Raw genomic sequence first — 102,788 nt, forward strand, 5'->3', positions numbered from 1 at the left:
GCGCGTGCAGCCGCTCGGCGTCCGAATCGGGGTTCGACGTGTCGTTCATGCTCACCTCACCGGGCGCGGGCAGCCGTGGCGGCGCCGGCGCGCTAAATCTAACCGCGTTAGGAAAACGAGGTGGCGTGAATGTAGCGGTGCTCCCGACGGCTTGTGAAGCGTTCCCGGCGGGTAATCTGCAACCCGAGACGAGGGAGCCCCCGATGGCACGGCCGAGCCAGAACCTCCTCAGCCGTGCGCTCATCGCCCGCGCGGCTCTGGAACTGTTGGACGAACAGGGCGTCGAGGCCTTGAAGATGCGCACCATCGCCGAGCGGCTCGGAGTGCGCGGCGCGTCCCTGTACCACCACGTGGCGTCCAAGGAAGACCTGCTCGACGCCGTCGCGGAGCTGATCAACGACGAGATCGACCTAGGCCCGCTGACGGACCCGGGCGGTGTCGCGGGGATCGCCGAGTACGCCCACGGCTACCGGGGCGTCTACCTCCGCTACCCGCACATGATCCCGTTGGTCGCCCGCCGCCGGGTCGTCTCCGACAAGGCCCTGCGCGGCTACGACGCCCTGCTCGACGCCCTGACCCGCGCCGGGTGTTCACCGGCCGCCGCCGCCGAAGCCGCCGCCGCCATCGACAACCTCGTACTCGGCTCGGCGCTGGAGACCTTCACCGCCGGCTTCAACCTCGCCCCGGCGGACTACGCCCCCCGCTACCCTGCCCTGGCCGCCTCCCTTGGGGCCTCAGCCGCCCACCCCGACGGCCTCCCCGCCCTGGACACCCGCGGCTTCACCCTCGGCATCCACCTCATCCTCCGTGCGCTCACGACCCCCACGACTGCGTGACCCCCACGACCCCCTGACCCCACGACCCCCCTGGGCCCCGGCCGCGGCAGCCCGGAATGACGGGATCCCCGCCGGCCGTGGGCCGGTCCGAGGGGCGGGCCGGCCACACAAGGGCAGCGATATGCGCAGTGACCGCGGACGTCCTCGCGGTCAGCCGGCGAAGCCCGGGACCACCAGGCGGGACTCGTACGCGATCACCACCGCATGGGTCCGGTTCTGCGCGGCGAGCTTGGTCAGCACATTTCCGACGTGGGTCTTGACCGTCTCCAGGCTCACCGTGAGGGACTCGGCGATCTCCGGATTGGAGAGCCCGGTGGCCATCAGGCGCAGCACGTCCTCCTCCCGGCCGGTGAGGGCGGCCCGCGGCAGGGCCTTCGCGGAGCCCAGCGGGCGGGGGGCGACCATGCGGCCCAGTGCGGCCGGGAAGAGTACCGCTTCTCCCGCCGCCACGACCCGGACCGCCTCGGCGATCCGGCGGACCGGGAGGCGTTTGAGGACGAAGCCGCTGGCGCCCGCGCTGAGAGCGGCCGTGACGTAGTCGTCGTTCTCGAAGGTGGTGATCACCACGACCTTCGGTGCTCCTTCCCCTTCGGCGACGAGTCGGCGGGTGGCCTCGATCCCGTTGAGACGCGGCATGCGGACGTCCATGAGGACCACGTCCGGTCGCAGGGTCCGCGCCCGTTCGACCGCCTCGACGCCGTCTGCGGCCTCGCCGACCACCGTGAGCCCCGGCTGTGAGGAGAGCAGCATGCGCAGGCCGCTGCGGGTGACCTCGTCGTCGTCCACGATCAGGAGGGAGACACAGGGGCCGGTGACGGCAGGCGGGGCCGTGCACTCGCCTGCGTCGGACCCGCTCACGCCGACGCCCGTACCGGCAGCCGGCAGGACAGCCGCCAGTGCTGCGCGCCGTCCGGGCCGGCCTGGAAGTCACCGTGCAGCAGCCTGACGCGCTCGGCCAGTCCGGGCAGACCGTGGCCGGAGGTCGGGAAGGTACCCGGGCCCGGGCCCGTCCGTGCCCCGGTCCGGTTGACCACCGTGAGGTCCAGTCCCTCCGGCCCGGCCGCCACGCGGACCCCTATCGGCCCGTCCGCCCCGTGGCGCAGTGCGTTCGTCAGCCCCTCCTGGAGTATCCGGTACGCCGCCCGGGAGAGCGTCCCCTGCACCTGCGCCAGAGCGCCCGACAGCTCCGGCTCCACCACCGCCCCCGCGTGCCGCAGGCGGTCCAGCAGCTCGGGCAGGTCGGCCAGGGTCCGGGTCGGCGCCGTCCCCGACTGTTCCTCGCGCAGCACTCCGAGCACGTAGTCCAGGTCCTCCAGCGCGGCCCGCGTCGACTCCTCGATGCTGCGCATGGCGGCCCGCGCCGCCGCCGGGTCGGCGGAGAGCACCTCGCCGGCCACCGCTGCCTGGATGGTGGCCGCCGTCAGCGTGTGCCCGATCGAATCGTGCAACTCGTGGGCGATCCGGTTGCGTTCGGCCAGCAGCAGTTCCCGCTCGGCAGCCAGTGCGAGCCGCTCGGCCGCCGACGGCCCCAACAGCCGCGGCGCCAACCACCGCAGGGTCTTCGTCACCAGTACGCAGACGGCCGCCGCCAGCAGCAGGCACACGGCCGCCACCACCCAGCTGCTCCACCCGCCCGATACCCGGACCGACGTGCCGAACAGACTCGCCCGCGCCTCACCTCCGAGCCAGTTCCCCGGCAGGGTGAGGCCCATGACGAACAGCACCCCGCTCGCCACCGCCCCCGCCCACCCGACGGCCACGTGCAGCACCAGCCAGAGCGGGGTCCGCCAGCGGTCGAGGCCGGGGGAACCAGAAGTGCGGCGGCCGTCCACGGGAGTCGGCAGCGGCACGCGCAGCAGCCGGCGGGCGGACACGACCAGCGCGCGTCGGACGGGGCGCGCCAGTCCGACCACGCCGATCAGGACCGCCCATACGAGCAGGACCAGGACGAGCTGCACGCTTTGGGGAGCGGATCGCCACGACAGCGCCGGCACCAGGGCGAAAGGCAGTAGCGGAAGGCCGGCCAGCGCGCCGCAATAGGCGAACAGCACACCCGAATACGTGGAGCCGCGCAACAGCGGCCGAATTCCCCTGATCATGATCGCCAGTATCGTCGGGCAGCCCACCGGCGGCCTCCCCCGATCGGGGGAGCATTTTCTCCCGCCTTCCCGCGATGCGGTCGAAGGGCTCTGGAAACCAGGATCGTGCTCCACCGAACGATTCCTCAGGAGTTGACTCATGGGAGCTCGAACCTGGCAGGGCCCTTCTTCCTCGACCCGGCGGCGTCATGGCGGGGGGCGGCGACGGGCGGTGTCGGCCGCGGTCGTGGTGGCCGTCGGCGTCATGACCCTGGGCGCCCTGGCTCCGCCCTCCGTTTCCGCCGCCGCGAGTGCGGATGCCGTCCAGCGGTCCTTGAACGGGCTGGTGCGTGATGAGGGCGTGCCCGCCGCGCTGGCGAGCGTCCAGGGCCGTGACGGCCGTACCCGCACGTACACCGCGGGGGTCGGTGACCTGACCACCGGCTCGAAGGTGCCGAGGGACGGCCAGGTACGGATCGGGAGCAACACGAAGGCGTTCACCGCGGTGGTGGTCCTGCAGCTGGTCGGCGAGGGGAAGATCGGCCTCGACACCATGGTGGACACCTACCTGCCCGGCCTCGTCCGCGGAGACGGGATCGACGGAAACCACATCACGGTCCGCGAACTCCTCCAGCACACCAGCGGCCTCCCCGACTACACCAACTACCTCGGGGACGACGTGCGGTACTACGCCCCCCGCGAACTGCTCGACACGGCCCTGCGGCACCCGGCCGACTTCGCCCCCGGGAAGAGTTGGAAGTACAGCAACACCAACTACGTGCTCGCCGGCCTGATCGTCCAGAAGGTCACCGGCCGACCCCTGGCAGAGGAGATGGACCGGCGCATCATCAAGCGCATCGGCCTGCGCCACACCTACTTCCCCGCCCCCGGTGACGCGAACATCCGCGAGCCCCACCCCCACGGCTACCTCCGCGACGCGGCGGACGGACCGCTGCGCGACATCACAGAGATCGACCCCTCCTGGGGCTGGGCGGCGGGCCAGTTGATCTCCACCGACTCCGACCTCAACCGCTTCTTCACCGCACTCCTCGCCGGCCGCCTCCTCCCGGCTGCCCAACTCGCCCAGATGCGCACGACGGTCCCCGCCGAAGCGACCTTCGGCCCCGGCGCCCGCTACGGACTCGGACTCGTCAGCAGGCCCCTGCCGTGCGGCGGTCTCTCCTGGGGCCACGGCGGCAGCTTCCCGGGATACGAGACCCGCGGCGGCGCCACCGACGACGGCCGCGCCGCCCACATCGCGGTCAGCGCGCAGCTCACCGACGAGGCCCCCCGCAGAAACCTCGAACGCGCCGTGGACACCGCCTTGTGCCGCTGACCCCGCGAAACCCGGACGCAGTAGCAAGCGGGCGTCGCCCTCGGTGTGACCGTGCTGCGGCTGACCGTGGGCGACGGCGATCGCATCGGCGGTCAGCGAGCGACGTACATCACCCGGCGCGCTATACGGACTTCAAGGGACGCTCACAGCCAGTCGCGCTTCTTGAAGATGACGTACAGACTCACGCAGACCAGCGCCATCAGGAAGATGGCGAAGGGGTAGCCCGCGGTCCATTTGAGTTCGGGCATGGTTTCGAAGTTCATGCCGTAGATCGTGCCGACCAGGGTGGGGGCGAAGAGGATGGCGGCCCAGGAGGAGATCTTCTTGATCTCCTCGTTCTGTTCGAAGCCGGCTTCGGCCAGGGCGCGCATTTCCGCGTTCTGTTGTTGGGAGACCAGGGTGGCGTTGACCGTGAGGATTTCGGTCAGGGCCTGGCGGAAGCCGTCCACGCGTTCGCTGGTGTGGGTGACGTGGTCGGCGACGTCGCGGAGGTAACGCTGGAGTTCCTCGTCCGTGCCGTACTTGGCGAAGCCGGCCATCAGGCCGTGGAGCATGCCGACCAGGGGGCGGGTGGCGCGTTGGAACTCGACCATCTCGCGGGAGAGTTCGTAGATGCGGCGCGAGACCTCGGGGTCGCCGCGGAAGACCTCGGTCTCGATCTCGTCCATGTCGTTCTGGACGCCCTCGACGACCGGGGCGTAGCCGTCGACCACCGCGTCGAGGATGGCGTAGAGGGCGGCCTCCGGGCCCAGGGAGAGCAGTTCCGGGGCCGCCTCCATGCGGCGGCGGACCGCGGAGAGGTCGGGGGCCGCGCCGTGGCGGACCGTGATGAGGAAGTCCGGGCCGACGAAGACGTGGAGCTCGCCGAATTCCACCTCCTCCGGCGCGTCCAGGTAGCGGGCGGCGCGCAGGACGACGAAGAGCGTGTCGCCGTACCGTTCCAGCTTGGGGCGCTGATGGGCCTCCAAGGCGTCCTCGATGGACAGCGGATGGAGGTTGAACTCAGCTGCCAGGGAGTGGAGTTCGGCCTCGGTCGGGCGGTGCAGGCCGATCCAGGCCATGCCGTCGGGCTGTTCGCGCAGCTGCCGGAACGTGTCGGCGAGGGTGGCGGGGGAGGCCACGCGGCGGCCTTCGCGGTAGACCGCGGAGTCGACGACGCTGCGGTGGTCCGACGGAGTCGGCGCGGAGGGCCGCGGGCGGCCCGTGCGCGGCGGGGGGCGGCGGTCTGGGCGCTCCGGCATCGCAGTCAGCTCCCGGGATGAGCGAATTTTGTGGGCGAAGAGCAAGATATACGGGCAAAGGGGGGTAGTGGTCGTGGAAGTCGCGGACGGGGGGTGTCCGCGAGCCGCGTTAGCGTGCGGACATGGCCTCCTCGACCACCCACCCGGTCCTCGGCGCCCGTGCACTGAACCGTGCCACGCTCGCCCGCCAGGTGCTGCTGCACCGCACCCCGATGTCCGCGGCCGACGCCGTCACGCACCTCGTCGGGCTCCAGGCGCAGAACGTCCAGCCGCCCTACTTCCAGTTGCACGCCCGCCTCGCGGGCTTCCGCCCCGCGGAGCTCGCCGGGCTGATGGAGTCCCGGGCGGTGGTCCGCACGGTCACGATGCGCTCCACCCTCCACACCCACACCGCGCACGACGCCCTCACCCTCGGGTCGCTCGTCCAGGACGCCCGCGACCGGGAGCTCGCCACCTTCCGCGCCGGGCTCACCGGAGTCGACCTGGACCGGCTGGCACGGACCGCGCGGGCCTTCGTGGAAGCCGAGCCGCGCACCATGGGGGAGATCCGGGAGGAACTCCTCACCCACTGGCCGGACGCGGACGCGAAGGCCCTCGCCGTAGCCGCCCGCTGCCGGCTCCCGCTCGTACAGGTCACGCCCCGAGGGGTGTGGGGCCGCAGCGGCCAGGTCCGGCTCACCACCGCCGAGCACTGGCTCCGACGGCCTGCCGGGGAGCCACAGGGCCTAGACGACGTGGTGCTGCGCTACCTCGGCGCCTTCGGACCCGCCTCCGTGAAGGACATGCAGACCTGGGCGGGCCTGACCCGGCTCCGGGAGGTCTTCGAGCGGCTGCGGCCGCGCCTGGCCGTCTTCCAGGACGAGAACGGCGTCGAACTGTTCGACCTCCCCGATGCGCCCCGCCCCGATCCCGACACGCCGGCCCCGCCCCGCTTCCTCCCCGAGTTCGACAACCTCCTGCTCTCCCACGCCGACCGCAGCCGAGTCGTCCCCCCGCGGCTCAAGGGGCGCAGCTGGGCGGGCAACCAGGCCTACCGCACCCTCCTCCTCGACGGGTTCCTCGCCGGGCTCTGGAAAGCGGAGGCGGGGGTGCTCACCGTCGAGCTGTTCGAGGCGGTGTCGAAGGCGGCCGAGGAGGAGATCGCCGCCGAGGGGGAGCGGCTCCTCACGGAGATGGGAACGAGTCCGACGACGCACCAGATCCCCGCCGGACCCGGACCCGGACCCGGACCCGGACCCGGATCCGGATCCGGATCCGGATCCGGATCCGGATCCGCCCCCGGGCCCGGTCCCGGCCGCATCCGCTTCGGGTCGATTCGGGGCTGACGGTCCGGGGCTGATGCCGCGCTCCCGCCCCCCTGCCCGCCCATTGGCCGCCCATTGCCCGCCCCGTGCCCGCCCCGGTCCCCGCCCCGTGCCCGAGAAGAACGCCCGGACAGGACCTAGTGATCCACAGCGCCACGCGGCACGATTCCTCACATGACGGAGAACAGCGCCACCGCACAGTTCCTGGCCGCCCGCGACTTCCTGCTCGAACGCCGCGGGGACTACGAAGCCGCCCGGGCCGGCTTCACCTGGCCCCGCCCCGAGCGCTTCAACTGGGCCCTGGACTGGTTCGATCACATCGCCACCGGGAACGGCGCCGACGCCCTGCGCCTCGTCGAGGAGGACGGCACGAGCCGGGGGGTGTCCTTCGGGGAGCTCGCCGTGCGCTCGGACTCGGCCGCGAACTGGCTGCGCGACCAGGGCGTCGGCGCCGGCGACCGGATCCTGCTGATGCTCGGCAACCAGCGCGAGCTGTGGGAGGTGATGCTCGCCGCGATGAAACTGCGCGCGGTCGTCATCCCCGCCACCCCGCTGCTCGGCGCGGCCGACCTGCGCGACCGCGTCGAGCGCGGGCAGGTGCGCCACGTCATCGTGCGCGCCGAGGACACCGGAAAGTTCGACGAGGTGCCCGGCACCTACACCCGCATCGCCGCCGGAGCCGAGGTGCCCGCCGGGTGGCGCCGCCTGGAGGACATGTACCGGGCGGAGAGCCGATTCACGCCCGACGGCGAGACCCTGGCCGACGACCCCCTGATGCTCTACTTCACCTCCGGCACCACCGCCCGCCCCAAGCTGGTGGAGCACACGCACGCGTCGTACCCGATCGGGCACCTGTCCACCATGTACTGGGTCGGGCTGCGCCCCGGCGACGTCCACCTCAACATCGCCTCGCCCGGCTGGGCCAAGCACGCCTGGTCCAACCTCTTCACGCCCTGGAACGCGGGCGCGACCGTGTTCGTGTACAACTACACCCGCTTCGACGCCGAGCGGCTGATGGCCGAGATGGACCGGGGCGGCGTCACCACCTTCTGTGCCCCGCCGACCGTCTGGCGGATGCTGATCCAGTCCGACCTCCGCCTGCTCCGCAACCCGCCGCGCGAGGCCGTCGCCGCGGGTGAGCCGCTCAACCCGGAGGTCATCGAGCAGGTCCGCGAGGCCTGGGGCGTGACCGTCCGCGACGGCTTCGGCCAGACCGAGACCACCCTGCAGATCGGCAACTTCCCGGGCGCCCCGGTCAAGCCCGGCTCGATGGGGCGCCCGGCGCCCGGCTACGAGATCGTGCTCCTGGACCCCGTCACCGGCAAGGAGTCCCCCGACGAGGGCGAGGTCTGCGTGGACCTGCGCACCCGGCCCGCCGGGGTGATGACGGGCTACCGCGACGACCCCGAGCGGACGGCCGAGGCGATGGCGGGCGGCCTCTACCGCACCGGCGACATCGCCTCGCGGGACGCCGGCGGCCACCTCACCTACGTGGGCCGGTCCGACGACGTCTTCAAGGCCTCCGACTACAAGATCAGCCCGTTCGAGCTGGAGAGCGCCCTGCTGGAGCACGAGGCCGTCGCCGAGGCGGCCGTCGTCCCGGCCCCGGACGCGCTGCGGCTCGCCGTCCCCAAGGCGTACGTCACCCTCGCCGCCGGCTGGGAGCCCGGGGAGGAGACCGCCCGGTTGTTGTTCGAGCACTCCCGGGCGGTGCTGTCCCCGTACAAGCGGATCCGTCGCATCGAGTTCGGACCGCTCCCGAAGACCGTGTCCGGCAAAATCCGCCGGGTGGAGCTGCGGGAGCTCACCGAGGCCGGCTCGACGGCGGAGTACGACGAGGCCGACCTCCGCTGAGGCCGCCCCCGCCCCGCCCCGCCTGCCCCCCCGCCCCAGGCCCGGCCCAGGTCCGGCCCGGGCCGAGGCGGAGACCGACGCCGGGGCCGCCGAGGTGATCAGGCCGGCAGCTGCGCCTCGATCGCCGCGATCACCTCGGGGGCCTCGGGCTCGGTGCGCGGGCGGAAGCGCGCCACGACCTCACCGGCGGGGGAGATCAGGAACTTCTCGAAGTTCCACTGGATGTCCCCCGCCTCCCCGTCCGCGTCCGGGGTCTTCACCAGCTCCTGGTACAGCGGGTGCCGGTTCTCGCCGTTGACCTCGGACTTCTCCAGCATCGGGAAGGTCACGCCGAAGCCCGCCGCGCAGAACGTCTGGATGTCGTCGGCCGAGCCCGGCTCCTGGCCGCCGAACTGGTTGCACGGCACGCCGATGACCGTGAAGCCCTTCTCCTCGTACGCGAACTGCAGCCGGGCCAGCCCCGAGTACTGCGGGGTGAGGCCGCACTGCGAGGCGGTGTTCACCAGCAGGATCGCCTTGCCCTTGTACGCGGCCAGGCTGGTGGGCTCGTCGGACAGGGTGGTCAGCGGGATGTCGTACAGGCTCATCGGGCTCGTTCTCCTCAGCGGACGCGACTACGCAATGCCCCCGAGCCTATGGCCCCGTACCGACGAGTGCGTCCGCCGGGTCGTTGACGGGCTGCGGCATGCCCGTGAGGTCCATGACGAACAGCGGTATCCCCAGGTAGTCGGCGCGCGCCCGGGCGTCCGAGGTGTACCCGGCGAGGGAGAAGTAGACGCTGGTCGCCGAGGCGGTCAGCCCGTTCAGCCATACGCACTCCACCGCCCGCAGCCCGGCCGGCGCCGTGCTCGGGTCCACCTGGGCGACCACCCCGGGGGCCCGCAGGTCCACCGCCGCCGACGGTATCGGCGGCCCGTCGGGCTGCCGTACGTCCTGGAAGCCGAGCCAGCGCAGGTACAGCGCGGCCGTCGCCACCGCGTCGCGGGCCGTACGGATGGTCACGGGCCGGAAGGGCGGACGCGACACCGGGGTCCCGGGCCCAGGCCCCGGCCCGTGCCCTGGACCCGCCGGCTCCGGCCCGTGCCCCAGACCCCCTTGCCCCGGCCCGTGCCCCAGACCCGGCTGCCCCGGCGCCGCCGGGCCGGGGCCCGGTCCGCGGGTCCCGCCACCGCCCGGCCGTACGTCCTCACCCGCGCCGGCGGCGCCCCGCGGACCGGCGGCCCCCCGGGGCGGCTCCGGCGCGTGCACGGGGATCAGGACCACCGTCCCGCACGAGGCGCACCCCACCTCCGGGTGCGGCCACTCGCTCTCCCGCCCGCAGGCCGTGCACCGCACGGTCACCCAGCTGTCCGTCCACGTGCGGTGCGTCAGCGGCATCGGTGGCGCCGCGAGGTCCAGCGGCGGGGTGATCGGGCTCCCGCAGGCGCACGGGTAGACCGGCGCCGCGTAGCCGTTCTCGCGCTGGCACGCCGGACACCGCACCGGTACCGCTTCCGCCATGGGACACGTACCCCCTCCGTCGCTGTGCGTACGTCCATGGTCCACGACGGGCGACGGCCCCGGGCGCCGTCGCCCCGATTTCCCGCCACGGGTGGGGGTTTTTGTGTGACCGACCGACCGAGAAGCGGCATTTGGTGGTTTCCGGGGTGCTGAACCGCCTTGACGTGCGCAGAACTCGCCGCTTAGCTTGTTCCGTATAGCAGAACAAAACTTCCGTATGACGGAAATTGCCTGACCGCCACACCGCAGGAGACCTCGATGCCTCGTATGACAGCCGCCGCCGCTGCAGTGGAGATCCTCAAGCGCGAGGGTGTCGCGCACGCGTTCGGCGTCCCCGGCGCTGCGATCAACCCGTTCTACCGGGAGCTCAAGAACGTCGGTGGCATCAAGCACACCCTCGCCCGACACGTCGAGGGCGCCTCGCACATGGCGGAGGGCTACACCCGCACCGCGCCCGGCAACATCGGCGTGTGCATCGGCACCTCCGGACCGGCCGGCACCGACATGATCACCGGCCTGTACTCGGCGATCGCGGACTCGATCCCGATCCTGTGCATCACCGGCCAGGCCCCGGTCTCCAAGCTCCACAAGGAAGACTTCCAGGCCGTCGACATCGCCTCGATCGCCAAGCCGGTCACCAAGAAGGCCACGACCGTCCTGGAGGCCGCACAGGTCCCGGGCGTGTTCCAGGAGGCCTTCCACCTGATGCGCTCCGGCCGTCCCGGCCCGGTCCTGATCGACCTGCCGATCGACGTCCAGCTGACCGAGATCGAGTTCGACCCCGAGACGTACGAGCCGCTGCCGGTCTACAAGCCGCGCGCCACCCGTGCCCAGGCGGAGAAGGCCGTCCGCTTCCTGCTGGAGTCCGAGCGCCCGCTGATCGTCGCCGGTGGCGGCATCATCAACGCCGACGCCGCCGACCTGCTGGTCGAGTTCGCCGAGCTGACCAACGTCCCGGTCATCTCCACCCTGATGGGCTGGGGCGTCATCCCCGACGACCACGAGCTGAGCGCCGGCATGGTCGGTGTCCAGACCTCGCACCGCTACGGCAACGCGACGTTCCTGGAGTCGGACTTCGTCCTCGGCATCGGCAACCGCTGGGCCAACCGTCACACCGGTTACAACCTGGACGCCTACCTCGGTGACCGCAAGTTCGTCCACGTCGACATCGAGCCCACCCAGATCGGCAAGATCTTCGCCCCGGACTTCGGCATCGCCTCCGACGCCAAGGCCGCGCTGGAGCTCTTCATCGAGGTCGCCAAGGAGCTCAAGGCCGAGGGCAAGCTGCCCGACTACAGCGCCTGGGTCGCCTCCCACCTGGAGCGTAAGGGCACCCTCCAGCGCCGCACGCACTTCGACGACATCCCGATGAAGCCGCAGCGCGTCTACGAGGAGATGAACAAGGCGTTCGGCCCGGAGACCCGCTACGTCACCACCATCGGTCTGTCCCAGATCGCCGGTGCGCAGATGCTGCACGTCTTCAAGCCGCGCCACTGGATCAACTGCGGCCAGGCCGGCCCCCTCGGCTGGACCATCCCGGCCGCGCTGGGCGTCGCCTCCGCCGACCCGGAGAACCCGGTCGTCGCGCTCTCCGGCGACTACGACTTCCAGTTCATGCTGGAGGAGCTGGCCGTCGGTGCGCAGCACAAGATCCCGTACGTCCACGTCCTGGTGAACAACGCCTACCTCGGCCTGATCCGCCAGGCGCAGGGCGGCCTCGGCATCAACTTCGAGGTCAACCTGGAGTTCGAGAACATCAACGCGCCCGAGCTGGGTGTCTACGGCGTCGACCACGTCAAGGTCGTCGAGGGCCTCGGCTGCAAGGCGATCCGCGTCACCGACCCGAACGAGCTGGGCGCCGCCTTCGAGGAGGCCAAGAAGCTGGCCGCCGAGTACAGCGTCCCGGTCGTCGTCGAGGCGATCCTGGAGCGCGTCACCAACATCTCGATGAGCAAGACGGTCGACATGAGCGACGTCACCGAGTTCGAGGAACTGGCGACCGAGCCGGGTCACGCCCCGACGGCGATCCGCCCGATCACGGTCTGATCCCGCGGCGCCTGGCGCTGGCACGCACGGACGAACGGCCCCTGGAAACCACCGGTTTCCGGGGGCCGTTCGCGTTCCCGGCCCGGCTCACGTTCGCAGCCCCCCAGCGCTCCCGGTTCAGTCCGCCGTCCCGCCTCGGCCGGGTGCGAGGCCTCCGATCAGCACCTCCACGCCGAGGGCGAGCCGCGCCGCGGCCGGACCAGCGGCCAACTCGGCCGCCCTCAAAGCGAGATGCGGGTAGCGGGCCGGGTCGAGACCGGCAGCCGCTCCTCGATGGAGACGCGGGCGTGCCGGTGTTCCATCGCCTCCTGCAAGGCGTCTGGGCCGCCGCCCGCCGGGGAGCGGCGACGGAGACCTCGTAGGTGACCGCGCCGATGTTCAGGGCGATCAGGTCGCAGCCCCAGGCGGCCCGTGCACCACGTCGGTCGCGAGGGTGGTCGGCCGGGCACGCCAGTCCCCGGGGGGCCCCGGGGAGCCCGGGCAGCGGCACGGTCGCGATCACCGCGTCGTGCATGAGCCGCAGCAGTTCCTCGCGCCGGGAGACGTGCACGTATAAGGACGCGGGACCGGTGCCGAGTTCGGCCGCCACCTTGCGCACGGTCACCGCGTCCAGGCCTTCGCGACGCAGCGCGCCCAGGCGTGGCGCCGGCTTGCAGCCACTGGGTCACGGCCCCGCCGCCGAGATCGGAGACGATGGCAGGGGCGGCGACGCCGGTGACGGTGGCGTCGAGGAGGTCCATCACCTCCGCGAAGACGATGACGCAGAGGACCGCCCAGCGGCGCGGATGCGGAAACGGCGCCGCCGGATCACAGCGGCCTCAGCCTGTGCGCCTCGCACCCGACCCCGGCACGCTGGTCACCGCCCAGGCCCTCCAGGGCGCCTTCGGGGCCCTGCTGCTGCCGCAGGGCTTCGGCATCATCAGGGAAACCTTCCCCGAGGCGGAACTGCCCGAGGCCTTCGGTCTCTTCGGGCCGGTCATGGGGCTGTGCGCGGTCGCCGGACCCGTGGTGGGCGGGTTGCTCGCCGGAGCGGACCTGTTCGGGTCGGGCTGGCGCCTGGTGTTCCTGGTCAACCTGCCGCTCGGCCTCCTCGCGTCGGCCGGTGCCGTGCGCCGGGTCCCGCGTGGCAAGTCCGACGCCGGGCTGCGGCTCGACGTCCCGAGCATGCTGCCGGCCGGCGCCGCCTCCGCTGCCGTGGTGTTCCCGCTCGTCCAGGGGCCCGATTTGGGCCGGCCGCTGTGGTCCCTCCTCCTGCCGGCCGCGGGACCCCTCGGGTTCCTGGTCTTCGCACGGATACAGCGGCGGCGCCCCTCGCCGCTCATGGCGCCCGGCCTGCTGGCCAACCGGGGCTACACCTGCGGGATCGTGGTCGCCCTCGTCTTCTTCGCCTCGTTCACCGGCCTCATGCTGGTGCTCTCCCTGTTCCTCCAGGGCCCGCTCGGCCTCTCGCCGCAGGGGCGGGGTACGCCATCGCCCCCATGGCCCTCGGGATCACCGTGACCGCCCTCGGGCTCCTGGTGCTCGCCGCCTGCGCCGACGGCGCGGTGGATGGCCGGAGGCTGTTGCCCGGCACGCTGGTCACCCGCCTCGGCATGGGACGGGTGGTCCCGCCGCTGTTCGACATCACCCTGGCCGGGGTGTCCGAACCCGAGGTGGGCCCGGCCTCCGGGGTCCTGGGCGCGGTGCAGCAGCCGGCCGGCGGGGGTGGGGGTGGCGCTGCTGGTCACCGTGTGGACGGCCTTCACCAACCACGGCGGCTCCTCGTCCACCGCCCTGTCCGCCACGGCGCTCGTGACCCTGACCCTCCTCCTGGCCGCCCTGGCCGCCCTGGCCGCCTCCGTCCGTCTTCCCCGCTACGCCCGCGCGTGAGCGGTACGCCCGTGCAGGGGCAAGTCACCCGCGCATGACAAAGCGCCGAGTCACGGGACCGTCCGTGACTCGGCGCTTTGGGTGTGACCGCCCGACGGTGCGAGGCTGGCGCGACAGGACGTTCGCGCCGCCGGGCGGGGTCGGGGCTCGTGTACGGGGGGCTCTGTGCGCAGCCCCCGTACACGAGTTGCCGGGACCGTGGCGGGCGGGCGACGAGAACTCCGGCATCGTCTCCCTCAGGTCAAGAGACGGGCCTCGGAACCCATTACCACCGCACTGGCTCGCACGCTCGCCACGGTCCTCACGCGGCGCCGGCCACAGGGGCCGGCGCTGTCCGCCCTCACCGCGCACCACCCCTCATCCGGGTACGCGGTTCGGGCTCAGCACCCGGGGCCTGACCTCCCGTCAGGCCCCCGGTACAGTTGGGGGCTCAGGCGTCGCGCAGGGCGCGGACGGCCTCCTCGACGCGGCGGCCGTAGTCGGCGTCCGCGGCGTGGAAGTGAGCCAGGTTCTTCTCGATGACGTCTTCGAGGGTGACCTGCGACAGGCCGCCGGCGATGTTCGCCACCAGACGCTGCTTCTCGGCCTCCGACATCAGCCGGTAGAGCTCGCCGGCCTGGAAGAAGTTGTCGTCCTTCGTGTGGGCCGGGGCCTCGTGGGTGCCCGTGTAGCCGGAGACGGCCTTCGGGGCGCCGAGCGCGAGACCGGTCTCGGCCGGACCCTGGTACGAGTTGGGCTCGTAGTTCTTGTCGTGGCGCGAGCCGTTGCGCAGCGCCATGACGCCGTCGCGGCCGTAGTTGTCGGCCTTCGTCGCCTTCGGGGCGTTGACCGGCAGCACGGTGTGGTTCACGCCGAGGCGGTAGCGCTGGGCGTCGGCGTACGCGAACAGGCGGCCCTGGAGCATCTTGTCCGGCGAGGCGGTGATGCCCGGAACGAAGTTGTTCGGGGAGAACGCGGACTGCTCGACCTCGGCGAAGACGTTGTCCGGGTTGCGGTCGAGGACCAGACGGCCCACCCGCTGGAGCGGGTAGTCGGCGTGCGGCCACACCTTGGTGAGGTCGAAGGGGTTGAAGCGGTAGTCCGCGGCCTCGGCGGCGGGCATGATCTGGACGTAGAGGGTCCAGCTCGGGTTCACACCGCGCTCGATGGCCTGGAGCAGGTCCGTCTGGTGCGAGTTGGCGTCCTTGCCGACGAGCTCGGCCGCCTGCTCGGACGACAGGCAGCGGATGCCCTGGTTCGTCTTGAAGTGGTACTTGACGAAGAAGGCCTCGCCGTTCTCGTTCGTCCACTGGTAGGTGTGGGAGCCGTAGCCGTTCATGTGACGGTACGAGGCGGGGATGCCGCGGTCACCCATCAGCCAGGTGATCTGGTGCGTCGCCTCGGGGGCGTGCGCCCAGAAGTCCCAGACGTTGTCCGGCTCCTGCTTGCCCGTGAAGGGGTCGCGCTTCTGGGAGTGGATGAAGTCGGGGAACTTGATCGGGTCCTTGATGAAGAACACCGGGGTGTTGTTGCCGACGAGGTCGTAGTTGCCCTCTTCGGTGTAGAACTTGAGCGCGAAGCCACGCGGGTCGCGGACGGCGTCCGCGCCACCGAGGGAGTCGGCGACGGTGGAGAACCGCAGGAAGGTCTCGGTCTTCTTGCCTACCGTGTTCAGGAAGGCGGCGCTGGTGTACGCGGTGACGTCGTCGGTCACCTCGAAGTAGCCGTACGCGGCCGATCCGCGGGCGTGCACCACGCGCTCCGGGATGCGCTCACGGTTGAAGCGGGCGAGCTTCTCGAGGAGCTGCTGGTCCTGGATCAGGAGCGGGCCACCGACGCCGGCGGTGGCGGAGTTCTGGTTGTCGGCGACCGGGGCGCCGGACTCGGTCGTCAGCGTGCGCTTCGACATGGTGACCTTCCGTACGGGTAACTGCTGAGACGGAAGGCGTCTTCCGTCATGCGGAACAGCCTAATTTCGGCGTGAACACGACGTCAACAGTTTGTTGAAAGAAAGAGTGTGGAGGTGATCCGGACGGTGCCGGCGCCTGGGCGCGACAGGACAGGTGTCAGCACCGGCACCGTCCGAAACTCAGGACTCCCCGAGGGGAGGGGCCAGGTCCGGGATCAGACCTGGGCGCCGGAGAGGCGCTCGACCGCGCGGAGTAGGGCCGAGTGGTCGAGCCCGCCGTCGCCCTGGGCGCGCAGCGAGGCGACCAGCTGGGCGACGACCGCGCCGACCGGGAGGGCCGCACCGACGTTGCGGGCGGCGTCGGTGACGATGCCCATGTCCTTGTGGTGCAGGTCGATCCGGAAACCGGGCTTGAAGTCGCGGTTGAGGAAGTTGTCCTTCTTGCGGGTCAGGACCGTGGAGCCGGCCAGACCGCCGTTGAGGACGTCCAGGGCGGCCTGGAGGTTCACGCCCGACTTCTCGAGGAAGACGACGGCCTCGGCGCACGCCTGGATGTTCACCGCGACGATGAGCTGGTTGGCGGCCTTCACCGTCTGGCCGGAACCGTGCGGCCCGCACAGGACGATGGTCTTGCCGAGCGCCTCCAGGATCGGCAGGGCCGCGTCGAAGTCGGCCTGCTCGCCACCCACCATGATCGACAGGACGGCCTCGATGGCGCCGGCCTCGCCGCCGGACACCGGGGCGTCGATGACGCGGATGCCCTTCTCGGCGGCGTTCTTCGCGAGGTCGACCGAGGTCTGCGGGGTGATCGACGACATGTCGATGATCAGCGCACCGGACTTGGCGTTGGCGAGGATGCCCTCGGGGCCGTAGTTGATGGCCTCGACCTGCGGGGAGGCGGGCACCATCGTGATGATCACGTCGGCGTCCTTGACGGCCTCGGCGATCGAGCCGGCCGCGGTGCCGCCGGCGGCGGCCAGGCGCTCCAGCTTGTCCTGCTCCAGCGTGAAGCCGGTGACCTGGTAGCCGGCCTTGATGAGGTTCTCGGACATGGGGGAGCCCATGATGCCGAGTCCGATCCAGGCGATCGACGGAAGCGCGGTGGAGGTGCTCATGATGGGGGGTCCTTCTCTTCAATGCTTCGTACGAAAAGTGCGGGAGGTGCCTGGCTGATCGCCCGGACTTCGTCCGCCTACTTGGCGGCGCGGGCCTCGGCCGGCAGCCACGCGAAGGACGCGGCGGCGTCCGCCGCCTTGTACTCCAGGCCTACGTAGCCCTCGTACCCGGCCTTCTTGAGCTGGTCGAGCAGCTCTTCGAGGGGCAGCTCGCCGGTCCCCGGAGCCCCGCGGCCCGGCTTGTCGGCGATCTGGACGTGCCCGGTCTTGGCGGCGTACTTTTCGATGACCTCGCCGAGGTCCTCGTCGTTCATCGCCAGGTGGTACAGGTCGAGCAGGAACTTGGCGTTGCCGAGGCCGGTGGCCTCGTTCACCTTGTCCACTACCTCGATGGCGGCCGGGGCGCTCACCAGCGGGTAGAGCGGTGACTCGGGCTTGTTGAGGGTCTCGATCAGGAGGACGGCGCCCACCCGGTCCGCGGCCTTGGCGGCCGTGACCAGGTTCTTGAGCGCGAGCTCGTCCTGGACCGCGGGGTCCACGCCCTCGACCCGATTGCCGTAGAGGGCGTTCAGCGCCTTGCAGCCGACCGAGGCCGCGAAGTCGGCGGCCACGTTGATGTTGGCGTTGAAGCGGTCCGACTCCTCGCCGGGGACCGAGACCGCGCCGCGGTCCGGGCCCGGCAACTGGCCGGCGTAGAAGTTCAGGCCCACCAGCTGGGTGCCCGCGTCCTCAAGAGCCTTCTTGAGGGCGTCGAGCTCCGCCTGGGCGGGAGTGGGGGTCTCGATCCAGGGCCACCACAGCTCGACCGCCGTGAAGCCGGCCGCGGCGGCAGCCGCGGGACGCTCCAGGAGCGGGAGTTCCGTGAAGAGGATCGAAAGGTTCACATCGAAGCGCTGGTCCGTGTATCCCATGAGGGGTGTGCGCTCCTTCCGTATTGCGGAAGTTAGTTTCTGCTTGATGGAAGACTGCATCGAGGTTCGCGTGGCTGTCAAGTGCGCACTGCCGAAAAGTCCCAGCTGCGGGGTAGCTTGGCCCGCGTGCGATTGAGAGTGGAGTTCACGACCGAGCCCTTCGATCTCGAAGAGGCCCCCGACCACGCCGTGGCCGCGCGCGAGGTCATCCAGAAGGCCCGGCTCGACGCGGTGGACGTCGGCCCGTTCGGCAACACCGCCGAAGGCGGGTCGGACGAGGTGCTGACGGCCGTGGCCGCGCTGCTGCGCAATGCGCTGGAGGCCGGGGCCACGCGCGTGTCGCTCCAGGTCAACGTGATCGCGGAGGACACCACCCCATGACCGAGCCCCGTGACCACCCGTTCGTCGCCGCGGTCAAACCGCTGGTGGACGCGATGGGCGGCGAGCTGATGGACCCGGCCCAGGCGCAGCCCGACGACGTCGTGCTCAGCTGGGAGGGCCGGGAGCTGCTCGCCGTGCGCCTGCCCCAGCTCTCCGACTCGCTGGACCACATCCTGGCCGCGCTGGAGCGCCGGCACGGCGTACCGTTGGCGCAGCTCGACCGGAAGTCCAAGCAGGACGTGGTGCGCATACTGGAGGCGCGCGGTGCCTTCTCCGTGCGGCACGGTGTCGAGACGGTCGCGAGCGCCCTGGGTGTGAGCCGCTTCACCGTCTACAACTACCTGAACAGGGACTCCAGCCCCGCCAAGGGTTCCGCCCCGGCCAAGGGTTCCCCCTCCGCCGAGGGTTCCGCCCCCGCCGAGGGTTCCGCCCCCGCCGAGGGGGCGGGGAAGCAGGGCAGCCAACAGTGAACGCACGCTGACCCGCAGTGACGAGCCGCCGCCCCGATTCACCCGGGCGGCGGCTTTTGTGTAGGGGAAGTTTCAACAAAGTGTTGACGGCGTGTTGTGGAGGGCGTTAGCTATGCGCAGCCCGTCAAAAGCAACAACAGGCCACGGAGGCCTACCGTGACTTCGAGTCCGACCCCGGGTCTCACCCGGTTCAACGCCTTGGACGACAGCGCGGCCACGGCCGTGCTGCACGAGGTGTGTGCCAGTTCGGCATGGGGGAGCAAGCTGCTCGCCCAGCGCCCCTTCCCCACCGTCGAGGCTCTCTTCTCGGCCAACGAGTCCGCCATGGCGGAGCTCACCGCCGAGGACCTGGCCGAGGCGATGGCGGGACACGCGCCGATCGGCCGCCCGAAGCCGGGAGACCCGACCTCCGCCCGCGAGCAGCGCGGCATGGCCGGCGCCTCGGAGGAGCTCCGCAACGAGCTCCTCGAACTGAACCTGGCGTACCAGGAGAAGTTCGGGCACGTCTTCCTCATCTGCGCCACCGGTGCCACCGGTGAGTTCATGCGGGACGCGGTCAAGGTACGGATCGGGAACTCGCCGGAGCAGGAGCGGGAGATCGCCCGCGGCGAGCTCGTGAAGATCAACCGGATCCGTCTGACCCGGCTCGTGGAGGAAGAGAGCGCATGAGCACTGACACGACTGCTTCGGTGTCCACGCACATCCTGGACACCAGCATCGGCCGCCCCGCCGAGGGCGTCGCCATCTCCCTGTCGGCCCGTGCGGGCCTGGACGGGGAGTGGGCGGCCCTGGGCGGCTCCGCCACCGACGCGGACGGCCGCTGCAAGGACCTCCCGGCCCTGCCGGAGGGCACCACCCACGTGCGTCTCGACTTCGAGACCGAGACGTACTTCGCTGAAAAAGACCGTTCCAACAAGCAAGCCGAGGCGCAGCAGGACGCCCCCCGCGTAAGGGACAGCGGTGCGTTCTTCCCCGAGGTCACCATCACCTTCGCGGTGAACCCGGGCGAGCATTACCACGTACCGCTGCTGCTCAACCCGTTCGGCTACTCCGTTTACCGAGGGAGCTAGCAGACATGCCCACGATTCTCGGCCAGAACCAGTACGGCAAAGCAGAGAACCGCGTAGTCAAGATCACGCGGGACGGCGACACCCACCACATCAAGGACCTGAACGTCTCGGTCGCCCTCTCCGGCGACATGGACGACGTCCACTACTCCGGCTCGAACGCCAACTGCCTCCCGACGGACACCACCAAGAACACGGTGTACGCGTTCGCCAAGGAGCACGGCATCGAGTCCGCCGAGCAGTTCGGCATCCACCTGGCGCGCTGGTTCGTCAACAGCCAGGAGCCGATCCAGCGTGCGCGCATCCGGATCGAGGAGTACGCCTGGGACCGGATCCCCACCTCCGAGGCCAACTCGAAGTTCATCGGGTCGGACGAGGTGAAGCACTCCTTCGTGCGCAAGGGCCAGGAGACCCGGGTCACCCAGGTCACCTACGACGGCACGAACTGGGAGGTCATCTCCGGCCTCAAGGACCTCGTCGTCATGAACTCCACGAACTCGGAGTTCTGGGGTTACGTGAAGGACAAGTACACGACCTTGAAGGAGGCCTACGACCGCATCCTGGCCACCCAGGTGTCGGCCCGCTGGCGCTTCAACTGGTCGGACGACGAGCAGCGGATGCCGAACTGGGAGAAGTCCTACGCCGAGACCCGCAAGCACATGCTCGAGGCCTTCGCGGAGACCTACTCCCTGTCGCTCCAGCAGACCCTGTACCAGATGGGTTCGCGCATCATCAACCACCGTTCGGAGATCGACGAGGTCCGCTTCTCGCTCCCGAACAAGCACCACTTCCTCGTCGACCTGGAGCCCTTCGGCCTCAAGAACGACAATGAGGTCTACTTCGCCGCGGACCGGCCGTACGGTCTGATCGAGGCGACGGTCCTCCGCGACGGCGTCGACGCCCGTATTCCTGTGGACATGACCAACCTCTGATGCGGGACGCGCGTCCCGGGGCTCCGCAGTGGCCCCGGGACGGCGCGAAAACTCCACAACTTCCCGAATCGGCACCCGGACGCCCCCAGGGGGGCGGCAGTACTGTCAGCTGTCAAGGCCCCCGGCTCCGGCACTCAACCCCCAGGGCCTTGCCGTGCCCGCACCGCCACTGAAAGCACGAGGAAGTCCCATGGCAGCATCGGCAGCCCCTGGCAGCGCCGTCGAGCGCATCGTCATCGAGAACTGTGCGATCGCGACCGTCGACGCCCACGACACCGAGTACGCCTCGGGTCACATCGTCGTCGCCGGCAACAGGATCGAGTCCATCGGCGCGGGCAAGGCCCCCGAGAACCTCGACGACGTCGTTCGCCGGATCGATGGCAGCGGGCACCTCGTGACCCCCGGTCTGGTCAACACGCACCACCACTTCTACCAGTGGATCACGCGTGGTCTGGCCACCGACCACAACCTCTTCGACTGGCTCGTCGCGCTGTACCCGACCTGGGCGCGCATCGACGAGCAGATGGCCTACACGGCCGCCCAGGGCTCCCTGGCGATGATGGCCAAGGGCGGCGTCACCACCGCCATGGACCACCACTACGTCTTCCCCAAGGGCTCCGGCGACCTCTCCGGCGCGATCATCCGCGCCGCCTCCGAGATGGGCGTCCGCTTCACCCTCGCCCGCGGCTCCATGGACCGCAGCGTGAAGGACGGCGGCCTGCCCCCGGACCACGCCGTAGAGACCCTCGAAGGCGCGCTCGCCGACACCGAGGCGACCGTCAAGAAGCACCACGACCACTCCTTCGACGCGATGACCCAGGTCGCCGTGGCGCCGTGCTCCCCCTTCTCGGTCTCCACCGAACTCCTCAAGCAGGGCGCCGAGCTGGCCCGCCGCCTGGGCGTGCGCATGCACACCCACGGCAGTGAGACCGTCGAGGAGGAGCAGTTCTGCAAGGAACTGTTCGGCATGGGCCCGACCGACTACTTCGAGTCGACCGGCTGGCTCGGCGAGGACGTGTGGATGGCGCACAGCGTCCACATGAACGACTCCGACATCGCCGCGTTCGCCCGCACGAAGACCGGTGTCGCGCACTGCCCGTCCTCCAACGCCCGCCTGGCCGCCGGCATCGCCCGCGTCCCGGACATGCTCGCCGCCGGGGTCCCCGTCGGCCTCGGCGTGGACGGCACCGCCTCCAACGAGTCGGGCGAGCTCCACACCGAGCTGCGCAACGCGCTGCTCATCAACCGCCTGAACCCGGTGCACCGCGAGCGGGCCCTGAACGCCCGCCAGGCCCTGCGCCTGGGTACGTACGGGGGCGCGCAGGTCCTCGGCCGCGCCGACAGCATCGGTTCGCTGGAGGCCGGCAAGCTCGCCGACCTGGTGATGTGGAACCTGAGCACGCTGGCCCACTCCTCCATCGCCGACCCGGTCATCGCGCTCGTGTTCGGCGCGGCCGCCCCGGTGACCCTCTCGCTGGTCAACGGCGAGCAGATCGTCGAGGACAACCGACTCCTCTTCGCCGACGAGGACGCGATCGCCGTGTCCACGCGGGAAGAGGCCCAGCGCCTGGCGCGCATCTGCGCCCAGGCCTGATCCACCCGGCCACCGATGTCGGTACCCCCTCCGGCCACCGCCGGCGGGTACCCCCAGAGTCCGGCAGGGGGGGACGGCCCCCGGCCGGGGGCCGCGGACCCGAGCGGGGTCCGCGGCAGCCGTTCCCGGGAAGCGCCCGAGGACCATTCCGAAGGCGCTCCCGGGCACGGTGACCCGTGACGACGTACCGCGCTGGAACCACCCGCCTCCGCGCCCGCGCCACAGCACAGCCCTACCTGGGAACGACTCGGGCGAATCGTTTCCGTACCTGTCAGGGGCAGGACAGAACCCCCGCAACCCCCGGCACGCCTCCGTACCACCGCACCCCCGTTCCACCGCACCCCCCGTTCCACCGCACCCCCCGTTCCACCGCACCCCCCTTCCACCGCAACACCGTGCACCACCACAACTGAACACAGGCTCGACTCGCACCGCTTTCGCACCACCTCCCTGACACCCATGTCCCTGCCGACGTGTTTAACCGACCGGAGGAAGCCGTGGCAGCTACGCCCAGGTTCCGCAAAGATGCAGTCGTAGTACCGGAGGAGAAGCACCCGGTCGACGAGACGCTGCCCCCGCTGAAAATGTTCACGAGCGGTCTGCAGCACGTGGCCGCCATGTACGCGGGTGTCGTCGCTCCGCCGATGATCGTCGGCCCTGCCGTCGGCCTCTCCGCCACCGAGACCGCCTTCCTGATGGGCGCCTCGCTCTTCACCGCAGGACTCGCCACCCTCCTCCAGACCCTCGGTTTCTGGAAGATCGGCGCCAAACTCCCCTTCGTCAACGGCGTCTCCTTCGCCGGAGTCACCCCGATGATCGCCATCGGCAAGGGCGAGGGCGCGGACGCCATCCCCGTCATCTTCGGCGCGATCATCGTCGCCGGACTCGTCGGCTTCCTCGCCGCGCCCTACTTCGGGAAGCTCGTCCGCTTCTTCCCACCCGTCGTCACCGGTACGGTCATCACCCTGATCGGCGTCTCGCTGCTCCCCGTGGCCTTCAACTGGTCGCAGGGCGGCAACCGCACCGCCACCGACTACGGCTCGATGAAGAACATCGGCATGGCCGCCCTCACCCTGGTGATCGTGCTGGTGATGCGCAAGTTCCTGCGCGGGTTCCTCCAGCAGATATCCATCCTGCTCGGCCTGGTCGCCGGCACGCTGATCGCGATACCGCTGAACATGGTCAGCTTCGACGCCGTCCGCAACGCGGACATCGTCGGCTTCCCCACGCCGTTCCACTTCGGCGCCCCGCAGTTCCAGGTCGCCGCCATCATCTCCATGTGCATCGTGATGCTCGTCTGCATGACGGAGTCCACGGCCGACATCCTGGCCCTCGGCAGGATCGTGGGCCGGCCCGCGGACGCCAGGACCATCGAGGGCGGACTGCGCGCCGACACCCTCGGCAGCGCGCTCAGCCCGCTGTTCAACGGCTTCATGTGCAGCGCCTTCGCGCAGAACATCGGTCTCGTCGCGATGACCAAGGTGCGCAGCCGGTTCGTGGTCGCGGCCGGCGGCGCGATCCTGATCCTGCTGGGCCTGTGCCCGATGGCGGCCTCCGTCATCGGCGTGGTCCCGCTGCCGGTACTCGGCGGCGCGGGCATCGTCCTGTTCGGCTCCGTCGCCGCCAGCGGCATCCAGACCCTGGCCGGCGCGGCCATGGAGAAGGGCGAGAACGCGCTGATCGTCGCGGCCTCGGTCGGCATCGGCCTGATCCCCATCGCGGCCCCCGGCTTCTACCACGCCTTCCCGAAGGACATGCTGGTCGTCCTCGATTCGGGCATCAGCACGGGCTGTGTGGTGGCGATCGTGCTGAACCTGGCCTTCAACCACCTCGGTGCCAAGAAGGAACCGGCCGGGGAGACGGCCCCGGAGCCGGCGTTCGTGCACTGACGGCGGGCCGGCACGGCCGAGGCCGCGGGCCGGGGCACCGCATGCGCGGGTAGGACGCCACCCACTGCGGGTGTGGCGTCCGCACCGCCGCACGCGGTGCCCCGGCCCCGTGCTGTCAGGCGGGGCCGTCCGCGTCCTGCGGTGGGAGCAGTTCCGCCCAGATGTCGGGGGTGACCGTCCGGGTGCGCCGGCCCCGCTCGTCCAGTACCTGCGCCTCCGACTTGCGGACGTGCAGCGCCACCGCCGAGTCCGTGATCCGCATCCCCGGCAGCCGCCGGGACAGCTCCGAGGTGTAGCGGGACAGCCCTTCGACGGTGCGCAGCCGCGCGCTGATCATGAAGTTCCAGCGTCCGCTGACGGACATGCAGGTCCGCGTCTCGCGCAGCCCCATGGCGGCCGCGGCGGACTCGGCCACCTCGTACTCCGGTACCTCCGCCCACAGCGTCGCCGCCACCGGCCACCCCGACAGCCCCGACGCCATCGCGCAGCTGTAGCGCAGGCTCTGTCCCGTCTCCAGCCGGCTCAGCCGCCGCCGTACGGTCGACTCGCTCATCCCGCACTCCCGCGCCAGCGAGGCCACACTGCGCCGGGCGTCCGCGGCCAGCGCCAGGGCAAGCGGCCGGTCCTCCTCCGTCATGGCTGCGACGGCCGGCGCCGGCGCGCCCGGCGCCGAGGAGCGCCGGCTCCCCCCGGTCAGCGAACCGATCTGCGCCGGCGTCAGCTGGTCCAGGCGCCACCGGTCGGGGGCGTAGTGCACCGCCGTCACCATCGACGAGCGGGTGCCGACCACGCCCGGGATGCGCTGCACCCGGAAGGACAGGTACCGGTACAGGGCGTGGAGGTCCGGCACGGCCACGAAGGCCAGCAGGTCCCGGCCGCCGGTGGTGTGCTCCAGCCCCAGGGAGTGCGGATCGGACACCAAGGTCGCGCCCACGGCCGGGGAGGCCCCCGCGTCGCACATCACCTCCACCCACGCCATGCAGGGCGCCTTGGTACCCGTACGCAGTCCGAGCCCCGATATCCAGGCCTCCCCGGCGCCGGTCAGCCGCTCCCAGCGGCGCGCGAGGGTGTCCGGGCGCGCGCCGAGCACCGGCGCCAGTCGCTCCCAGCTCGCACGGGGTGCGAGCTGGAGTGCGTGGACGAGCGCCCGGTCGGTGTCGTCCACGGCGGAAACGGCCGAATTCATGTCCTCCCCTTGGTGGATCTCCCGGTCAGCGGCCTGTCAACCCGGCTTTCGGCCGATCATCTCTCTTTGTGTCGCCAATCGGTGAATCAGCCGGTTGTGCGCGGCTCGGGCCATCGCGGGAGGGCGTGTGGGGGATCCCGTTGCGGACATCGGTCAGGCGGTCCCCGCCGAGCTGTCGAGCTTCGTCGGCCGCCGCCGGGAGCTGGCCCGCGTCGCCTCGCTGCTCGCCACCGAACGCCTGGTCACCCTGACCGGCCCGGCGGGCGTCGGCAAGACCCGGCTCGCCGTCCGCGCGGTCCGCACCGTCACCGGCGCCGACGGCCTCGACACCGTCTGGGTGGACGTCTCCACCCTGCCGGGCTTCCGCCGCGTGGTGCTGGAGCACCGGCTGCTCCACGGGCTCGCGGGGCGCGAGGTACTGCTGGTGCTCGACGGGTGCGAACAGCTCGGTGAAGCCGCCGCCCCTGTGGTGGAGAACCTGCTGCGCTGGCTGCCCCGGGTGCGCGTGCTGGTCACCTCGCAGCGCCGGCTCGCGCTGCCCGGGGAAGCGGAACTCGCCGTACTGCCGCTGTCGTCCCCGCCCGCGCCGCCCGACCCCGTCGCACCGCTCCCCGTCGACCGGATCGCCGGTTTCGCGGCGGTACGTCTGTACGAGGACCGGGCGCGCGGCGCCGACCCCTTCTTCGAGCTGACCGATCACAACGCCGCGGCCGTCGCCGCGCTGTGCCGTGCCCTGGACGGAATCGCCGGCGCGCTGGAGCTCGCGGCGGGGCGCGCACACCAGTACGCGCCCCTCCAGGCGTTGAAGCGGCTGGCCGCAGAACCCCTGACCTTCCTGGCGGGCGGCGCGGGCCGGGCCACCCTGGTCGACGCCGAGCGCTCCCTGCGGCTCTCCTCGCCCACCGAGCGGCTTCTGTGGGAGCGGCTCTCCGTCTTCGCCGGCTCCTTCGACACGGCCGCCGTCGCCGAGGTCTGCGGCTTCGGCGAACTCACCCCCGACACCGCCGCCCGGGCATTGGCCCGGCTGGCCCCCGCCCTGCTGGCCGACGGCGAGCACCCGGGCCGGTACCGGCTGCCGCTCTCGGTGCGCGTGTACGCCGCCCGGCGGCTCGCGCACCGCCCCGACGGGGACGGGCACACCGCCGCCCTGCGCCACCACGGGCGCTGGCGCGGGCTGGCCCGGGAGGCCGCCGGGCTGTGGCGCGAGGGGGCGCAGACGCAGGCGCGTGAGCTGGCCCTGCGGGAACTCCCCGACCTGCGCGTCGCGATGAACCCACTGTCCGCCGCGGGCCCGGGGGCCGCGCTGGAGATCGCCGTTGACCTGTGGTTCCTGTGGTCGGCCTGCGGACTGGCGGCGGAGGGCCGACGCCATCTGGAACGGGCCCTGGCCCTGCACCCCGCGCCCCGGCCCGCCCGGGCCCTGTGGCTGGCGGCCTGGCTGGTCGCGGGGTCCGGGGAGGCGGACACCTCGGACCCACTGCTGGTGGAGGCCTGGAGCACCGCCGTACAGGAGGGCGAGGACGCCTGCCTGGCCTACCTCGCCCATGTGCGCGGAACGGTGGCGCTGTGGGAAGAGCGGTACGAGGACGCCGCCGCCGAGTACGCCGAGGCACTGGAACTGCTGCCCGCCGAGTGCGGGTTCGGGCCCGGTCGGCAGGTGCTCCGGGCCGCCCGGACGCTGGCCCTCGCCCATACCGGCCCCGCGGGCACACCGCCGGAGGAAAAGGAAAAGGAAAAGGAAAAGGAAAAGGAGAAGGAGGCGGCGGAGGCGGCGGCGGAGGCGGCGGCGGAGGAGGCGGCGGAGGAGGCGAGCGCACCGCCCGCCCGGGGCGCCGACGCGTGGGCCCGCTCCTGGGAGCGGTACGCCCGGGCCGTCGCCGAGTCCCGCGCGGGCCGGCCGGTGCGGGCCCGTACCGAACTGCTGCGCGCGCTGGAGACCCAGCTCGTCCTGGACGACCGGCTGGGACAGTCCTTCTCGGCTGAGCTGCTCGCCGAACTGGAGGCCGCCCGGGGCCACTACGAACGCGCCGCGCTCCTGCTGGGCGCGGCGCGCCGCATCCGCCCCGCCGTCGCGTGCGCGCCGCGCGCCCTCGGGATCCTGCGTGACCGGATGCACCCGCAGGCCCTGCGGGACGCGTACACGCAGGGCGCGCGGACCGCCCTGCGCGCCCTGCTGCCCGAACTCTGAGCCCCCGCTCGCCCTGTCGTACTCCTTGCCGAACTCCGGCGGCGAACTGATCCTGAGGCCCGGTCACATGGTGCACGCGGACGTCCCGAGGGCGTCCTTGAGCAGACAGGTGGTACCGCCGATGGCAGAGTCACCGCAGTTGTGGATGCGCACCGAGACACGGCCCACCGAACGCCGAGCCCCCCTCACCCCGCAGGATGCCGAGAAGCTCGTACGGCAGGGTGTACGGATCACCGTGGAGGAGTCCGCACACCGGGTCTTCCCGCTCACCGACTACGAGGAAGCGGGCTGCCGGACCGCGCCGGCCGGCGCGTGGGCCGTCTCCGCGCCCCGATCCGCCTTCGTCCTCGGCTTGAAGGAACTCCCGCCCGTCCCGGAGCGTTTACGGCACAGGCACGTCTACTTCGGGCACGCCTACAAGGGCCAGGAGGACGCCCCCGCGCTGCTGCGGCGGTTCGCCGCCGGCGGCGGGACCCTGCTCGACCTGGAGTACCTGGCCGACGCGCAGGGGCGCAGGCTCGCGGCCTTCGGCTACTGGGCCGGGTACGCGGGCGCCGCCCTCGCCGTCCTGCACGCCCGGGGCCGGCTCGCCGCCCCGCTGGTCCCCCTCCCGCGCGAGGAACTCGACGCGCGATTACGGACCTCGCGGGCCGCCTCCTCCACGGCCGGGGAGTTACGGGCCCTCGTCATCGGGGGCCACGGCCGCAGCGCACGCGGCGCCTGTGACGCCCTGACGGCCGCCGGGATACCGGTGACCCGATGGGACCGGAGCGACACCGCACGGCTGGACCGGGCCGCCCTGCTCGGACACGACATCCTGGTCAACGCGGTCCTCACCACCCGCCCCGTACCGCCGTTCCTCACCCCGGCCGACCTGGACCCGGATCGGGAACGGCGGCTGACGGTAATCGCCGACATCACCTGCGACACCGGTTCCCCGCTGCACCTGCTGCCCGTCTACGACCGGCTCACCGACTGGGCGGTCCCGGTGCGCAGGCTGCGCGCGGGCCCCCGCCCGCTGGACGTGATCGCCATCGACAACCTGCCGTCCCTGGTGCCTGCGGAGGCGGCCCGGTCCTTCTCGGCGGACCTGCTGCCCAAGCTGCTGGTGCTGGGTACGGGCACGCCCGATCCGGACTGGCTCCGCTGCCGGGCGGCCTTCGCGCGGGCGCTGGCGGGAGTCAGCCGCTCCGCCGATCGGCGAAGTCGACGGACAGGTACGGCCATGCCGTGACGAGACGGGCCAGCTCGCTGACCGTTCCCTCGTCCGACGCCCGCGGGACCCCGTCGCCGGGGCGGAAGTGGACGGTCGTCCCGGTCGTCCCGTCGCCGGCGATCGGGTTCAGACCGGTGGCGGGAACACCGTGCTCGTACCGCTGCGTCCAGGCCCCGCCCGCCCGGCGATTGGTGTGCACGAGCCATTCGCTGAGCGCCGAGACGACCGACATGCCCCGGCGCGGCTGCCCGTCCGGCAGCAGCTGCGCCCCGGGGTGGTCGAAGAACCGCAGGTCCTTCGTCGCCATGACCGGCTTCTTCACGGGCCGGCCGTCCGCGTCGAGCCGGGTGTCGGTGCCCCGCCCGTCGTCGGCGACGGACACCGAGCCGTCCTCGTGGAAGGTGACGGCGCAACGCCCGGCGCCTCCCCGGGACTCGGCCTCGTCGGCCGCGTACGCGATGACCTCCAGGACCAGGTGCCGAAGGCCGCCGGGAGCGAAACCGGCCGGGTCACTGCGGATGAGGGCGAGGTGACCGGTGTCCACGGTGCTCGCCCAGTCGTGCGTCGTGTTGCGCCAAGAAGCCGTTGTCCTGTCCATGGATCCAGTATCCCGATCACGGACGGAACGGTCCGCCGCACCCGGGGACCGGGTCGGCGGACCGTTGCCTGACGCTCGATCAGGAGGCGGAGGTCAGGGGGTGGTGGTCAGGAAGCGGGGGTCAGGTACATACCGCTCTGGTCGCCCCCAGGGGTGTTCTTGCAGCCCGAGGAGGAGTTCGCGGGCTGGGCCACCGCGAGGGCGAGGCAGCGCCCGACGGCCAGCTGGCCGAAGTAGTTCGGGTGCATGGACTCCTGGATCAGGCCCTGCGACTGGTTGTTGTCGATCCAGCGCGCCCACTCGCTCGTCTTCGCCGACGCCGGCGCCGCCGTCGTCACCTGCTTGCTCGCCGTGGCGCACACCTCGCGCCCCTGGAGCATGTCCCGCAGGTCCAGGAACTGCACGCCCTTGGCCGCGGCGACCGTCTTGATGCCGTTCGCGATCTGGGGCACGAGCGAGTCCCGCGCCCAGTCCGAGTCCCGGTTCCAGAACGGGCAGCCGCCGGTGTTGAGCCGGCTCCAGTCGCTCTGGGTGTACCGGTTCTCCGCGCCGCGCGGGATCGGCGAGGGGTAGGACTGGAGCACGATCCGGTAGGAGGAGTCCGCGTAGCCGGCCCCCCGCATCACGGCCCGTATCTCGTCGACCGACTTGCCGACCTTGGCCATGACCCCGCTGATCTTCTGGTCCACGGCCGCCTGCTGGTCGTCGTAGCAGTAGGAGTTCCAGAGGACGAAGTCGTACGCGCACTCCTCGATGATGCCGGCGAAGCCGAGGTCGTTCCCGCCGATGGACAGCGCGATCACCTTGACGTCGTCGGCCGCGGCCACCGCCGCGAGCTGGTCCGCCTGCGGTGCCTCGCCCTTGAAGGGCACCCCGCCGTTGGACGCCCGGAAGACGTTGTCGGAGACGGCCCCCGAGCAGGCGAGGTTCACGGCGACGTCGGCCACCGCGCCCGCGCTCAGCACCTCGGCCGTGTCCGAGCGGTCGCAACCGCCGGCCGTGGTTCCGTACACCTTCGCCGGGTCGTACGAACTGCCGCTCGTCCAGGCCCGGTCCGTACCGGTGCGACTGCCGCTGTTGGTCAGGCTGTTGCCCTTCCAGCGGCCGGCCTCGCCGGAGATGTAGCTGTCACCCATGGACACCACCGCGGTGGGCCCCTTCCCGGGGCTCGCCGCGGCCGGGCCGGCGCCGCCGCCCACCAGTGCCGTGACGGCGAGCGGCAGGGCCATCCCTGCGACGGCCAGTCGTCGCACGCGACTGCGGGCCCGGTCCTTGCTGACGTTGCGGAATCCGATCACTGCGGAACTCCTGCGGTCGGCCACGCGGACGCCAGGGGCAACTGGCGTGACGTGGCTTGGAAGTGGGGGTTACCGCCGGCGCCGGTGGCATCGGAAAGGTGACACGCGCCCGGATGTTACCGCTAGGTACGCGCAGATTACGATGACGTAACGACCGACCAATCGGTCGGGAGTCGAGTCCGGTGCGAGCCGGACACGGCTCCGCCCCCGGCGCGTCGGGGCGACGGGGGCGGAGCAGGTGCGATCGACTTGTGTGCCTTTCGACTGCTGTGCGTTTCAGTCGAAGTGCGCGCAGGTCAGCCGATCAGCTGGTCGTACGCGGGCAGGGTGAGGAAGTCCGCGTAGTCGGCGTCGAGGGAGACCTGGAGCAGGAGGTCGTGGGCCTGCTGCCACTTGCCGGCCGCGAAGGCCTCGTCGCCGATCTCGGCGCGGATGGCGGCCAGTTCCTGCGCGGCCAGTTCACGGGTCAGTTCGGCGGTGGCCGGCACCAGGGCGCCGTCGTGCTCGAACACCACGCCCGCGTTGATCCACTGCCAGATCTGCGAGCGCGAGATCTCGGCGGTGGCCGCGTCCTCCATCAGGCCGAAGATGCCGACGGCGCCCAGACCCCGCAGCCACGCCTCGATGTAGCGGATGCCCACCTGGACCGCGTTGCGCAGGCCCTCGTACGTCGGCTTCGCGTCCAGGGAGTCGATCGCGATCAGGTCGCCCGGGGCCACCGAGACGTCCTCGCGCAGCCGGTCCTTCTGGTTCGGCTTCTCGCCGAGCACCGCGTCGAAGGAGGCCATCGCGATCGGGACGAGGTCGGGGTGGGCGACCCAGGAGCCGTCGAAGCCGTCGGCCGCCTCGCGGTCCTTGTCGGCCCGCACCTTCTCGAACGCGATCCGGTTGACCTCGGCGTCCTTGCGGGACGGGATGAAGGCCGCCATGCCGCCGATGGCGTGCGCGCCGCGCTTGTGGCAGGTGCGGACGAGGAGTTCGGTGTAGGCCCGCATGAACGGGGCCGTCATCGTCACCGCGTTGCGGTCCGGCAGGACGAACTTCTCCCCGCCGTCACGGAAGTTCTTCACGATCGAGAAGAGGTAGTCCCAGCGCCCGGCGTTCAGGCCGGCGGCGTGGTCGCGCAGCTCGTAGAGGATCTCCTCCATTTCGTACGCGGCCGTGATCGTCTCGATCAGGACGGTCGCGCGGACGGTGCCCTGCGGGATGCCGACGTAGTCCTGGGCGAAGACGAAGATGTCGTTCCAGAGGCGCGCCTCCAGGTGCGACTCCGTCTTCGGCAGGTAGAAGTAGGGGCCCTTGCCGAGGTCGATCAGGCGCTGCGCGTTGTGGAAGAAGTACAGGCCGAAGTCCACGAGCGAGCCGGAGGCCGGGCGGCCGTCGATCGTGAGGTGGCGCTCCTCCAAGTGCCAGCCGCGCGGCCGCATCACGACGGTCGCGAGCTGGTCGGCGGGCTTGAGGGCGTACGACTTGCCCGAGCGGGGGTCGGTGAAATCGATGCGCCGTTCGTAGGCGTCGATGAGGTTGAGCTGGCCGAGGACGACGTTCTCCCACGTGGGAGCCGAGGCGTCCTCGAAGTCGGCGAGCCAGACCTTGGCACCCGAGTTGAGGGCGTTGATGGTCATCTTGCGGTCCGTCGGACCGGTGATCTCCACGCGGCGGTCGTTCAGTGCGGCCGGGGCGGGCGCCACCTTCCAGTCGCCCTCGCGGACCTGTGCGGTGTCCGGGAGGAAGTCGAGGCTGGAGGTGCGGGCGATCTCGGAGCGCCGTTCGGCGCGCCGGGCCAGGAGCTCGGCGCGGCGGGGGGCGAACCGCCGGTGCAGCTCGGCCACGAAGGCCAGGGCCGCTTCGGTGAGGACTTCGTCCTGCCGGGGCAGGGGCTCGGCGGCGACGATGGCCAGCGGGGACGGCGCTGGTGCGGACATATCTGTCACTCCTTCAGCGGCGGTGCCTGGCGGCCGCGGGGGAATGCTCGCGCGAGACGGCACGCAGTGCCGTCGGGTGTGGAGAGTTCCGGGGTACGGTCGCGGGCGCCGTCTGTGGTTCAGGGCGCTTCTGACCAGTGGATAGTAATTTCCTCATGGTGGAAGTTCAATGGTTTGTTGATGTCGAGATTCTCCGGGTCGACATATTCTGTGGACCGGTGGCCCTGGGTGCCACGACGACTACCGCGCGCACAAGCCTCACACCAGGCGCGCCAGATCGGGCGGGGTGTCGATGTCGAACGCCTCCGCGACGTCCGCGCACTCCACCAGCGTGAGTTCATCGGCGTGTTCCCGCAGGTGCACCCGCGCGCCCCGGTCGCCGGTCGCGGTCTTCTCGATGTCGCTCCAGCGGGCGGACCCGAACAGCACCGGATGACCGCGCTCCCCGTCGTAGGCGGCCGCCACGAGGCTCGCGGGGGAGCGGTACGCCGCCAGGACCCGGGCCACCGCCGCCGGCCCGATCCCCGGCTGGTCCACGAGCGACACCAGGGCGGCCGCCGCGTCCGTACCGGCAAGCGAGTGCAGCCCGAGCCGCAGCGAGGAACCCATTCCCTCGGTCCAGTCCGGGTTGTCCACGACCACGCAGCCCGTCAGGTCGGCGCGCTCCCGGACCTCCGCCGCCGACGCGCCGATCACCACGTGCACCGGGCCGCAGCCCGCCTCGCGCAGCACCCGCACCGCGTTCTCGACGAGCGGGCGGCCGCGGTAGGGCAGCAAGGCCTTGGGCCGCCCGCCCAGACGGCGGCCGCCGCCCGCCGCGAGGAGCAGGCCGGCGATCACCGGGCGGTCGGCGCCGGTTCGGGTGGCGTGCGGGGTGTCGGCTGGCATGACAGCGATTCTCGCCCCTGTGCGGCCCCGCGCGGGCGGCCCGGCGCGAACCGGCGCGACGACGACCGGTCCGGCGACGACGACCGGCCCGGCGCGAACCGGCGCAGCGCCCGTACGACGGCCGAGAACCGCAGCGGCGCGGAGATCCGCTGCTCGGCGGCGGCCAGCAGGGCCCGCTCGTCCCGGTCGGTCAGCAGCACTGCGTCACGGTGGGTCGACATTGCGGCGTCTCCTTGCCAATCGGTGGCCAATACCGCGAGTGTGGTCCTCGATTGGCCTGGCAGGCAGAGCCAATCGGGGGAGGTTGGCATGGCGAACGGGCGAATCGTCCAGACCGCGGACAGGACCATCGGCAGCCGCCAGCTGGCGGCGCTCCTGCCACCCGCCCTCCTGGCCCGTCCCGGCTACCGGGCGCTCGCCGACGCCCTGCGCACCCTGATCCTCGACGGCCGGATCGCCCTGCACGTGCGGCTGCCCGCGGAGCGGGAACTGGCCGAGGCGGTCGGCGCCAGCCGGGCCACCGTCACCGGCGCCTACGACCTGCTGCGCGAGAGCGGCTACGCCCACAGCCGCCGCGGCTCCGGCACCTGGACCGACCTCCCCGAGGGGCACCGCCCCGTCGGCACCCACGCCCTGCTCGGCCCCGGGGGCCACAGCGCCGACCCGGACTCCGGCATGGACCTCGCCATCGCCGCGATGGGCGCCCCCGAGGGGGCCCTGACCGAGGCGCTGGCGTGGGCCGCGGCCAAGCTGCCCGAGGCGGCCCGCACCCCGGGCTACCACCCGTTCGGGCTGCCCGCCCTGCGTACGGCCGTCGCGGACCGGTTCACCCGGCGCGGCCTGCCCACCCTCCCCGAGCAGATCCTGGTGACGGCCGGCGCCCAGCAGGCGTTCGCGCTGGTGGTGAGCCTGCTGTGCCGGGTCGGGGACCGGGTCGTCACCGAGAGTCCGACCTACGCCAACGCGCTCGACGCCCTGCGGCACGCCCGGGTGCGGACCGGGTCCATCGCGGTCTCCGACGCGGGCTGGGACATGGAGATCGCCGAGTCCACACTGCGCCAGACCGTTCCGAGACTGGCCTACGTCATCCCGGACTTCCACAACCCCACGGGCGCCCTGATGCCGCTGGAGCAGCGGCTGCGCCTGCTGTCGGCCACCCGGCGGACCGGCACGTGGCTGGTGGTCGACGAGACCATCGCCGACATCGCCCTCGACGTACCGGCCCCCGCCCCACTGGCCTCGCTGGCGCCGCCCGGGGGAGCCGACCACGTCGTGACCATCGGCTCGCTGAGCAAGACGCACTGGGGCGGGCTGCGGGTCGGCTGGATCCGCGCGACCGCCAAGATGATCACCGAGCTGACCACGGTCCGGGTCGCCGCCGACATGACCGGTTCCGTACTGGACCAGCTCGTCGCGCTGCCGCTGCTGGACGGGCAGGACCGGTCCCTGCCGGAGCGGCTCGCCGAGCTGCGCGTACGGCGCGGGGCCCTGGTCCGCGCGCTCCAGCGGCACACCCCCGAGTGGTCGTGGCAGCTGCCGCCGGGCGGGCTCTCCCTGTGGGTGGACCTCGGGGAGCCGGTCAGCTCCGCGCTGTCGGAGCGCGCCGCGGCCGCCGGCGTCCACATCGGGCGCGGCGCCCGCTTCGGGGTGGACCCGGGCACCTTCGAGCACCGGCTGCGGATCCCGTACACGCTGCCCGCCGACCGCCTGGACGAGGCCGTGCGCCGTCTCGCGAGCGCCTTCCACGAGGGGGTCCCGCTGACCCCGGCGGTACAGCGGCCGCACTGGGTGGCGTAGGCCCTGCGCAGCCCTACCGGGTGCGGATCAGGCGGCGCCCGGCGGCCGCGGCCACGGCCGCCGTGCGGGAGTCGACGCCGAGCTTCGCGTAGACGTGGACGAGGTGGGACTTGACCGTGGCCTGGCTGAGGAAGAGCTTCTTGGAGATCTGCTGGTTCGAGAGTCCGTCCGCGACCAGCTGGAGCACCTCCAGCTCCCTCTTCGTCAGCACCTGCGCGGGCGTGCGCATCCGGTCCATCAGCCGCAGCGCAACCGCCGGTGCCAGCGCCGACTGGCCCGCCGCCGCCGTGCGCACCGCCGCCGCCAGCTCCTCCGGCGGGGCGTCTTTGAGGAGGTAGCCCGAGGCGCCCGCCTCCACCGCCGCGAGGATGTCCGCGTCCGTGTCGTACGTGGTCAGCACCAGGACGCGCGGCGCCGCCGGGCGGGCCGTGATCAGGGCCGTCGCCGCCGAGCCGTGCATGCCCGACCCGAACTGGAGGTCCATCAGCACCACGTCCACCCCCGCGGAGGCGGCCAGCTCCACCGCCTGCTCGGCGGTGGCCGCCTCCGCCGCCACCGCGAAGTCCGGTTCGGCCTCCAGCACGGCCCGCAGCCCGGCCCGCACCACCGGGTGGTCGTCGGCCAGCAGCAGCCGGATCGTCATCAGGGCACCTCCAGGGGCAGCGGCAGGGTGACGGCCACGGCGGTGCCCTGGCCGGGGGTGGACTCCACGGTGAACAGCCCGCCCAGCGTCTCGGCGCGCGAGCGCATCGCGGGCAGGCCGAAGCCGCCCTCGCCCGAGGGCGCCGAGCCGACGTCGAAGCCGTGGCCGTCGTCGACGACGTCCAGGGTGACCGAGGCGTCCATGAAGGTGAGGGTGATCTCGGCGCGCCCGGCCCGCGCGTGGCGCACCACGTTGGCCAGCGCCGACTGGGCGATCCGCAGCAGCGCCACCTCGTACGGGGTGGGCAGCGCCCGGGGCGCGCCGCTCAGCGAGAACCGCACCCGCGGCCCGGGAGCGGCCGAGCACAGCCGTTCCAGCGCGGCGGCGAGCGACCCGTGCTCCAGATCGGACGGTGTCAGGGCCCGTACGAACCGGCGGGCCTCGGCGAGGTTCTCCTGGGCGGCCTCCCGGGCCCGGCCGATGTGCTCCAGCGCCACCGCGTGCACCGCCGGGTCCTTCGGAAGGGACCGCTCCGCGGCCCGCAGCAGCAGCTGGATGGACGACAGCCCCTGGGCCAGGGTGTCGTGGATCTCCCGCGCGAGCCGCTCCCGCTCGGCGAGGGTCCCCGCGCTGCGCTCGGCGGCGGCCAGCTCGGCCCGCGTCGCTATGAGCTCCTCGATCAGCTGCCGTCGGCGCTCGCTCTCGTGGTACAGCGCCTGGTAGCCCAGTACGGTCGCCACCGCCACCGCCCCGCCCAGCAACGGCCCCAGGAACGCCCCCGGCGTCACCACGCCGTGGGCCAGGCCGCTCTGGCCGAGGTAGCCGCCGATCGCCGCGCAGGCCGTCACGGCGACGGCCGTGATGCCCCAGCGCAGCCGCAGCAGGTGCAGTTCGAGGAAGTACAGGGGGAAGGCGATCCACAGCCCGTCGGGGGAGACCACGAGCAGCGCCGCCCACACGCAGCCCAGCGCCGCCAGCCACACCGCCCCGGCCCGCGCCGAGCGGTGGACCGCGGGGGTCAGCACCCCGCCCGCGTAGAGCGCGGCGAGCACCGCGCAGACGGCCACCACCCACCCGGCGCGGGGCGCGGCGTCCGTGACGGCCCGCCCGGCGGCCAGCGCGAGCAGCCCGACGAACAGCGCGTGCAGGCACAGCCGCAGTACGCGGGAGACGGGAGTGAGCGGGCGGGAGGCGGGGGAGTGGGGAGCAGACATCGCCTGACCAGCGTAAGCGCGGCCCGGCGGCCCGCGGTCAACCGAAAGTTTGATCCCGGGCTCCGTCCTTCGACACCGGGAACCGCACTCCGGCTCGATGCCCCGCGCCCCCTGCCCGCACCAGGGTGGGGACCATGTTCGTCGCCTGGAGAGACCTACGGTTCGCCAAGGGCCGCTTCGCCCTGATGGGCGCGGTCGTCCTGCTGATCACGCTGCTCGTCGGCCTGTTGTCCGGACTCACCTCCGGACTGGCCCGGGAGAACGTCTCGGCCGTCACCGCCCTGCCCGCAACACACCTGTCCTTCGCCGCGCCCGCCGGCGGCCAGAAGGTGTCCTTCACCAACTCGCAGCTGACGGAGAGCGCCTGGCGGACCTGGCGGACCCGGCCGGGGGTCCGCTCGGCGGAGCCGCTCGCCATCCGTACGGCCAACGCCGTCGCCGGCGAGCGCACCGCCGCCGTCTCGGTCTTCGGCGTCGACCCGGCCGGCCGGCTCGCGCCCGGCGGTGCCGGTCCCGGGCCGGGCCGGGTGGTCCTGACCGAGAAGGCCGCGCGGGAACTCGGCGGACCGGGCGTGGGCGCCCGGCTGAGGGTCGGCCCGCTCGAACTGACCGTGGCCGCCGTGTCCGGCACCGCCGCGTTCAGCCACACCCCGGTGGTCTGGACGGACCTGGGCGACTGGCAGCGGATCGGGAATCCGGGCGGCGACGGCGGGGGCACCGTGGCCACCGTCATCGCCCTGGACGCCCCCGGCGCCGACCTCGCCGCGGGTGACCGGGCCGCCGGCACCAGGACCGAGACCATCGACGGCGCCCTGGGCGCCATCGGCTCCTACACCTCCGAGAACGGTTCGCTCCAGCTGATGCGCGGTTTCCTCTTCGCCATCTCGGCGCTCGTCATAGGGGCGTTCTTCACGGTGTGGACGATCCAGCGCAGCGGTGACATCGCGGTGCTGAAAGCGCTGGGGGCCTCCACCGGGTACCTGCTGCGGGACGCCCTCGGGCAGGCCGTCCTCATGCTGGCCGCCGGCACCGGGCTCGGCACGGCGCTCGCGGCCTCCTTCGGCGTGCTGATCAGCGGCGGGGAGGTGCCCTTCGTCCTCGACGCGGCCACCGTCCTCGTCCCCGCCGCCGTGATGATCGTGCTCGGCGCCCTGGGCGCGGCCCTTTCCATCCGGCGGATCACCGCCGTCGACCCGCTGACCGCCCTCGGGAGCGCCCGATGACCCTGCTCGTCCACGACGTCACCCTCACCTACCCCGACGGGGACAGCCGGCTCACCGCGCTGGACGGCGTCTGTCTGGAGGTGCCCGGCGGCACCCTGACCGCCGTGATCGGGCCCTCCGGGTCCGGGAAGTCCAGCCTGCTCGCCGTCGCCGCGACCCTCGTCACCCCGGACTCGGGGCGGGTGGTCGTCGCGGGCCGGGACACCGCCGGTCTCAGCGCCGCGGAGAAGGCGGCGCTGCGCCGGGAGGAGATCGGGATCGTCTTCCAGCAGCCCAACCTGCCGGCGTCCCTGACCGCCGCCGAGCAGCTCCAGGTGATGGCCCACCTGTCGGGCCGCCCGGCCCGGCGGCTGCGCGGACGCGCGCTGGAGCTGCTCGACGCGGTGGGCCTGGCCGACAAGGCGGACAGGCGTCCGCACCAGCTGTCCGGGGGCCAGCGCCAGCGGGTCAACATCGCCCGCGCCCTGATGAACGAGCCCGCCGTGCTGCTGGTCGACGAGCCCACCAGCGCCCTGGACCACGAGCGCGGCGCGGCCGTGCTCGACCTCCTGGTCACCCTGACCCGGGAGCGCTCCACGGCCACGGTGCTGGTCACCCACGACCACGCCCACCTGGAGCGGATGGACCGCACGGCGCGGATGGCCGACGGCCGCCTCACCCAGGCGCTCCCCGCGCGCTGAGGCACGCGAGAGCCCCGGCGCCCTCCCTCGCGGCGGGCGCCGGGGCTCTCGTACGTACGGACCCGAGCAGGCGCCGTACGGGCCCGTCCAGGCGCCGTACGGACCTGTGCAGGTGTCCTACGCGGGGCTCTGGCTCTGCAGGGCCACCGACAGCTCGGCGGCGACCCCCTGGAGGATCGGCACGATCGACTCCGTCAGCGCCTCCGTCACCCGGCCCGCCGGGCCGGAGATGGAGATCGCGGCGGCCGTCGGAGAATTCGGCACCGACACCGCCAGGCAGCGGACCCCTATCTCCTGCTCGTTGTCGTCGACGGCGTAGCCGACCTTGCGGACCTGCTCCAAGGCGTCCAGGAAACCCTCGGGCGTGGTGATGGTCTTCTCCGTCGCGGCCGGCATCCCGGTGCGCGCCAGCAGGGCCCGCACCTCGTCGGCGGGCGTGTACGCGAGCAACGCCTTGCCCACGCCCGTGGAGTGCGGCAGCACCCGGCGGCCGACCTCGGTGAACATGCGCATGGAGTGCTTGGACGGCACCTGGGCCACGTAGACGATCTCGTCTCCGTCGAGGAGGGCCATGTTCGCCGTCTCCCCGGTCTCCTCCACGAGGCGGGCGAGGTAGGGGCGGGCCCAGGTGCCGAGCAGCCGGGCGGCCGACTCGCCGAGGCGGATCAGGCGGGGGCCGAGGGAGTAGCGCCGGTTGGGCTGCTGGCGGACGTATCCGCACGCCACGAGGGTGCGCATGAGACGGTGGATGGTCGGCAGCGGCAGACCGCTGGCGGCGGAGAGCTCACTGAGGCCGACCTCGCCCCCCGCGTCGGCCATGCGTTCAAGCAGGTCGAAGGCGCGCTCCAGGGACTGGACGCCACCGCCGCCGGCGGTGGGCTTGGCGGAAGCGTCGGTGGTGCTGGCGCTGGACGTCGGCACGGGCGCGGTCCTTTCGGTGCTGGCAGGCAAGGAAGCAGCCTACCGGTCGGTCGGCGACGGCCCTAGAGCCGGGCGACGCCTTCCCCGCCGGTCAGAGGCGGTTTGTCCGGGAGACGGACGTGGTGGTGAAGGTACCGGCCGCCTCCCGATGGTGATAGCTACATTCTGGATAGTGAAATCTTAATTCCATCTCGTGGAAACGTCCAAGTGGGGCGGAAGGGTGTCAGTGGTCCGTCCGGAGGCTCTTGACTGGCTTGGGATCGCGGGGAAGACTCCGTCAACAGAACGTTGAATTTCGCTCTGTGGAAGTAGATGGGGAGGTTCCGGCGTGTCCGACGACGTGGAACTGGTACTGCGCTCGACCCGCGTGATCACCCCCGAGGGGACGCGCGCCGCTTCGGTGGCCGTCGCCGCCGGGAAGATCGTCGCCGTACTGCCGCACCAGGCCGCCGTACCGGCCGGGGCCCGGCTGGAGGACTTCGGTGACGACGTCCTGCTCCCCGGCCTGGTCGACACCCACGTCCACGTGAACGACCCCGGCCGCACCGAGTGGGAGGGCTTCTGGACGGCCACCCGCGCCGCCGCGGCCGGAGGCATCACCACGATCCTCGACATGCCGCTGAACTCCCTGCCGCCCACCACCACCGTCGAGAACCTGCGCGTCAAGCAGGACGTCGCCCGCAGCAAGGCACACGTCGACGTCGGCTTCTGGGGCGGCGCGCTGCCCGACAACGTCAAGGACCTGCGCCCCCTGCACGACGCCGGCGTCTACGGCTTCAAGTGCTTCCTGTCGCCCTCCGGCGTGGAGGAGTTCCCCCAGCTCGACCAGGAACAGCTGGCCACCTCCCTCGCCGAGATCACCGGCTTCGGCGGCCTGATGATCGTGCACGCCGAGGACCCGCACCACCTGGAGTCCGCGCCCCAGACGCCCGGCCCCAAGTACGCGGACTTCCTCGCCTCCCGTCCGCGCGACGCCGAGAACACCGCGATCGAGAACCTCATCGCCCAGGCGCGCCGGCTGAACGCGCGCGTCCACGTCCTGCACCTGTCCTCCTCCGACGCGCTGCCGCTGATCGCCGCCGCCAAGGCCGAGGGTGTACGGATCACCGTCGAGTCCTGCCCGCACTTCCTCACCCTGACCGCCGAGGAAGTCCCGGACGGCGCAACCGAGTTCAAGTGCTGCCCGCCCATCCGCGAGGCCGCCAACCAGGACCTCCTGTGGGACGCGCTCGCCGACGGCACCATCGACTGCATCGTCTCCGACCACTCCCCCTCCACCGCGGACCTCAAGACCGGTGACTTCGCCACCGCGTGGGGCGGCATCTCCTCCCTCCAGCTGGGCCTGCCGGCGATCTGGACCGAGGCGAGGAAGCGCGGCCGCACCCTGGAAGAGGTCGCGCGCTGGATGTCCACCGCGCCGGCCGCCCTGGCCGGACTGGCCGCCAAGGGCGCCATCGAGGCCGGCCGGGACGCCGACTTCGCCGTCCTGGCCCCCGAAGAGACCTTCACCGTGGATCCCGCCCACCTGCACCACCGCAACCAGGTCACGGCGTACGCGGGCAAGACCCTGCACGGCGTCGTGAAGTCCACCTGGCTGCGCGGCACGCAGATCGCCGACCACGGCACCCCGACCGAGCCCACGGGCCGACTCCTCGAAAGGCAGAACTGACAAGTGGCGATTCCCTCCTTCACCGGCAACGCGAACCCGTACGGAGGCGGCGACCCGTACGCGGACTACCGCACCGCGGACTTCCCGTTCACCCAGTACGCGAACCTCGCCGCGCGTGCGCTCGGCGCCGGTGTCATCGCCGCCAACGACGAGTTCTTCGCCGAGCGCGAGAACCTGCTCATCGAGGAGCCCGCGCACTTCGACCCCGAGCACTTCGGGCACAAGGGCAAGGTCATGGACGGCTGGGAGACCCGCCGCCGCCGCGGCGTCTCCGCCGAGCAGCCCTGGCCGACCGCCGAGGACCACGACTACGCCCTGATCCGCCTCGGCGCCCCGGGCGTCATCCGCGGCATCGTCGTCGACACCGCCCACTTCCGCGGCAACATGCCGCAGGCCGTCTCCGTACAGGGCGCCGCCGTGGAGGGTTCCCCGACCGCGGAGGAGCTGCTCTCCGGCGACGTCAAGTGGACGACCCTCGTCGAGCGCACCCCCGTCGGCGGCCACGCGGCCAACGGTTTCGAGATCGACGTGGAGCAGCGCTTCACGCACCTGCGCCTGAACCAGCACCCGGACGGCGGAGTCGCCCGCCTGCGCGTCTACGGAGAGGTCCGCCCGGACCCCAAGTGGCTCGCCGCGCTCGGCACCTTCGACGTCGTCGCCCTGGAGAACGGCGGCTCGGTCGAGGACGCGTCCAACCGCTTCTACTCCCCGCCGACCAACACCATCACCCCGGGCCGCTCCCGCAAGATGGACGACGGCTGGGAGACCGCCCGCCGCCGGGACAACGGCAACGACTGGATCCGCTACCAGCTGGTCGCGGACTCCGAGATCCGCGCCGTCGAGATCGACACCGCCTACCTCAAGGGCAACTCGGCCGGCTGGGCGTCGCTGTCCATCAAGTCCGGCGAGGACGGCGAGTGGACGGAGTTCCTGCCGCGCACCCGCCTCCAGCCCGACACGAACCACCGCTTCGTGCTGGACACCCCGGCGGTCGGCACGCACGTGCGGATCGACATCTTCCCGGACGGCGGCTTCTCCCGCCTGCGCCTGTTCGGCTCCCTGACGGAAGCCGGCGCGGCCGCCCACGCCGCCCGCCACCAGGAGCTTGGCGGCTGATCCGCCCCTCCTGACGCACCGCGGACCGCCCCGGGGGCCGACACCCCCGGGGCGCACCCGTGCGCGGGCCGGGTTCCGCCCCGGCCGCGCCCGCCCGGCGTACGGACCCTCCTGCCGGCCGGCCCCGCCGCCTTCCTCCGCGTGCTCCGCGCGGCGTCGCCCGCGCGCCGCGGCGATGAGTTCTCGGCGGCCCGGGAGTCTGAACGGTGAAGAGCCGACCGTACGGAACAAGGAGCGCTGAGCCATGGGCAAGCTGACCCTCACCACCTTCCTCACCCTCGACGGAGTGATGCAGGCGCCCGGAGGGCCCGAGGAGGACCCCAGCGACGGCTTCCGCTACGGCGGCTGGGTCGTGCCCTTCGACGACGAGGTCATGGGCGGGTTCATCACGGAGAACTTCGGCCGGGTCGAGGCGTTCCTCCTCGGACGCCGCACCTACGAGATCTTCGCCGGCTACTGGCCGGACCACGACGACCCCGCCAACCCCGTGGCGAGCCGGCTCAACCGCCTGCCGAAGTACGTCGCCTCCACCACGCTGCGCGAGCCGCAGTGGGAGAACACCACGGTCATCGACGGCGAACACCTCCAGGCCGAGGTCGTACGGCTCAAGGACAAGCTGGACGGAGAACTCCAGGTCCACGGCAGCGGACAGCTGGCCCAGTGGCTGCTGGCCCGGGACCTGGTGGACGAACTGCACCTGATGGTGATGCCGGTGTTCCTCGGCGCGGGCCGCAAGCTGTTCCCGACGGGCGGCCTCCCCACGTCCTTCGAACTGACCGGCCACCGCACCACCCCCAAGGGGATCGCCATCCACAGCTACCGCCCGACCGGCCGCGCCACGTTCGGCACCTTCGCGGTCTGACCCTCCCGTACGGTGGCGCCCTCGTGGTGCCGGTGCTCGCCCTCGCCGGCACCGCCCGGGGCCGGCGAGCCGGAAGCCGACCGATTGGCCGAAAGCCGCCCCACCCATGGTCAACTGCCGGTCTAGGGTGACCCCATGCCGATTCTGGACCTCAGTACGATCGCCGAAGACTTCAACGAAAACCCGTATCCGCACTACAAGCGGCTGCGCGAGAGCGGCCCCGTGCACCGCGTCAAAGCAGCGGACGGGCAGGAGGTCTGGCTGATCGTCGGCCACGAGGAGGCCCGGCAGGCCCTCACCCACCCCGAGGTGTCCAAGAACTGGCTGAGCAGCGGCCTCTACAGCGACCGCGAGACGACCGAGGCCAGCGCCAACATGATGCGCTCGGACCCGCCCCACCACACCCGGCTGCGCAAACTGGTCGCCCCGTCCTTCGCCCCCGGCCGGATCGAGTCCCTCCGGCCCCGGATCCGGCAGATCGTCGACGGACTGCTCGACGGGATGGCCGCGCGCGCCGAACGCCGCGCGGACCTGATCGAAGCCTTCGCCCAGCCCCTGCCGATGATCGTGATCTGCGAGATCCTCGGTGTCCCGGAGAGCGACCAGGACGACTTCCGCGCCTGGACCGCGGAGATCGTCGCGCCGACCGGAGTGGAGTCCGAGGGCGCGGCCTGGCGGGACATGACGGCCTACGTCAGCGAGCTGACCGACGCCAAGCGGGCCGACCCCGGCGACGACCTGCTCAGCGCCTGGACGATGAGCCGCGAGGAGGGCGGGGACCGGCTCACGCGCCAGGAGCTGGTCGCGATGGCCCTGCTGATGCTGCTCGGCGGCAACGAGACCGCCGTGCACCTGATCACCAACGGCATGCGGGCGCTGCTGGCCCACCCCGAACAGCTCGCGGCCCTGCGGGCCGACCCGGACGGCCTCATCGACGGGGCGGTGGAGGAGGTACTGCGCTACGACGGCTCGGTGGAGACCGCCACCTTCCGCTTCGCCCGCTCCGACCTGGAGATCGGCGGCGTCCTCATCGAGGCCGGCTCGCCCGTACTGGTCTCCCTCGCCGGGGCCGACCGCGACCCCGCCCGCTTCGCCGAGCCCGACCGCTTCGACATCAGCCGCCCGGCCAGGGGAGGCGGCCACATCGCCTTCGGGCACGGCATCCACCACTGCATCGGCGCCCCGCTGGCCCGGCTGGAGGGCCGGGTGGCGATCCGGGCGCTCGTGGAACGCTTCCCCGGCCTCGCCGAGGACCCCGACGGGCCGCTGGAGTGGATACCGGGGGCGATGGTCCGGGGTGTGCGGCGGTACCCGGTGCGCTGGTAGCGGCGGGGCGCCACCGAGGATGTCCGGCGGACCACACCCCCGACGCGGCCACCCGTCCCGGGTCCGTGCGCCCCAGGCCGGCCCGTCACAGACCCGGGAGCTCCTCCATCCGTACCCGGCGCCGCTCCCGGCGCGAGAGCTCGCACGCCTCGGCGACCCGGAACGCGGCGAGCGCCTCGGCGCCGTCGCACGGGTTGGGGCCCTCGCCGCGCACCAGCCGTACGAAGGCCGCCAGCTCCGCCTCGTAGGCCGGGCCGAACCGCTCCAGGAACCCCGTCCACGGCTTGCTCGCCGGAGGCGGGCCGTGCGGTTCGGTCGAGGCGATGGGCGTGCGGTCGTCCAGCCCGGTGGAGACCTGGTCCAGCTCCCCGCCCAGCTCCATGCGCACGTCGTACCCGGCGCCGTTGCACCGGGTGCCGGTGCTGCTGACGAGCGTCCCGTCGTCCAGGGTGAGCAGGGCCGCGCCGCTGTGGACGTCGCCGGCCTCCCGGAAGTCGGGCCGGCCCTCGTCGGACCCGGCCGCGTACACCTCGGTCACCTCGCGCCCGGTCACCCAGCGCACCATGTCGAAGTCGTGCACCAGGCAGTCCCGGAACAGGCCCCCGGACGAGGGCAGGTAACCCGCAGGCGGCGGCGCGGGGTCGGCCGTGGTCGTCCGTACGGTGTGCAGCCGTCCCAGCGCGCCGGAGCGTACGAGTGCGCGCGCGGCGGCGTACCCGGCGTCGAACCGGCGCATGAAGCCCAGCTGGAGCACGCCGCGCGCCGCACCGACCTCGCGCAGCACCTCCAGGGTCCGCCCCAGGGCCGGCGCGACGGGCTTCTCGCAGAACACCGGCAGGCCGCCCCGGACCGCCCGTACGACCAGCTCGGCGTGCCCTTCGGTCGAGCAGGAGACGACGAGGGCGTCCACGCCCCAGGCGAAGACCTGGTCCACGCTCGGCGCGGCGGTGGCCCCGAGCCGGTCCGCCAGCCGCGCGGCCCGCTCGGGATCGGCGTCGGCCAGCAGCAGCGAGCCGGCGTCGGGGTGACGGGCCAGGGACGCCGCGTGGAACGAGCCAATCCGGCCCGTTCCGATGATCCCGATGCGCATGCACTCAACGTGACCCCGTACCGGAAGCCTGTCAATCTGCCCGGGAGTGCCCCGATGGTCTTCCATGGTCCACTGTGGCGGATACTGGGCGGCTGGAACCGGAATGGACCGCTTTGAGGACGACCGGCTGTGACGGTGACGAGATGCACGACGGGATGCGCGAAAAGATGCCCGACGGGACGCACGACAAAGGAAGGGCGCGGCGACGTGGCTAGGGTTCGGACAGGGGTGCGCGTCATGGGCGCCGTGCTCGCGGCGGTACTGGGGGCCTCCCTCGCGGGCTGCAGCAGCACGGGCGGCAAGCGCGCCGAGGAGCGGGCCAAGACCGCCCAGGCGGGCCGGCCCGCCGTGAACACCCCGCGCTGGACCTTCGCGATGGTCACCCACGCGGGCGATGGCGACACCTTCTGGGACATCGTCCAGAAGGGCGCCAAGGAGGCGGCTGCGAAGGACAACATCAACTTCGTCTACGCCCACGACGACCAGGCACAGCAGCAGGCCCAGTTCGTCCAGAACGCCATCGACCAGAAGGCCGACGGCATCATCGTGAGCCTCGCCAAGCCCGAGGCGCTCAAGGACGTCATCGCCAAGGCGGTCAAGGCCGGCATCCCCGTGGTGACCGTCAACTCCGGATCCGCCCAGTCCGCCGAGTACGGGGCCCTGACCCACATCGGCCAGGACGAGCAGATCGCGGGCGAGGCCGTCGGCGCCGAGCTGACCAAGCGCGGCAAGAAGAAGGCCGTCTGCGTCCTGCACGAGCAGGGCAACGTCGGGCACGAGCAGCGCTGCGCCGGGGCGAAGAAGACGTTCGGCGGGACCATGGAGAACCTGTACGTCGAAGGCACCAACATGCCCTCCGTCCAGGCGGCCATCCAGGCCAAGCTCCAGGCGGACCCGTCCGTCGACTCGATCGTGACCCTCGGCGCCCCCTTCGCCCCCACCGCGATCAAGGCCAAGGACGCGGCCGGGAGCAAGGCCGAGGTGGACACCTTCGACCTCAACGAATCCGTGGCCCGGGACCTGAAATCCGGCGCCCTCGGCTTCGCGGTCGACCAGCAGCCCTACCTTCAGGGGTACGAGGCCATCGACCTGCTGTGGCTCAACCGCTACAACGCGGACGTGCTCGGCGGCGGCCGCCCCGTGCTCACCGGCCCGCAGATCGTCACCGGCGACGAGGCCGCCAAGCTGGAGGAGTACATCAAGCGGGGCACCCGATGAGCGCACCGGCCCTGGCCGACGAACGGCTCGCGCCCACCTCCCTGCTGCGCCGCCTCCTCGGCCGCCCCGAGCTGGGCGCGGTCGTCGGCGCCGCCGCCGTCTTCGTCTTCTTCTCCTTCGCCGCCGACAGCTTCCTGCGGGCCTCCAGCCTGAGCACGATCCTGTACTCGGCGTCCACCATCGGGATCATGGCGGTCCCGGTCGCGCTGCTGATGATCGGCGGCGAGTTCGACCTGTCGGCCGGTGTCATGGTCACCACCTCGGCGCTGCTCAGCTCGATGTTCAGCTACCAGATGACCGCCAACGCCTGGGTCGGCGTCCTGGTCTCGCTGCTGGTCACCCTGGCCATCGGCTTCTTCAACGGGTTCATGCTGACCCGCACGAAGCTGCCCAGCTTCATCATCACGCTGGGCACCTTCCTGATGCTGACCGGCCTGAACCTCGGCTTCACCAAGCTGATCAGCGGCTCGGTCTCCACCAAGACCATCGCCGACATGGAGGGCTTCCCCTCCGCCCGGGCCCTGTTCGCCTCGCAGTGGAACGTCGGCTCGGTCACCTTGAAGGTCACCATCCTGTGGTGGCTGGCCCTGGTCGCGGTGGCCACCTGGATCCTGCTGCGCACCCGCGCCGGCAACTGGATCTTCGCGGTGGGCGGCGGCGCCGACGCGGCCCGCGCCACCGGCGTCCCGGTCGTCAAGACGCGCATCGGTCTGTACATGGGTGTCGCCCTGTGCGCCTGGATCTCCGGGCAGCACATCCTCTTCTCCTTCGACGTCGTCCAGTCGGGCGAGGGCGTCGGCAACGAGTTCCTGTACATCATCGCGGCGGTCATCGGCGGCTGTCTGATGACCGGCGGCTACGGCTCCGCCATCGGCTCGGCGGTCGGCGCCTTCATCTTCGGCATGACCAGCAACGGCATCGTCTACGCCCAGTGGAACCCGGACTGGTTCAAGTTCTTCCTCGGCGCGATGCTCCTGCTCGCGACGCTGCTCAACGCATGGGTCCGCAAGCGGGCGGAGGCGAAGTGACGGTGAACGACGCGACCGCCGTGAAGGCGAAAAACGCGACCGCTCTGGTCAGGCTGACCGACGTCAGCAAGTACTACGGCAACATCCGCGCCCTCCAGGGCGTCTCCCTGGAGGTCTCGGCCGGGGAGATCACCTGCGTCCTCGGTGACAACGGCGCCGGCAAGTCCACCCTGATCAAGATCATCGCCGGCCTGCACCGCCACGACTCCGGCAGCTTCGAGATCGAGGGCGAGGAGACCGTACTCGCGAACCCCCGCGCGGCCCTGGACCACGGCATCGCCACCGTCTACCAGGACCTCGCCGTCGTCCCGCTCATGCCGGTCTGGCGGAACTTCTTCCTCGGCTCCGAGCCCACCCGCGGCCGCGGGCCCCTGCGCCGCCTCGACGTGGCGTTCATGCGGGAGACCACCCGGGCCGAGCTGCTGCGGATGGGCATCGACCTGCGTGACGTGGACCAGCCGATCGGCACCCTCTCCGGTGGCGAGCGGCAGTGCGTGGCCATCGCCCGGGCCGTCTACTTCGGGGCGAAGGTCCTGGTCCTCGACGAGCCGACCGCGGCGCTCGGCGTCAAGCAGTCCGGCGTGGTCCTCAAGTACGTCGCCGCGGCCCGTGACGCGGGTCTCGGCGTGGTCCTCATCACCCACAACCCGCACCACGCCCACCTCGTCGGGGACCGCTTCGTGCTCCTCAAGCGCGGGGCGATGGCGGGCAGTCACACCCGCGACTCGATCACCCTGGACGAGCTCACCCGGCAGATGGCGGGCGGCTCCGAGCTGGACGAGCTGAGCCACGAACTGGAGCGGGTGGCAGAATCAGGTCCTGACCGCCCGTCCGGCACCACCCGCACCCCGAGGGACGACACGACTCGATGAGCACGTACCGGGACTTCACGCTCTCCCACCGGGGGTCGGCGCGGGGCACCGTCCTGCGGACCGTCGGGACCCGTGAGCGCCGGTCGCTGCTGACCGCGCCCCGCGTCCCGACCGTGGGCATCGACATCGGCGGCACCAAGGTGATGGCGGGTGTCGTGGACGCCGACGGGGTCATCCTGGAGAAGATCCGCACCGAGACCCCGGACAAGTCCAAGAGCCCCCAGGTCGTCGAGGACACCATCGTCGAGCTGGTGCTCGACCTTTCCGACCGGCACGACGTGCACGCCGTGGGCATCGGCGCGGCCGGATGGGTCGACGCCGACCGCTCCCGCGTGCTCTTCGCCCCGCACCTGGCCTGGCGCGACGAGCCGCTGCGCGACGCCCTCCAGTCCCGGCTCGCGGTACCGGTCATGGTGGACAACGATGCCAACACCGCCGCCTGGGCCGAATGGCGCTTCGGCGCCGGCCGGGGCGAGGACCACCTGGTCATGATCACGCTGGGCACCGGCATCGGCGGCGCCATCCTCGAAGGCGGCCAGGTCAAGCGCGGCCGCTACGGGGTGGCCGGCGAGTTCGGCCACATGCAGGTCGTGCCCGGCGGCCACCGCTGCCCCTGCGGCAACCGCGGCTGCTGGGAGCAGTACAGCTCCGGCAACGCCCTGGTCCGCGAGGCGCGCGAGCTGGCCGCCGCCGACTCCCCGGTTGCGTACAACATCATCGCGAAGGTCGGCGGGAACGTCTCGGAGATCACCGGGCCGCTCATCACCGAGCTGGCCCGCGAGGGCGACGCCATGTGCGTCGAGCTGCTCCAGGACATCGGCCAGTGGCTGGGCGTGGGCATCGCCAACCTCGCCGCGGCCCTCGACCCGTCCTGCTTCGTCATCGGCGGTGGCGTCAGCGCCGCCGACGACCTGCTGATCGGCCCCGCCCGAGACGCCTTCCGGCGCCACCTCACCGGCCGCGGCTACCGCCCCGAGGCCCGGATCGCCAAGGCCCAGCTCGGCCCCGAGGCCGGCATGGTCGGCGCGGCCGACCTGGCCCGCCTCGTCGCCCGACGCTTCCGCCGCGCCACGCGCCGGCGCGTCGAGCGGTACGAGCGCTACGCGCGCCTCGGCCTGCGCGACGCCACCGGCGCGACGGGCCCCGAGAAGCAGGACCGGCAGCCGTGAACCCACCGCCCCTGCTGCCCCGCCAGGCCCCCGCCCCCGACGAGGGCCCCGCGCCCGCCTCCCCGGCCGAGGACCGCCGGCACGTGGTCCGGCGCCGCTGGATCACCGCGATCATCATCCTGCTGCTCGTCGGCGTCCCCGCGGGCTACCTCGCCGTCTCCGCCCAGCAGAGCCGCGAGAGCGGCCGCGACAAGGCCGCCAAGGTCGGCGCCGTCAAGGTCCGCACGGCCTGGCCGTCCGCGGTGCAGCGCAGCATCTACGAGGTCCCGATCCCGATGATGGCCTCCCTCGTCGGCTACCTGGAGACCAACAACTGGCACACCAGCCGGCTCTACACCCAGTTCTCGCTGACCCCAAAGGAGCTGGACACCTTCCTCGCCGACATCGGCACCAGCAGGCAGCAGCTGACCCCGGGCGTGTCCATCTCCGAGCACGACGCGCAGGTCGCCGGATGGAGCTGGAGCCCCAAGCACACCTGGTACGGGATCACCCTCGACGCCAAGGACCCCCGCCCCACGCGGGACGTCACCGTAGACCTCACCAAGCCCGGGAACCCCAGGGTGTACGTGGTCTCCACGGCCGTCCCGTAGCCCCGGTGCACCCCGCTCCCGGCCGATAGCCTGGGATCATGAAACTCACCAAGCGCCTGCACTCGTGCGTCCAGCTGGAGAAGGACGGGCGCGTGCTCGTCATCGACCCGGGCGCTTTCAGCGAACCCGACGCGGGGCTGGGGGCGGACGTCCTGCTGGTCACCCACGAGCACCCTGACCACTTCGAGGAGGGCCGGCTGCGCGCCGCGCTCGACGCGAACCCGGAGGCCGGGCTGTGGACCCTGCGCAGCGTCGCGGAGAAGCTGGCCGGTGCCTACCCGGGCCGGGTGCACACCGTCGGCAACGGCGACGCCTTCGAAGCCGCGGGGTTCGAGGTCCGGGTACACGGCGAGCTGCACGCCGAGATCCACCCGGACATGCCCCGGATCACCAATGTCGGCTACCTCGTGGACGGTTCCCTCTTCCACCCCGGCGACGCGCTGACCGTGCCCGGGGAGCCCGTGGAAACCCTGATGCTGCCGGTGCACGCGCCCTGGAACAAGATCGCCGAAGTGATCGACTACGTCCGCGAGGTCAAGCCCCGCCGGGCCATCGACATCCACGACGCCTACCTCGCGGACCTGGCCCGACCCGTCTACGACAACGTCCTGGCCGCCCTCGGCGGCACCGACCACGGGCGGCTCACCGCCGGGCAGGCCAAGGACCTGTGACTGTCGGTGCCGGGCGGTAGGTTGGTCGGCATGCGTATCGCCACATACAACGTCAACTCGATCACCGCCCGGCTGCCGCGCCTGCTGGCCTGGCTGCAGAGCTCCGGCACGGACGTCCTGTGCGTCCAGGAGACCAAGTGCTCCGCGGACCAGTTCCCGCACGACGAGCTGCGCGAGCTGGGCTACAAGGCCGTGGTCAACGCCACCGGCCGGTGGAACGGCGTCGCGGTGATCTCCCGGGTCGGCCTGGAGGAGGTGGTCGTGGGGCTGCCCGACGGCCCCGCGTACGAGGGCGTCGAGGAGCCCCGCGCCATCTCCGCGACCTGTGACGGCGTGCGCGTGTGGTCGGTGTACGTGCCGAACGGCCGCGAGGTCGCGCACGACCACTACGGCTACAAGCTGGAGTGGTTCCGCGCCCTGGCCGCGGCCGTCGCGGAAGACGCGGCCGGCCCGCGCCCGTTCGCGGTGCTCGGCGACTACAACGTGGCGCCGACCGACGAGGACGTGTTCGACCCCGCCGTGTTCGCCGGCATGACCCACGTCACCCCCGCCGAGCGGGCCGCCCTGGAGGCGCTGCGGGCCGTCGGGCTCAGCGATGTCGTGCCCCGCCCGCTCAAGTACGACCGCCCGTACACGTACTGGGACTACCGCCAGCTCGCGTTCCCCAAGAACCGGGGCATGCGCATCGACCTGGTGTACGGCAACGAACCCTTCGCGGGGGCCGTCAAGGACGCCTACGTCGACCGCGAGGAGCGCAAGGGCAAGGGCGCCTCGGACCACGCCCCGGTCGTGGTGGACCTGGAGCTCTGACCCGCAGAGCCGCGATCCGGGTCCTGCGCGCCCTGTGGCCAGGCGGGGACGGCGGTGCGAGGCTGGTCGGTATGAACATCCCTTTCCTGGCCAACTGGCGGAACCGGCACGCGACGGAACAGGGTGCGGCGCTGGCCACCGCCCTCGCGGACGATCCCGAGGGCGTCGCGGAGCTGTTCGCGGAGTGCGAGATGCTGCGCTCCCAGGCGAGGTCCGCCGGGCTCGAACTCGACGGGAGCCCGGCGTCGTTGGAGGCGCTGGACCAGCTGATGCCGCGGTGGCGGCGGGACCCTGAGGCCGTGCCCTGGCTGGGGAACGACGCCGGTTTCTACCTCGGCACCGTGATCGTCCGGACCATCACGGGGGCCCGCTGGCAGGTGTGGCCCAACGGCCAGCCCGTGATCCGGCTCGGCTCCGGCCGGGAGCTGAACGTGGTCGAGTCGGGCGTTTCCTGGGCCGTCACGGGATCGCCGGAGCTGTCCCAGGCCTACGCCGAGGCCTCGGAGGGCTGATCTCCAAGGCCTTTATGTCAGCTTTAGGCGTGTCGCGGCGAAGTGCCCTTCCGCGGCTGGATAGTTTGCGCTGACCTCGACACCGACAAGTGGGCAGGGCAGCGTATGGCCGTCGATCCGTTGATCGAGCTGCGGGACGTCAACAAGTACTACGGGAAACTGCACGTCCTCCAAGACATCAACCTCACCGTCGGCCGCGGGGAGGTGGTGGTGGTCATCGGCCCCTCCGGCTCCGGGAAGTCGACGCTGTGCCGGGTCATCAACCGGCTGGAGACCATCGAGTCCGGCTCGATCGTCCTCGACGGCCGGCCCCTGCCCGCCGAGGGCAAGGAGCTCGCCGGGCTGCGGGCCGAGGTCGGCATGGTCTTCCAGTCCTTCAACCTCTTCGCCCACAAGACCGTCCTCGCCAACGTCTCCCTCGCCCAGATCAAGGTCAGGAAGCGCAAGAAGGAGGAGGCCGACAAACGCTCCCGCGAACTGCTGGAGCGGGTGGGCCTCGCCGACCAGGCCGACAAGTACCCGGCCCAGCTCTCCGGCGGCCAGCAGCAGCGGGTCGCCATCGCCCGCGCCCTCGCGATGAGCCCACAGGCGCTGCTCTTCGACGAGCCCACCTCCGCACTCGACCCCGAGATGATCAACGAGGTGCTGGAGGTCATGCGGCGGCTCGCCGCCGAGGGCATGACCATGGTCGTGGTGACGCACGAGATGGGCTTCGCCCGCTCCGCCGCCAACCGCGTCGTGTTCATGGCCGACGGGAAGATCATCGAGGACCGGACCCCGGAGGCGTTCTTCACCGCACCCGAGAGCGACCGGGCCCGCGACTTCCTCTCCAAGATCCTCAAGCACTGAGGGGGACGGCCCGTGAAACGCCGCATCGGCTCCCGCACGTCCGTGTGCCTGCTCGCCCTGCTCCTGCTCGCGCTGCTCGGCGCCGCCACCGGCTGCGGCCGGTCCGGCAGCCCCCCGGTCAAGGGGCCGCCGCCCGAAGCCCTGCCCGTGTACCACGTCGCCACCGGCTTCCGACTGCCCGACTCGCGCACCTGGGAGCGGGCCGAGCGCCGCGGCCACCTCATCGTCGGCGCCAAGGAGGACCAGCCCTACCTCGGGGAGAAGGACCCCTCCAGCGGCCGCTACTCCGGCTTCGACATCGAGATCGCCAAGATGATGTCGGCCGCCCTCGGCTTCGACCCCAAGACCATCGAGTTCAAGACCATCGCCTCCGCCAACCGCGAGACCGCCCTCCAGAACGGCCAGATCGACTTCTACGTCGGCACCTACACCATCAACGCCAACCGCAAGAAGCAGGTCGGCTTCGCCGGCCCCTACTTCATGGCCGGCCAGTCGCTGCTCGTGCGCAAGAACGAGAAGGACATCAAGGGCCCCGCCGACCTCGCCGGCAAGAAGGTCTGCTCCGCCGCCGGCTCCACCCCCTACCAGCGCCTCCAGCGCGAGTACCCCAAGGCGGTGCTCGTCGCCTACGACACCTACTCCGTCTGCGTCGACAACCTGCTCACCTACCAGGTCGACGCCGTCTCCACGGACGACTCGATCCTCCTCGGCTACGCCGCGAAGGTCCCCGAAGAGCTCAAGGTCGTCGGCAAGCCCTTCTCCGAGGAGCCCTACGGCATCGGCGTCCCGCGCTCCGACAACGCGCTGCGCTTCGCCCTCGACGACGCCCTCGCCCAGAACGAGAAGAACGGGAACTGGAAGAAGGCCTACCAGGCCACGCTCGGCGTTTCCGGCGTGCCGGCCCCGAAACCGCCCGCCATCGACCGCTACCCGGCCGGCTGAGGGGAGAGCGCACCGCCATGGACGTACTGACCAAGAACTTCTCGCTCTACGGCAAGGGCTTCCTCGGAACCCTGGAACTCACCGTCTACGCCTCCCTCCTCGCCCTCGCCCTGGGCTTCGTGATGGCCTCCTTCCGCGTCGCCCCCATCGGCTCCCTGCGCGTCGTCGGCGCGGTGTGGGTGAACGTGCTGCGCAACACCCCGCTCACCCTGCTGTTCTTCGCCGTCCTGCTGGGCCTGCCCCGGTTCGGGCTGGTCCTGCCCTTCCAGCTGTTCGCCGTGCTCGCGCTCGGCTGCTACACCTCCGCCTTCATCTGCGAGGTGCTGCGCTCGGGCATCAACACCGTGCCCAAGGGCCAGGGCGAGGCGGCCCGCAGCCTCGGCCTGTCCTTCACCCAGACCCTGGGCGCCGTGGTGCTGCCCCAGGCATTCCGCTCCGTCATCCCGCCGATCGGCTCCACCCTGATCGCCCTCGCCAAGAACTCCGCGATCGCCGGCGCGTTCAGCGTCACCGAGCTGCTGGGCACCTACAAGACCCTCAACGAGCTGGGCTACAGCATCATCTGGACGTTCGTCTGGATCGCCGTCGGCTACCTGATCATCACCCTGTCCATCAGCGCGCTGTTCAACGTGCTGGAGAAGCGCTGGGGAGTCGCCCGATGACCGCGCACGCGCTCCACGGGGACACGCAGTCCACCGCCCTCTACGACATCCCCGGCCCGCTGGCCCGGCGCCGGCACCTCCTCTACGGCATCCTCTCGACCGCGCTGGTCCTCGCGCTGCTGGGCTGGATCATCTACCTGCTCTTCGACACCCACCAGTTCACCTCGGCCAAGTGGACGCCCTTCGAGTACGAGGGCATCCAGGACCTGCTGCTCACCGGCCTCGGAAACACCCTCAAGGCCTTCGCCTACGCCTCGGTGCTCTCCGCCGCACTCGGCGCCGTGCTCGCCACCGGGCGGCTGTCCGCGCACCGCCCGGTGCGCTGGCTGGCCACCTTGTTCGTGGAGTTCTTCCGGGCCATGCCCGTCCTCGTGATGATCTTCTTCATCTTCGTCGCGCTCAAGGTGCAGCCGCTGCCGGCCCTGGTGGCCGGGCTGACTCTGTACAACGGCTCGGTCCTGGCCGAGGTCTTCCGTACGGGCGTCAACGCGGTCGAGAAGGGCCAGCGCGAAGCCGCGTACGCCCTGGGCATGCGCAAGACGCAGGTGATGACCCACGTACTGGCGCCGCAGGCGGTACGGGCGATGCTTCCCGCGATCATCAGCCAGCTGGTGGTGGCCCTCAAGGACACCTCGCTGGGCTTCCTGATCACCTACGAGGAGTTCCTGCACGCCGGGAAGCTGATTGCCTCGAACCTGGACTACGACCTGCCCTTCATCCCGGTGGTGATGGTCATCTCACCGGTCTACATCGGGATGTGCATGCTGCTGTCCTGGCTCGCGACCTGGGTGGCCAGACGCCAGCGCCGGAACCCCAAGACCGAGGCGGTCGACGTCGCCCCCGCCGATCCGGGCACGCTGCTGCCGGGCGCGCCGCTGCGGTAACCCCTGGAACCGGCCCGGCCGGCAGCAGCCGTGGATCACTGCTCGCGCAGCGGCACCGAGACGTACGAGGGATCGGTGCGCGGTGAGGAGAAGGTCAGCTGTGCGCCGGCCGGGTTGTGTTCGATGTACAGCGGGTCCACCGTGTCGATGACCACGGCGAGCCGGTGGCCGGCGGGCACGTCGTAGGCGGTGGAGAAGAGGTCCAGGTCCACCCCGAAGGCCTGGCCGGGCGTCTTCCCGTGGAAGGTGTACGGGGCGTTGGTGACCAGCTTGCCGATGCCCAGGGGACCGACGTCGTACAGGTACGCGACGAAGGTGCCGTCCCCCGCGGTGGGGGTCACGGTGGTGTGCAGCGCGACGGTGCCGCGCACGCGCCGGTCGGCGTCGTAGCGCTCCGACTGCCACACCGCGGCGAAGGCGCGGGGCAGCAGCGGGATCGACGCGGCCGGGGGCGCCTTGGCGAGCTGGTCGAGGACGCTGGAGAGGAAGACCACCCCGCCGTCGGCGCCGGAGTCGACGTTCGCCCAGACGTGCTCGCTGTCGGAGAGCGCGAGTTTCTCGGAGCCGCCCGAGCCCACGGACTTCCAGTCGGCGTAGCCCTCGTAGCCACTGTCGCTGCGGGACTTGATCTGTACGGGGGACTCGGCGTCGACGCCGTTGCGCTCGCCCTTGAGGTAACGGTCGAACCAGCGCCGCGCGTTGGTCCAGGTGTCGTTGGGCAGCCCCAGCAGGCCGGTGGCCTCGGCGGTGGCGTGGTCGCCGGGGCGGAACTCCAGGCGCTTGGGGCCGGTCAGCTTCTCGAAGAAGTCCGCGTACTGGTTGGGCGGGAAGATGGTGTCGCCCCAGGCGTTGCCCATCATGACGGCGGGGCCGTTCGCGTTGATCCGGTCGACCTGGTAGGCCGCCGAGCGGACCTTGCCCCATGCGATCATCTGCGGCTCGCGGTCCAGCCGGGAGCCGAGGAAGTCGCCGAGTATGCCCTGCAGTTCGGGTCCGGGACGGCCGGTGAGGTAGCCGGCGGCGCCGAGCAGTCCGGCGGCCTGGAGGTGCTGGGTGCGGCCGGAGTAGATGGAGTCGACGATGTCGGCCCAGCCGCTGAGGGCGACCACGGCCTTGATCCGCGGGTCGTGCGCGGAGGCCAGCAGGCTGATGCCGGCGCCGTACGAGACCCCGCCCAGGCCGATGTGCCGGGCGTCGGCGGGGGTGTGGGCCAGGGCCCAGTCGATGACGGCCGAGACGTCGGCGACGTCGGGCGGCCCCGCGACCTCGATCTGGCCGCCGGAGAGCCAGAAGCCCCGGGAGGTGTAACTGACCACCACGTAGCCGGAGTCGGCGAGCTGCTTCGCCTGGGCGACGTATTCGATCTGCGGCAGGCCCCAGCTGGTGGGCAGCACGATCAGCGGGTACGTCCGTCCGCTCTCGGCGTCGGCCGGGGTGAAGACGTTGCCCTTGAGGGTGATCCCGCCGGATCCGGGGATGTCGTGGAAGCGCAGCCGGGACGAGGACGAGGTGTCCGCTGGACCGGAGGTCGCCGCGGTGGCCGCGTCCGTGTCCGCCGCTTGGGCCTGGTGGGGGGACAGGCCCAGGGCGGCTGCGGCCAGCAGGGCCGACACGGCTGCTGCGGTGCTGGTGGTGCGGGGCATCGATGCTCCTCGCGTGCGCCGGTGACAAAGTGTGCCGACGGTAACGGGAGCGGCTTACCGTAGGTAACCCGTGAGTAAGTTACGTACGGGTAACGATTGACTTCGTGTCAACAGCGGGCCCGGGTTACCCTCGGTGGCGGTCGACGACGAGCGGCCGGTCGTGACGAGCGGGGGACCACCGATGGACCGACACACCGACCCGGGCAGCCGGTGACGGCCACCGGGGCGCCGCCGCTCACCGAGCGCCCGGACGCCGCGCCGCGCAAGGCCTCGGTGCAGCGCAGCGGCGCACTGATGGCAGCCGGCTCGATCGTCTCCAGGGCCACCGGGTTCGTCCGCTCCGCCGTCGTCCTCGCGGCCCTCGGTACCCAGATCCGCGGTGACGGCTACGCGGTCGCCAACACCGTCCCCAACATCATCTACATGCTGCTCATCGGCGGCGCGCTCAACGCCGTCTTCGTGCCCGAGCTGGTGAGGGCCGCCCGCGAACACCCCGACGGCGGCGCCGCGTACACCGACCGGCTGCTCACCGCCTGTACCGCGGCACTCCTCGCGCTGACCGCCGTGGCCGTGCTGGCCGCCCCGGTGATCATCTCGGCGTACACGCCCGCCGCGTACGCACCGGCCGAGGTGGACTCCACCGTGGCCCTGGCCCGGTTCTGCCTCCCGCAGATATTCTTCTACGGGCTGTTCACCCTGCTCGGTCAAGTGCTGAACGCCCGCGGCAGGTTCGGGGCGATGATGTGGACCCCGGTCCTCAACAACCTCGTGGTCACAGCCGTCTTCGGGCTCTTCCTCGTCCTCTCGCACGGCGGCGGCAAGGGCTTCACCGCCGCCGAGACCCGGCTCTTCGGCATCGGCACCACCGCGGGCATCGTCGTCCAGGCCCTCGCCCTGCTCCCGTCCCTGCGCTCCGCCGGCTTCCGCTGGCGGCCGCGCTTCGACTGGCGCGGCAGCGGCCTCGCCCGCCCCCTGCGCAACGCGGGCTGGCTGGTCCTGCTCGTCCTCTCCAACCAGTTCGCCTACTGGGTCGTGACCCGGCTCTCCACCACGGCCGGGAAACTCGGCCAGGCCGAAGGGGTGGCGGGCGGCGTCGGCTACGTCGCCTACACCAACGCCTACCAGCTGTGGATCGTCCCGCAGGGCATCGTCACCGTCTCCCTCGTCACCGCCCTGATGCCCCGGATGAGTGCGGCCGCCGCCTCGGGCGACCTCGGCGCCGTCCGCCGCGACGTCTCCTACGCCCTGCGCACCGGCGCCGCGCTCATCGTGCCCGCCGCCGCGCTGTTCGCGGCGCTCGCACCCTGGCTGACCGCCTGCGTCTTCCAGTACGGCGAGGTCAAGGCGGCCGACGCCGCGGTGATGGCGGGGATACTCGCGGCGTTCGCCCCCGGCCTGGTCGCCTTCTGCGCCCAGTACGTCCTCTCGCGCGCGTTCTACGCGCTCTCCGACACCCGGACCCCGTTCTTCCTCAACCTGGTCGTCGTCGCCCTGAACGCGGGGCTCTCCTACACCGCGTACGAAACCCTGCCCGTGCGCTGGATCGTGACCGGCATGGCCGCGGCCTCCTCGGTCGCCTTCACGGCGGGCGCGGCGGTCACCGCGTACGCCCTCGCCCGGCGGCTCGGCCCGCGCACGCGGGGCCGCACCGCAGGCACCCCCACGGCGGTGGGCACCCACCTGCGGCTGCTGGCCGCGTGCCTGCCCGCGGCCGCCGCCGGCTACGCCGCCGCCCGCGCCTGCGAGGGAGCCGGCCCGTTCGCCGCCTCCGGCGCAGGCGCCGTGGCCCTCGCCCTCGTCGTCCTCCTCCTCGCCGCGCCCCTGCGCCTGACGGAACTCACCGCCCTGACGACCGCCCTGCGCCGCAGGGGCTAGGCCGGCTCTTCCGGATCCTGCCTGACCCGAAAGAGACGACCTGGCCGCCCGAGCCGGCCGGCTCAGGCGTGCTGGGGCACCTCGGGCTTCAGCATGCCGCGCAGCGCCGTACGGAACTCCGGGGTGTCCTCTTCACCGTGCACGGTGACGGCGTGCTGGACGGCCGCGCCCAGGACTTCGTCTTCCTCACCAGTGATCATCAGGGTGCACCCGATCTCGCTCGGGTATTCCCTGCAGTCCATGACCTTGCGCATGACGCGCCTCCCTGTGGCCTTGCCTACGGGACACCACCCACGATCCTCCGCATTCCCCCGGGGCGAAAGCGGGAGCCGCGTGCCGGTGGAGGAGGGCGGCGTGCTCCCCTGGCGCCCGTCCGGCCGGAGCAGGCCGCCCACGGTGGGCCCACGGGGTGGCGGTCGGCCTGATCGGCCGGGGGCGCGGCGCCGCCGGGAGGGCGCTGGCCCGTCACCGGCGAGGCTGCGGGCCCCCCGGCGCTTCCGTCCGGCCGCCGCCCCCTTGCGGGGAGGGGCGCGCGGGCGCCAGCGTGGCCCCATGACCGACGCTCCCGCGCACGGCGCCGACGTCCCCGACGGCCTCGACGTCTTCGACCCCCGCCTCTACGCCGCGGGCATCCCGCACGAGCGCTACCGGCTGCTGCGCGAACGGCACCCGGTGGCCTGGCAGCGTGAACCGGAGGTCCTGGGCTGGCCCGCCGGCCCCGGGTTCTGGGCCGTCACCCGGCACGCCGACACCGTACGGGTCCTGCGCGACCACGCCACGTACTCGTCCTGGCTGGGCGCCACCCAGATCCGCGACCCCGACCCGGCCGACCTGCCGTTCCTGCGGCGCACCATGCTCAACCAGGACCCGCGCCGCAACGCCGGCGACCACGGGCGACTGCGCCGGCTCGTCGCCCGCGCCTTCACCCCCGCCCGGGTCGACGCCTTCGCCGCCCGGGTGCGCGACCGCGCCCGTACCCTGCTGTGCGCCGCCCGCGACGGGGCCGTGGACGGGGCGGCCGACCTCGTCACCGCCGTCACCGACGAATACGCCCTGCTCAACCTGACCGACCTGCTGGGCGTCCCGGCCGCCGACCGGGGGCTGCTGCTGGACTGGACCGTACGGATCATCGGCTACCAGGACCCCGAGGACGCGCCCGCGCCGCAGCGCGACCCCGACGGGAAACCGCTCAACCCCCGCTCACCGGCCCTGCTCGGCGAGATGTTCGACTACGCCCGCGAACTGGCCGCGTACAAGCGGACGCACCCCGCCGAGGACGTGATGACGGCCCTCGCCGCATCGGAACTGGGTCCGGGCGAACTGGAGATGTTCTTCTTCCTGCTGACCGTCGCCGGCAACGACACGGTGCGCAGCGCCGCGCCCGGCGGCCTGCTCGCCCTGGCCGGCGCCCCGGACGCCTACCGGCGGCTGGCGCGGGGCGACGTGCCCGTGGAGCGGGCCGTGGAGGAACTCCTGCGCGTCCACCCGCCGGTGCTCAGCTTCCGCCGCACCGCGGCCGCCGACACCGTACTGGCCGGACAGCCGATCCGCGCCGGCGACAAGGTGGTGGTCTTCCACGCCTCCGCCAACCACGACGAGCGGGTCTTCGAGGCGCCCCGCCGACTCGACCTCGGCCGCTCGCCCAACCCGCACGTCTCCTTCGGCGACGGCCCCCACGTCTGCCTCGGCGCCCACTTCGCCCGGCTCCAGCTGCGGACCCTCTACGAGCAGTGGCGCGACCTCATGCCCGCCCCCGAACCGGCGGGGCCGCCGAAGCGGCTGACCTCCAACTTCATCAACGGGATCACGCGGCTGCCTCTACGGGTGTCCGGGCCGCGCGGGTGACGTCGGCCAGCAGCTCGGCCATGTCCGGGCCGTAGGCGTGGGAGTTGATCACTTTCAGCACCACGCAGAAGGAGTCGCCGCCGTACTTGCGGGCCAGCGCCTCGTGGTGCCGGGCCAGGTACCGGGCCCCCGCCTGGTTGCTGATCGCGGTCTGACCCGAGATCAGGAAGACCGGCCGGGTACCGGGCCCCGTCGTCAGCCGGGCCAGCAGCACGTGGTCCACCTGGCCCTTGTCCCAGCGGAACGTCTCCCCGCCCACCCGGATCGCCCCCCGGTCGGGCCCCGGCTCGCCGGAGACGTCGACCCGCACCCCCGGCAGCATGGACGCCAGGTGCGCCGCCGTGCGCGCGTTGGAGACGGGTCCCCCCACGCAGAACTCGGCGCGCTCGCCGAAGCCCTGACGGACGGAGTCGTGGGAGACGATCTGCAGGTTCGCCGAGCAGTCCTTGATCAACGCGGATATCTCCAGCAGAGCGAAGGCGTCGTTGCGGTGCACCGACCCCTCCGTGCCGCCCATCTGCCGGTTGACCACGAACATGCAGTCCGAGCCGGTGGGCAGGCCGAAGAAGGCCTGCTTGCGGCGCAGTTTGCGGCGCCACAGGTACGTCCGGGAGAACCAGCCGAAACCACCGCTGATGGCGGTGGCCACCACCCCGAGCACGATGTTGCGCACGTCGTCGTTCATGGCGCGGATGTTAACCCGCCGCGGGCGGTCCTGACGTGGGGGGTGCGGTGAAGCTACAGTGCCGGACCCGGCCCGTCACAGGGGATCTGACGGGCTGTCGACTGGAGGTACGGATGCGTCGTCCCGCCGCACGTCAGTTCGCGCTCGTGGCCCTCGCCGGGGCCCTGGTGTCCACCGGCGCCGCCGCCCCGCCCTCCGCGGCGGCCCCCGGCGCCCCCGCCAAGGCCCCGGTCGCCGTCGGCTACGGCGGTGCCGTCGCCAGCGTCGACGCCGATGCCTCGGCGGCCGGCATCGAGGTGCTCCGCTCGGGCGGCAACGCCGTGGACGCGGCGGTCGCCACCGCCGCCGCGCTCGGGGTCACCGAACCGTACTCCGCGGGGGTCGGCGGGGGCGGCTACTTCGTCTACTACGACGCCGCCTCCCACCGGGTGCAGACCATCGACGGACGCGAGACCGCCCCGGCGAGCGCGACCAGCACCCTGTTCCAGGAGAACGGCGTCCCCATCCCCTTCGCCGAGGGCCAGACCAGCGGCCGCGGCGTCGGGGTCCCCGGCACCCCGGCGACCTGGAAGAGCGCCCTCGACGCCTGGGGCAGCCGGCCGCTCGGCCGCCTGTTGAAGCCCGCGGAGAAACTGGCCCGCGACGGCTTCACGGTCGACGCCACCTTCCGTGCGCAGACCGAGCTCAACCAGGACCGCTTCAAGGACTTCCCGGACACCGCGAAGCTGTTCCTGCCGGGCGGGGCGCTGCCGGTGGTCGGTTCCACCTTCAAGAACCCCGACCTCGCCGCCACGTACGCCGAACTCGGCCGCAAGGGCGCCGGCGCCCTGTACCGCGGCCCGCTCGCCGAGGACATCGTCCGCGCCGTACGCAAGCCCCCCGTGAGCCCGTCCGCCACCCGCATCGTCCGCCCCGGCGAACTGACCGCCGGGGACCTGCGGGCCTACGAGACGAAGCGGCAGGCCCCCACCCAGGTGCGCTATCGGGGCCTGGACGTCTACAGCATGGCCCCCTCCTCCTCCGGCGGCACCACCGTCGGCGAGGCGCTGAACATCCTGGAGGGCACCGACCTCGGCCCGCTCTCCGAGGCGCAGTACCTGCACCGCTACATCGAGGCCTCCCGCATCTCCTTCGCCGACCGGGGGCGCTGGGTCGGCGACCCGGCCGCCGTGCAGGTCCCCACCCGCGAGCTGCTCTCCCAGCACTACGCCGACACCCGCGCCTGCCTGATCACCCCGGACCGGGCGCTGACCAGCCCGCTCGCCCCCGGTGACCCGCGCAGGCCTGCGCCGTGCGCCACCACCGGCCAGGCGGCGCCCACCACGTACGAGGGGGAGAACACCACCCACCTGACGGTCGCCGACCGCTGGGGCAACGTCGTCTCCTACACCCTGACCATCGAGTCCACCGGCGGCAGCGCCATCACCGTGCCGGGCCGCGGCTTCCTGCTCAACAACGAGCTGACCGACTTCTCCTTCGCCCCCGCGGCCCCCGGCGTCCCCGACCCGAACCTGCCCGGCCCCGGCAAGCGGCCGCGCTCGTCGATGTCGCCGACCATCGTCCTGGAGGGCGGGCGCCCGGTGCTCGCCGTCGGCTCACCGGGCGGCGCCACCATCATCACCACCGTGCTCCAGACCCTGCTCGGGCACCTGGACCGGGGCCTGCCGCTGGTCGACGCGATCGCCGCGCCGCGCGCCAGCCAGCGCAACCTGAGCTACACGGAGCTCGAACCGGCTCTGTGGAACAGCCCGGTCCGCGCGCAGTTGGAGGCGCTGGGCCACGTCTTCCGGCAGAACCCGGAGATCGGCGCCGCGACCGGCGTACAGCGGCTCGCGGACGGCCGCTGGCTGGCGGCGGCCGAGACCAGCCGCCGGGGCGGGGGATCGGCGATGGTCGTCCACCCGTACGGGAAGCCGTAGGGCCCGCCCGCCCGTTCCTGCCGTCCGGGGCCCGGGTCCGGCGGGCGTACGCGCGCCGTTCACCCGGTCCGACGCCCTCTCGTAGGCCACCGGCGTGAGGCTCAGAGGGCGGTGAGGATCCTCGGGCCGGCGGTGGTGATCGCGATCGTGTGCTCGGAGTGCGCGGCGCGGCTGCCGTCGACGGTGCGCAGGGTCCAGCCGTCCCCGTCGCACCGGTAGTCGTCGGTGCCGCCCGCGATCAGCATCGGCTCGATCGCGAGGACCATGCCGGGGCGCAGCTGCATGCCGCGCCCCGGCCGGCCCTCGTTGGGCACGCCCGGGTCCTCGTGCATGGTGCGGCCCACGCCGTGGCCGCCGAAGTCCTCCATGATCCCGTAACCGGCGGAGCGGCAGACCGTGCCGATGGCGTGCGCGATGTCGCCGATCCGGTTGCCGGGGCGCGCGGCGGCGATGCCGGCCGCGAGGGCCGCCTCGGCGGTCTCGATCAGCCGCACGTCGGCGGGGCGGGGACGGCCCACGGTGAAGCTGACCGCGGCGTCCCCGACCCAACCGCCCAGCTTCGCCCCGCAGTCGATGCTGACCAGGTCCCCGTCGCGGAGCCGGTAGCCGTCGGGGACGCCGTGCACGATCGCGTCGTTGACCGAGGCGCAGACGACCCCAGGGAAGGGCACCGGCGCGAAGTGCGGCCGGTAGCCGAGGAACGGCGAGCTCGCGCCCGCCTCCGCCAGTACCTCGCGGGCCACCCCGTCCAGGTCCTCCAGGGACACTCCCACGCGCGCGGCCTGCCGTACGGCGGCCAGGGCCCGGGCGACGACCCGGCCCGCGGCACGCATCTCGTTGATCGACTCTTCTGTCTTCAGTTCCACCATGCCAATAACTATACCGGTATAACTTTAACGGGATAGTTATTGGGGGACGGGGTAGGATGCCCGCATGGTCCGTACCCCTCTCACCCCCGAAGAGCGCGAGCGCGGCGAGCGCCTCGGCGCGCTGCTGCGCGAGGCCCGCGGCGGCCGCAGCATGGTCGAGGTCGCGGCGAGCGCCGGGCTGTCCGCCGAAACCCTGCGCAAGATCGAGACCGGCCGCGCGCCGACCCCCGCCTTCTTCACCGTGGCCGCCCTCGCCGAGGCGCTCGGGCTGTCCCTGGACGATGTGCTGCGCCGCTGCGCGTTCGCTGCGGCCTGAGCCTCTGGCAAGGCCGGGCGTCCCCCGGGATCCGGGTGCGCGGCCTGACGCGCCCCGGGCGCCGTCGTAGGCTCCGGGCATGACGCTCGACGAGTTGAACCAGGGCAAGTACGTCAGTCTCACCACGTTCCGCAAGGACGGCACCCCCGTCGCCACGCCCGTCTGGGCGGTGGCCGACGGGGGTGAGCTGTACGTGTGGACGCGCAGCGATTCGTGGAAGGTCAAGCGGATCCGCAACAACGGACGGGTCACGGTGAGCGCCTGCGATGTGCGCGGGCGCGTGCCGGAGGGCGCGGTCGCGGTGGAGGGGCAGGCGCGACTGCTGGACGAGACGGGGCTGCGACGGGTGCGGAAGCTGATGTCGCGCAAGTACGGGTGGCAGTTCCGGGTCGTGGACCTGCCGGCCGCGCTGGTGCGGCTGGGCAAGCGGCCGCACACCGGGATCGCCGTCAAGCTTTGAGATTCCCGTAGCCCGCCCGTAACACGGGTGGGGTCCAATGCGGGGATGGAGACGGCGACTTCGTTGCTGATCGGTCAACTCGCTGAGTATTTACATGGGTTGACGCGGAGACTGGATCCCGGGGCGGGGTGGTGCGGGGAGTTCCTGCGGCGGGACCCGGAGGGGATGCGGGCCTGCCTGGACGGCGCCGCGATACCGCCCTGGGACGTACTGGCGTCGCTGCTGCGGGATGCGGGGGCGGCGGTGGGGGAGGTGGAGTACGCGTCCCGGCTGCGGGACGCGGCGGCGGCCGCGTGGGACCGGGCGCCGGGCGGGGAGCGGGAGCTGCGGGAACTGCTGGCCCGGGCGGCGGAGCAGCGGGCGGCCGCGGAGGCGGCGTTGGTGCGGCTGACGCAGCTGCGGGACCGGGCCACGGCCCCGGCGGAGGCGGCCGAGCTGACCCGGGAGCTGTCCTGGCTCCAGGACGACGCGTCCCGCGCCCGGTCCCGCCAGGACGACGTGAGGAGCCGCCTCTCTGCCCTTCTGCAGGCCGATTCGACGGCGCGGCCGGAGCCGCCCGCGGGGGTCCCGGCGGCCGGCCGGGTTCCGACGGGGGAGCCGCCGCCCGGAGCGCTCGCGGCTGCCCGGCACGCGGCTCCGAGGGCCGACCCGGCGCCGCAGCCGGTGCGACCGGACCCGGGTGCCGATCCGCAAGGCCACCCGCCTCTCGGGCTGCTCCGGGAGGCCGGGTCCGGCGGTCCGCCGGCCGATACGCGGGCGCAGTCGCCTGGGCTGTTGCGTAAGGCTGGGCGCGCCGACCTGCCGGCCGATCCGGGGGCGCAGGCGCCTGGGCAGCCGCCTTTCGGGCCTCGGCGGGAGGAGCCGGAGGGCGGTCCGACCGGGGCGTCGCTCGATGGTGTGCCGAGACAGCGCAGTGCGGGGTCGGTGGGGCGGGCCGAGGGGCGGTGGCTGCGCGGCGGGCGGCGAGCCGGAGGGGCCCGGTACGCGGGTGCGCCGGCCGGGTCGGAGCCGCCGTCCCTGCCCGTCGAAGCCCCCCCGGCTCCGGAAGCCACCCCCCGGGGCGCCCGCTTCGCCCACCTCACCCCCGCGAAGGCAGCGACCCCGAAGCCCACCCCACCGCCAACCGTGCACGACGGCCCGACGCTCCCGCCCGACTCCCGCCCCGACGCCGCCCCGGCAGCCCGGCCGTGGGCTCCCGCGAACCATGCGACGCCCGCGCCTCGGCCCGACGCGGACGCGACGGCCTCGCCTCGGCGTGGCGCCGACGCAACGGCTCCGCCGGAGCAGTCAGCAGCCCACGCGGCGCCGCCGCCGCCCCGGTTCAGCATCGCCCCGGCTCCGGAGCATTCGGTATTCCACCCGGCGGCCCCGCCTCGGCCCCACGCCGTCTCGGCGTCACCGCCGTGGGCTCCCGCGAGCAACGCGTCACCCGTGCCCCCGCCCGACGCCGACGCGACGGCCCCGCCTCGGCCCGACGCCGACGCAACGGCTCCGCCGGAGCGTCCGGACGGCTACCCGGGGGTGCCGGCGTGGCGTGGGGGCGGGGGTGGCGGTGGGCGGCCGGGGGGTTCGCCGTGGCTCGGTGGCGATCCGGTGGCCCCGGCCCGGGGAAGCGGGGGGACCGGGGCGCACCCGGCCGTCCCGGTTCACGGGCCCGCGGGCGGGGACGGCGCGGCGGCGGACGTGCCCCGGACCGTGGCCCGGTTGGTCGGGCTGCGGGCCCAGGGCCGCGGCGGCGAGGCGCACGCGCTGCTGTGCGAGGCCGCCGCGTGGCCCGCCGGCCTGCTCCCGGAGTTCGCCGCGGAGCTGGGCCGCGCCGGGCTCGGCGCAGACTGGGCCACCCTGCTCTGGGAGGCGGCCTCCCTCCCGCCCGACCGGCTCGCCGCCGCCGCGGCCGCCCTCGGGGAGGCCGGGCGGGACGGCGACTGCGACGCGCTGCTGCGCCAGGGCGCCGCCCGCCCCACCGCCGAGATCGCCGAGGCCGCCCTCCTCCTCGGCGCCGCCGGCCGCGACCGTGAGGCCGACGCACTCCTCTCCGCCTTCGTCCGGCTGCGCACCGCCGAGGAGGCCGCCGCCCTGGCCCGCCGGGACCCGCACTGGTTCGCCCCGCGCCTGCTCCGCGCGGCCGCCGCCCTCGCCGGGGGCAAGCACCGCGACCTGTCCCACGCCCTCCGCGTCGCGGGGATCCCCCTGCCCTGAACCGCCCATCTCCTGATCGCAAACGATCACGCGCCGACGTAACGTGATCGACTGGGCCGACAGTGCACGGCGCTCTTGCCCCACGCTGTGACGAGGCCTACGTTCTACTCCCTACGGACACCGTCTACGTGCGTAGAAGTCGGCGTTCCCGTCGCGAGGAGGCACTCCATGGCCCAAGTCGTCCGCGCCGCACTCGTCCAGGCGACCTGGACGGGAGACACCGAATCGATGATCGCCAAGCACGAGGAGCACGCCCGCCGGGCGGCCGCCCAGGGTGCGAAGGTCATCGGCTTCCAGGAGGTCTTCAACGCCCCCTACTTCTGCCAGGTCCAGGAGCCCGAGCACTACCGGTGGGCCGAGCCCGTCCCCGACGGCCCCACCGTCCGCAGGATGCAGGACCTGGCCCGCGAGACCGGCATGGTGATCGTCGTACCGGTCTTCGAGGTGGAGTCCGAGGGCTTCTACTACAACACCGCCGCCGTCATCGACGCCGACGGCAGCTACCTCGGCAAGTACCGCAAACACCACATCCCGCAGGTCAAGGGCTTCTGGGAGAAGTACTACTTCCGCCCGGGCAACCTCGGCTGGCCCGTCTTCGACACCGCGGTCGGCCGCGTCGGCGTCTACATCTGCTACGACCGCCACTTCCCCGAGGGGTGGCGCCAACTCGGTCTCGCCGGAGCCCAGTTGGTCTACAACCCCTCCGCCACCCACCGCGGTCTGTCCGCCTACCTCTGGCAGCTGGAACAGCCCGCCGCGGCCGTCGCGAACGAGTACTTCATCGCGGCCATCAACCGCATCGGCCAAGAGGAGTACGGCGACAACGACTTCTACGGAAGCAGCTACTTCGTCGATCCCCGCGGCCAGTTCGTCGGGGAGCCGGCGAGCGACAAGGAGGAGGAACTCCTCGTCCGCGAGCTCGACTTCGACCTGATCAAGGAAGTCCGCGACCAGTGGGCCTTCTACCGCGACCGCCGCCCCGACGCCTACGGAGGACTCGTACAGCCGTGAGCAACCCGATCCCCCTTCACAGCCGCCACCGCGCCGTCCTGCCGGACTGGCTCACCCTCTACTACGAGCGCCCCATCGAACTCACCCACGGCGAGGGCCGCCACGTCTGGGACGCCGAAGGCAACCGCTACCTCGACTTCTTCGGCGGCATCCTCACCACGATGACCGCCCACGCCCTGCCCGAGGTCACCAAGGCCGTCTCCGAACAGGCCGGGCGGATCATCCACTCCTCCACCCTGTACCTGAACCGCCCGATGGTCGAGCTCGCCGAACGGGTCGCCGCCCTCTCCGGCATCCCCGACGCCCGGGTCTTCTTCACCACCTCCGGCACCGAGGCCAACGACACCGCCCTGCTGCTCGCGACGACGTACCGCCGCTCCAACCAGATCCTGGCGATGCGCAACAGCTACCACGGCCGGTCGTTCTCCACCGTCTCCATCACCGGCAACCGCGGCTGGTCCCCGACGAGCCTCTCGCCGCTCCAGACGTTCTACGTCCACGGAGCGGTCCGCACCCGGGGCCCGTTCGCCCACCTCGGTGACGCCGAGTTCACCGCCGCGGCGGTCGCCGACCTGGAAGACGTACTGGGCCAGACCCGCGGCGGAGTGGCCGCGCTCATCGCCGAACCCTTCCAGGGCGTCGGCGGCTTCACCTCCCCGCCCGACGGCCTCTTCGGCGCGTTCCGCGAGGTCCTCGACCGGCACGGCATCCTGTGGATCAGCGACGAGGTGCAGACCGGCTGGGGCCGCACCGGCGAGCACTTCTGGGGCTGGCAGGCCCACGCCCAGAACGGCCCGCCGGACATCCTCACCTTCGCCAAGGGCATCGGCAACGGCATGTCCATCGGCGGGGTCGTGGCCCGCCCCGAGGTGATGAACTGCCTCGACTCGAACTCCATCTCCACCTTCGGCGGCTCCCCGGTCACCATGGCGGCCGGCGTCGCGAACCTCGCCTACCTGCTGGAACACGACCTCCAGGGCAACGCCCGCCGCGTCGGCGGCCTGCTCCTGGAGCGGCTGCGGGCCGTCTCCGCCGCCGTGCCCGCCGTACGGGAGGTACGCGGCCGGGGCCTGATGGCCGCCCTGGAGCTGACGAAGCCCGGCACCGACACGGCCGACCCCGAAGCCGCCGCCGCCGTACTGGAGGCCGCGCGCGCAGGAGGCCTGCTGCTCGGCAAGGGCGGCGGCCACAACACCAGCGTGCTGCGCATCGCGCCGCCACTCTCCCTCACCGTCGCGGAGGCGGAAGAGGGCGCCGAGATCCTCGAACAGGCCCTGCGGAGCCTGCACTAGCAGCGAGGGGACGTACATGAGCACCCGCACCCTGATCAGCGGCGGACTCGTCGTCACGGCCGCCGACGAACTGCACGCCGACATCCTGGTCGAGAACGGCCGGGTCGTCGCCCTCGCGGCCCACGGCTCGCAGGTCGCCGACGGCTGGACGGCGGACCGCACGATCGACGCGAGCGGGAAGTACGTCATCCCCGGCGGGGTCGACGCCCACACCCACATGGAGCTGCCCTTCGGCGGCACCGCCGCATCGGACACCTTCGAGACGGGTACCCGGGCGGCCGCCTGGGGCGGCACCACCACCATCGTCGACTTCGCCGTGCAGAGCGTGGGCCGCTCCCTGCGGGCCGGACTCGACACCTGGTACGAAAAGGCCGACGGCCGCTGCTCGATCGACTACGCCTTCCACATGATCCTCTCCGACGTCAACGAGGGCACGCTCAAGGAGATGGACCACCTCGTCGGCGAAGGCGTCACGTCCTTCAAGCTGTTCATGGCCTACCCGGGCGTCTTCTACAGCGACGACGGGGAGATCCTGCGCGCGATGCAGCGGGCGTCGGGCAACGGCGGCCTGATCATGATGCACGCCGAGAACGGCATCGCGATCGACGTCCTCGTCGAACAGGCCCTGGCGCGCGGCGAGACCGACCCGCGCCACCACGGCGAGGTCCGCAAGGTGCTCCTCGAAGCCGAGGCCACGCACCGTGCGATCCAGCTGGCGCGGGTGGCCGGCTCCCCGCTGTACGTCGTGCACGTCTCGGCCGAGGAGGCGGTCGCGGAACTCGCCGCGGCCCGCGACAAGGGGCTGCCGGTCTTCGGCGAGACCTGCCCCCAGTACCTGTTCCTGTCGACCGACAACCTCGCGGAGCCCGACTTCCAGGGCGCCAAGTACGTCTGCTCCACCCCGCTGCGCCCCCGCGAGCACCAGGCGGCGCTGTGGCGGGGCCTGCGGACCAATGACCTCCAGGTGGTCTCCACCGACCACTGCCCGTTCTGCTTCCGCGGCCAGAAGGAGCTGGGCCGCGGGGACTTCTCGAAGATCCCCAACGGGCTGCCGGGGGTGGAGAACCGCATGGACCTCCTCCACCAGGCCGTCCTGGACGGGCACATCACCCGCCGCCGCTGGATCGAGATCGCCTGCGCGACCCCGGCCCGGATGTTCGGCCTCTACCCGCAGAAGGGCACCATCGCGCCGGGTTCCGACGCCGACATCGTCCTCTACGATCCGCACGCCGAGCAGGTCATCTCCGCCGAGACCCACCACATGAACGTGGACTACTCGGCGTACGAGGGCAGGCGGATCACCGGACGCGTCGACACCGTGCTCTCCCGCGGCGAACTCGTCATCGACCGGCGCGAGTACACCGGCCGGCCGGGCCACGGGGCCTTCGTCCACCGCTCGACCTGCCAGTACCTGTAAGGAGCCGTGATGGACTTCGGCCTCGTCCTGCAAACCGACCCGCCCGCATCCCAGGTCGTCAGCCTCATGAAGCGCGCCGAACGCAACGGCTTCCGCTACGGCTGGACCTTCGACTCGGCGGTCCTGTGGCAGGAACCCTTCGTCATCTACAGTCAGATCCTGGCCAACACGCAGAAGATGCACATCGGCCCGATGGTCACCAACCCGGGCACCCGCACCTGGGAGGTCACCGCCTCCACCTTCGCCACCCTCAACGACATGTACGGCAACCGGACCGTCTGCGGGATCGGCCGGGGCGACTCGGCGATGCGGGTCGCGGGACGCAAACCCAACACCCTGGCCCGGCTCGGCGAGGCCATCGACGTCATCCGGGACCTGGCCGAGGGGCGCGAGGCCGTCGTGGACGGCAACCCGATCCGGATCCCGTGGATCAAGAACGGCAAGCTGCCCGTCTGGATGGCGGCCTACGGGCCCAAAGCCCTCGCCCTGGCGGGCGAGAAAGCCGACGGGTTCATCCTCCAGCTCGCCGACCTCTACCTCACCGAGTGGATGGTCAAGGCGGTCCGCGAGGCCGCGACGGCGGCCGGCCGCGACCCGGCCGCGATCACCATCTGCGTGGCGGCCCCCGCTTACGTGGGCGACGACCTCTCCCACGCCCGCGACCAGTGCCGCTGGTTCGGGGGCATGGTCGGCAACCACGTCGCCGACCTCGTCGGCCGCTACGGCGAGCACTCCTCGATGGTCCCGGACGCCCTCACCGAGTACATCAAGTCCCGCGAGGGATACGACTACAGCCACCACGGCCGCGCCGGGAACCCGTCGGCCGACTTCGTCCCCGACGAGATCGTGGACCGCTTCTGCCTGCTGGGCCCGGCAGAGGCGCACATCGAGAAACTGCGGGCCCTGCGCGGCCTGGGCGTCGACCAGTTCGCCGTCTACGCCATGCACGACGCCCGGGAGGCCACGATCGACGCCTACGGACGGCAGGTCATCCCGGGGCTGCGCGGCTGACCGGCGGGCAGCGGGGTCAAGGAGGCGTACTCCAACGGCGCGGACGGGTCGACGGTCACGTCCAGCGGCGCGGGTTCGGCGCCGGAGCGGACGAGCAGGTCGCCCACCGCCGCGATCATGGCCCCGTTGTCCGTGCACAGCGTCATCGGCGGTACGCGCAGCTCGATCCCCGCCGAGGCGCACCGCCGCTCGGCCAGGGCGCGCACGCGCGAGTTCGCCGCGACGCCGCCGACCACGACCAGCGTCTTCACGTCGTAGGCGCGGCAGGCGGCCAGCGCCTTGCGGGTCAGCACGTCGGCGACGGCCTCCTGCAGCGCGGCGGCCCCGTCGGCCACGGACGGCTCCTCGCCGCGCAGGCGGTGCTGCTCGACCCAGCGGGCCGCCGCCGTCTTGAGGCCGGAGAAGGAGAAGGCGTACGGGTCGTCCCCGGGCCGGGTCAGCGGGCGCGGGAAGATGACCGCTTTCGGGTCGCCGTCCCGCGCGGCCCGGTCGATCGCCGGGCCGCCCGGATACGGCAGCCCCAGGATCCTCGCCACCTTGTCGAAGCACTCGCCCGCCGCGTCGTCCCGGGTGTCCCCGAGGTGCAGGATCGGCTCGCGCACCAGATCCCGGACGAGCAGCAGCGAGGTGTGGCCGCCCGAGACGATCAGCACCACGCACGGCCCGGGCAGCGGCCCGTGCTCCAGGGTGTCGGCGGCGACGTGGCCGGCCAGGTGGTGCACCCCGTACAACGGCACCCCTGCCGCGTAGGCGAGGGTCTTCGCCCCGGCCAGGCCCACCTGGAGCGCACCCGACAGGCCGGGTCCGGTGGTGACGGCGACCGCGTCGATCTGGTCCAGCCGCAGCCCCGCCCGGTCCAAGGCCCGGCGTACCACCGGGTTGAAGGCGTGCAGGTGCGCCCGCGCGGCGATCTCGGGGACCACGCCCCCGAACCGGGCGTGCTCGTCCATGCTCGACGCCACCACGTGCGCGAGCAGCCTCCCGTCGCGCACGATCCCCGCCCCGGTCTCGTCGCAGGACGACTCGATCCCGAGCACCACTGGTCCGCCCACTACGCCACTCCTTATCGCCCCGAACACGCAACTGCAATATATGTGCAAGGAGGCGCCCTCCGGACACCCGCGAGATCACCAGTACCTTCGTCCCGTACCGGATCGCCGACCGCGCCGGATCAGCGGCCGACTGGGCGACCATGGCATCGAGGAGTTCGTCCGCGATCTCCGAGCACACCAGATCCTGGAAGGGACCAACGAGATCATGCGCGTCGTCCTCGCCCGCAGCCCCATGGAGAACCCGCGATGACCGGAGAAGCGGACGTCCTCGTCCACGTGGAGGGCCGCTCCGGCCGGCTGGTCCTCAACCGTCCGAAGGCGCTCAACGCCCTGAGCCACCCCATGGTGCTGCGGATCGCGCAGGCGCTGACCGCGTGGCGCGACGACCCCGCCGTGGAATGCGTGGTGGTCTCCGGAGCGGGGGAGCGCGGCCTGTGCGCGGGCGGGGACATCCGGGCGATCCACGAGGACGCCACAACGGGCGGCACGGCGTCGGCGGAATTCTGGCGGGACGAGTACCGGCTCAACGCGCTGATCGCCCGCTACCCCAAGCCCTACGTCGCCCTCATGGACGGCATCGTGATGGGCGGCGGCGTCGGGATCTCCGCCCACGGCGACGTGCGCATCGTCACCGAGCGCTCCCGCGTCGCCATGCCCGAGACCGGCATCGGCTTCGTCCCCGACGTCGGCGGCACCTACCTCCTCTCGCTGGCCCCCGGCGAACTCGGCACCCACCTCGCCCTGACGGGCGCGCCCGTCGGCGCCGCCGACGCGCTGCTGTGCGGCCTCGCCGACCACTTCGTACCCTCCGGACGGCTCGGCGCGCTGGTGGCGGACCTCGCGCGCACACCCGTACAGGAGGCCGTCGCCGCGCACGCCGGCCTGGCGCCCGCCGGTGAACTGGTCTCCCACCGGGAGTGGATCGACGACTGCTACGCCGCCGACACGGTGGAGGAGATCGTCGCCCGGCTCCTTCGCTGCGGCGTACCCGCGGCGAAGGAGGCCGCGGTGACGCTGGCCGCGAAGTCACCGACCGCGCTCAAGGTCACCCTGGCCGCACTGCGCCGGGCCCGGCACCTCGGACCGCTGGAGCGCGTGCTGGAGCAGGAGTACCGCGTCTCCTGCGCCGCCCTGGCCTCGCCCGACCTGGTCGAGGGAATCCGGGCCCAGGTCATCGACAAGGACCGCAGCCCCCGCTGGTCGCCCGCCGGCCTCGCCGATGTCCGGGACGAGGAGGTGGCCCGCCACTTCGCCCCGCTCGGTCCCGGCCGCGAACTGGCCCTCTGAACCCCCGGCTCCGCGGAGTTTCAGGAGCCGTCCCCAGGCGGTGCGACCGCCCGGCGGCGAGCCCTTCGCGGCATTCGGAGGGTGCGTGCGACCGGTCCGGGCGGCGCACCCCCGACCGCCGTGGATCGGGGAGAATCGCTCGTCGTGACGGATGAAGACTCGTACCTGTGGCTCGAGGACGTGGAGGGCGCGGACGCGCTCGCCTGGGTGGCGCGGCGGAACGCGGAGACGCTCGCCGCGCTGACCCGCGGACCGGGCTTCGAAGCCCTGCGGCGGGAGGTGCAGGAGGCCCTCGACGCCGGCGACCGGATCCCCTACACCGTCCGCCGGGGAGCGTTCCTCTACGACTTGTGGTGCGACGCGGAGCACCCGAAGGGCCTGTGGCGGCGTACGACATTGGAGCAGTACCGCAAGGACGCGCCCGAGTGGGAACTGCTCCTGGACGTCGACGCACTCGGCGCCGCCGAGGGCGTGGAGTGGGTGTGGGACGGGGCGCAGGTGCGCTACCCGGACCACCGGCGGGCGCTGGTGACGCTGTCACGGGAGGGCGCGGACGCCGTCGTGGTCCGGGAGTTCGACCTCGGCACGAGGACGTTCGTCCCGGACGGGTTCGAGGTGGGGGAGGCGAAGACCAGGATCGGCTGGATCGACGCCGACCACGTGTACGTGGGCACCGACACCGGCCCGGGCTCCCTCACCGACGCCGGCTACCCCCGCACCGTACGCCGGTGGCGCCGCGGCACCCCCCTCGCGCAGGCGCGGACCGTCTTCGAGGCCGGGGAGGAGGACATCGCGGCCACGGGCTGGCGGGACCCCACACCGGGCTTCGAACGGGACTTCGTCTCCAGGGCCCGGGACTTCTGGCACCACGAGCTGTACCTCCTGGCCGCCGACGGCACGCCGGTGCGCCTGGACGTACCGGACGACGCGGGCAAGTACGCCTGGAAGCGGTGGCTCGTCGTCACCCCCGAGTCACCGTGGCTGGGGCATCCGGCCGGTTCCCTCCTCGCCTTCGACTTCGAGGCGTACCTCGCCGGCGACCGCACCGCCTCGGTACTGTTCGCCCCCGACGGGCGCACCGCCCTGGCCGGGCACAGCTGGACGCGCCACCACCTGATCCTGGAGACCCTGTCCGACGTCACGACCCGCATCGAGGTCCTCACCCCCGGCGCCGGCGGGGAGTGGACGCGCCGGCCGCTGGCGGACGTGGCGCCGCTGTCGTCCGCGAGCATCACCGACACCGACCCGCACGTCTGCGACGAGTACTTCCTCGACGTCGACTCCTTCCTCCAGCCGTCCACCCTCTACCGGGGCGAGATCGGCGGCGCCACCGAGACCCTCAAGCAGGCCCCCGCCCACTTCGACGCGACGGGGATGTCGGCGCGGCAGTACTTCGCCACCTCGGCGGACGGCACCCGCGTGCCGTACTTCGTCGTCGGCCCCGACGGTGATCGCGGCCCCCGGCCGGTGCTGCTGTACGGGTACGGGGGCTTCCGGGACCTCCAGACACCCCGCTACAGCCCGGTCACCGGCCGAGCCTGGCTCGCCCGCGGCGGCACCTACGCCGTGGCCAACATCCGCGGTGGCGCCGAGTACGGACCGGCCTGGCACCAGGCCGCGCTCGGCGCCAACCGGCCCCGCGCCTTCGAGGACTTCGCCGCCGTCGCCCGCGACCTGGTCGAGCGCGGCACCACCACCCCCGAACAGCTCGGGGCCGTCGGCGCCAGCAACGGCGGCCTCCTCATGGGAGCCATGCTCACCCGCTACCCGCAGCTGTTCGGCGCGATCGTCGCCAAGGTCCCCCTGCTGGACATGCTCCGCTTCCACAAGCTCCTCGCGGGCGCCTCCTGGACCGGCGAGTACGGCGACCCGGAGGACGAAGCCGACCGCCGCCACCTGAGGGCGCTCTCCCCCTACCACCAGCTGGCCGCCGGCCGGCCCTACCCGCCGCTGCTCCTGATGACCTCCACCCGCGACGACCGCGTCCACCCCGCCCACGCCCGTAAGACGGCCGCGCGCCTGCGCGAACTCGGCCACCGGGTCCTGTTCTACGAGAACACCGGCGGCGGCCACGGCGGCGCCACCGACAACGCGCAGGCCGCCTTCAACCAGGCCCTCGCCCACACCTTCCTCTGGCAGCACCTCGGCTGAGCGCGGCCGGGACCCGGGCACCCGCCGTCCACCGGGAGTGCCCCCGCCCGTCGGGACAGCGGGTGGGGTTTGTCAGTCGGACATGGTGTGATGGAGGCATGATCACAGAATTCCCGACCCTTGACCTGTCCGCCGTCGAGGAGGCCGTCCGCAAGGCGGCCGCGGTCGAGATCATGCCGCGGTTCCGGCAGCTCGCCGAGCACGAGGTCGACGAGAAGAGCGGCCCGCACGACCTGGTCACCGTCGCCGACCGCAAGGCCGAGGAGCACCTGACGGCCTCGCTGACCCGCCTGCTGCCCGGCTCCGCCGTCGTCGGCGAGGAGGCCGTGCACGCCGACCCCACGGTGTACGCGGCGCTGCGCGCCGACGCGCCCGTGTGGATCGTGGACCCCGTCGACGGCACCAGGCAGTTCGTCAGCGGCGACCCCGGCTTCTGCACCCTGGTCGCGCTGGCCCACCGCGGCGAGATCCTCGCCTCCTGGACGTACGCCCCGGCGCTGGAGGAGCTGGCGACTGCCGTGCGCGGCGAGGGCGCGTACGTCAACGGCGAGCGCATCCACAGCGGTTCGCCGGAGCCCGGCGCGGTGCTGCGCGTCGCCATGGCCCACCCGCTGTACACCTCCGACGAGGACAAGCGCACCCTGGCCCGGCTGGATGTGCCCGGGGTCGCGGCCCGCCCCTGCGGATCGGCCGGCCTGGAGTACCTCAAGGTGGCCCGCGGCGAGATGGACGGCCTGGCCTTCAGCTGGCCCTCGGCGTGGGACCACGCGGCCGGACTGCTGCTGGTCGCGGAGGCGGGCGGCGCGCAGAGCACCGTCGCCGGGGTGCCCTTCCGGGTGGACCGGGACAACGCGCTGCCCTTCGCCGTGGGCCGTGACGAGGCCACGGCGATGCGGATCCGCGAGCTGCTGCGCGGCGAATGACGGCCGACCGCGCCATGTGTTCAATACAGTGCCGCCTGGACGCACCGCCGTTTCACAGGCGGTGCCGCCGCCGGACGAAGGAGTCGTAAGGTGTCCTCCATTCTCGATGCGGTCGTGGTGGGGGCGGGCCCCAACGGGCTGACCGCCGCCGTCGAACTGGCCCGGCGCGGGCTGTCCGTGGCCGTCTTCGAAGCGGCCGCCGGTGTCGGCGGCGGGGCCCGCACCGAGGAACTCACCCTGCCCGGCTTCCGGCACGACCCGTGTTCGGCGGTGCACCCGCTCGGCGTCGGCTCACCGGTGTTCGCGACGATGCCGCTGGAGCGGTACGGGCTGGAGTGGCTGCACGCCCCGCTGCCCATGGCCCACCCGTTCGACGACGGCACGGCCGCGGTGCTCGCCCGCTCGGTCGCCCAGACGGCCGCGTCCTTCGGGCCGCGCGACGCGGGCGCCTACCGCCGCCTGGTGGAGCCGTTCCTCGGCAAATGGGATTCCCTGTCGAGGGACTTCATGTCCCTGCCCTCGACCGCGCTGCCCCGGGACCCGCTCACGCTGGCCCGCTTCGGGCTCGCCGGGCTGCCGCCCTCGACCTGGGTGATGCGCCGCTTCCGCGACGACCGCGCCCGCGCGCTGTTCGCCGGTCTCGTGGCGCACGTGATCGCACCGCTGAACGGGATCGGAACCGGCGCCGTCGGCCTGGTCTTCGCGCTGGCCGCGCACGCCGGCGGCTGGCCGATGCCGCGCGGCGGCTCGCAGTCCATCTCCGACGCCCTCGCCGCCTACCTGAGCGACCTCGGGGGCGCGGTGCACACGGACTTCGAGGTCAAGCGCCTCGACGACCTGCCGCCGGCCCGCGCGTACGTCTTCGACACCTCGCCGACCGCGCTGGCGCGGATCGCCCGGCTGGGCCGGGCCTATGACGGCTACCGCTACGGAGCCTCCGTCTTCAAGATCGACTACGCGCTGGACGGCCCGGTCCCCTGGACCGCGCAGGAGGCCCGCCGGGCCGGCACCGTACAGATCGGCCCGCGCACCCGCGACGTCGACGCCGCCCTGCAACTGGCCTACGGCGGCCGCGCCCCTCGCAACCCGTTCCTGATCACCGCCCAGCCGAGCCTCGTCGACCCCGGCCGGGCACCCGAGGGCAAGCACGTCTTCTGGGCCTACGGCCACGTACCGTCGGGCTGGGAAGGCGACCTCACCGAAGCGATGGAACGCCGGCTGGAGCGCTTCGCACCCGGCTTCCGCGACCTCGTACTGGCCCGGGCCACCGCCGGGCCGCCGCAGCTCGCCGCGCGCAACCCCAACTACGTCGGCGGGGACATCGCCTGCGGCGCCGCCTCCGGGCTCCAGCTGCTGCTCCGCCCGAAGATCACCCTGTCCCCGTACACCACCGCCCACCCGGCGGTGTTCCTGTGCTCCTCGGCGACCCCGCCGGGCCCCGGCGTCCACGGCATGTCCGGGCACAACGCGGCCAAGGCCGTCTGGCGGCACCTGCGGCAGGGCTCCTGATGGCGCCCCGCATCACCCTCGTCCAGGGCGACATCACCGCGGAGCACGCGGACGCCGTCGTCAACGCCGCCAACTCCTCGCTGCTGGGCGGCGGGGGAGTGGACGGCGCCATCCACCGGCGCGGCGGACCGGAAATCCTCGCCGCCTGCGAGCAGCTGCGCCGCTCCCAGTACGGCAAGGGCCTGCCCACCGGCCGGGCCGTCGCCACCACGGCGGGCCGGCTGCCCGCCTCGTACGTCATCCACACCGTCGGGCCCGTGTACTCGCGCCACGAGGACCGCTCGGAACTGCTCGCCTCCTGCTACCGCGAGTCCCTGCGCGTCGCGGACGAGCTCGGAGCCCGTACGGTCGCCTTCCCGGCCATCTCGACGGGGGTCTACGGCTGGCCGATGGACGACGGGGCCCGCATCGCGGTGGAGACCGTGCGCACGACGCCGACCTCCGTGGAGGAGGTCCGCTTCGTCCTCTTCGACGCCGCGGCCTACGCCGTCTTCGCCTCCGCCCTGGGCTGAGGCCGCGGCCCCGGTCCGCGCAGACGCGTGACAGGGTGGGGAGATGCCGATCGCACACACGTACCCGTCAGCTGCCCCGCCGCCGACCGGCCCCACGGCGCGGTGGGCCGCCACCGTCACCCACGGGGACCTCCTCGCGGCGAAAGCGCTCGTCTACGACCCGTGCGGCTTCACCTGCTCCCAGCCGGTCCCCGAACCCGAGAGCGCCCCCTACGCCGCCCACCACTTCACCCTCGACGGCCTGCGCGTCCGGTTCCGCGCGGCCAGGACGACCCCGACCAAGGCCGGCCAGTTCGTCACCGTGTGGCAGAGGTCGCCGGACGGCCCCATCCGGCCGTTCGACACCACCGACCCCGTCGACCTGTTCGTCGTCAGCGCCCGGGACGGCGACCGCTTCGGCCAGTTCGTCCTTCCCCTCGACGCCATGCGCCGCCACGGGGTCGTCTCGGTGGACGGTTCGGGCGGGAAGCGGGCCTTCCGCGTCTACCCGCCCTGGGTGACCACCACCAGCCGCCAGGCCGAGCGCACGCAGGCATGGCAGGCGGACCACTTCCTGTCCGTGCCCCAGGACGGCACCCTCGACACAGCCCGCGCCCGAGAGCTCCACCGGCCATAGGGATTCGCGCCGAATTACCGCACGGCATATCCCGGACGCACTATTCGTCCCCGCCCGCTTTCGGCGCAAACCGACGAGTCGTGGCCGGATAGAACCCACGACGGACAGAAGGGAGTTGGCTTGTGACATCATGACCGCGTCGTCTGCCCCGGAGATCATCGGGCACGGGCAGGGGAGGGCAGCCGACGAGTTCCGCCGGAGGACTGAGGGATGAAGATACCGGGCTCAGCGTCGCCGGCATCGGAGGACAGACGGCGCAGGCGTCGGCTCAAAAGGGTCCGTCGTACCTGTGAGGCGATGCTGGTGGAGTGGGGTATGGAGCACGGCTGCGGAATCGACGAACTCCACCGCTATCTCAGCGAGAGCCGCCGCCGGACCATTCATCTGATTCCGACCTCCTTCCCGGAACGCCATTTGCTGGGCCTGTGGCTGAAATTGGACGACTTCGATGTCGTGGCCTTCGAGAAGTCCGCATCGCCCGCACACAAAGAACACATCATCACCCACGAACTCGCCCACATCGCCTTCGAGCACCGCGGCTCCGTACCACTGGACCAAACCCCTTCCGGGCCGCTCCTGTCGAACGTCGACCCCGCCGGCGTACGGGGACTGCTCATGCGCTCCCGCTACAGCGACGACGAGGAACAGGAGGCCGAGACCATGGCCTCGCTCATCCTGGCCCGGGCCACCAAACGCTGGGTCGAACCCGCGTGGGCGGTACCCGCGGAGGCGGCCGACGTCGTCGCCCGCATAGAGCAGGGCCTCGGCAGGACGGAACCGCAGTGACGGCGGTCTACACGGCCCTCGCCTGGATCTGCACCTTCGTCGGTCTCGCGGCCTTCGCCTACCGGCTCCCGGACCTGGTGCGCCGCAAGCACGACATCGCACTGTGGGCGCTGTGCGTCTACTTCCTGTGCTCCGGGATCAGCTTCCTCGTCGACCTGGACCAACTGCGGCTGCACATCTCGGGTTTCCTCGGCGTACCCAACATCACCTCGCTGATCACCCAGGTGGCGGTGGTCGTGCTCACGGCCGCGCAGCAGGTGGTCCTCGTCCACTGGTCCTCGCCGCCCGCGCAGGCCCGGCGGATGGCCCGACGGCGCCTGCTGTTCTTCGGCGCGGCGCTCTGCGTGCTCGTGACCTCCTCCTTCGTCGTCGGGCCGGTGGCGCACTCCGACACGGCGACATCGACGATCCTGCTGAGCATCCACCACGGCGGATACGCCCTCTACATGTCCTTCTACCTGCTGATATGTGCCGTGGGGCAGGCCGAGACGGTCCGGCTGTCGATGCGCTTCACCAAGGTGGCCAACCGCCAGTGGCTCGTGGCCGGCATGCGGACCGTCACCGTCGGCGCCACGCTCATCCTGGTCTACTGCGTCACCCGGGGCATCCAGATCGCCGGCACCCGGCTGCACTTCGACGGCGCGGGCCTCGACCCCGTCCAGTGGGCTTGCGGCAGCATCGGCGCACTGCTCCAGGTCACCGGATGGACCATCCCCGCCTGGGGCATCCACCTCACCCGCGCCCGCGCCTGGGGCCGTAGCTACCGCGCCTACCTCCGCCTGCGACCGCTGTGGTGGGCCCTGCACCAGGCGTCGCCCGATATCGCGCTGGACCCGCCCCGCTCCTGGGCGCGCGACCTGCTGCCGCCCAGGGACCTGCACTACAGCCTCTACCGGCGGGTGATCGAGATCCGCGACGGGCAGCTGATCCTGCGCACCTCGCTCTCGCTCGCCGACTTCTCCCGCGTCGCCCGCTCGCTCGGTCTGCCGGAGGACCCGACCTCGCCCCTCGGAGAAGCCCTCCAGGTGCGCGCCGCCCTGAGCCGGGACCCCGAGGAGCGGGCGGACGAGGCCGGGTCCGCGGAGATCCCCGCGCGGCCGCCCTACGAGGACTTCCGCGACGAGGTGGAGTGGCTGACCGAGGTCGCCTCCTCCTTCACGGCGCTCGGCCGCGGCGGCCGCAGCACCGAGGCGTGGACGGCCACCCGGTGACCGCCCCCACCGGGCAGGAGCCACCCGCCGCGCCGGAGCCGCCCCTTACGGACGCGGCACGCACCGCCGACGCGGCACGCACCATAGAACGGCTCGTGCACCTCGACGCCACGCGCGGTGCGCGCGCCGCCGTCCCCGCCGCCCGCGAGGCCGTACGCCGCCACCCGGAACTCTCCGCCGACCCCGAACGCCTGCGCGGCCACTCCCGTGACCGGATCGCGGTGCTGGCCGAGCTGTGCGAGGTCATCGGCTGGATCCTGTTCGACGCGGGCCTGCACCGGCACGCGTACCGGGCCGACGCCCGCGCACTCGCCCTCGCCGAACTGTGCGGTGACCGCTGGACGGCCCGGCTGGTGCGGCTGAACCACAGCATGCTCCAGACCCACACCGGCCACCCCCGCGCCGCCCTGGAGACCGTCTCGCGCGTCGCCGGGCCGCGCCCGCTGCCCGCCCGCGTGAGCAGCCTGGTCCTGATCCGCCAGGCACACGCGACCGCCCTGCTCGGAGCCCGGCGCGAGCCCCTGGAGCTGATCGCCCGGGCCCAGGGCCACTTCCTGGACGGCGTCTCCCGCCGTGACCCGCACTGGGCGTGGTGGATCGACCAGGCCGAGCTGACCGGCCACCAGGGCTGGGTGCTGGCCCGGCTGCGCCGGTGGGACCGGGCCCTGCCCCTCCTTCACCGGGCGGCCACCGCCCCCGGCCCCTCCTACCGCCACCTGTTCGCCGCGGAACTCCTCGCGGCCCTGGCCCGCGCCGGGGCCTGGCGCGAGGCGGAGGACCTCATCACCGACCTCGCCCCGCGCGCCGCGGGCATCGGCTCCGCCCGCACGGCCCGGTCGCTCCTCGGGACGGCCCGCCTCCTGCGCGGGGCACCCCGCGTGCCCGCGGGGCTGCGGGACGCGGCGGTCTTCCTGCAAGAGCACCTGCCGGGCCCGGAACCCGCATCCGCCCCGCGGCCCACCCCCAGGTAGCCCCGAAGGCTCCGCCGCCCGAGGCTCCCCCCCCAGGACCCACCCCCCGAAGACTCCACCCCCCGAGACCACCGCCACAGATAGGGACCCCATGCGCCCCATACGGATATCGATGCCCGCAGCCGCCGCCGTACTCACGGCGGCCGTGCTGTTCTTCGCCTCCGCAAGCCCGGCGTCGAACGCCACCTTCCAGCCACCGGCCGCCGCCTCGGCGGTGAACCAGGACGTGGCCGCGGAACGGGGCAGACCGTACGTCTCCACCAGCCTGTACTTCGGCACCGGCCGGCACGACGGCAAGCCGCCCATCACCGACGAGCAGTTCAACAAGTTCATCGCCGACGTCGTCACCCCCCGCTTCCCGGCCGGACTGACGCTCCAGGAAGGCCGCGGCCAATGGAGGGACAAGGAGGGTGACATCAACCGCGAGAAGTCGTACGAACTGACCGTGCTCTACCCCGTGACGGAGGCCCGCGCCCGGGACGCCGACATCGAGTACATCCGCAACCTCTACTGCGCGATGTGGGAGCTGGAGTCCGTGGGCCGCGCCGACGCCCGCGTCCAGGTCGACTTCTGACCCGCCCCGGCGGGCGGCCGCCCCGGCCGTCCGCCGCACGGCGACCGCAGGGCCGCGGGCCGGGCACTCGGTTAGGGTGAATCGGTAGGAAACAGGCCCACCCGGGGTGAGGTCGGTGCGTTGGACACATACCGGTTGACGAGCGAGGTACCCGATCAGCCGCCGGGCGTCGTCGGGTACGCGGGCGTGCTGCGGGAGCTGCTGCCGATCGCCCTGTGGCGCGAGGACGCCGACGGCCGCGTCGTGCAGTGGTCGCTGGCCGCCCAGGACCTGCTCGGCCACCGCCCCGAGGAGATCATCGGCCGCCCCGGGACCGCCGTCCTCGTCCCCGACGCCAACCGCGAGCTGGCCGAAGACCTCACCCGCCGCGTCCAGGCGGGTGAGACCGTCGTCGGGACCCTCCCCGTACGCCACCGTGACGGGCACCGCGTGACGATGGAGATGTGGATCGTGCCCGCCCTGGACCCGCAGGGCCGTCCGGGGGCCATGCTCGTCGCCGTGGAGACCTCCGAGGTCCTGCACATGCGGGACTCCCTCGCCGCCCTCCAGAGCCTGTTCACCCAGTCGCCGATCGGCCTCGCCACCCTCGGCACCGACTTGCGCTTCCTGCGCGTCAACGACGCGCTGGCCCGGATGAACGGCGTCCCGGCCGCCGACCACCTCGGCAAACGGCTCACCGAGGTGGTCCCGGGCGTCAACGCCGTCGCCCTGGAGGAGACGATGCGGCAGGTGCTGCAGCAGGGGACCCCCGTCGTCGACGTCCGCCGCACCGGCCGCACCCCCGCCGACCCCAGTCACGACCGGACCTGGTCCTGCTCCTACGCCCCCCTGCTCGACCCGGGCGGCCGCCCCCTCGGAGTGATCGCCTCCCTCATCGACGTCACCGAAGGCCAGCGGGCGCAGCTGGAGGCCGAGCGGGCCCGTACCCGCTTCGCCCTGCTCGCCGAGGCCGGCGCCCGCATCGGGACGACGCTGGACCTCGGCCAGACCGCCCGGGAGACCGTGGACCTGCTGGTCCCGCAGCTCGCCGACTCCGCCGACGTGCAGCTGCTGGAAGCGGTCCTCGGCCCCGACGACGCCGCATTCTCCAACCGCGGGGTCCTGCGCAGGCTCGCCGTCAGCTTCCCCGACCCGTCCGCGCCGACGGCCGCCCTCGCCCCCGGCCAGACCTTCAAGATCCCCGCCGGCACCGTCTACGAACGGGTCATCGCCGAAGGCCGGCCCATGAACCTGTACGCCTTCGACGTCCCCGCGCTCATTACCGACCCGCGCGCCGACCCGCTGCGCAGGTACCTGGCCGGCCTCGGCTCGGCGCGGCTGGTCCCGCTGGTGGCCCGCGGCACGGTCCTCGGCGCGGTCACCGTGACCCGGCTGAGCGAGCGCGAGCCCTTCGACGCCGAGGACTGCGTCCTGATCGACGAGCTGGTGGCCCGCGCGGCGCTCAACATCGACAACGCCCGTATGTACACCGGCCAGCGGCGGGCGGCGCTCACCCTCCAGCGCAGCCTCACCAACAGCGCCGTGCCGCGCGTCGACGGCCTCGAACTGACGGGGCGGTACCTGCCCGCCAGCGCGCATGACGTCGGCGGCGACTGGTTCGACGTCATCCAGCTGCCCCGCGGCCGGACCGGACTGGTCATCGGGGACGTGATGGGCCACGGCATCCACGCGGCGGCCGTCATGGGGCAGCTCCGCACCGCCGTACGGACCCTCGCCCGCCACGACGTGCCGCCCGAGCGGATGCTGCGCTCGCTGGACGCCGCGGTGGCCGACCTGGGCGAGAACGAGATGGCGACCTGCGTCTACGCCGTCCACGACCCGGCGGCCGGCGGCTGCCTGATCGCCCGGGCCGGGCACCCGCCGCCCGCGGTGGTCGACGCCACCGGGAAGGTGACCTTCCTGGACGGCCCGCCCGGGACACCGCTCGGAGCGGGCGGCACGGATTTCCGTACCGAGGAGGTGCCGCTGCCGCCCGGCAGCCTCCTGGCGCTCTACACGGACGGGCTGATCGAGGCCCGCCACCGCGACCTCGACCAGGGCCTGGACGAGCTGGCGAGGGCGCTGGGGCAGCCGGACCGGCCGCTGGAGCAGCTGTGCGACGAGATCCTGGAGCGGCTCCTGCCGGTGGCTCCGCAGGACGACGTGGCGGTGCTCCTGGCCCGCACGGTGGCCTCGTAGGGCCGCACCGGGAGGCGCCCGTCACCGGGCGCCCGCCTCGCCGGGCCGGGCCTCACCAGGCCAGCCCCTCCAGCTCGTCCAGGTCCAAGGTGAGCGCCGCCAACGGCTCCGCCCCGCCGTCCGTCAGCGGCAGCTCCGCCCAGATGACCTTTCCCCGCTCGGTGTACCGGGTTCCCCAGCGCTCCGCGTACTGCGCGACGAGGAACAGGCCCCGGCCGCCCTCGTCAGTCGAGGCCGCGTACCGCAGGTGCGGGGAGGTGCTGCTGCCGTCGGACACCTCGCAGATCAGGGTGCGGTCGCGCAGCAGCCGCACCCCGATGGGCTCGGACCCGTACCGGATGGCGTTGGTGACCAGCTCGCTGAGGATCAGCTCCGCGGTGAAGGAGATCTCCTCCAGACCCCACGCCTGGAGCTGCGCCGAACCGGCGTTGCGCACCCGCGAGACGGCCGCCGGGTCGTCCGGTACCTCCCACTGCGCGATGTGGTCCGCGTCCAGCCGCCGGGTGTCGGCGATCAGCAGCGCGATGTCGTCGCTGGGCGAGGGGAACAGCAGCGCCGACAGCACGTCCACACAGGCCTGATCGGGGCTGCGTCCGGTCGTCGACAGCGCCCCCTTGAGCAGTTCCAGTCCGGTGTCGATGTCGCGGTCGCGGTCCTCCAGCAGCCCGTCGGTGAACAGCACGAGCCGGCTGCCCTCGGGCAGCCGCAGCTCGGCCGTCTCGAAGGGCATCCCGCCCACGCCCAGGGGCAGCCCGGTCGGCAGCTCGGGGAACTCCACCCGGCCGTCGGAGTGGACCAGCGCCGGACCGGGGTGTCCCGCGCTCGCCACCGAACAGCGGCCGGAGACCGGGTCGTAGACGGCGTACAGGCAGGTCGCGCCGGTGACGCCGGCCGGGTCGTCGCCGCCGTCCCCGCTCTCGGCGGTCAGTCCCGTCTCGTCGCGGTCGATCCGGTCGATCAGCTCGTCCAGGTGCCCCAGCAGCTCGTCCGGCGGCAGGTCCAGCGTCGAGAAGTTGTGCACGGCGGTGCGCAGCCGGCCCATCGTCGCCGCGGCGTGCACCCCGTGCCCGACCACGTCGCCGACGACCAGGGCCACCCGGGCGCCCGGCAACGGGATCACGTCGAACCAGTCGCCGCCCACCCCCGCCTGCGCGGGCAGGTACCGGAACGCCACGTCCACGGCGCTCAGCTCGGGCAGTACCCGGGGCAGCAGGCTGCGCTGGAGCGTCACCGCCGTGGAGTGCTCCCGGGTGAAGCGGCGGGCGTTGTCGATGGAGACGGCGGCGCGCGCGCCCAGCTCCTCGGCGAAGGACAGGTCCTCCTCGTCGAAGGCGTCCGGGGTGTCGGCCCGCCAGAAGTTGGCCATGCCCAGCACCACGCCCCGCGCCTGCAGCGGCACCGAGATCAGCGAGTGCAGCCCGTACTCCAGCGCCAGCCGGGTACCCTCGGCGTCCTGGGCCCGCCAGCCGAAGGCGGTGTTCAGGTCCGCCGCCAGCACCGCCCGCCCGGCGGCCAGCGCCGAGGCCATCGGCGCGGTCGGCACCACGAACCGGATGATCTCCCCGACCGGTTGCAGCGGCTGGTCGGTGCGCACCCCGCTCATCGCGGCCCGGCGCATCTCGGTGTACACGCCGGACAGCGCCGAGGGCTCCTCGCCCCGCAGCACGGGCTCCAGCAGCTCGACGGTGACGAAGTCCGCGAAGCGCGGAACGGCGACCTCCGACAGTTCCTCGGCGGTGCGCACCACGTCCAGGGTGGTGCCGATCCGCACCCCCGCGTCGTACAGCAGCTGGAGCCGTCCGCGGGCCACTTCGGCGCGCCCCGAGAGCGCGGTGAGCTCTGTGGAGTCGCGCAGCGTCATGACGCTGCCCGAGGGCATGCCCCGGTAGGGCTTGGTGGGCCGGACGTTGACGGCGAGGAGGCGGTCCCCGGCCAGGTGGACCTCGTCCGTCACGACCCGCCCGGAGGCCAGCAGGTCCGCCGTACGGGGGTCCAGGCCGAGGTCGGTGACGTGCCGCTGTTCGGCGTCGGGCGGCAGGTCCAGCAGCCGTCGTGCCTCGTCGTTGGCGAGCACCAGCCGGTGGTCCGCACCCATGATGAGCACCCCCTCGCGCACGGCGTGCAGGACCGCCTCGTGGTGCTCGTTCATCCGGGTCATCTCGGCCTCGCCCAGGCCCCGGGTCTGGCGCCGCAGCCTGCGGCTGACGAGGGCCGCGCCCCCGGTGCCCAGCAGCAGGGCGCCGGCCGCCGAGCCGAGCAGCAGGGGCAGCTGGTTGCCGACCGCCTCGCCGACGTTCGCGATCTCGATGCCGGTGGCGACGAGTCCGACGACGGCCCCCGAGGCGTCCTGCACGGGGACCACCGCGCGCACCGCGTCGCTGGGGGCGCCCTTGAACGTCTCGGTGAAGGGCTCCCCGTGGACGGCGCGCGAGAGGTCACCGGTGGCACGCTTGCCGATGAGGTCGGGCCGGGCGTCGGTGTAGCGGACGCCGTTCTTGTTCAACACGGCGATGAAGTCGACGCCGGAGGCGCGGCGGGCGGCGTCGGCCAGGGGCTGGAGCACGGCCGAGGGGTCCGGCGAGCGCAGGGCGGCGGGCAGGCCGGGCGCATGGGCGAAGGCCTCGGCCGCCGCGAGTGAACGGTTGCGGGCGTCGCGGGCGCTGTCGTACCGGGCCTGGAACACCAGCGCCAGCGTGGCGGCGGTGATCAGCACCAGCACGATCACCGCCTGGAGGAGGAACACCTGGCCGGCGACGCTCCCGGGGACGTGGGCGAAGCGCGCGAGCAGGCCCGGGGGCCGGCCCGCCGGCGGCGATTCCCTGGGTCGACCCGAACGTCCGGTCATGAGCCATTTCTAACACTGTCGCGGTGATTTGGGATGGCGGCGGCAGCCGCGCGGTACGCGCGCGGGCTCTGGCCGACGTACGCGGTGAAGTGCTGGCGGAAGGTGACCTCGCTGGCGAACCCGGCGCGGCGGGCCACTTCCGGGACCGGATGGTCGGTGCGCTCCAGCAGCCGGCGGGCCGCGTCGAGGCGGTGGCCGAGCAGCCACTTGTGCGGGGTGCTGCCCGTGGCCGCGGCGAAGTGCCGGGCGAAGGAGCGCGGCGACATCCCCGCCCAGCGGGCCATGGTGGCCACGTCCAGGGGCTCGTGCAGCCGGCGCAGCGCCCGCTCCCGTACGGCGGCCAGCGCCTCGGCGGTCCGGTCCGCGGCCGGAGTGGGCCGGTCGAGGTACTGGGCGTGGTCCCCGGGGCGGAACGGGCCCGTCACCATGGAGCGGGCGATCGCCGCGGCGGCCTCCGCGCCGTGGGCCTCGCGCACGAGGTGCAGGCACAGGTCGATGCCGGAGGCGACCCCGGCGGAGGTCCACACCCCCGAGTCCTCCACGTACAGCGGGGCCTCCTCGACCAGCACCGTGGGGTAGCGGGCGGCCAGCCGCGGCGCCAGCCACCAGTGCGTCACCGCCCGGCGGCCCTCCAGCAGCCCCGCCTCGGCCAGGACGAACGCACCGGCGCACAGGGCGGCCACCGGCGTGCCCCGGGCGTGCGCCTCCCGCAGGGCGGCCAGCACGGGCGCGGGGCTCGGATCGTCGGGCTCCGCGAGCGCCGGTACGACGACCAGATCGGCCTCGGCCAGCCAGTCGAGGCCCCGGTCGGGCACGAGGGTCAGTCCGCCGGGCAGTGCCACCGGACCGGGCGCCGGGGCGCAGCGGCGCAGCTCGAAGGAAGGCACCCCGGAGCGGCTGCGGTCGGGGCCCCAGACCTCCGTGATCACGGCGAGGTCGAAGGCACGGATGCCGGGCTGGACGACGATCGCGACGCGCTGCATGCATCGATTCTCCCAGAACCCCGGCTGTCACTGCCAACCTGGCAGGATCCCATCGGTCCGGGGCTCCGGTGGCCCTGTCGGGCCGGCGCGGCCGCGGACACGATGGAGCCATGACGACGAACGAGATCGAGATCGCCCCGAACAGTGCCCTGCTGATCATCGACGTGCAGAAGGGCTTCGGCGACGCCTCCTACTGGGGGCCGCGCAACAACCCGGCCGCAGAGGCCAACATGGCCGCCCTGATGGACACCTGGCAGGAGTCCGGGCGCCCGGTGGTGCTCGTCCAGCACGCCTCGCGGACGACCGGCTCCGTCCTGGCCGCCGACCAGCCCGGCTACGCCTTCCAGGACTTCGTCGAGGAGCGCCGGGAGTCGGCCGCGCTGCACGTCACCAAGACGGTGAACTCCTCCTTCTATGGCACCCCCGACCTGGCGGAGTGGCTCACCGCCCAGGGCATCGGCCAGCTCGTCGTCGCCGGGATCCAGACGAACATGTGCGTGGAGACCACCGCCCGGATGGCCGGGAACCTCGGCTACGACGTCCTCGTCCCCCTGGACGCCACGCACACCTTCGACCTCGCGGGCCCGGACGGCGCCCGCCTGAGCGCCGACGAGCTGGCCACCGCCACCGCCGTCAACCTCCACGGCGGCGGCTTCGCCCGCGTCGTCGCCACCGCAGAGCTGCTCGCCGCGTCCCGGGTCCGGCTCACCGCGTAGTCCGCGGGGCGGTGCACGAGAGAGGGCCGGCCCCCGCACGGGGACCGGCCCTCTTCGTCTCCTGACGCGTCAGAGCACGTCGGCCGCGATGTTGGCCGCCACCTGCTCCAGCAGCGGACCGGCATTCGCGATGCACTTCGCCGGGTCCGGCTCGATCTCCGTCAGCGGGTACGCCCGCCGGATCCCGGCCGCCCGCAGCGCCTCCTGCCCCAGCAGCAGCCGCCCGCACACCGCCACGACCTCCTTGCCCGCCGCCCGGGCCGCCGCCGCGACACCGGCCGGGGCCTTGCCGTGCAGGGTCTGCTCGTCCAGCGAGCCCTCGCCGGTGATCACCAGCGTGGCCCGCTCCAGCGCCGGAGCGAAGCCCAGCACCTCCAGCATCAGCTCGATCCCGGGACGGAACGTCGCCCCGAGCAGCAGCGCCCCGTAGCCGATGCCGCCCGCGCCGCCGGCGCCGGGCAGCAGCGCGCACTCGGTGGCCTTCGCGCCGATCGCCTTCTCCAGGACCACCGCGAAGTGCGCGAGCGCCGCGTCCAGCGTCGCCACGTCCTCGGGGGAGGCCCCCTTCTGCGGCCCGTACACCGCGGGCGCGCCCTTCGGGCCCGTCAGCGGGTTGTCCACGTCGCTCGCGAGCACGAAGTCCACATCCGCGAAGCGCGGGTCGACGCCGGACAGGTCCGCCGTGGCAAGGGAGGCCAGCGCGCCGCCGCCCGGACCGACCGGTTCACCGTTCGCGTCCAGGAACACCGCGCCGAGGGCCGCGAGCATCCCCGCACCGCCGTCGGTGGTCGCGCTGCCGCCCACGCCGAAGACGATCGAGCGCGCGCCCGCGTCCAGGGCGGCTTTGAGCAGCTCGCCCGAGCCGTACGTGGTCGCCGTCAGCGGGGCGAAGACGCCCTGGGGCAGCAGCTGGAGTCCGGAGGCCTCAGCCATCTCGACCACGGCCGTCGGGCCGCGCAGTGCGAAAGCGGCCGTGACCTGGTCGCCGAGGGGCCCGGTGACCCGTACCTCCCGGCGTTCGAAACCGGCCGCGACGGCGGCCGCGACCGTACCGTCGCCGCCGTCCGCGACGGGGAGGGTCTCGATCTCCACGCCCGGTACGGCCTTGCGAAGGCCGGCCGTCACCCGCTCCGCGACCTGTACGGCCGTGAGCGAGCCCTTGAATTTGTCCGCGGCGATGAGCACGCGCGCGGCCTCAGTTACTGCTCCGTCCGTCACCTTTGCTGATCCCTTGCTATCGAACAGTGCAGTCGCGCCGCCCTGAGCCTATCCGGAGGATCCTCCTATGCCCATGGGTGGCCTGGGACACACGGGCGACCCATACCCCCAAACGGGTACATACGGCCCGGGTCGGGCCCGCCGCCCGCGGCGCGAGCGCCTCGCGTAGTCCGAGGAGTGAGACGGCGCGGACGGCGGCCGGGCCGTGCCCGGGGCATGATCCACGCGTCCCCGGCCGCCTGGGTAGGGTGGCGGCGTGACCACCACGGATGACTACGCCACCTACATCGCGAGCCTGCCCCGGGTGCTGGCGGGCGCGGCCGCCCTCTTCCGGGACGCCGAGGGCCGGGTACTCCTCGTCGAACCCAACTACCGCGAGGGGTGGGCCCTGCCGGGAGGCACCGTCGAGTCCGACCGGAACGAGTCGCCGCGGACCGCCGCGCGGCGCGAGAGCGCCGAGGAGATCGGCATCGACCAGCCGCTCGGCCGGCTGCTCGCCGTGGACTGGAGCGTGGACGCCGGCCGCCCCCCGCTGGTCGCGTACCTCTACGACGGCGGTGTGCTGGACGCCGGGCAACTCGCCTCCATCAGGCTCCAGGAGGAGGAACTGCTCTCCTGGAAGCTGGTCGCACCGGCCGAACTGACCACGTACCTCCTCGGATCGCTCGGCCGCCGCGTCCAAGAGGCCTACCGGGTCCTGGAGTCGGGCGCGAGCACCGTCGAGCTGGAGAACGGCCGCCGCCCGGCGGACGCGTAACACCGTTATCCGAGGCCTACTCCGACCAGGACAGAATGCAGCGCATGATCACGATGTACGCCTGGCCGAGCACGGCCGACGGACCGGACGCCCTCCCCATGGTCCACTTCACCACCGACGAGCAGGCCGGCGGCGAGGTCACGCCCGAGGGGACGCCGGTGTGGCTGTTCGACGGCGCGATACGCGACGGCGGCTGGGCCGAGTTCGCCGACTTCGACGCCTGGTCGGTCCCGGCCACCGACTGGCAGGCCTTCTACCGCCGTGAGGACGACCTCCTCGCCGTCACCGGGCCCGGCAGCTGCGAGGGCTGGTACCAGGGCAAGCTCGGCGCCGACGAGGAATGGGTGTCGGCGGCGGCCGAGCAGCGGAGCGTGGTCCTGCTCGCCGCGCCCGTCCAGCACCCCTCCCTGTACGCCTACGCGGTCGAGGCCGGCGCCGGGTTCGCACTGCTGGTGCCGCTCGCGGTCATCTGACGGCCGCCCCGCGATCCGCCGGGCGATCCGGCCCCGCGAGCCGCCGCGAGGCCGCCGGTGATCACGGGACAGCCTCTTCGGCCCATGCCCGGGCGCGGGCCCTTTGCAGACGCCCGTTCAGACCGGCAGGGCCCGCTCGCCGGCCTCGAAGGCCAGCAGCCGGACCTTGCGCTCGACGCCGCCGCCGTAGCCGGTCATCGAACCCGAGGCACCGATCACCCGGTGGCACGGGACGATGATGCCGACCGGGTTCTTGCCGTTGGCCAGGCCCACGGCCCGGGACGCACCCGGCTTGCCGAGCTTCGCGGCGAGCTCACCGTAGGACCAGGTCTGTCCGTAGGGGATGCGCACGAGCTGTTCCCACACGCTGCGCTGGAACGCCGTTCCCTCCAGCCGTACGGGGACGGTGAATTCGGTGAGCTCCCCGGCGAAGTACGCGGTCAGCTGGCGCGCGACGTCGGGGAAGGGCTCTTCGACGGGCGAGACCCGCTCGCCGAAGGACTCCTCCTGCGGGCGGTGTCGCTGGCCGGTCATGTACAGGCCGCTGAGTACGCCGTCGGTGGCCACGAGGGTCAGGGGGCCGTACGGGCTGTCGACGACGGTGTGCTGCTTGCTGCTGCTGTTCATGGCGGGTCGTACTCCTCAGACGGGCAGGTGGTTGATGGGGTGGCTGTCGGTGGCCCACAGGTACTGGACGGCGTACGCGCGCCACGGCCGCCAGCCGGCCGCCCGCGCGGTGAGGGCGGCCGGGGTGGAGGGCAGTCCGAGCCCGGCGGCGGCGCGACGGACCCCGAGGTCGGAAGGCAGGAAGGCGTCCGGGTCGCCGAGGGCCCGCATCGCGATGACCTCGGTGGTCCACGGGCCGAAGCCGGGCAGCGTGCCCAGCCGCGCGCGGGCCGCCTCCCAGTCGCTGTCGACACCCAGCGGGAGCGAGCCGTCGGCCAGGGCCGAGACCAGGCCGGTGAGGGTCGCGCGGCGGCTGCGCGGCAGGGCCAGCGCCTGCGGATCCAGCGAGGCGAGGGCCTGCGGGGACGGGAACAGGTGGGTCAGCCCGCCCTCCGGGTCGGGGTCGGCGACCGGCTCGCCGTGTGCGGTGACCAGCCGGGCCGCGTGCGTACGGGCCGCCGCGGTGGAAACCTGCTGGCCGAGCACGGCCCGTACCGCGAACTCCGCCGCGTCGACCGTACGGGGCACCCGGCGCCCCGGGGCCTTGTCGACGAGCGGGGCCAGCAGCGGGTCCGAGCGGAGCTGCTCGTCGACGGCCTCGGGGTCGGCGTCCAGGTCCAGCAGCCGGCGGCAGCGGCTGATGGCGATGGTGAGGTCCCGCAGGTCGGTCAGGGCGAGCTGGCAGGCGATGTGGTCGGGCCGCGGGGCGAGCGCGACCACGCCGGTGCCGTACGGGAGCCGCAGCGTCCGGCGGTAGGCGCCGTCGCGCCATTCCTCGACGCCGGGGACCGCGGTCGCGGCGAGGTGGCCGAAGAGGTTGTCGGGGTTGAGGGGTGCCCGGAAGGGGAGCCGCAGGCTGATCGAGCCGGGGATGCGGGGCTGGTCGTGGCGGCCCCCGGCGGAGCGGGTGCGCAGCTCGCTCGGGGAGAGGGCGAACACCTCGCGGACGGTGTCGTTGAAGGCGCGGATGGAGGCGAACCCGGCGGCGAAGGCGACGTCGCCCATGGGGAGGGCGGAGGTCTCGATGAGCAGCCGGGCGGTCTGCGCGCGCTGTGCCCGGGCGAGGGCGAGGGGGCCGGCGCCGAGTTCGGTGCTCAGCTGCCGTTCGACCTGGCGCGTGGAGTACCCGAGGCGGGCCGCCAACCCGGGGACGCCCTCGCGGTCGACGACCCCGTCCTGGATGAGCCGCATGGCGCGGGCGACGGCGTCGGCGCGGGCGTTCCACTCGGGGGAGCCGGGGCTGGTGTCGGGCCGGCACCGCTTGCAAGCCCGGAACCCGGCCTGCTGGCAGGCGGCGGCGCTGGGCAGGAAGGTCATGTTCTCGACCTTGGGCGGCACGGCGGGACAGCTGGGCCGGCAGTAGATCCGCGTGGTCAGCACCGCGGTGAAGAACCATCCGTCGAAGCGGGCGTCCTTGGACTGCACGGCCCTCACACAGCGGTCGATGTCGGTGTACATGCGTCCAGCATCCCGTCCACCCCGGCGTACGGCTGGCAGTTTTCCGACATCAAGCGTACGGCCACCGCCGGCCGCCGGGTCGACGACCGCATCGGCGCGGGCCCCCGCGACGCTGTGACGGAGGCTCCGCCCCACGGGGGGCGGCGGCCGCACACCCGGCCCGTTGCGGTCGAGCGCCGGGGTGCGGACGCGGAAGGGCCCCCGGGGCCTTGACGGCGCCCGGGGGCCCTTCGTGAAACAGCGGCCGGCACTAGCGCGTGGCGGCTCGCGCCTCACGCCGGTTGTGCCGGAAGGTGTTCGCGCGACGGGTCGTCGCGAACAGCGGGATCGTCGCCGCCAGGGCGATCTGCAGCGCGCACCCGGTCTGGAGCAGCAGCTGACCGCCCGGGGCGTCGAACGCCCAGGCCGCCAGCAGCCCCATCGCCCCGATGATCCAGCTGAGCATCGCCACCGCGAGGACACCCCGCGGCTTGGGGTACTCGACCCGGCTCACCATCAGCCACGCCACCCCGATGATCGCCAGCAGCGTCGGGATGAAGGGAAGCCCCAGCAGGACGACGGAGACGACCGTCAGCGCTCCGAAGGGGCTCGGCATGCCCTGGAACATGCCGTCCTTCATCGTCACGCAGCTGAATCTCGCCAGCCTCAGCACCACGGCCAGCAGCACCACGATCGCCGCCAGCGCCGACATCTTCTGGTGCGCGTCATCCGCGACCATGCCGTACACGAGCACGAAGTACGCCGGCGCCAGCCCGAAGCTGATCAGGTCCGACAGGTTGTCCAGCTCGGCGCCCATCGGCGAGCTGCGCAGCTTGCGGGCCACGATGCCGTCGAAGAGGTCGAAGACCGCCGCGAGCAGCATCAGTATCACCGCGGTCGCCGCGCTGTGCCGGGCCATGCCCGACTCGCCGCTGCCGGTGAGGTGCGGGATGAGGATTCCGGTGGTGGTGAAGTACACCGCCATGAATCCGCAGGTCGCGTTGCCGAGGGTGAGGGTGTCCGCTATCGACAGCCGCAGTGAGAGCGGCATGTCTTCCGCGTCCGCGTCCTCGTCCTTGGCCTCGGGAACCCAGCCTGTGGCAGGGGTCTCAGGGTCAGTCACGGTCAATTCGGGTCACCCCCGCGGTGGTGGCCTGACCGACCTCGACCGCGACCTCGACGCCCTCGGGGAGGTAGATGTCGACGCGCGAGCCGAAGCGGATCAGACCGATGCGTTCGCCCTGCTCCACCTTGGTGCCGGCCGGCAGGTAGGGGACGATGCGACGCGCGACGGCACCGGCGATCTGCACCATCTCGATGTCGCCGAGCTCGGTGTCGAAGTGCCAGACGACGCGCTCGTTGTTCTCGCTCTCCTTGTTGAACGCCGGGACGAACCCGCCGGGGATGTGCTCCACGGACGTCACCGTGCCGGCCAGCGGCGCACGGTTGACGTGGACGTTCAGGGGGCTCATGAAGATCGCGACGCGAGTGCGCCCGTCCTTCCACGGCATGATGCTCTGCACCACGCCGTCGGCGGGCGAGATGACGCGGCCCTGTGCGATTTCGCGCTCGGGGTCGCGGAAGAACCACAGCATGCCCGCCGCGAGAGCGGTGGCGGGCACGGCCGCCGCGGCCCAGCGTCCGGACTTGCGGGCCCGGGTGAGGCTGAGCGCCGCGGTGGCGACGGTCGGCAGGAGCCACGGCGATGCTCCGCGCGCGAGGCGTCCACCGAGGAGGCCGACGCGAGGTGCAGAGGTTTGGCTGTGGGGCATGGATGACCTTCGTAGCGGGTGATGCCGCGCCGCAAACGGGGGGACGGGACGGCGGCTTTACTGGAATGCTATCGGTTGCACGCAACAACTGGGCAAGCCAGAAGCCGAGTCGATGACCGTCGGCCAGTGACTGGCAGTGACCCTTTTGCGGAAAACCGTCCGGCGATCCGCCGCAAAAGGGACTTTCAGCCCTGGAGTCGGTACTCCTCAAGCAGGCGTCGCCCGATGATCATTTTCTGGATCTCGGCCGTACCTTCACCGATCAGCAGCATCGGGGCTTCCCGGTAGAGGCGCTCGATCTCGTACTCCTTCGAGAATCCGTACCCGCCATGGATACGGAAGGCGTCCTCCACCACCTCCTTGCAGTACTCGGAGGCGAGGTACTTCGCCATCCCCGCTTCGAGGTCGTTTCGTTCCCCGGAGTCCTTTTTGCGTGCTGCGTTGACCATCATCGCATGGGCGGCTTCGACCTTGGTAGCCATTTCGGCCAGCTTGAACTGGATGGCCTGGTGCTCGGCGATCGCCTTGCCGAAAGTGTGACGTTGCTGGGCATAGGAGACACCCAGCTCGAATGCACGCTGAGCGACGCCGCAGCCACGCGCCGCCACGTTGACACGGCCGACCTCGACCCCGTCCATCATTTGGTAAAACCCTCGGCCGGTCTGGCCGCCGAGCACCCGATTGGCCGGAATGCGCAGTCCGTCCATGATGAGCTCGGTCGTGTCCACGCCCTTGTAGCCCATCTTGTCGATCTTGCCCGGGATGGTCAGGCCCGGACGGACCTCACCGAAGCCGGGCTCCTTCTCGACCAGGAACGTCGTCATCGACTTGTGCGGGGCGGTCCCCTCCGGGTGTCCTTCGTCACTCCGGACCAGAACGGCCACCAGCGTGGAGGTGCCGCCGTTGGTGAGCCACATCTTCTGGCCGTTCAGGACGTACTCGTCACCGTCCTTCACCGCCTTGGACGTGATGGCCGACACGTCCGAGCCCAGGCCAGGCTCCGACATCGAGAACGCGCCGCGGACCTCGCCCAGCGCCATGCGCGGGAGGAAGTGGTCCTTCTGCTCCTGCGTACCGTGCTGCTTGAGCATGTACGCCACGATGAAGTGGGTGTTGATGATGCCCGAGACGGACATCCAGCCACGCGCTATCTCCTCGACGCACAGCGCGTAGGTGAGCAGCGACTCACCCAGACCGCCGTACTCCTCCGGGATCATCAGGCCGAACAGGCCGAGTTCCTTGAGACCGTCGACGATCGCTTGCGGGTACTCGTCGCGGTGCTCCAGCTCGGTCGCGACCGGGATGATCTCCTTGTCGACGAACTCGCGGACCGTCTTGAGGATCTCGCGCTGGACCTCGTTGAGGCCGGCGGTCTGGGCAAGTCGGGTCATGGCTCTTACTTCCCCTGTTCCTTGAGCTGCGGGCGCCCGGGCTGCTCGCCGCCGCGCTCCTTGATGTACGTCTCGGTCGGGACCATCACCTTGCGCCGGAAGACGCAGACGAGGGTGCCGTCCTGCTTGTAGCCCTTGGTCTCCACGTAGACGATCCCGCGGTCGTTCTTCGACTTCGAGGGGGTCTTGTCGAGGACCGTGGTCTCGCCGTAGATGGTGTCGCCGTGGAAGGTCGGCGCCACGTGCCGCAGCGACTCGATCTCCAGGTTGGCGATGGCCTTCCCCGAGACGTCGGGGACCGACATGCCGAGCAGCAGCGAGTAGATGTAGTTGCCGACGACCACGTTCTTGCCGAAGTCGGTGGTGTTCTCGGCGTAGTTGCTGTCCATGTGCAGCGGGTGGTGGTTCATGGTCAGCAGGCAGAAGAGGTGGTCGTCGTACTCCGTGACCGTCTTCCCGGGCCAGTGCTTGTAGACGGCCCCGACCTCGAACTCCTCGTACGTGCGTCCGAACTGCATGGCCCTACGCCTCCGCCGTCTTCTCGGTCTCGGGGTGTTCGAACTTGGTGGTGCGCTGCATGCCGGCGGCGCGGCCCTTGCCCGCGATGACCAGGGCCATCTTGCGGCTGGCCTCGTCGATCATCTCGTCGCCGAGCATCGCCGAGCCCTTCTTGCCGCCGGCCTCGGAGGTGCACCAGTCGTACGCGTCGAGGATCATCTCGGCGTGGTCGTAGTCCTCCTGGGACGGGGAGAAGACCTCGTTCGCCGCGTCGACCTGGCCGGGGTGCAGCACCCACTTGCCGTCGAAGCCGAGGGCCGCGGCCCGCCCGGCGACCTCGCGGTACGCGTCGACGTCGCGGATCTGCAGGAAGGGGCCGTCGATCGCCTGGAGGTCGTGCATGCGGGCCGCCATCAGGATCCGCATCAGGATGTAGTGGTAGGCGTCCGCCGGGTAGCCGGGCGGCTGCATGCCCACGACCAGGGACTTCATGTTGATGGAGGCCATGAAGTCGGCCGGGCCGAAGATGATGGTCTCCAGCCGGGGGGAGGCGCCGGCGATCGCGTCGACGTTCACCAGGCCCTTGGCGTTCTCGATCTGCGCCTCGATGCCGATCTTGCCGACCTCGAAGCCCATGGTCTTCTCGATCTGCGTCAGCAGCAGGTCGAGCGCCACGACCTGCTGGGCGTCCTGCACCTTCGGCAGCATGATGCAGTCGAGGTTCTGGCCGGCGCCCTCGACGACCGTGATGACGTCACGGTACGTCCAGTGGGTGGTCCAGTCGTTGACGCGCACCACACGGGTCTTGCCGGTCCAGTCGCCGTTGTTCAGCGCGTCCACGATCGTGTGGCGCGCGCCCTCCTTGGCGAGGGGGGCGCAGGCGTCCTCCAGGTCGAGGAAGACCTGGTCGGCCGGCAGGCCCTGGGCCTTCTCCAGGAAACGCGGGTTCGAACCCGGCACCGCGAGGCAGGAGCGGCGCGGCCGCAGCCGGTTCACCGGGGAAGCGGGCGTGGTCATGCGGGAACCTCCATGGGGTCGAGCTTGTTCGCTTTGCGGATCTCGTCGACGATACGGCCGATGATCTCCGTGATGCCGAAGTCCTTGGGTGTGAATACGGCGGCCACCCCGGCCGCTTTCAGTGTCACCGCGTCGGCATTGGGGATGATGCCGCCCACGATGACGGGTATGTCACCCGCCCCCGCCAGACGCAGGCGTTCCAGTACGTCGGGGACGAGCGCGCAGTGTGAGCCGGACAGGATGGACAGTCCCACGCAGTGCACGTCCTCGGCCAGCGCGGCCGAGGAGATCTCCTCCGGCGTCAGCCGGATGCCCTGGTAGACCACCTCGAAGCCCGCGTCACGGGCCCGCACCGCGATCTGCTCCGCGCCGTTGGAGTGGCCGTCCAGGCCGGGCTTGCCGACCAGCAGGCGCAGCCGCCCGGAGCCCAGCTCCTCGGCCGTACGGGCGACCTTCTCGCGGACGAGGGCCATCGGGGTGCCCTCCTCGGCGGTGACGGCCACCGGCGCCGAGGAGACGCCGGTCGGCGCGCGGAACTCGCCGAACACCTCGCGCAGCGCGCTCGCCCATTCACCGGTGGTGACACCGGCGCGGGCGCACTCCAAGGTGGCCTCCATCAGGTTCTCGGTCCCGGCGGCGGCCTCCTTGAGCCGGTCCAGGGCCTGCATCACCGTCGGGAAGACGAACGGGTCGCCGTCGCCCTGCCGGTCCGAGGACTCCTGGCGCTCGGCGCGCCAGCGGACGATGCGCTCGACGATCTGCGCCTCCACCGCCCCGTCCACCGTCATGATGGCGCCGTCCAGGTCGGCCGTGAGCGGGTTCTCCTCCGTCTGCTGGAAGCAGTTGACGCCGACGATCTTGTCCTCGCCGGCCTCGATCCGGGCGCGCCGCTCGGCGTGCGAGGAGACGAGCTGGGACTTGAGGTAGCCCGACTCGACGGCGGCCATCGCGCCGCCCATCTCCTGGATCCGGTCGATCTCCTCCAGGCACTCGGCCACCAGGGACTCGACCTTGGCCTCGATGACGTGGGAGCCGGCGAAGATGTCCTCGTACTCCAGCAGGTCGCTCTCGTGGGCGAGGACCTGCTGGATGCGCAGCGACCACTGCTGGTCCCAGGGCCGGGGCAGGCCCAGCGCCTCGTTCCAGGCCGGCAGCTGCACCGCGCGGGCGCGGGCGTCCTTGGAGAGGGTGACCGCCAGCATCTCCAGCACGATGCGCTGGACGTTGTTCTCCGGCTGCGCCTCGGTCAGTCCGAGGGAGTTGACCTGGACGCCGTACCGGAAGCGCCGCTGCTTGGCGTCCTCGATGCCGTAGCGCTCGCGGGTGACCTGGTCCCAGATCCGGCCGAAGGCGCGCATCTTGCACATCTCCTCGATGAAGCGGACGCCCGCGTTCACGAAGAAGGAGATACGGGCGACCACCTCACCGAAACGTTCCTCCGGAACCTGCCCGGAGTCGCGCACCGAGTCCAGGACGGCGATCGCGGTGGACATCGCGTACGAGATCTCCTGGACCGGGGTCGCCCCCGCCTCCTGGAGGTGGTACGAGCAGATGTTGATCGGGTTCCACTTCGGGATGTGGTTGACCGTGTAGGCGATCATGTCCGTCGTCAGGCGGAGCGAGGGCCCGGGCGGGAAGACGTGCGTCCCGCGCGAGAGGTACTCCTTGACGATGTCGTTCTGGGTGGTGCCCTGGAGCTTGGAGATGTCCGCTCCCTGCTCCTCGGCGGCCACCTGATAGAGCGCCAGCAGCCACATGGCGGTGGCGTTGATCGTCATCGAGGTGTTCATCTGCTCCAGGGGGATGTCCTGGAACAGCCGCCGCATGTCGCCCAGATGGGAGACCGGGACCCCGACCCGGCCCACCTCGCCGCGGGCGAGGATGTGGTCCGGGTCGTAGCCGGTCTGCGTCGGCAGGTCGAACGCGACCGACAGGCCGGTCTGGCCCTTGGCGAGGTTGCGGCGGTACAGCTCGTTGGACGCCTCGGCCGTGGAGTGGCCGGCGTACGTCCGCATGAGCCACGGTCGGTCTTTCTGGCGCTCTGTCATCTCAGGCTGTCCCTTTGGCCCTTGAACGATCGGACGTGTCGGCTGTCAGATGTTGCGGAAGCGGTTGATCGCGTCCAGGTGCTCGGCCCGCATCTCGTGGTCGCGCACGCCCAGGCCCTCCTCGGGGGCCAGGGCGAGGACGCCGACCTTGCCCTGGTGGAGGTTGCGGTGGACGTCGTAGGCGGCCTGGCCGGTGTCCCCCAGCGAGTACACCTTCGAAAGGGTGGGGTGGATCTTGCCCTTGGCGATCAGGCGGTTGGCTTCCCAGGCCTCGCGGTAGTTCGCGAAGTGCGAGCC

94 protein-coding genes and 3 pseudogenes (1 of these 97 only partly in view) are annotated in these 102,788 nt (G+C 72.2%); 60 read left to right on the plus strand and 37 right to left on the minus strand.

All coding sequences use genetic code 11. The annotated features are described in order from the left end of the window. Positions 1 to 49, minus strand: the start of a protein-coding gene (locus tag ACIA6C_RS29115; protein WP_399280307.1) for an APC family permease. 1,541 nt of this gene lie to the left of the window's left edge; only the first 49 of its 1,590 coding nucleotides appear in the window; it begins with the start codon at positions 47 to 49; its stop codon lies beyond the left edge, outside the window. Between the two features lie 154 nt (positions 50 to 203). Between ACIA6C_RS29115 and ACIA6C_RS29120 the strand changes: the two genes are divergently transcribed. Further along, positions 204 to 836: a TetR/AcrR family transcriptional regulator gene (locus ACIA6C_RS29120; RefSeq protein ID WP_399280309.1), complete on the plus strand. Its 633-nt coding sequence runs from the start codon at positions 204 to 206 to the stop codon at positions 834 to 836. Positions 837 to 986: 150 nt separating this feature from the next. Here the strand turns inward: ACIA6C_RS29120 and ACIA6C_RS29125 are convergent, their stop codons facing one another. Next, positions 987 to 1,694 carry a response regulator gene (locus tag ACIA6C_RS29125; RefSeq protein WP_399280311.1) on the minus strand — a complete coding sequence of 236 codons (708 nt, stop codon included), beginning with the start codon at positions 1,692 to 1,694 and terminating at the stop codon, positions 987 to 989. Further along, on the minus strand, positions 1,691 to 2,935 hold the full coding sequence (locus tag ACIA6C_RS29130; RefSeq protein ID WP_399280313.1) for a sensor histidine kinase: 1,245 nt from the start codon (positions 2,933 to 2,935) through the stop codon (positions 1,691 to 1,693). Before ACIA6C_RS29130 ends, ACIA6C_RS29125 begins: the two co-directional genes overlap by 4 nt. Positions 2,936 to 3,146: 211 nt before the next feature. On the opposite strand from ACIA6C_RS29130, the gene ACIA6C_RS29135 reads away from it, so the two are divergent. Then, on the plus strand, positions 3,147 to 4,250 hold the full coding sequence (locus ACIA6C_RS29135; RefSeq protein WP_399280315.1) for a serine hydrolase domain-containing protein: 1,104 nt from the start codon (positions 3,147 to 3,149) through the stop codon (positions 4,248 to 4,250). Between the two features lie 143 nt (positions 4,251 to 4,393). Here the strand turns inward: ACIA6C_RS29135 and ACIA6C_RS29140 are convergent, their stop codons facing one another. Beyond that, on the minus strand, positions 4,394 to 5,491 hold the full coding sequence (locus ACIA6C_RS29140) for a magnesium and cobalt transport protein CorA (protein WP_399280317.1): 1,098 nt from the start codon (positions 5,489 to 5,491) through the stop codon (positions 4,394 to 4,396). Between the two features lie 122 nt (positions 5,492 to 5,613). Here ACIA6C_RS29140 and ACIA6C_RS29145 point away from each other — a divergent pair, with 122 nt between their 5' ends. Further along, positions 5,614 to 6,816 (plus strand): winged helix DNA-binding domain-containing protein, encoded by a 1,203-nt coding sequence (locus tag ACIA6C_RS29145; RefSeq protein ID WP_399280319.1) that lies wholly within the window; start codon positions 5,614 to 5,616, stop codon positions 6,814 to 6,816. A 153-nt stretch (positions 6,817 to 6,969) separates the two neighbouring features. After that, the gene (locus tag ACIA6C_RS29150) at positions 6,970 to 8,649 is read left to right on the plus strand and encodes an AMP-binding protein (protein ID WP_399280321.1); all 1,680 of its coding nucleotides are present in this window, start codon (positions 6,970 to 6,972) and stop codon (positions 8,647 to 8,649) included. A 98-nt stretch (positions 8,650 to 8,747) separates the two neighbouring features. Here ACIA6C_RS29150 and ACIA6C_RS29155 read toward each other — a convergent pair whose 3' ends face one another. Further along, complete coding sequence (locus ACIA6C_RS29155; RefSeq protein ID WP_329199499.1) at positions 8,748 to 9,236, minus strand: glutathione peroxidase; 489 nt, start codon at positions 9,234 to 9,236, stop codon at positions 8,748 to 8,750. Positions 9,237 to 9,282: 46 nt separating this feature from the next. Further along, positions 9,283 to 10,149 (minus strand): hypothetical protein, encoded by an 867-nt coding sequence (locus ACIA6C_RS29160; protein WP_399280323.1) that lies wholly within the window; start codon positions 10,147 to 10,149, stop codon positions 9,283 to 9,285. 267 nt (positions 10,150 to 10,416) lie between these two features. On the opposite strand from ACIA6C_RS29160, the gene gcl reads away from it, so the two are divergent. Then, positions 10,417 to 12,195, plus strand: a complete 1,779-nt coding sequence (gcl, locus tag ACIA6C_RS29165) for a glyoxylate carboligase (RefSeq protein WP_361139410.1) — start codon at positions 10,417 to 10,419, stop codon at positions 12,193 to 12,195. Here gcl and ACIA6C_RS29170 read toward each other — a convergent pair. Continuing rightward, the gene (locus ACIA6C_RS29170) at positions 12,185 to 12,832 is read right to left on the minus strand and encodes a helix-turn-helix domain-containing protein (protein ID WP_399280440.1); all 648 of its coding nucleotides are present in this window, start codon (positions 12,830 to 12,832) and stop codon (positions 12,185 to 12,187) included. The genes gcl and ACIA6C_RS29170 overlap by 11 nt on opposite strands. A gap of 188 nt (positions 12,833 to 13,020) precedes the next feature. Here ACIA6C_RS29170 and ACIA6C_RS29175 point away from each other — a divergent pair, with 188 nt between their 5' ends. Together ACIA6C_RS29175 and ACIA6C_RS29180 are read left to right on the plus strand one after the other, a co-directional pair. Next, entirely contained in the window at positions 13,021 to 13,695 is a 675-nt protein-coding gene (locus ACIA6C_RS29175; RefSeq protein WP_399280325.1) for an MFS transporter, read from the plus strand. A gap of 210 nt (positions 13,696 to 13,905) precedes the next feature. After that, on the plus strand, positions 13,906 to 14,064 hold the full coding sequence (locus tag ACIA6C_RS29180; protein ID WP_399280327.1) for a hypothetical protein: 159 nt from the start codon (positions 13,906 to 13,908) through the stop codon (positions 14,062 to 14,064). A gap of 430 nt (positions 14,065 to 14,494) precedes the next feature. Here ACIA6C_RS29180 and ACIA6C_RS29185 read toward each other — a convergent pair whose 3' ends face one another. The 3 genes from ACIA6C_RS29185 to ACIA6C_RS29195 form a co-directional block, all read right to left on the minus strand. Next, complete coding sequence (locus ACIA6C_RS29185) at positions 14,495 to 15,952, minus strand: catalase (protein WP_399280328.1); 1,458 nt, start codon at positions 15,950 to 15,952, stop codon at positions 14,495 to 14,497. Positions 15,953 to 16,167: 215 nt separating this feature from the next. Then, positions 16,168 to 17,067, minus strand: a complete 900-nt coding sequence (locus ACIA6C_RS29190; protein ID WP_366083069.1) for a 2-hydroxy-3-oxopropionate reductase — start codon at positions 17,065 to 17,067, stop codon at positions 16,168 to 16,170. A gap of 77 nt (positions 17,068 to 17,144) precedes the next feature. Beyond that, on the minus strand, positions 17,145 to 17,978 hold the full coding sequence (locus tag ACIA6C_RS29195) for a TIM barrel protein (RefSeq protein ID WP_361139269.1): 834 nt from the start codon (positions 17,976 to 17,978) through the stop codon (positions 17,145 to 17,147). Between the two features lie 126 nt (positions 17,979 to 18,104). On the opposite strand from ACIA6C_RS29195, the gene ACIA6C_RS29200 reads away from it, so the two are divergent. The 7 genes and pseudogenes from ACIA6C_RS29200 (at position 18,105) to ACIA6C_RS29230 (ending at position 24,311) form a co-directional block, all read left to right on the plus strand. Next, on the plus strand, positions 18,105 to 18,359 hold the full coding sequence (locus ACIA6C_RS29200) for a hypothetical protein (RefSeq protein WP_399280331.1): 255 nt from the start codon (positions 18,105 to 18,107) through the stop codon (positions 18,357 to 18,359). Further along, positions 18,356 to 18,733 (plus strand): annotated as a pseudogene (locus tag ACIA6C_RS29205) (helix-turn-helix domain-containing protein); the annotation flags it as partial. The gene ACIA6C_RS29200 and the pseudogene ACIA6C_RS29205, both read left to right, overlap by 4 nt. Positions 18,734 to 18,985: 252 nt before the next feature. Further along, positions 18,986 to 19,498 (plus strand): 2-oxo-4-hydroxy-4-carboxy-5-ureidoimidazoline decarboxylase, encoded by a 513-nt coding sequence (gene uraD / locus ACIA6C_RS29210; protein ID WP_361139261.1) that lies wholly within the window; start codon positions 18,986 to 18,988, stop codon positions 19,496 to 19,498. Continuing rightward, the gene (gene uraH / locus ACIA6C_RS29215; RefSeq protein ID WP_399280333.1) at positions 19,495 to 19,899 is read left to right on the plus strand and encodes a hydroxyisourate hydrolase; all 405 of its coding nucleotides are present in this window, start codon (positions 19,495 to 19,497) and stop codon (positions 19,897 to 19,899) included. The genes uraD and uraH overlap by 4 nt, the downstream gene beginning before the upstream one ends. 5 nt (positions 19,900 to 19,904) lie before the next feature. Beyond that, complete coding sequence (gene pucL, locus ACIA6C_RS29220) at positions 19,905 to 20,828, plus strand: factor-independent urate hydroxylase (RefSeq protein WP_399280335.1); 924 nt, start codon at positions 19,905 to 19,907, stop codon at positions 20,826 to 20,828. Between the two features lie 190 nt (positions 20,829 to 21,018). Next, entirely contained in the window at positions 21,019 to 22,422 is a 1,404-nt protein-coding gene (locus ACIA6C_RS29225; protein WP_399280337.1) for an 8-oxoguanine deaminase, read from the plus strand. A gap of 497 nt (positions 22,423 to 22,919) precedes the next feature. Beyond that, positions 22,920 to 24,311 (plus strand): nucleobase:cation symporter-2 family protein, encoded by a 1,392-nt coding sequence (locus tag ACIA6C_RS29230; RefSeq protein WP_361139069.1) that lies wholly within the window; start codon positions 22,920 to 22,922, stop codon positions 24,309 to 24,311. A 115-nt stretch (positions 24,312 to 24,426) separates the two neighbouring features. Here the strand turns inward: ACIA6C_RS29230 and ACIA6C_RS29235 are convergent, their stop codons facing one another. Beyond that, a complete protein-coding gene (locus ACIA6C_RS29235) occupies positions 24,427 to 25,497 on the minus strand; it encodes an Lrp/AsnC family transcriptional regulator (protein WP_399280340.1) in 1,071 nt (356 codons plus the stop codon). Positions 25,498 to 25,624: 127 nt separating this feature from the next. On the opposite strand from ACIA6C_RS29235, the gene ACIA6C_RS29240 reads away from it, so the two are divergent. Both ACIA6C_RS29240 and ACIA6C_RS29245 read left to right on the plus strand, forming a co-directional pair. Further along, complete coding sequence (locus ACIA6C_RS29240) at positions 25,625 to 27,685, plus strand: ATP-binding protein (protein WP_399280342.1); 2,061 nt, start codon at positions 25,625 to 25,627, stop codon at positions 27,683 to 27,685. Positions 27,686 to 27,806: 121 nt separating this feature from the next. Beyond that, positions 27,807 to 28,919: a saccharopine dehydrogenase gene (locus ACIA6C_RS29245; protein WP_399280344.1), complete on the plus strand. Its 1,113-nt coding sequence runs from the start codon at positions 27,807 to 27,809 to the stop codon at positions 28,917 to 28,919. Here ACIA6C_RS29245 and ACIA6C_RS29250 read toward each other — a convergent pair. The 5 genes from ACIA6C_RS29250 to ACIA6C_RS29270 all read right to left on the minus strand — a co-directional run bounded on the left by ACIA6C_RS29250 (position 28,867) and on the right by ACIA6C_RS29270 (position 33,831). Then, positions 28,867 to 29,499, minus strand: coding sequence for an ATP-binding protein (locus ACIA6C_RS29250; protein ID WP_399280345.1), 633 nt, complete (start codon positions 29,497 to 29,499; stop codon positions 28,867 to 28,869). The two genes, ACIA6C_RS29245 and ACIA6C_RS29250, sit on opposite strands and share 53 nt — an antisense overlap. A gap of 107 nt (positions 29,500 to 29,606) precedes the next feature. Beyond that, positions 29,607 to 30,797, minus strand: coding sequence for a GDSL-type esterase/lipase family protein (locus ACIA6C_RS29255; protein WP_399280347.1), 1,191 nt, complete (start codon positions 30,795 to 30,797; stop codon positions 29,607 to 29,609). Between the two features lie 296 nt (positions 30,798 to 31,093). After that, positions 31,094 to 32,722, minus strand: a complete 1,629-nt coding sequence (gene aceB, locus ACIA6C_RS29260) for a malate synthase A (protein WP_366082899.1) — start codon at positions 32,720 to 32,722, stop codon at positions 31,094 to 31,096. Between the two features lie 258 nt (positions 32,723 to 32,980). Next, complete coding sequence (locus ACIA6C_RS29265) at positions 32,981 to 33,610, minus strand: NTP transferase domain-containing protein (RefSeq protein ID WP_399280349.1); 630 nt, start codon at positions 33,608 to 33,610, stop codon at positions 32,981 to 32,983. Further along, on the minus strand, positions 33,559 to 33,831 hold the full coding sequence (locus tag ACIA6C_RS29270; RefSeq protein WP_399280351.1) for a hypothetical protein: 273 nt from the start codon (positions 33,829 to 33,831) through the stop codon (positions 33,559 to 33,561). The genes ACIA6C_RS29265 and ACIA6C_RS29270 overlap by 52 nt, the downstream gene beginning before the upstream one ends. Positions 33,832 to 33,919: 88 nt before the next feature. On the opposite strand from ACIA6C_RS29270, the gene ACIA6C_RS29275 reads away from it, so the two are divergent. After that, the gene (locus ACIA6C_RS29275; protein ID WP_399280353.1) at positions 33,920 to 35,407 is read left to right on the plus strand and encodes a PLP-dependent aminotransferase family protein; all 1,488 of its coding nucleotides are present in this window, start codon (positions 33,920 to 33,922) and stop codon (positions 35,405 to 35,407) included. Positions 35,408 to 35,420: 13 nt separating this feature from the next. On the opposite strand, the gene ACIA6C_RS29280 is transcribed toward ACIA6C_RS29275, so the two are convergent. Both ACIA6C_RS29280 and ACIA6C_RS29285 read right to left on the minus strand, forming a co-directional pair. Continuing rightward, positions 35,421 to 36,050, minus strand: coding sequence for a response regulator (locus tag ACIA6C_RS29280; RefSeq protein WP_399280355.1), 630 nt, complete (start codon positions 36,048 to 36,050; stop codon positions 35,421 to 35,423). After that, positions 36,050 to 37,264: a sensor histidine kinase gene (locus ACIA6C_RS29285; RefSeq protein ID WP_399280357.1), complete on the minus strand. Its 1,215-nt coding sequence runs from the start codon at positions 37,262 to 37,264 to the stop codon at positions 36,050 to 36,052. The genes ACIA6C_RS29280 and ACIA6C_RS29285 overlap by 1 nt, the downstream gene beginning before the upstream one ends. Positions 37,265 to 37,398: 134 nt before the next feature. Here ACIA6C_RS29285 and ACIA6C_RS29290 point away from each other — a divergent pair, with 134 nt between their 5' ends. After that, the gene (locus ACIA6C_RS29290) at positions 37,399 to 38,487 is read left to right on the plus strand and encodes an ABC transporter permease (RefSeq protein WP_399280359.1); all 1,089 of its coding nucleotides are present in this window, start codon (positions 37,399 to 37,401) and stop codon (positions 38,485 to 38,487) included. After that, positions 38,484 to 39,167 (plus strand): ABC transporter ATP-binding protein, encoded by a 684-nt coding sequence (locus tag ACIA6C_RS29295; protein WP_361139104.1) that lies wholly within the window; start codon positions 38,484 to 38,486, stop codon positions 39,165 to 39,167. The genes ACIA6C_RS29290 and ACIA6C_RS29295 overlap by 4 nt, the downstream gene beginning before the upstream one ends. A 117-nt stretch (positions 39,168 to 39,284) precedes the next feature. Here the strand turns inward: ACIA6C_RS29295 and ACIA6C_RS29300 are convergent, their stop codons facing one another. Next, positions 39,285 to 40,088, minus strand: a complete 804-nt coding sequence (locus ACIA6C_RS29300) for an IclR family transcriptional regulator (RefSeq protein WP_190186535.1) — start codon at positions 40,086 to 40,088, stop codon at positions 39,285 to 39,287. Positions 40,089 to 40,416: 328 nt separating this feature from the next. Between ACIA6C_RS29300 and allB the strand changes: the two genes are divergently transcribed. From allB to ACIA6C_RS29320, 4 genes are all read left to right on the plus strand, one after another. After that, positions 40,417 to 41,757: an allantoinase AllB gene (gene allB / locus ACIA6C_RS29305; RefSeq protein WP_399280362.1), complete on the plus strand. Its 1,341-nt coding sequence runs from the start codon at positions 40,417 to 40,419 to the stop codon at positions 41,755 to 41,757. A 3-nt stretch (positions 41,758 to 41,760) separates the two neighbouring features. After that, positions 41,761 to 42,873: an allantoicase gene (gene alc, locus ACIA6C_RS29310; protein WP_399280364.1), complete on the plus strand. Its 1,113-nt coding sequence runs from the start codon at positions 41,761 to 41,763 to the stop codon at positions 42,871 to 42,873. Between the two features lie 244 nt (positions 42,874 to 43,117). Next, positions 43,118 to 43,735, plus strand: a complete 618-nt coding sequence (locus tag ACIA6C_RS29315) for a dihydrofolate reductase family protein (RefSeq protein ID WP_399280366.1) — start codon at positions 43,118 to 43,120, stop codon at positions 43,733 to 43,735. Between the two features lie 135 nt (positions 43,736 to 43,870). Then, the gene (locus ACIA6C_RS29320) at positions 43,871 to 45,061 is read left to right on the plus strand and encodes a cytochrome P450 (protein ID WP_399280368.1); all 1,191 of its coding nucleotides are present in this window, start codon (positions 43,871 to 43,873) and stop codon (positions 45,059 to 45,061) included. Positions 45,062 to 45,146: 85 nt separating this feature from the next. Here ACIA6C_RS29320 and ACIA6C_RS29325 read toward each other — a convergent pair whose 3' ends face one another. Next, positions 45,147 to 46,151 (minus strand): Gfo/Idh/MocA family oxidoreductase, encoded by a 1,005-nt coding sequence (locus ACIA6C_RS29325; protein ID WP_399280370.1) that lies wholly within the window; start codon positions 46,149 to 46,151, stop codon positions 45,147 to 45,149. Between the two features lie 237 nt (positions 46,152 to 46,388). On the opposite strand from ACIA6C_RS29325, the gene ACIA6C_RS29330 reads away from it, so the two are divergent. From ACIA6C_RS29330 to ACIA6C_RS29385, 12 genes are all read left to right on the plus strand, one after another. After that, complete coding sequence (locus ACIA6C_RS29330; RefSeq protein ID WP_361139122.1) at positions 46,389 to 47,369, plus strand: sugar ABC transporter substrate-binding protein; 981 nt, start codon at positions 46,389 to 46,391, stop codon at positions 47,367 to 47,369. Beyond that, entirely contained in the window at positions 47,366 to 48,397 is a 1,032-nt protein-coding gene (locus ACIA6C_RS29335) for an ABC transporter permease (RefSeq protein ID WP_361139125.1), read from the plus strand. The genes ACIA6C_RS29330 and ACIA6C_RS29335 overlap by 4 nt, the downstream gene beginning before the upstream one ends. After that, positions 48,367 to 49,269 (plus strand): ATP-binding cassette domain-containing protein, encoded by a 903-nt coding sequence (locus ACIA6C_RS29340; protein ID WP_399280373.1) that lies wholly within the window; start codon positions 48,367 to 48,369, stop codon positions 49,267 to 49,269. Before ACIA6C_RS29335 ends, ACIA6C_RS29340 begins: the two co-directional genes overlap by 31 nt. Next, the gene (locus tag ACIA6C_RS29345; protein WP_399280375.1) at positions 49,266 to 50,438 is read left to right on the plus strand and encodes an ROK family glucokinase; all 1,173 of its coding nucleotides are present in this window, start codon (positions 49,266 to 49,268) and stop codon (positions 50,436 to 50,438) included. Before ACIA6C_RS29340 ends, ACIA6C_RS29345 begins: the two co-directional genes overlap by 4 nt. After that, positions 50,435 to 51,028 carry a hypothetical protein gene (locus ACIA6C_RS29350; protein ID WP_366081922.1) on the plus strand — a complete coding sequence of 198 codons (594 nt, stop codon included), beginning with the start codon at positions 50,435 to 50,437 and terminating at the stop codon, positions 51,026 to 51,028. The genes ACIA6C_RS29345 and ACIA6C_RS29350 overlap by 4 nt, the downstream gene beginning before the upstream one ends. 38 nt (positions 51,029 to 51,066) lie before the next feature. After that, a complete protein-coding gene (locus tag ACIA6C_RS29355; RefSeq protein WP_399280377.1) occupies positions 51,067 to 51,699 on the plus strand; it encodes an MBL fold metallo-hydrolase in 633 nt (210 codons plus the stop codon). Between the two features lie 30 nt (positions 51,700 to 51,729). After that, positions 51,730 to 52,509: an exodeoxyribonuclease III gene (locus ACIA6C_RS29360; protein ID WP_366081924.1), complete on the plus strand. Its 780-nt coding sequence runs from the start codon at positions 51,730 to 51,732 to the stop codon at positions 52,507 to 52,509. Between the two features lie 71 nt (positions 52,510 to 52,580). Beyond that, positions 52,581 to 53,021, plus strand: coding sequence for a DUF6278 family protein (locus tag ACIA6C_RS29365; RefSeq protein WP_399280380.1), 441 nt, complete (start codon positions 52,581 to 52,583; stop codon positions 53,019 to 53,021). Positions 53,022 to 53,126: 105 nt separating this feature from the next. Further along, entirely contained in the window at positions 53,127 to 53,870 is a 744-nt protein-coding gene (locus tag ACIA6C_RS29370) for an amino acid ABC transporter ATP-binding protein (RefSeq protein ID WP_361139143.1), read from the plus strand. Positions 53,871 to 53,882: 12 nt separating this feature from the next. After that, entirely contained in the window at positions 53,883 to 54,812 is a 930-nt protein-coding gene (locus ACIA6C_RS29375) for a glutamate ABC transporter substrate-binding protein (protein WP_399280382.1), read from the plus strand. Between the two features lie 17 nt (positions 54,813 to 54,829). Then, positions 54,830 to 55,474, plus strand: coding sequence for an amino acid ABC transporter permease (locus tag ACIA6C_RS29380; protein WP_366081927.1), 645 nt, complete (start codon positions 54,830 to 54,832; stop codon positions 55,472 to 55,474). Next, positions 55,471 to 56,358, plus strand: coding sequence for an amino acid ABC transporter permease (locus ACIA6C_RS29385; protein ID WP_399280384.1), 888 nt, complete (start codon positions 55,471 to 55,473; stop codon positions 56,356 to 56,358). The genes ACIA6C_RS29380 and ACIA6C_RS29385 overlap by 4 nt, the downstream gene beginning before the upstream one ends. 35 nt (positions 56,359 to 56,393) lie before the next feature. Here the strand turns inward: ACIA6C_RS29385 and ACIA6C_RS29390 are convergent, their stop codons facing one another. After that, positions 56,394 to 58,001, minus strand: a complete 1,608-nt coding sequence (locus ACIA6C_RS29390; RefSeq protein WP_399280386.1) for a CocE/NonD family hydrolase — start codon at positions 57,999 to 58,001, stop codon at positions 56,394 to 56,396. Between the two features lie 210 nt (positions 58,002 to 58,211). On the opposite strand from ACIA6C_RS29390, the gene murJ reads away from it, so the two are divergent. After that, a complete protein-coding gene (gene murJ / locus ACIA6C_RS29395; protein ID WP_399280388.1) occupies positions 58,212 to 59,876 on the plus strand; it encodes a murein biosynthesis integral membrane protein MurJ in 1,665 nt (554 codons plus the stop codon). Between the two features lie 62 nt (positions 59,877 to 59,938). On the opposite strand, the gene ACIA6C_RS29400 is transcribed toward murJ, so the two are convergent. Continuing rightward, positions 59,939 to 60,130, minus strand: a complete 192-nt coding sequence (locus tag ACIA6C_RS29400; RefSeq protein WP_366080348.1) for a DUF1059 domain-containing protein — start codon at positions 60,128 to 60,130, stop codon at positions 59,939 to 59,941. Positions 60,131 to 60,428: 298 nt separating this feature from the next. Here ACIA6C_RS29400 and ACIA6C_RS29405 point away from each other — a divergent pair, with 298 nt between their 5' ends. Continuing rightward, positions 60,429 to 61,721 (plus strand): cytochrome P450, encoded by a 1,293-nt coding sequence (locus ACIA6C_RS29405; RefSeq protein WP_399280391.1) that lies wholly within the window; start codon positions 60,429 to 60,431, stop codon positions 61,719 to 61,721. Here ACIA6C_RS29405 and ACIA6C_RS29410 read toward each other — a convergent pair. After that, positions 61,681 to 62,406 carry a hypothetical protein gene (locus ACIA6C_RS29410; protein ID WP_399280392.1) on the minus strand — a complete coding sequence of 242 codons (726 nt, stop codon included), beginning with the start codon at positions 62,404 to 62,406 and terminating at the stop codon, positions 61,681 to 61,683. The two genes, ACIA6C_RS29405 and ACIA6C_RS29410, sit on opposite strands and share 41 nt — an antisense overlap. A 113-nt stretch (positions 62,407 to 62,519) precedes the next feature. Between ACIA6C_RS29410 and ggt the strand changes: the two genes are divergently transcribed. Further along, positions 62,520 to 64,325: a gamma-glutamyltransferase gene (gene ggt / locus ACIA6C_RS29415; RefSeq protein WP_399280394.1), complete on the plus strand. Its 1,806-nt coding sequence runs from the start codon at positions 62,520 to 62,522 to the stop codon at positions 64,323 to 64,325. Positions 64,326 to 64,426: 101 nt separating this feature from the next. On the opposite strand, the gene map is transcribed toward ggt, so the two are convergent. Then, on the minus strand, positions 64,427 to 65,194 hold the full coding sequence (gene map, locus ACIA6C_RS29420) for a type I methionyl aminopeptidase (RefSeq protein WP_399280396.1): 768 nt from the start codon (positions 65,192 to 65,194) through the stop codon (positions 64,427 to 64,429). 64 nt (positions 65,195 to 65,258) lie between these two features. Between map and ACIA6C_RS29425 the strand changes: the two genes are divergently transcribed. The 7 genes from ACIA6C_RS29425 to ACIA6C_RS29455 all read left to right on the plus strand — a co-directional run bounded on the left by ACIA6C_RS29425 (position 65,259) and on the right by ACIA6C_RS29455 (position 72,900). Beyond that, entirely contained in the window at positions 65,259 to 65,510 is a 252-nt protein-coding gene (locus ACIA6C_RS29425) for a helix-turn-helix transcriptional regulator (RefSeq protein ID WP_361139168.1), read from the plus strand. Positions 65,511 to 65,589: 79 nt separating this feature from the next. Next, complete coding sequence (locus ACIA6C_RS29430) at positions 65,590 to 65,970, plus strand: PPOX class F420-dependent oxidoreductase (RefSeq protein ID WP_399280398.1); 381 nt, start codon at positions 65,590 to 65,592, stop codon at positions 65,968 to 65,970. A 1,683-nt stretch (positions 65,971 to 67,653) separates the two neighbouring features. Beyond that, the gene (locus tag ACIA6C_RS29435) at positions 67,654 to 68,169 is read left to right on the plus strand and encodes a hypothetical protein (protein ID WP_361139173.1); all 516 of its coding nucleotides are present in this window, start codon (positions 67,654 to 67,656) and stop codon (positions 68,167 to 68,169) included. A gap of 168 nt (positions 68,170 to 68,337) precedes the next feature. After that, positions 68,338 to 69,180 (plus strand): nitrilase-related carbon-nitrogen hydrolase, encoded by an 843-nt coding sequence (locus tag ACIA6C_RS29440; RefSeq protein ID WP_399280400.1) that lies wholly within the window; start codon positions 68,338 to 68,340, stop codon positions 69,178 to 69,180. Beyond that, positions 69,177 to 70,472 (plus strand): aspartate aminotransferase family protein, encoded by a 1,296-nt coding sequence (locus tag ACIA6C_RS29445; RefSeq protein WP_399280402.1) that lies wholly within the window; start codon positions 69,177 to 69,179, stop codon positions 70,470 to 70,472. Before ACIA6C_RS29440 ends, ACIA6C_RS29445 begins: the two co-directional genes overlap by 4 nt. Before the next feature lie 16 nt (positions 70,473 to 70,488). Then, on the plus strand, positions 70,489 to 71,889 hold the full coding sequence (gene hydA, locus ACIA6C_RS29450; RefSeq protein WP_399280404.1) for a dihydropyrimidinase: 1,401 nt from the start codon (positions 70,489 to 70,491) through the stop codon (positions 71,887 to 71,889). A gap of 9 nt (positions 71,890 to 71,898) precedes the next feature. Then, positions 71,899 to 72,900, plus strand: a complete 1,002-nt coding sequence (locus ACIA6C_RS29455; protein ID WP_399280406.1) for a TIGR03842 family LLM class F420-dependent oxidoreductase — start codon at positions 71,899 to 71,901, stop codon at positions 72,898 to 72,900. On the opposite strand, the gene tsaD is transcribed toward ACIA6C_RS29455, so the two are convergent. Then, positions 72,864 to 73,940 carry a tRNA (adenosine(37)-N6)-threonylcarbamoyltransferase complex transferase subunit TsaD gene (tsaD, locus tag ACIA6C_RS29460; RefSeq protein ID WP_399280442.1) on the minus strand — a complete coding sequence of 359 codons (1,077 nt, stop codon included), beginning with the start codon at positions 73,938 to 73,940 and terminating at the stop codon, positions 72,864 to 72,866. The genes ACIA6C_RS29455 and tsaD overlap by 37 nt on opposite strands. Before the next feature lie 136 nt (positions 73,941 to 74,076). Here tsaD and ACIA6C_RS29465 point away from each other — a divergent pair. From ACIA6C_RS29465 to ACIA6C_RS29520, 12 genes and pseudogenes are all read left to right on the plus strand, one after another. Further along, positions 74,077 to 74,202, plus strand: a pseudogene (locus ACIA6C_RS29465) (acyl-CoA dehydrogenase family protein); the annotation flags it as partial. Beyond that, on the plus strand, positions 74,199 to 75,239 hold the full coding sequence (locus ACIA6C_RS29470) for an enoyl-CoA hydratase/isomerase family protein (protein WP_399280408.1): 1,041 nt from the start codon (positions 74,199 to 74,201) through the stop codon (positions 75,237 to 75,239). The pseudogene ACIA6C_RS29465 and the gene ACIA6C_RS29470, both read left to right, overlap by 4 nt. A 144-nt stretch (positions 75,240 to 75,383) precedes the next feature. Beyond that, positions 75,384 to 77,390 (plus strand): prolyl oligopeptidase family protein, encoded by a 2,007-nt coding sequence (locus ACIA6C_RS29475; RefSeq protein ID WP_399280410.1) that lies wholly within the window; start codon positions 75,384 to 75,386, stop codon positions 77,388 to 77,390. Between the two features lie 98 nt (positions 77,391 to 77,488). Beyond that, positions 77,489 to 78,313 carry an inositol monophosphatase family protein gene (locus ACIA6C_RS29480; protein WP_399280412.1) on the plus strand — a complete coding sequence of 275 codons (825 nt, stop codon included), beginning with the start codon at positions 77,489 to 77,491 and terminating at the stop codon, positions 78,311 to 78,313. A gap of 90 nt (positions 78,314 to 78,403) precedes the next feature. Further along, entirely contained in the window at positions 78,404 to 79,822 is a 1,419-nt protein-coding gene (locus tag ACIA6C_RS29485) for a phytoene desaturase family protein (RefSeq protein WP_399280414.1), read from the plus strand. Continuing rightward, the gene (locus ACIA6C_RS29490) at positions 79,822 to 80,334 is read left to right on the plus strand and encodes an O-acetyl-ADP-ribose deacetylase (RefSeq protein ID WP_399280416.1); all 513 of its coding nucleotides are present in this window, start codon (positions 79,822 to 79,824) and stop codon (positions 80,332 to 80,334) included. The genes ACIA6C_RS29485 and ACIA6C_RS29490 overlap by 1 nt, the downstream gene beginning before the upstream one ends. A gap of 43 nt (positions 80,335 to 80,377) precedes the next feature. Beyond that, complete coding sequence (locus ACIA6C_RS29495) at positions 80,378 to 80,950, plus strand: MepB family protein (protein WP_399280418.1); 573 nt, start codon at positions 80,378 to 80,380, stop codon at positions 80,948 to 80,950. A gap of 315 nt (positions 80,951 to 81,265) precedes the next feature. Then, entirely contained in the window at positions 81,266 to 81,736 is a 471-nt protein-coding gene (locus ACIA6C_RS29500; protein ID WP_361139202.1) for a hypothetical protein, read from the plus strand. Continuing rightward, positions 81,733 to 82,947 carry an MAB_1171c family putative transporter gene (locus ACIA6C_RS29505; RefSeq protein WP_399280420.1) on the plus strand — a complete coding sequence of 405 codons (1,215 nt, stop codon included), beginning with the start codon at positions 81,733 to 81,735 and terminating at the stop codon, positions 82,945 to 82,947. Before ACIA6C_RS29500 ends, ACIA6C_RS29505 begins: the two co-directional genes overlap by 4 nt. Then, entirely contained in the window at positions 82,944 to 83,918 is a 975-nt protein-coding gene (locus tag ACIA6C_RS29510; protein WP_399280422.1) for a DNA-binding protein, read from the plus strand. The genes ACIA6C_RS29505 and ACIA6C_RS29510 overlap by 4 nt, the downstream gene beginning before the upstream one ends. A gap of 112 nt (positions 83,919 to 84,030) precedes the next feature. After that, entirely contained in the window at positions 84,031 to 84,492 is a 462-nt protein-coding gene (locus ACIA6C_RS29515; RefSeq protein ID WP_399280424.1) for a DUF3574 domain-containing protein, read from the plus strand. A gap of 135 nt (positions 84,493 to 84,627) precedes the next feature. Next, positions 84,628 to 86,670: a SpoIIE family protein phosphatase gene (locus ACIA6C_RS29520; protein WP_399280426.1), complete on the plus strand. Its 2,043-nt coding sequence runs from the start codon at positions 84,628 to 84,630 to the stop codon at positions 86,668 to 86,670. A gap of 52 nt (positions 86,671 to 86,722) precedes the next feature. On the opposite strand, the gene ACIA6C_RS29525 is transcribed toward ACIA6C_RS29520, so the two are convergent. Further along, positions 86,723 to 89,515 (minus strand): SpoIIE family protein phosphatase, encoded by a 2,793-nt coding sequence (locus tag ACIA6C_RS29525; RefSeq protein ID WP_399280428.1) that lies wholly within the window; start codon positions 89,513 to 89,515, stop codon positions 86,723 to 86,725. After that, a complete protein-coding gene (locus ACIA6C_RS29530) occupies positions 89,512 to 90,498 on the minus strand; it encodes a GlxA family transcriptional regulator (RefSeq protein ID WP_399280430.1) in 987 nt (328 codons plus the stop codon). Before ACIA6C_RS29530 ends, ACIA6C_RS29525 begins: the two co-directional genes overlap by 4 nt. A gap of 110 nt (positions 90,499 to 90,608) precedes the next feature. Between ACIA6C_RS29530 and ACIA6C_RS29535 the strand changes: the two genes are divergently transcribed. Then, positions 90,609 to 91,214, plus strand: coding sequence for a cysteine hydrolase family protein (locus tag ACIA6C_RS29535; RefSeq protein ID WP_399280432.1), 606 nt, complete (start codon positions 90,609 to 90,611; stop codon positions 91,212 to 91,214). Positions 91,215 to 91,283: 69 nt separating this feature from the next. Here ACIA6C_RS29535 and ACIA6C_RS29540 read toward each other — a convergent pair whose 3' ends face one another. Beyond that, a complete protein-coding gene (locus ACIA6C_RS29540; protein WP_399280434.1) occupies positions 91,284 to 92,432 on the minus strand; it encodes a glycerate kinase in 1,149 nt (382 codons plus the stop codon). 256 nt (positions 92,433 to 92,688) lie between these two features. Here ACIA6C_RS29540 and ACIA6C_RS29545 point away from each other — a divergent pair, with 256 nt between their 5' ends. Further along, the gene (locus tag ACIA6C_RS29545; RefSeq protein WP_361139223.1) at positions 92,689 to 93,189 is read left to right on the plus strand and encodes an NUDIX hydrolase; all 501 of its coding nucleotides are present in this window, start codon (positions 92,689 to 92,691) and stop codon (positions 93,187 to 93,189) included. A 44-nt stretch (positions 93,190 to 93,233) separates the two neighbouring features. After that, on the plus strand, positions 93,234 to 93,662 hold the full coding sequence (locus tag ACIA6C_RS29550) for a hypothetical protein (RefSeq protein WP_361139225.1): 429 nt from the start codon (positions 93,234 to 93,236) through the stop codon (positions 93,660 to 93,662). A 117-nt stretch (positions 93,663 to 93,779) separates the two neighbouring features. Here the strand turns inward: ACIA6C_RS29550 and ACIA6C_RS29555 are convergent, their stop codons facing one another. The 9 genes and pseudogenes from ACIA6C_RS29555 to ACIA6C_RS29595 form a co-directional block, all read right to left on the minus strand. After that, on the minus strand, positions 93,780 to 94,289 hold the full coding sequence (locus ACIA6C_RS29555; RefSeq protein ID WP_399280436.1) for a methylated-DNA--[protein]-cysteine S-methyltransferase: 510 nt from the start codon (positions 94,287 to 94,289) through the stop codon (positions 93,780 to 93,782). A gap of 15 nt (positions 94,290 to 94,304) precedes the next feature. Continuing rightward, entirely contained in the window at positions 94,305 to 95,786 is a 1,482-nt protein-coding gene (locus ACIA6C_RS29560) for an AlkA N-terminal domain-containing protein (protein WP_361139231.1), read from the minus strand. A 250-nt stretch (positions 95,787 to 96,036) separates the two neighbouring features. Continuing rightward, positions 96,037 to 96,816 (minus strand): CDP-diacylglycerol--serine O-phosphatidyltransferase, encoded by a 780-nt coding sequence (pssA, locus tag ACIA6C_RS29565; protein ID WP_399280444.1) that lies wholly within the window; start codon positions 96,814 to 96,816, stop codon positions 96,037 to 96,039. 64 nt (positions 96,817 to 96,880) lie between these two features. Then, entirely contained in the window at positions 96,881 to 97,537 is a 657-nt protein-coding gene (locus tag ACIA6C_RS29570) for a phosphatidylserine decarboxylase (protein WP_136212902.1), read from the minus strand. A 185-nt stretch (positions 97,538 to 97,722) separates the two neighbouring features. Continuing rightward, entirely contained in the window at positions 97,723 to 98,928 is a 1,206-nt protein-coding gene (locus tag ACIA6C_RS29575) for an acyl-CoA dehydrogenase family protein (RefSeq protein WP_361139237.1), read from the minus strand. Between the two features lie 5 nt (positions 98,929 to 98,933). After that, complete coding sequence (locus ACIA6C_RS29580) at positions 98,934 to 99,446, minus strand: MaoC family dehydratase (RefSeq protein ID WP_030155134.1); 513 nt, start codon at positions 99,444 to 99,446, stop codon at positions 98,934 to 98,936. 4 nt (positions 99,447 to 99,450) lie between these two features. Next, a complete protein-coding gene (locus ACIA6C_RS29585) occupies positions 99,451 to 100,443 on the minus strand; it encodes a CoA ester lyase (RefSeq protein ID WP_361139240.1) in 993 nt (330 codons plus the stop codon). Beyond that, positions 100,440 to 102,491 carry a protein meaA gene (locus ACIA6C_RS29590; protein WP_366082550.1) on the minus strand — a complete coding sequence of 684 codons (2,052 nt, stop codon included), beginning with the start codon at positions 102,489 to 102,491 and terminating at the stop codon, positions 100,440 to 100,442. Before ACIA6C_RS29590 ends, ACIA6C_RS29585 begins: the two co-directional genes overlap by 4 nt. Positions 102,492 to 102,536: 45 nt before the next feature. Continuing rightward, a pseudogene (locus tag ACIA6C_RS29595) lies at positions 102,537 to 102,788 on the minus strand (crotonyl-CoA carboxylase/reductase); the annotation flags it as partial.

Source organism: Streptomyces sp. NPDC051578, from assembly GCF_044454045.1.
Classification (GTDB): Bacteria; Actinomycetota; Actinomycetes; order Streptomycetales; family Streptomycetaceae; genus Streptomyces.

Coding starts and splice junctions, on each gene's coding strand:
- ACIA6C_RS29190 (WP_366083069.1), bottom strand. CDS start 17,067: ATGAGCACCTCCACCGCGCTTCCGTCGATCGCCTGGATCGGACTCGGC.
- ACIA6C_RS29585 (WP_361139240.1), bottom strand. CDS start 100,443: ATGACCACGCCCGCTTCCCCGGTGAACCGGCTGCGGCCGCGCCGCTCC.
- ACIA6C_RS29560 (WP_361139231.1), bottom strand. CDS start 95,786: ATGTACACCGACATCGACCGCTGTGTGAGGGCCGTGCAGTCCAAGGAC.
- ACIA6C_RS29275 (WP_399280353.1), top strand. CDS start 33,920: ATGGCGAACGGGCGAATCGTCCAGACCGCGGACAGGACCATCGGCAGC.
- ACIA6C_RS29515 (WP_399280424.1), top strand. CDS start 84,031: ATGCCCGCAGCCGCCGCCGTACTCACGGCGGCCGTGCTGTTCTTCGCC.
- ACIA6C_RS29120 (WP_399280309.1), top strand. CDS start 204: ATGGCACGGCCGAGCCAGAACCTCCTCAGCCGTGCGCTCATCGCCCGC.
- ACIA6C_RS29405 (WP_399280391.1), top strand. CDS start 60,429: ATGACCGACGCTCCCGCGCACGGCGCCGACGTCCCCGACGGCCTCGAC.
- ACIA6C_RS29335 (WP_361139125.1), top strand. CDS start 47,366: ATGAGCGCACCGGCCCTGGCCGACGAACGGCTCGCGCCCACCTCCCTG.
- map (WP_399280396.1), bottom strand. CDS start 65,194: ATGGTGGAACTGAAGACAGAAGAGTCGATCAACGAGATGCGTGCCGCG.
- ACIA6C_RS29535 (WP_399280432.1), top strand. CDS start 90,609: ATGACGACGAACGAGATCGAGATCGCCCCGAACAGTGCCCTGCTGATC.
- gcl (WP_361139410.1), top strand. CDS start 10,417: ATGACAGCCGCCGCCGCTGCAGTGGAGATCCTCAAGCGCGAGGGTGTC.
- ACIA6C_RS29245 (WP_399280344.1), top strand. CDS start 27,807: ATGGCAGAGTCACCGCAGTTGTGGATGCGCACCGAGACACGGCCCACC.
- ACIA6C_RS29480 (WP_399280412.1), top strand. CDS start 77,489: ATGATCACAGAATTCCCGACCCTTGACCTGTCCGCCGTCGAGGAGGCC.
- ACIA6C_RS29320 (WP_399280368.1), top strand. CDS start 43,871: ATGCCGATTCTGGACCTCAGTACGATCGCCGAAGACTTCAACGAAAAC.
- ACIA6C_RS29385 (WP_399280384.1), top strand. CDS start 55,471: ATGACCGCGCACGCGCTCCACGGGGACACGCAGTCCACCGCCCTCTAC.
- ACIA6C_RS29380 (WP_366081927.1), top strand. CDS start 54,830: ATGGACGTACTGACCAAGAACTTCTCGCTCTACGGCAAGGGCTTCCTC.
- ACIA6C_RS29250 (WP_399280345.1), bottom strand. CDS start 29,499: ATGGACAGGACAACGGCTTCTTGGCGCAACACGACGCACGACTGGGCG.
- ACIA6C_RS29270 (WP_399280351.1), bottom strand. CDS start 33,831: ATGTCGACCCACCGTGACGCAGTGCTGCTGACCGACCGGGACGAGCGG.
- ACIA6C_RS29185 (WP_399280328.1), bottom strand. CDS start 15,952: ATGTCGAAGCGCACGCTGACGACCGAGTCCGGCGCCCCGGTCGCCGAC.
- ACIA6C_RS29555 (WP_399280436.1), bottom strand. CDS start 94,289: ATGAACAGCAGCAGCAAGCAGCACACCGTCGTCGACAGCCCGTACGGC.
- ACIA6C_RS29455 (WP_399280406.1), top strand. CDS start 71,899: ATGGACTTCGGCCTCGTCCTGCAAACCGACCCGCCCGCATCCCAGGTC.
- ACIA6C_RS29290 (WP_399280359.1), top strand. CDS start 37,399: ATGTTCGTCGCCTGGAGAGACCTACGGTTCGCCAAGGGCCGCTTCGCC.
- ACIA6C_RS29295 (WP_361139104.1), top strand. CDS start 38,484: ATGACCCTGCTCGTCCACGACGTCACCCTCACCTACCCCGACGGGGAC.
- ACIA6C_RS29285 (WP_399280357.1), bottom strand. CDS start 37,264: ATGTCTGCTCCCCACTCCCCCGCCTCCCGCCCGCTCACTCCCGTCTCC.
- ACIA6C_RS29355 (WP_399280377.1), top strand. CDS start 51,067: ATGAAACTCACCAAGCGCCTGCACTCGTGCGTCCAGCTGGAGAAGGAC.
- ACIA6C_RS29330 (WP_361139122.1), top strand. CDS start 46,389: ATGGGCGCCGTGCTCGCGGCGGTACTGGGGGCCTCCCTCGCGGGCTGC.
- ACIA6C_RS29360 (WP_366081924.1), top strand. CDS start 51,730: ATGCGTATCGCCACATACAACGTCAACTCGATCACCGCCCGGCTGCCG.
- pucL (WP_399280335.1), top strand. CDS start 19,905: ATGCCCACGATTCTCGGCCAGAACCAGTACGGCAAAGCAGAGAACCGC.
- ACIA6C_RS29160 (WP_399280323.1), bottom strand. CDS start 10,149: ATGGCGGAAGCGGTACCGGTGCGGTGTCCGGCGTGCCAGCGCGAGAAC.
- pssA (WP_399280444.1), bottom strand. CDS start 96,816: ATGCCGCTCTCACTGCGGCTGTCGATAGCGGACACCCTCACCCTCGGC.
- aceB (WP_366082899.1), bottom strand. CDS start 32,722: ATGTCCGCACCAGCGCCGTCCCCGCTGGCCATCGTCGCCGCCGAGCCC.
- ACIA6C_RS29235 (WP_399280340.1), bottom strand. CDS start 25,497: ATGAATTCGGCCGTTTCCGCCGTGGACGACACCGACCGGGCGCTCGTC.
- ACIA6C_RS29370 (WP_361139143.1), top strand. CDS start 53,127: ATGGCCGTCGATCCGTTGATCGAGCTGCGGGACGTCAACAAGTACTAC.
- ACIA6C_RS29345 (WP_399280375.1), top strand. CDS start 49,266: ATGAGCACGTACCGGGACTTCACGCTCTCCCACCGGGGGTCGGCGCGG.
- ACIA6C_RS29425 (WP_361139168.1), top strand. CDS start 65,259: ATGGTCCGTACCCCTCTCACCCCCGAAGAGCGCGAGCGCGGCGAGCGC.
- ACIA6C_RS29150 (WP_399280321.1), top strand. CDS start 6,970: ATGACGGAGAACAGCGCCACCGCACAGTTCCTGGCCGCCCGCGACTTC.
- ACIA6C_RS29525 (WP_399280428.1), bottom strand. CDS start 89,515: ATGACCGGACGTTCGGGTCGACCCAGGGAATCGCCGCCGGCGGGCCGG.
- ACIA6C_RS29470 (WP_399280408.1), top strand. CDS start 74,199: ATGACCGGAGAAGCGGACGTCCTCGTCCACGTGGAGGGCCGCTCCGGC.
- ACIA6C_RS29145 (WP_399280319.1), top strand. CDS start 5,614: ATGGCCTCCTCGACCACCCACCCGGTCCTCGGCGCCCGTGCACTGAAC.
- ACIA6C_RS29195 (WP_361139269.1), bottom strand. CDS start 17,978: ATGGGATACACGGACCAGCGCTTCGATGTGAACCTTTCGATCCTCTTC.
- ACIA6C_RS29265 (WP_399280349.1), bottom strand. CDS start 33,610: ATGCCAGCCGACACCCCGCACGCCACCCGAACCGGCGCCGACCGCCCG.
- ACIA6C_RS29315 (WP_399280366.1), top strand. CDS start 43,118: ATGGGCAAGCTGACCCTCACCACCTTCCTCACCCTCGACGGAGTGATG.
- ggt (WP_399280394.1), top strand. CDS start 62,520: ATGCGTCGTCCCGCCGCACGTCAGTTCGCGCTCGTGGCCCTCGCCGGG.
- ACIA6C_RS29280 (WP_399280355.1), bottom strand. CDS start 36,050: ATGACGATCCGGCTGCTGCTGGCCGACGACCACCCGGTGGTGCGGGCC.
- ACIA6C_RS29570 (WP_136212902.1), bottom strand. CDS start 97,537: ATGCCCCACAGCCAAACCTCTGCACCTCGCGTCGGCCTCCTCGGTGGA.
- ACIA6C_RS29490 (WP_399280416.1), top strand. CDS start 79,822: ATGGCGCCCCGCATCACCCTCGTCCAGGGCGACATCACCGCGGAGCAC.
- ACIA6C_RS29530 (WP_399280430.1), bottom strand. CDS start 90,498: ATGCAGCGCGTCGCGATCGTCGTCCAGCCCGGCATCCGTGCCTTCGAC.
- ACIA6C_RS29140 (WP_399280317.1), bottom strand. CDS start 5,491: ATGCCGGAGCGCCCAGACCGCCGCCCCCCGCCGCGCACGGGCCGCCCG.
- uraH (WP_399280333.1), top strand. CDS start 19,495: ATGAGCACTGACACGACTGCTTCGGTGTCCACGCACATCCTGGACACC.
- ACIA6C_RS29590 (WP_366082550.1), bottom strand. CDS start 102,491: ATGACAGAGCGCCAGAAAGACCGACCGTGGCTCATGCGGACGTACGCC.
- ACIA6C_RS29430 (WP_399280398.1), top strand. CDS start 65,590: ATGACGCTCGACGAGTTGAACCAGGGCAAGTACGTCAGTCTCACCACG.
- ACIA6C_RS29580 (WP_030155134.1), bottom strand. CDS start 99,446: ATGCAGTTCGGACGCACGTACGAGGAGTTCGAGGTCGGGGCCGTCTAC.
- ACIA6C_RS29340 (WP_399280373.1), top strand. CDS start 48,367: ATGGGTCCGCAAGCGGGCGGAGGCGAAGTGACGGTGAACGACGCGACC.
- ACIA6C_RS29130 (WP_399280313.1), bottom strand. CDS start 2,935: ATGATCAGGGGAATTCGGCCGCTGTTGCGCGGCTCCACGTATTCGGGT.
- ACIA6C_RS29500 (WP_361139202.1), top strand. CDS start 81,266: ATGGAGCACGGCTGCGGAATCGACGAACTCCACCGCTATCTCAGCGAG.
- ACIA6C_RS29400 (WP_366080348.1), bottom strand. CDS start 60,130: ATGCGCAAGGTCATGGACTGCAGGGAATACCCGAGCGAGATCGGGTGC.
- ACIA6C_RS29325 (WP_399280370.1), bottom strand. CDS start 46,151: ATGCGCATCGGGATCATCGGAACGGGCCGGATTGGCTCGTTCCACGCG.
- ACIA6C_RS29155 (WP_329199499.1), bottom strand. CDS start 9,236: ATGAGCCTGTACGACATCCCGCTGACCACCCTGTCCGACGAGCCCACC.
- hydA (WP_399280404.1), top strand. CDS start 70,489: ATGAGCACCCGCACCCTGATCAGCGGCGGACTCGTCGTCACGGCCGCC.
- ACIA6C_RS29225 (WP_399280337.1), top strand. CDS start 21,019: ATGGCAGCATCGGCAGCCCCTGGCAGCGCCGTCGAGCGCATCGTCATC.
- ACIA6C_RS29575 (WP_361139237.1), bottom strand. CDS start 98,928: ATGACCCGACTTGCCCAGACCGCCGGCCTCAACGAGGTCCAGCGCGAG.
- ACIA6C_RS29495 (WP_399280418.1), top strand. CDS start 80,378: ATGCCGATCGCACACACGTACCCGTCAGCTGCCCCGCCGCCGACCGGC.
- ACIA6C_RS29440 (WP_399280400.1), top strand. CDS start 68,338: ATGGCCCAAGTCGTCCGCGCCGCACTCGTCCAGGCGACCTGGACGGGA.
- ACIA6C_RS29390 (WP_399280386.1), bottom strand. CDS start 58,001: ATGCCCCGCACCACCAGCACCGCAGCAGCCGTGTCGGCCCTGCTGGCC.
- ACIA6C_RS29365 (WP_399280380.1), top strand. CDS start 52,581: ATGAACATCCCTTTCCTGGCCAACTGGCGGAACCGGCACGCGACGGAA.
- ACIA6C_RS29550 (WP_361139225.1), top strand. CDS start 93,234: ATGATCACGATGTACGCCTGGCCGAGCACGGCCGACGGACCGGACGCC.
- ACIA6C_RS29410 (WP_399280392.1), bottom strand. CDS start 62,406: ATGAACGACGACGTGCGCAACATCGTGCTCGGGGTGGTGGCCACCGCC.